We start from the raw sequence: 115,343 nt of genomic DNA, 5'->3' as shown, positions 1-115,343 counted from the left end.
TTGAGTTCATTAGGCAGTAAAGGCTTGTTTTTTAATGGAAGGAGAAAGTAATTCAGCCGAATGTTGGTCTAAATACATGGAACAATCGGGATGTTTTTGAAGGATACTGGCAGGATACCAAGGACTTACTTCATTCTCCAAGCAATTTTTTACGGCCTCTGCTTTTCTGAAATCAGGAACAGAGCAAATGATCTTCTTGGAAGCCATGATGTGTTGAATCGACATGCTGATGGCTTGCTGGGGAACATCTTCTAAACTAGGAAACCACCCTTCACCCATTTGTTGTTTGCGGCATGCTTCATCCAATTGAACCACGATATAGGGATCTTTAGTTTCAAAATTTGCGGGAGGATCATTAAATGCCAAGTGTCCATTTTCACCGATGCCCACCAAAGCCACATCAATAGGATGATGGGAAATAATGCTATTTAATCGTTGGCATTCTGCTTCTGCATCATGTTCTCCATTGATTAGATTAACAGCTTGTAAAGTTGGTACTAATTGAATAAAGCGTTCTGTTAAGTATTTTCTAAAGCTAGCTGGATGCTCGATGGATAAGCCAATGTATTCATCTAAATGAAATAAGACAACCTTGCTCCAGTCGATGTCTTTTTCTTGAATTAATTGATTCAGGGTTTCGAACTGACTTGTACCTGTGGCTAAAATGATATTAGCTTGACCTTTACTTTGTATGGCCAGTTTGATATGTTCTGCAGCTAAGCTGCCAGAAGCTTGTCCTAAATTTTTAGGAGAAGAAAAAATGTGTAGTTTCAATGTAATAGGCTTTAGACGCGTAAAAAGACCTTTTTTTCGTAAAGGAATCTTAAAAATACCCATTTAATTAAGATCACACAAACTACGGAGAGACAAACTGAAAAGCTTTCTCCGAAGAGTTGAAATAACCAGGTAAATAGGGCATTATTGGTATAATCCCAATCGATAAAATGTCCAGATAAATAAATGAGGATGGAATTCATTCCAATAACTTGGAAGAAAAAGGCCCATTTTTGATAGCCTTTTACGTCCATGATATAATAAAATAGAGCTAATAATAATAGACTTAGCCCAGTGGTTTGCATCACAAATGAACTTGACCACAGGTTTTTATTGATAGGGAAATCTAGATTCCATATTTGGGCAATGAGGAGTGAAGTGATCCCTGCATACAACATCCATTTAACCTTTTGTATAGCTTGATATTCCTGTTTTTTGAGGAATATTCCTGTGATAATACCAGCCAATGCGGTGCTGATGGCTGGTATATTGTTGAAAAAACCTACGGTATCATGTATTCCTCGAGATAGTCTGCCTGGCAAAATACTTCGATCTACGTAGGAGGCGAAATTCCCTGGCTCACTTAAATCACCCATTGGGAAACCTGGGGCAGAGGTAAATTTAAGTATGAGCCAATAAGCCAATAGCAATCCTGAAAACCAGATGATTTGAGCTTTTTCTTGGGTGTATAAATAAATGATATTAGCCATCATATAGGCTATACCGATTCTTCCTAAAACGCTGGAAAACCGAATTTCAGCGATGGGCTTTATTTCTAAACCTTCATTATAAATGATACCTAAAATAACTAAGCTTAAGCCCCTTATTATTACTTTTTTTAATACATCAGCCTTGCTTTTACCTTGGTCCAAAGATCTACCAATGGAAAATGGGGTAGATACTCCTGCCAAAAATATAAACAAGGGAAAGATTAAATCGTATACTCGGAAACCATCCCACTTTACGTGTTTAAATTGATGGGCTAAACCTTGCCAAAAAGGTGATTGGCTTTGTTCTGCTATTTTATGGATGAGTTCATCTGCCCCCATAATCCAAAACATATCAAAGCCCCGCAGAGCATCCAAGGAATGTAAGCGCTGACTGATAAATGAATCTTTTTCTGGACTAGCCATCGGCTTAAATTTTAGGTTCCCAACCTTTTTCATAAGTTCTACTCCAGAACTTCATGGCCTCTTTATCATTTAAAATATGGCCATTTTGAGGGTCTATTTGAAGACTTCGACCGATGCGCTGAGAAATATTACCTAATTGGACAAGGAGAGTACTTTGGTGACCACTTAAAATATCTGAATTAACAGCCACTCCTTTTTTGATTCCATCAAATAGATTTTGAATGTGCAAAGCATCCAGATTGGAAGCAGGATCTGCCAAATTACGAGCATCCACGGCAAAGTCATTTTTGACTTCTTTCACTAGGTTATTCTTTAGGTCGAATATTTTATAAGAATTTCCACTTTCAATCAACATGGAACCTTGTTCGGCATAAAAAATGACTCCAACACTTTGGCTTTCTACGGATTTCCCATTACAGCTTCTTCCTTCCCAAGTGATCAATGATTTATTCTCGAATTCCAAATTAATCATTTGGGTATCAGGTGTTTCCCAATCGTCTTGGTAGCGATATCTACCTCCATTGGAGCTAACCTTGGTAGGATAATGTACATTTAAACCCCACCGAGCCAAGTCAACCATGTGGGTGCCATTGTTTAGAGCTTCTCCAGTTCCCCAATGCCAAAACCAATGCCAGTTATAGTGTATTAAATTATCTTTGAAGGCCTTTCTTGGCGCAGGACCTTGCCATAAATCATAATTTAGCCAAGAAGGTACTGTAGTCTCTTTTCCTATTCCAATGGATGCTCGGTTATTGGTATACCAAGTTTTAGCGTAATATGGTTTGCCAATTACCCCCGCATGTAATTCAGCGATGGCTGCCGCTACATTGGGCCATGATCTACGCTGGTTTCCCATTTGCAAGATTCTTTTGTGTTTAGCGGCCGCTTTTACTAAAAGTTCCCCCTCATTGGGATTATGCGAACAAGGTTTTTCTAAGTACACATGTTTCCCGGCTGAACAAGCTAATATGGCAGCTGGGGCATGCCAGTGGTCGGGAGCGGTGACGATCAGGACATCAACATCTTTATCTTCCAAGGCATTTCGGAAGTCAGGGGTAGCTTTAGGACGTTTGTGCTGTATTTTTTCTATGGCATTGATACAAATATCAGCTGCGCGGGAATCCACATCACTGACATGCAATACTTCACAATTTTTTTGTGCAGCGAAATTCTTCCCAACGGCTAAACCTCGACTATTCACCCCCATACAAGCCACGGTGATCTTTTCGTTGGCACCAAGAATATGGCTGTAACTTTTAGCAGAAAAGCTTGGGAGAATTCCTCCTATGGATAATACGGCTGCTCCCGTAGATGCCTTTTTAATGAAGTTCCTGCGTGAATTTTTCATTATCTTGAGTTAAAATAGGTTTATTTTTTTGAGCCATTGAGGCATTTCATTTCCAAAGTTATCAATTGCAAGCATTTTTGCAAGCCTGATTTGAAATGTAGAAATAAGAATTTGGAGCTACAAATATTTGGATAAGCGAACAATCTTGTAGAAACTTGTATGCCATCAAATAAATTAATTAAAAGCTAAAATTTACCTTTCACTCTTTATCTTTTTCAATTGCGTTTTCTTTTCATAGTCATCCTCTTTTCTTCCCTACCAATCCACGCACAAAGCTTGGTCAGCAAATCTGATTTAGATTTTCTAAAAGAATTGACTCAAGCGGTAATTGATAGTTCTAGGATTTTACCCAATCAGCGTATATCCCCAGATTTTGGACCTAATCAAACCGGTGGAACCTTAATTCGTCCAGGAGGGAGGTCTTCTTATCCTGCTTTTTGGATTCGTGATTATGCTATGTCGGTAGGAACAGGGATGATGTCATGGGAAGAACAAAAACACATGTTGATGGTAACGGCAAGGACACAAAATGACGTATTGAGGAAGACTAAATTTGGTTCGATAATTCCCCGGGGAGCGATAGCTGACCATATCCGAATCGACGATGGGCAAGCTATTTATTTCCCTGGAACCTATTCGGTTGAAAATCAAGGAGAAACTCGTTGGGGCTATCAACCTCCTTTAGATGATGTGTTTTATTTTATTCAAATGGCTTACGAATATGTAAAACAAAGCAAAGACCTAACAATACTAGATCAGCCCATTAGAGGAATTAGCTTGTTTCAACGCTTGCTCCTAGCTTTGGAGGCTGTGCCTATTAATCCTGTCAATCAATTGGTTAGCGTGCATGAAAAGAATAGGGGAGTAGATTTTGGTTTTCGGGATGCCATCCACATCACAGGAGATTTATGTTTTAGTTCCTTACTACGTTATCAGGCATTATTACAAATCGCTGAATTATATCAATGGAAAGGAAATCGGGTTGAATTTCGACAAATGCAGTCGCGCGCAGGTTATGTAAAACAACAAATCATTCGTGTTTTTCTGAATTCCACCGGAATGTTAAAAGCCTCCACTGGGAAAAGTGCCCAGTCAGATGTTTGGAGCACAGCTTGGGCAGTTTATTTGGGAGTATTACATGGAAAAGATGCAATGAAGGCTTCTCAAAGATTGAATAGTGCCTATTTAGACAAAGAATTGGCCTATCGCGGAGCTGTGAGGCATGTTTTAAAATCGGACGATTTTAGTGAAAAAACAGCTTGGGAAGGAAGTTTAGTGAAAAAAGATACCTATCAAAATGGGGCCTATTGGTCTACTGCCACTGCTTGGGTAGCCTATACCATGTCTTTATGCCCGAATTCAAAAGCAAAGCACTTGATTGATGAGTTTATCCAAGATTTAAAACAAGGAGATTTTAGAAAAGGAAAGGAATTTGGCGCCCCCTGGGAGTGTTTTACGGATACGAGCCAACAAAATCCTGTTTACATGACATCAGTTTCTGTTCCTTATCAAGTCCTAATCGATTTAGCATCCAAAGCCCAAAAGCCTACAAGTCATCGTAGGATTAAAAATAGTTTAAATTGAATTGTTCAAATGCAAAATTGTTATAGCTTTGAAGATTGAATTGCCATGTAGGATTTGACAATTCCAATTACCTTATAAAATTAGACCTATGAAACTAAAAAAATCCGATGCTTCCAGAAGGGAGTTTATTAAGTCTGCCAGTTTAGCCTCTGCTGGTTTTATGATTGTTCCTCGCCACGTATTGGGCGGAAAAGGCTTTACAGCTCCCAGTGATAAAATCGTTGTTGCCGGTATCGGAGTAGGAGGTAAAGGAAAATCAGATTTACGTTATTTTGCTCAAAGTGGCAAGGCTGACATTGGTTTTCTATGTGATGTAGATGATCGTCAGGCTAAGGATTCCGTAGAAGCTTATCCAAAAGCTAAGTATTATAAGGATTGGCGTGTGATGTTAGAAAAGGAGTCAAAAAGTTTTGATGCTGTTTCTGTTTCTACACCTGATCATAACCACGCTATTCAGGCTATGGCTGCCATGCAATTAGGTAAGCACGTGTATGTGCAAAAGCCTATGACGCATGATATTTACGAAGCAAGAGCCTTAACTCAGGCTGCAAAAAAATATAAAGTAGTAACCCAAATGGGTAACCAAGGTTCTTCAGGAGACGGTGTTCGTCAATTGGTAGAATGGTTTGATGCGGGTATCATTGGAGATGTACATACGGTACAAATCTGGACGAATCGTCCTATTTGGCCACAAGGTATCCCATGGCCAAGCAATAAGCCTGCTGTTCCACAAGGATTGGATTGGGATTTATGGTTAGGAACTGCTCCTTATAAGGATTATGTAGACAACTTAATTCCAGGTAGCTGGAGAGGTTGGTGGGATTATGGTACAGGAGCATTGGGTGATTTAGGTTGCCATTTAATGGAAGCTCCTTTCCGTGTATTGAATCTAAAATATGCATCAGACGTACAAGCTTCTGTAAGTAGTGTATTTACTGCTTTTGGAAAGCGTGGATTTTTCCCAGATAGTTGCCCTCCTTCAAGTCATGCTACCTTAACTTTCCCTAAAACGGATCGTACTCAAGGTCCTATTACCATGCACTGGATGGATGGTGGTATTAAGCCAGAAAGACCAGAAGAATTAGGTCCAGATGAAATGTTTGGCGATGGTAATTCAGGAATCTTGTTCATAGGTACCAAAGGAAAAATGATGGCTAGCGAATATGCAGCTAACCCTCGTTTATTACCTTTATCTAGAAACGAAGAAGTAAAAGTTCCTCGTAAATTAGAGCGAGTACCAGGTAGTGCAGACGGTCACTATGCTCAGTGGGTAGAAGGCTGTATTGCAGGATATGGCAAAAAGCAATTAAGTTCACCATTTGAAATGGCCGGTCCTTTGACAGAAGCTATTTTGATGGCTAACTTGGCTATCCGTGTTGCGGATATCCCTGTACCTAGAAAAACAGGAAATGGAATGCATTATCCAGGATCAAACACGAAGTTGTTATGGGATAATCAAAACATGCGCGTTACCAATTACGACGCTGCCAATGCCTTTGTCAAGAGAACCTATCGCGAAGGCTGGACACTTGGAAATTAAAACCTCAGAGATGGATCCTGCCACAGGGTCCATCTTTTTTTTGTTTTTAAGATTACCCTCGAAATTACCCCTACTACATTAAACAATAAATATTAGATTATGTCCTATAAAATCAGATTAGGGATATTAGGTATTGTAATAGCTATCATAGCATTTAGCTCTTTTCAACCTTCCAATTCACCATACTTACAAATCAAAAAAAACACGACCATTTCCTTGGTAGGTAATAACCTAGGTTCACGAATGATCAATTTTGACCATTTTGAAACCGAATTACAATTACGCTACCCTGATAGTTTATTGACTGTAAGAAACCTGTGCGATGGTGGAGACACACCTGGATTTAGGCCTCATTCCTCTAGAAATGATCCTTGGGCATTCCCTGGAGCGGAGAAATTTCAGTTGGAATTTGCCAAAAATTCCGCAAGTGAGGGGCATTTGGAAAAGCATGATGTGTGGTTAAGCCGACTAAAAACGGACATTGTCATCGCCTTTTTTGGATATTCTGAATCAACGGAAGGACCAGCGAGGGTTGAAAATTATAAGGCTGAGTTAAACGCTTTCATCAAACATACAAAAAATCAAAAATACAATGGTCTTGCTTCGCCTCAATTAGCTTTGGTTTCTCCGATCGCTTTTGAAGACCTTAGTTCTCTTAGGGATTTACCTAATGGTAAGAAAGAAAATGAGAATTTGGCCCTTTATACCAAAGCCATGAAGGAAGTGGCGGAACAAAATAATGTATTGTTTTTAGATGTATTTGAGATCTCACAAAAATGGTATGAGGAAAGTAAAGAACCTTTGACCATAGATGGACTACAATTAAATAATGCTGGATACCAGCGCCTTTCTTTGTTTTTAGCCGATAAACTTTTTGGTAAGAAATCCACAGAGGTAGAATCTCGCAGAGCGATGGTTCAAGCGGCGGTAGATGAGAAGAACTGGATGTGGCATAATGATTTTAAGATTCCTAATGGAGTTCACGTATATGGTAGACGATATAATCCATTCGGTCCAGATAATTACCCCGCTGAAATTGAGAAGATTCGCCAGATGACTCAGATTCGCCAGCAGGCTATCTGGTTGGCGGCTAGAGAAGGTAAAGTTTTGGATGTAGAAGCAGAAGATAAAAAAACGAGGACCTTGCCTGCGGTGACTACGAATTATAATCCAGAGAAAAACGGAAGTTTACGGTATTTGTATGGCGAAGAGGCTTTAAAATCCATTCAAGTTCCAACAGGTTATAAATTGGAGTTATTTGCCTCAGAAGAGCAATTTCCAAATTTGGCTAAGCCATCTCAAATGACTTTTGATAACAAAGGCCGACTTTGGGTGGCAGCTATGCCAACCTATCCTCATTATAAGCCAGGAGACCCCAAGCCGAATGATAAGCTCTTGATTTATGAAGATTCCAATGGAGATGGAAAAGCGGATCGTGAAATTGTATTTGCCGACCACTTACAATTACCCGTAGGATTTGAAATTACGCAAGAAGGTGTATTTGTTAGTCAAGGCACCAATTTGGTCTTGTTGAAAGATACCAATGGAGACGATAAAGCAGATAGCAAAGAAATCATTTACAGTGGATTTGATGATCATGATTCACATCATGAGATTCATGCCTTTGTTTCAGATGAATCAGGAGCTATTTATATGGGAGAAGGGGTATTTTTACATACCAATGTAGAGACTCCTTATGGAACAGTTCGTGCTACAAATGGTGGTTTCTATCGTTTTAATCCTACTCGTCGTCATTTAGAAAGGGTGGCTCAGTTATCGATTCCTAATCCTTGGGGTATCGCTTTTGATCGTTGGGGACAAAATTTCTTTGCTGAAACTTCGGGACCAGATGTTCGTTGGATGATGCCTGGTAGTGTTTTAAACCGTTATGGTGAGGCCAATCATAAATCATATAATTTGATAGAGGAGGCACATCGGGTTAGACCTACTTCTGGTTTAGAGTTTATTTCAAGCCGACATTTTCCAGATGAAGTTCAAGGTGATATGTTAATTAACAATACCATTGGTTTCTTAGGAATGAAGCAGCATCAAATTTGGGATGATGGTACAGGATATAAGTCCAAGCACCGTGTGGATTTGGTCAAGAGTGAAGATCGTAATTTTAGACCGGTAGATATGGAATTTGCGCCAGATGGGTCTTTATATTTCATTGATTGGCATAATATTCTGATTGGTCACATGCAACATAATGCTCGTGATCCATTGAGAGACCATACACATGGTCGTATCTATAGAATTACTTATCCATCTCGTCCATTACTTAAGCCTGCTAAGATTTATGGAGCTTCAATAGATGAATTATTAGAAAATTTAAAGTTGCCTGAATACAGAACTAGGTACCGTACTCGTCGGGAATTAAGAGGCCGTCAGGTGGCTGAGGTAATTAGTAAAACCAAGGCATGGGTAGCTAAATTAGACAATAATGACCCTAATTATGAGCATCATGCACTAGAAGCCCTTTGGGTTACTTGGGGGATGAATAAAATTGACCAAGCTTTATTAAGCCAATTATTAAAAGCAAAAGATTACCATGTTCGGGCAGCGGCGGTACGTGCTGTTCGTTATAATGGTCATCAATTGCCGAATCAAGCTGCGCTGTTAACTCAAGCTGCTCAAGATAAACATGGTCGAGTAAGGTTGGAAGCCATCGTAGCGGCCTCTTGGATTGGTCCAGCAAAGGGTTTGCCAATTTTAGCTCTGGCCAAAACGAAGCCATTAGATGATTGGATGATCCATACCTATGAAACAGCATTCGCACACCTTAGCGGAAAAGGCGTGGAGCGTAAGAAAGAAGTTTATGGGGCCACTAATTTAAAAGGAGCAGATCTGGAATCTTATACTGCTGGTGGAGCTTTGTTCGGAAAAGAGGGTTATTGCGGTACCTGTCACCAATTAGATGGTAAAGGATTAACGGCCTCAGGCTTTCCTCCATTATCGGGCTCTAAATGGGTAACAGGAAATCAAGATCGTTTGATAAAATTGGTATTAAATGGATTAATGGGACCAATGACGGTGAACGGTGTTAAATATTCAGGACAAGTTCCTATGACTCCATTTGGTGGATTGATGAATGATAAGGAAATAGCTGATGTCTTGACCTATATCCGAAATGCATTCGGAAATAAAGGTTCCGTAGTTACTCCTCAAAAAGTGAAGGAAGTTAGAGCCAGTGTCCTTGGTAAAAAAGATTTTTATCAAGTAGATAAGCTCCTTTCGGAACATCCTATGGAAGATTAGTTTGCTTTTAATAAAAACGGCCTCTTTACGGGGCCGTTTTTTATTTTATATCAAGTAAAATTCCCCATATTTATTCTTTGTCTTGTACACACTACTCTTAAAACGATCAATCAATGAGGTCATTCTCATGATTTTTCTTTGCTTATGGAAAAAATAACCATAAACTATTACCTGTATTTTTTGGGATTTTTGTTTTTTGCATTTGGGGCTAGCTTGTTGATCAAGAAAGGATTGTTAGCTACTCGACTTTTGGGGCTACAGTTTTTGCAATTAGGTATACAACTCTATTGTAGTTATTATATACAGTTACCCGTTATTTATGATCATCCGAATTATTTTAGGATAATATCGCCTCTATTCTATCTGATTGGGCCATTATCTTATTTATTCCAACATTTTTTATTGTATCCAGAAAGGAAATTTACCAAGGTTTATTTTCTTCACTTTTTTCCTTTTCTCTTTCATTTTTTGGAGTTTTTACCTTTGTATCTAAGTTCTGAGGCAAGCAAATTGGCCGAGATTAATGCGGTTATTAAGGAAAGTACCTTTAATAACTACCATTCTAATTTCGGATTGATTTCCATGAGAACTCATTTTTACCTAAAGGGCATCTCCTACATCTCTTACATGATTTGGACGGCTTATGAGTTGTTTAAATATTATCAGTCCGTCTCTAAATCCTTTTTACTAAAGAATCAATTGATTGTATTCTGGCTGACTGGAGATTTGTTCTTAAAAATTGTCGTTTTGTGCTTTCACATTGCTTTTAATTTCATGTATCCCGAGCAGGTACAAACCACAGCAAGGGATTTTCTCTATGCAGGGGAATTCGCTTTCATGGCCTTGTTTCTATTTTTGAATCCTCGATTATTGGATGGCCCCTACTTAAAAGGTCTAGTTTTTCAGCATTCTTATCGAGAAATTCCTGAAAATACCCTATCAAATTCTGCCCTTAATTTAGAAAAATCAAAAATCAATGTAAAGAATAAATCAATTTTGGAAAAATTGGATCGATATTTTGAATCTGAATTTATTTTTTTAAAATCAAACATTTCTTTAAATCTGGTGGCGCAAAGTTTGAAAATTAAACCAAGATTGATACGTATATCCTTACAAGAAGAGCGTGATTTTTCCTTTACAGACTATGTAAATTCATGGAGAATTCAATATGCAGAAGAGCAATGTCGAGATAATCCACGCTGGAAATCGTACAAAATCGAGGTTATAGCCACAGAATCGGGCTTTGGTACCCGGCAGAGTTTTAATGCTGCGGTTAAGAAGCTTAAAGGTGTCTCACCTGGTCAGTACTTCGCTAAGTACTTAAACTAATGTTCTCTTGTTTAAATTTTAATTAAAATTTTAACGAATACATTGTTCTCTTTTTTAAATTCGTAAAGAATGTTTTTTAGGTTAATTTTTCTTTACATATACTCAAAATTATCTTTTTGTGTTTGTAAAATATTGCTGTACCTTTGAAGTGTTATAAAAGTAAAAAAAATCTAAAGACGGTAAGTGTGGTTCCTTTAGGTTTTTTCTTATAACCCCGGATGTTGATATAATTTAGAACACGGAGTAATGTAAATCCAAGATTCAATGAATCTTGGATTTTTTTTGTGCCCTGTACTCATGGAGATTATTCTAAGCTTAGCTTATGCGATTGGGAGTCCACTAGAATGGTTTGATCTAATTTGTATAATTCTTGCTTGCCTACTTGATGATTAGATTCTCTAAGTAATAAATACATGTCAAATTCACCCGCTTGAATTGATTCATGGTTAATCTTTATTGAACCATAGGAGGCTCGGTAATTTTCCATCATCAGGAAATTCTTTTTACCATTCAGGGCAAACTGTATGGGTAAAATATAACTGAGTTTAGGATGAGTTTGTGATTGTAAGCAAATAAACCACTGGGCATTTAATTCAGTTGAAAATGGAAAATTTTGAAATTCCAGCCAATAGTAATGATTTAACCAAGTTGCGTGTTTTTGTTGCATCACCACTTGATATTCCTTCGCTTGTAGGCTAAATGTTTGTCTAGAAAGGCTTTTGGCTTTGTTTAGTTGGCTAGGACTAGTCCAAGTATTGTTAATAGAATACACTTTATTCTTTTCAGCTAATTCAAAGATTGGTTTGGCATTCCATAGAAATCCAGAGCTAACGGATAATTGACTTTGGTTGTTCTGCCAATTAATTCGATCAGCAATGAAGCTCATTTTTTGGTATTGTTGACTGTTAATATGGTTGAAATAAGCTAAGGTATTAAATGAAATACTATACAATAGTGAAATGATTAAAATTATGCGTTTGTATGGTTTATTTACTTGAGGTAGCAACAATAAATAAACAATTATCATGGATAGTGCCGCATATAATTGAAACCGACTATAAATGGTATAATTTTCTGCGGATCGTACCAAGGCAATTAATCCCGCTGAAAATAGGATAAAGGCTAATATGCCTAAATAGGTGGCTTGGTCTTGATATTTAAATTGAAATTTCCAGAAGTCTAGACTATAAAATATAAAAAAAGCCACAACGCCTATGCCAATACCCCATGAAAGGCTAAGTCCTAATTTGGGAAATTCCATAGCCGTGGCCCCTATAAAGCCTACAAAGGATAAGAAGATGTGCTGAATGTTCCAATGGAATTTAGCGGCTTGTCCCATCTGATAAATTTGTAGATAACAGGCAAAGAAAAGGACTAAGCATAAACAAATGATCAATGCGTTTTTCCAATTCTTTTGAAGTGCATACACATAGGCTATGGAAATAAATACAATAAATCCATTTCCAAAGGTAAATGAAGCCAAGAATGCCAATAAAATTGCCCAGGCTAGTGCAAATGACTTTTTTTCCGTAATTAAAGTTAGACTGACCAGTAGAAAAAGGCTAACATGGGCATGTTGTAAGCCTGTAATGGCCCAATTGGAGACTTCGTGATATTGGGGTTGTAACCACAAAAATGCTACTGGAGTGAAATATATTAGGTGGATTTTTTGTCTGTTAAAAAGCCGAAATAACAAGTACAGAATGACAATTAACTCGAATAAAGTAAGCCAAATTAGGTGCTGGAAATTTACCTGACCAAAAATTAGGTAATCAAACCAGGCTATTAACCTAGGTATAACAATGGAATGATCGTTATCTACTCGAAACAAAGCTTGAAAAAAACGTGACCAATCCCAAGGAGAAATTTGGGTACTATTAATGAATTCCAATAAGGTTACATCATCTTGAAAAGGGAAGTCCAAACTGAAATTAAACACGTAAAACACAAATATCCCAATCAATGACAATATGACAAGGCTTGAAATAGTTGAGAGGGTTTTGTGCATGTTTTATCTTAATGTACAAATTTAGGGAAAAATTAAATATTTGAATCCTTGAAAATTTTTCCATATTTCCCCTCGTATACTTCCGTTCTCATATTTTAGTTTTAATTTTGAGCACCTATCAAGAATGGGATGATAAATTCCGTTCTCATTAAACCTATTTAAATACTATAAATCATGTTTCATCGAGTGACCTATGCGATAGGTTCATTGGCGTATTTTATCAGCCTGAGTTTTCGAATTCTATTAAACCGTATTTACCAGCCTAATACTATTCATATTGGTATTCTTATGGATGGGGATTTAGGAGATATGGTTGCTTCAGAACCAATTCTACCAGCCTTGAAGGAGAAATTTGGACATGTGGCGATCTATTGGATTACAGAGAAACGATATTTTCCTATTTTTCAACATCATCCATTAGTTACGGAAATGGTGGATGAAAATAGTATATTGGTTGCCCGATTCTTATTAACATGGAATCCCTTTACACATTTTTATTTCTTGCAATTAAGTGATTTTAGAAAGGACCCGGTTTTTCATTTTTCCTTGAAAAACAAGAAAGCCGACGATTTAGGAATTCGATTAAACAATTATTACCACCATTTTAATTTGCTGGAAATTTCCTCTCAACTGGCTGACCTTGGCTTGATAAAAGGACAACCCCATCTCTATGTGGATCAGGAAGCTTTTAAATTGGATATCAAAAAACCTTATTGGCTGGTTCATTGTAAATCCAATGCTGGTTGGAGGGATTGGACAGACGAAAAATGGAGTGAATTATTGTTGAGGGCTATCGAAAAATGGGGAGTACAAGTGGTAGAAATCGGGATGAAGCATCCATTACCTTTTCAGCACCCTCATTTTACATCTTTGGTTGGCCAATGTGATTTGATAGAAACCATGAAAATCATTCAGGGAGCGTCTTTTTTTATTGGATTAGATTCTGGCCCTACGCACATGGCAAATGCATTTCAAATTCCAGGATTGGTGATTTGTGGAGAATTTACTTACTTTAAAAAATATATGTCCTATTCTGGCTTCTATCAGGAAAGTAATCGAACGAAAGTGATGTTTAATCCAGATGGTAAAGCAGAAGGCTTAGCTTTTGATGACGTGTGGCAACAATTAATTGCCTTGCAAGAAAATAGATAGCCTATGCTATTTCTAATTACCTTAGGGGCCATTGTATCGTTAGTTTTAGCCATGACCTGGTTAAAATTTACTCCCTTTGTAGCATTTGTTGGCGTAAGTATACTTGCAGGACTAGCTTTTCAGCTAAGTCCTGAATTTATTTTTAAGGCCATTCAAGATGGGATGGGAAGTACTTTAGGTTCCATTGCAGGGATTTTAGCTTTTGGTTCCATATTAGGAAAATGGGTGGGCATCAGCGGGGCAGCACAAAGGATGACGGAAGTACTATTGCAAATTTCGGGTACTCGATATGCCAGAATTGCGTTTATGATGGCTGGTTTTCTAGTTGGTTTACCTCTTTTTTATTCGGTTGCTTTCATGTTGTTGGCGCCATTAGTCATTACGGCTTCAGCCAAATTGAAACAACCCGCTACTTTTTTAGCCTTACCCATGTTGGCTTCCCTCACCGTTACCCAGGGTTATCTACCTCCTCATCCAGCACCCTTAGCCATCATGCAGGAATTTGGTGCTGATTTGTCGAAAACCATGGCTTATGGTATAATAATAGCAATCCCTGCCATACTTGTTTCAGGATTATGGTTTGGCTTGACAACTAAAAATATAACAACTCCTGCTAACCCCGCTTTTGTATTTGTGCAAGGTGAAAATCAGGCTGAGGAGAGAACTTTATCCACTTTTCCTAGCTTTTTGATTGTCCTTTTTCCCATCATTTTATTAGCAGCGGGTTCATTCGGAGCAGGATATTTTCCTGTCTTAGCGAGTTATATATCCAATCCCGTTTTTTCCTTATTTCTATCTGTTTTATTAGCCGGAATACTTTTAAGACGAATCGGTTTTAGTGCTGACGAATTGTTGAGTTCTTCCATGGTATCCATCAAAGATATTGCAGGTATTTTATTGATTTTTGGTGGGGCAGGTGCCTTAAAACAAGTATTAGTCGTAGCGGGCGTAAGTCAGGCCGTAGCAGATAGTTTAGGTTCATCTACCTGGAATGTCTATGTTTTGGGTTGGGCCATGGCTGCTATCATTCGCGTATGTGTTGGTTCATCTACAGTTGCCGGAATAACAGCTGCAGGTTTTATGAAGGTAATATTGATCAATTCCACCGCGGATCCTAATTTAATGGTTTTAGCATTGGGGGCAGGGAGTATGATGTTTTCTCATGTGAATGATACGGGTTTTTGGTTATTTAGGGAGTACTTTTCATTAAATTTTAAAGACACACTTAGGTCTTGGACGCTCATGGACACCTTGGTCTCTATTACGGGATTGATTGGGGTATTGGTTTTGGATCAAATACTTTTTTAAGAGCAGGTAGCTTTTTACTTCGACTGATGCAAGTCATTGTTTCATCAAATAGATTTTTCTAATTTAGATTGACCGTATCTAATTTTATATGAAAAATTTCTTGTATTCTTTCGTTCTACTAGCCGTACTTTCTTGCCAATCTTCTACTTCTGAAAATCAAGAAACACTTGTCCCGAATTTATTGTTGAATGATGTCTTAGCTTGTCAAGATTTAGCGGGACTTCAGACGAAATACGGTAAAGAATCCATTGTAGCTGATACCAGCTGGATTTTAAATGAAGATACCCTGAGGGGCTCTATTTTATATCCTAATACGAACAAACAAGTATATGTTATGTACCATCAAGGACAGATACTGGATGTTTCTGTGGTTGGAAAACAATCTTTATGGAAAACAAATTCTGGCTTATACCTGGGTTTGAAAATGCTAGATGTTGAAAAGTTGAATCAAAAGAATTTTACCATATCCGGTTTTAATTGGATCAATGGTGGTATGGTAGTGAGCTGGGAGGGCGGAAAATTAGGTGGTGATCAATTAACTCATGTGGTTCAATTTAGTAATGAAGGAAATAAACATGAGGGCCTTTCTGATATGGAATATAGCCAGATTTCCGGTGAGGCAGAATTTGACATTCGTCATCCATTGATTCAAAAACTAAATCCAAGTTTAGATCAATTGGCCTTAGTAAAACCTTATGTGCCTAGCCAATCAGAGGGTAAGTCCATGGGTACACATATTACTAAAACTCAAATTCCTAAAGTAAAGAAAAAGCCTTAATTGACTTGATTAATGGCTTTTCCTGCCATGTATCCTTCTAATGTTTTGCTTAGACTTTGAATGATTCGGATTCTTGCCTCTTGGCTTAGCCAAGCATTGTGAGGTGTTATATAGATGTTCGGTATTCCTATCAAAGGGTGATTGCTTGATGGTGGTTCTTGGTCAAGAACATCCAATAGCGCTGCGGCAATCTGTTTTTTTTGCATGGCATTGGCCAAGGCTGTGGAGTCAATGAGTCCTCCTCTGGAGCTATTAATTAGGATCGCATGAGCTGGCATCCAGCTTAAGAATTCCTTATTGACCAATAGATTTGTTTGTGGGGTCAAAGGGCAATGTAGGCTTATGACATCACAAGTTTGGGCTAATTCTTTTTTAGATAAAAAAGTATATTCAGGTATTTGTAAATCTCGCGTATGGTGGTAGTATATTTTCATACCTAAACTTTCAGCCATGTGAGCAAAACACTTACCGATATTCCCCATTCCAATGATCCCCAATTTTTTACCAGCCCATTCTGTCAAAGGACTTAAGGAATATGACCAATCATTCTGGCTCCAATCTCCCGCTTGAACCGAGCGATTATGTTGTTCCACCCGATTACTCCAAGCTAACAGCAAAGCAAGTGTGTGCTGCGCGACGGAATAAGTACCATAGGCGGGTACATTAGAAACTTGTATACCTCTGGCCCTACAAGCAGCAACGTCCACGGAATTATAGCCTGTGGCAGCCACTAAAACTAGTTTTAAGGAGGTAAAATGGGCTAATGCTTTTTCATTGACTAGGCATTTGTTGGTTACTAAAACTTGGGCCTTAGCATCACGTAAAGTGATTTCATCTTCGCTTGTTTTTTCATAGAAATCCACTTCCCCAAAGGCACATAAAGCATTTCTTGAAATATCATGTTGAAACAAGGCTAAGCCATCTAGAATAACGATTTTCATGCTTTTAATTTTGGATTATTATGGTGGCGATCTTGGTCTCGGATGCTTTTTTTAGCTAAGTTTTGTTCCAATGCTTTTTCTAAATTAATCCCTGTTTGATTGGCCAAACAAATTAAAACAAATAATACATCAGCCATTTCATCTCCCAGGTCTTTTTGTTTATCAGACTCTTTTTCTGATTGCTCTCCATACCTCCTAGCTATAATTCGGGCAACTTCCCCAACTTCTTCGGTCAGCATGGCCATATTGGTTAATTCATTGAAATAACGTACTCCTACGGTCTTGATCCATTGGTCTACTTGTTCTTGTGCTTCTTGTATCGTCATGAGTTGGCTTGTTGAGAATCTAAGATGATTGTTACGGGTCCGTCATTGACAAGACTTACTTGCATATCTGCTCCAAATTGACCTGTTTGAATAGGAAAGCCCAAATTTTTTTCCAATAGTTCAATCAGATGATGGTACAAAGGAATGGCTTGTTCGGGTCTAGCTGCTTCTATGAAACTTGGTCGGTTTCCTTTTTTTGTTTGAGCATGTAAGGTAAATTGACTTACCAAAATGATACGGCCATTCACCGCTTTTATATCCAAGTTCATTTTGCCCTCGGAATCAGAGAAAATGCGTAATGAACTTATTTTATTGGCCAAATAGATACAATCTGCCTCGGTGTCAGCTTGATGAATACCTAATAAAATCAAAAATCCTTGATCAATTTGGGCATTGATTTTACCCTCAATTTCAACTTTAGCTTCGGAAACACGTTGAATAAGCGCTAGCATTTTACAGCAATAAATAGACGATGAGGAAATAAACCCCATAGCCTAATATGTCATTGGTAGTGGTAATAAAGGGTCCACTGGCTACCGCAGGGTTAATATTTAATTGATTCAATACCAAGGGGGTAAGTGTACCCATCAACGAAGCTAACATAACCACCGCAAATAAGGAAAGAGAAACGGTAACAGATAGCATGATGGCACCGTGGTCAACTAACATAGAACAGCCAAATGCGAAGGCTGCGGCAATCAAGGCATTGATTAAGGCTACGATTAACACTTTCTGAAGACGTTTCCAAAGTGTCGTATCTAAACCGCTTTTATCGGCTAAACTTTGTACAATGAGGGAAGAGGATTGAATTCCTACGTTACCGCCAGTAGACCCAATCAATGGAATAAATGCAGAAATTGCTGGCATCAATGAAATCGAACTGTCGAAACGGTCAATGATTTTGGCGGCTAAAAAGCTACCCACCATACCACCAATCAACCAAGGTAAACGCGAACGTACCAAGAGCCAAATGGAGTCATCTTCCTCTACATCTTCCGAAATACCGGCCATGACTTGAATGTCTTCCTGTGCCGATTCAGTAATAAAATCGACCATGTCGTCGATGGTGATTCTACCCAATAAACGACCTTGTATATTGACTACAGGAATGGCCTCTAGGTCATATTTTTGCATTAAATCGGCTACTTCCTCACCAGAAACATAGGTTTGAACTGATACGATACCATCTGCATCGAAAACATCCTGAATTTTGGAGCCTCTTTTAGCTAAGATGATTTTTTTCAAGGAAACGGTACCCATTAATAAACCATCATCATCAACCACATAAACGGCATATACTTTCTCAACGTCTTCTGCTTGTCTTCGAATTTCCTCTACACATTCGGTAACAGTTTGTTTGACATTGATTTTTATTAACTCTTTTTGCATTAAACCTCCCGCACAATCTTCATCATAATGCATTAAATCAATGATAAAGCGAGCTTGTTCTCGGTCTTTCAACAAGGCAATTACCTCCTCGCGAACACGCACGGGTTGTTCATTCAATATATCTACGGCATCATCGGAATCAATGACGTTGATGTAGCCTGCAATTTCTTTGGAATTGAAATTCTTCAAAAACTTGATTCGGTCATCCGAATCTAGGGTGGAAATAATTTCAGCAGCTAATTTGGTGTCCAGTAATTGAACGATGTATTTGGCTTCCTCCCCAGTTAATTCATCCAAAATACTCGTAATATCTGCGGCAAATAAATCTTCAATTTTGGCTAAAATAGCTTCATTGGATTGCTCAACGATGAGTAATTTGATTTCCTCTAAAAACTCTTTGGTGAGTTCAAACGGAAGGTGTTGTGGGTTGACTACTTCCATGGATTTCGCTGAGGTTTGAAAATTTCGTATCTAAATTAAGAAATATTTGCTGGATTTCGCCTATGCACCTACATATCCATTGGCTTTCCACAATTCGGTTAGTTCTGTAAATTCAGCTACACCTAATTGTTCTGCGCGCTTCGTTAAAAGTGGATGGTCGGGTAATTGCATGGCTCTCAGTGCATTTCTCAAGGTCTTACGACGCTGATTAAAGGCCATTTTGACTACTTGTTTGAACTTCTGTGGATCACAGTCTAATTTTTTATCCCAATTTCTCACCACACGAATTACACCTGAGTTGACTTTTGGAGGAGGAGTGAACACCTCTGGCCCTAAGGTAAATAGGTATTCCACGTCATAGAAGGCTTGAAGTAAAACACTCAAAATCCCGTAATCTTTATTGCCAGGCTTGGCGGCTAGGCGCTCAGCTACTTCTTTTTGAAGCATTCCTACTACTTCCATACATTGATCTTTGTATTCTAGAATTCTAAAAAATATTTGGGTAGAAATGAAATAAGGAAAGTTTCCGACAATGGCGAATTTTTCTTCTCCGAAAATATTTTCTAATGGATATCTCAAAAAGTCACCATCAATTAATCGGGGTCCAGTAAACTCCAGATAATTTTTTCTTAGGTAAGCTACTGACTCTTGGTCAATCTCAATTAAATAGGTCTCGTAATCCTTCTTTTTTACCAAATATTGAGTTAAAACACCCATTCCAGGTCCAATCTCCAATACTTTATGGTAAGCACCCTGTGGATCCAGGGCATTGACGATTCGCTGGGCTGCGTCTAAATCATTTAAAAAATGTTGTCCTAAACTCTTTTTTGCTCTTACTTGCACGTGCTCTTGGGGCTTTAAGGAAGTAAAATTACGCCCTTTTTTGTACATTGTAAGCAAAATTGTGAATAAAGCCATGGCAAGTTGGGCACAGAAATCCAAGGATGAATTAATTCAGGAAATTAGGCAACTGAAAAATCAGTTGGATGTACTCGAAATGACGGAATCGACTTTCAGTGGAACCTCCGCCAAAGAGAATCTAATCCGTACCCTAGAGAGTTTAAAGCTATTTGGAATCATCATGGCTTTGGATGGGACCATTACCCATGCCAATGCCTATACCCATAAATTGTTAGGCTATGAGCCAAACGAATTGAATGGAAAAGATTTTTTTACCACCTTATTGCCCTTGGAGGAGAGGCAGGGTAGAAGAACTTCTTTTAACCAAGCTGTAGCCAATGGAGGATTATTTGAAGAGAGGGAAAGAACCTATGTAACCAAGTCAGGAGAAATTAAATGGGTGGAAGTAAATTCCACGATTGTTAGTGAATTAGACGAGCAAACCTATTTAAGTATCATCGGTGAAGATATTAGCGAACGAAAAAAGGTTAGTGAAGCTTTAAGTAGGTCCAATGCTCAATTGCAGGATTTGATAAATAATACGACTGACTTAATCCAAATCACAGGTATTACAGGACGTTTTTTATTTGTTAACCGAGCTTGGTTGGAAACCATGGGCTATACCGAAGACGAGGCCCGAGATTTGAAATTGACGGATGTTTTGCACCCTGAGTTTGCTTCCAATACCCTGAATCAACTTGATTTGCTCAGTAAGGGTGACGAAATACCTGAATTTACTGCAGTATTCCGACGAAAGGATGGCCGTCGATTATATGTCAGTGGATCAGCAACTTGTCGATTTGAAAAGGGGGTACCTACTGCATTTCGTTGTATTTTACATAACTCCACAGCTAAAGTTCGTGCCGAGCGAGCCAGTAAGTTATACTCGTCAATTGCTCAGGTAACCATCAATTCCTCCAATTTAGATGATTTATATTCCAATATCCATAAGCAATTAGGGGAGGTTATTGATGTAAAAAACTTCTTTATTGCTCAATATGACCCCGCAAAAAGTTTTCTGTATTTCCCCTATTATGTGGATGAATACTTTAATTCCAGGGTACATTTTACCAAAAGAAAATTAGGTAATGGATTGACAGAATATGCTATCATGGCCAATAAGCCTTTGATTTTGCATGATGATGACATCCATCAATTGGCCAATGAAAAGAAAATTTACTTGTATGGCGTAGTTCCTAAGGTGATGTTATGCGTACCTCTACGTATTGGTGATCGAGTGACGGGGATTATTGGGGTGAAATCCTATGAGCGTTCCAATAAATACGAAAACCGAGATTTAGAGTTATTGGACTTTATTTCAGGACAGGTAGCTTTAGCCATAGCTAGAAAGCAAGCAGAAGAAGCCTTAGCACGAGAAACAGCACGTTTAAACGCCATTTTTGAGGGTAGTTCTCACTTAATGTGGTCGGTAAATAAACGTTTATTCTTGACCAGTTTTAACCATGAATATTCAGATTTATTGGTAGAGCAAATCAGTATAAGTCCTCAAATTAACATCAGTGCCGAAAAAATGGGATTCCAATTGTTGGCCCCACCCGAGCGTCGCCGCATGGAGGAAGGATACAAGATGGCCTTTAGAGGGCAGAAGCAACATTTTGAATTGGAATTGCTGACAAAAACAGGGGAGGAGAAATGGCTAGAAATATATTTAAATCCTATCTTTTTGGAACATGGTACAATTGAAGAGGTTTCAGGAATAGCACGTGATATTACGGATTTAAAGAAGTACCAACATGCCTTGGTGGAGGCACGTGAACAAGCAGAGCGTTCATTAAAAGTGAAGGAACAATTCTTGGCCAACATGAGTCATGAGATTCGTACGCCCATGAATGGGGTGATAGGAATGGTGGATTTATTGAGTGATACTCCATTAAATGAAGATCAGGTAGATTATGTTCAAACGATTAAGAAATCCTCAGAAACGCTACTTCATATTTTAAATGACATTTTGGATTTAGCCAAAATTGAAGCAGGTAAGATGGTTCTTCATCCAAGTGACATTGTTTTAGATGATGTGCTTGACCGTTTGATGGCTTTATTTTCTCAGGTAGCTTGTCAGAAAGGAAATACTTTGGAATATCATTTGTCCAAGGATTTACCCGAAGTAGTTATTGCCGATGAGACCCGTTTATTGCAAATTCTGTCCAATTTGACTTCCAATGCCTTAAAATTTACGGAGCATGGCAAGGTAAGTATCGATGTGTCGGGAGAGAATATTACAGCAGAGTCTTTGGATTTAGTCGTAAAGGTTCAAGATACGGGCATTGGAATCAGTCCAGAAAATTTAAAAATATTATTCAACGCATTTCAGCAGCTGGATAATTCTACCTCCAAAGTGTATGGGGGTACTGGATTAGGCTTGGCCATTTCTCGTGAGTTCTGTAAAATGATGCAGGGCGATATTGGGGTAGAATCTACTTTGGGCAAAGGAAGTACTTTTTGGTTTAAAGTCCATTTGAAGGTAGGTAAACAGGAGTTGGTCCAAAGAAATAAGGAGGCGGATAAGTTTGTGATACAAGGCAAATTAGAAGATATTCAGCCTCATGTTTTGCTGGTGGATGATAATTCTACCAATCGAAAGGTAGCTTCTCAAATTTTAGCAAAGGCGGGATGTACTGTTCAAACAGCTTCTAGCGGACGGGATGCTATAAATTTATTAAGTAAGACGCATGAGTTTGATTTGATTTTGATGGATATTCAAATGCCTGAAATGGACGGAATGCAGACGACCCAGCATTTGAAACAATTGGGTTTAGCAAGTTTACCTCCGATAGTAGCCATGACAGCCTATGCCATGAAAGAAGATAGAGAGAGGTTTTTGGCGGTAGGAATGGATGATTATTTAGCTAAACCAATCCGCGCTCAGCAATTGATTCAAATGGTGAATCATTGGGTTAGGCAAGGAGTGAAACCTCATGCAAAGCAGGTGACTGTTTCTGAAACTCAATCCTTAAATCCCATGGATCAGGAAGCCTTAGATTCTTTATTGGAAGCTACGGGTGGTGATGAAGGTTTTGTGAAAAGTATGTTATGTGATTTTATTCATGAGGCTAAGCAGCAGATTGTCGATGCTGAAAATTTTTACCATCAGAATGACTGTAAGGGAGTTCAATCAGAATTACACACCTTAAAAGGTAATTCAGGGACTTTAGGAGCTGCTGAGGTTTACGCCTTATGTAGGAAAATCGAGGGTAAAGCCAAGGTCTGTGATTTCCAGGAATTTGAATTGGAAATAGCGCTATTAAAGCAAGCGCTTAATCGATTTGAATCGGCAGTTCAAGTTCAATATGCTTGATTTTCGGACAAAATGGCGCGTTTTTGAAATAATTCAAGGGATAAATAAGTCATTATTTCCGATTTAGTACTGTGGATTAACATTTGATTGGTAGAGGTCAAATTGTAAATAAACAGATGAATCCTAAAAATTACACTTCCCAAGCGAGTATAGTGATTCAAAATTCGGTGGAATTGGCTACCAATGCTGGCCAGCAAGCCATTGAAACGGGTCACTTGTTGGCGGCCATCTTGCAAGATGATACCCAAACGGTTTCATTTTTGCTGAAAAAGTTGGGTGTAGCTGCTCATCAAATTCAAGAAAAGCTAAGTAAAATTATTAGTTCTTATCCCAAGGTTTCCGGAGAGCCCTTTTTGAGTAATGGATTGCAACAATCCCTTCAAAAGGCGGAGAAATGGAAAGAGACTATGGGGGATTCCTATGTCAGCGTAGAGGTTTTGTTTATTTCTTTGCTGGATGGTAATGACGCCGTAGCGGATGCTTTGAAATCTTTAGGCCTCAATACCACTTCGTTAAAAAATGCCATTGTAGAACTTAGAGGAAATAGAAAAGTGAACGATCCACATGCAGAGGGTACTTACCAATCCTTAGAAAAATACGGTAAGAATTTGAATGATTTAGCCAAAGCTGGGAAAATAGATCCGGTGATTGGTCGGGATGAGGAGATTCGTCGTGTCTTGCAGATTTTATCCCGCAGAACGAAGAATAACCCTATTTTATTGGGAGAGCCGGGTGTAGGTAAGACGGCGATTGTAGAAGGTTTAGCCCAAAGAATTGTGTCAGGTGATGTGCCAGAAAACCTAAAATCTAAGATTATCATGTCCTTGGATATGGGTTTATTGGTGGCAGGAGCCAAATACAAGGGAGAATTTGAAGAGCGTCTAAAAGCGGTCATTAAGGAAGTGACGGACTCCAATGGGGAGATTGTTTTGTTCATCGATGAAATTCATACCTTGATTGGTGCGGGTGGAGGAGGAGAAGGAGCCATGGATGCTGCCAATTTATTGAAACCAGCCTTGGCTCGCGGTGAATTGCATGCAATAGGCGCAACTACTTTGAAAGAATACCAAAAGTACATTGAGAAGGATAAAGCTTTAGAGCGTCGTTTTCAATCAGTGATGGTGGAGGAACCTGATGTGGCTGATGCGATTTCCATTTTACGTGGTATCAAAGATAAGTATGAATTACACCATGGGGTGCGTATTCAAGATGATGCCGTGATTGCTGCGGTGGAATTATCAAATCGCTATATCTCCGATCGTTTTTTGCCCGATAAGGCCATCGACTTAATTGATGAGGCTGCTGCAAAAATGCGCTTGGAAATCGATTCTGTTCCAGAGGAAATTGATGATATACAACGTAAAATCATGCAATTGGAGATTGAAAGAGAAGCCATTCGCCGTGAGAATAATAAAGAAAAGGAAACGATTTTAAGTCGGGATTTGGCAGATTTATCTGAAAAGCGTGATGCTTTAAAGGCTCGTTGGCAATCGGAAAAATCGGTTTTAGATACCATTCGTTCTGAAAAAGAGAAGATAGATAAGTTGAAGTTGGAAGCAGAACAAGCGGAGCGTCAAGGTGATTATGGTAAAGTTGCGGAGATTCGTTATGGCCGTTTGGTTGAGTCCGAACAAAAATTAAAAGACTTACAATCGGCTTCTTCAGGAGAGAATACCATGTTGCAAGAAGAAGTGACTGCCGAGAATGTAGCAGAGGTGGTGGCAAAATGGACGGGAATTCCAGTAAATAAAATGTTGCAGACGGAGATCGATAAGCTTTTACACCTAGAAGATGAATTGCACAAGCGAGTAGCTGGTCAAGATCAAGCGATTGAGTTGGTTTCAGATGCGGTTCGTCGATCCAGAGCTGGCTTACAAGACCCTCGTAAACCGATTGGCTCTTTTATATTTCTAGGTACAACGGGAGTAGGTAAAACAGAATTAGCGAAGTCTTTAGCTTCTTATTTATTTAATGATGAGAATGCTATCGTACGCATAGATATGTCAGAGTACCAAGAGCGTCATGCGGTGAGTCGCTTGATAGGAGCGCCTCCGGGATATGTGGGATATGATGAGGGGGGACAATTGACAGAAGCAGTACGTAGGAAACCTTATTCGGTGGTCTTGTTGGATGAGATAGAAAAGGCCCATCCGGATGTTTGGAATATCTTATTGCAGGTCTTAGATGAGGGTCGATTGACCGATAATAAGGGAAGAACAGCCAATTTCAAGAATACCATCATCATTATGACCTCCAATATTGGTAGTCATTTGATTCAGGAGAAGATGGGACAAATGGAAGGATGGAATAACCAGATAATAATGGATGAGACGAAGGAAGAAGTGATGACTTTGTTGAAACAAGTAGTTCGTCCAGAGTTTTTGAACCGAGTGGATGAGGTGGTATTGTTTGAACCATTGTCTGAGGAACATGCTCGTAAGATTTTGGGTATTCAGTTTAAAGAAATCCAACGTCGATTGGCGGATCAACAAATCACCTTGGAGGCTACAGATGAAGTATTATCTAAATTGGCCAAAGATGGATATGATCCTAATTATGGAGGAAGACCAATGAAGCGAGTACTTCAACGTGCGGTTTTAAATGAATTATCGAAAGAGATACTTTCTGGCAAAGTGAAAAAGGATTCAGCCGTATTGATGGATTTAGATGCAGCTGGAAATATTGTCTTCGAAAATGTACCCAATCCTGAAGTAGTCTAACATATTGGGGTAAAAATAGGTAGCCTGAGAATAAATTCTCAGGCTATTTTTTTTTGTAACGTTGTCAAGGTTCCAAACCTTGCCAACGTTGGGAAAATCGAGTTTATTGTATCAATTAATTGATTAAATCAGCTGGAAAATTTTGGTAGCAAATTGGACGTGTAAAGCGGTAAATAGCTTGTGTTCCTACCGAGGTTCCTCTTGAATCACTGGTGGCAGGAAATGGTCCTCCATGCACCATGGCTGGAGAAACTTCCACACCCGTAGGGAAGCCATTTAACAAAATTCGGCCCACTCGAAGGCTTAATGCCTCAATCAATTCGGGAAATGCCTTAATCTCTTCCAAGGTTCCATGAATAGTTCCTGTTAATTGACCTGGCAATGATTCAATAAAGGCAATAAGCTCTGCTTCGTCTTCTACCAACACAGCTAAGGTACTTGGACCAAAAACCTCTTCTAAAATTTCTTGGTCTTTCATGGCCGCTTTGGCGGTAGTCACAAATAAGCTGGGCGAAGGGATATCCTGAGTCGTGTAACGTTGTACGTCAGCATGCTGGTCTAACTTTTGACAGCCATTTTTATATGCTTGGGCTATTCCTTGAGTTAAAAAAGCATTCAAAGGCATGGTGTCTAATTGTGCTGCCAAATCCTTTAAAAATGCCTGGTCTGCTTTCTTGATGACGATTAGGCCTGGATTGGTACAGAATTGACCTTGACCTAAACAAACAGATTGACTGAAATTGGCCGCAAGGCTAGCACCGTTTGCAGCTAATCCTTCAGAAAGTAAAACCACCGGATTAATGCTGCCCATTTCAGCATAAACTGGGATTGGGTTCGGTCTTCTCACCGCTAAATCATATAAGGCTTTTCCTCCACGATAAGATCCTGTGAATGCCACGGCTTGAATGTCGGGATGTTGTACTAAATAGCCTCCTAATTCATGGGACGTGGTATGCACTAAAGAAAATATGCCTTCGGGCATTCCCGTTTTTTGGGCAGCAGCCTGTATAGCTCTTCCAACCATCTCACAAGTGTTAGGGTGAGCAGGATGTGCTTTGAATACCACTGGACAGCCAGCGGCCAAGGCCGACATGGTATCTCCACCTGCCACAGAAAAGGCCAATGGGAAATTACTTGCCCCAAATACAGCTACGGGACCTAAGGGGATTTGTTTTTGAAATAAGCTAGGTTTAGGTAATGGCTGACGCTCAGGAAGGGCAGGGTCATCTATGGGATTTACCCAAGCTTTATTTTTAATGAAATTAGCAAAAGCCAAGACCTGTCCTGTGGTACGACTACGCTCGCCTTGGATTCGTGCCGTAGGTAATCCTGCTTCAAGGCAGGCCATTTCAATTAAGGGATCTCCAAGGGCATTGATTTCCTCTGCGATAGCCTCTAAAAATGCGACTCTTTTTTCATCCGATATTTTTCTTAAGCTAGCAAATGCCGATTTAGCTTTGGCTACTGCCAAGTCAATTTCAGCTTTGGTAGCTTCATAAAATGGAGTCGAAATGGCTATGCCAGAATCAGCTTGCATGCCTTGAAATGTACTTGTACCTAGTTTGGAAAATGATTTTCCTATGATTTGTTCACCTGTAAGGTTCATTATGCTACAATTTGAATTAAAGTTCCGATGGGTTCAATTTGAATTTCAATGCGATCGCCAGACTGCAAGGTGAAAGGATAATCAGGTACCACGCAGGTTCCGGTCATGAGGTAAGTACCCTTTGCAAAGCTCATCTCTCTGGTCAGAAATTCCACTAATTCCGCATGAGTTCTTTTCATTTGAGATATTTGAGTATCACCTTGGAAAACCTCAATACCATCCCGGAAAATACGCATGTCAATCACTGTCTCAGGTGCCAAGGCTTGGTCGGTCACCAATAAACAGGGTCCAATTCCCGCTGCACCATCATAAACTTTAGCCTGGGGTAAATACAAAGGGTTTTCGCCTTCAATATCACGCGAACTCATGTCATTACCTATGGTATAGCCGGCTAATTTACCTTGGGAATTGATGAAAAGCGTTAATTCTGGCTCTGGTACATTCCAGGCTGAATCTTTACGAATTCTTACTTTGCCTCCATGACCTACGGCCCTATGGCTATTTCCTTTGTAAAAAATCTCTGGTCTTGGAGCAGAATATACCTTATCATAAAATGTATCTCCTCCTGAATCTTTGGATTCTTCCATTCTAGCCACTTTGCTTCGCAAATAGGTAACTCCCGCCGCCCAAATTTCTTGCTGGTCTACTGGATGCAATAAATGAATATCACCAAAATTCACTTCGGTACCATGGGCAAAAGCGGAGGCACAAGCATCAAATAAGTTTTCTTGATTGATGAAATCATCCCAAGAGCTGGCTTGATGAAAAATTGATTTATCCGAATTACTGGATTGAATGACATGTCCGTGAGGAGTACGGTACAGTTTAAAATAGTTCATTTGAAATAGGTTTATGTATTATATTCGGCTTATTTTTTCAAGGGCTTTAATGACTTCGGAAGCATTTCTTTGAGTGAATGAAAGATTGAAAGTACAAAGATTGTCAATTTTTTGATTTAGTATTCGAATTGGCAATTTTTTACAGATTTTCATCACCTCATTTAATTCAGAATACGGAAATCGAATTTCTTCTTCCACTAAGGGTTCATACTCGATGATTTCCGCTTGAGACAAAGCATCCAAACTAGCTTCTTTGTAAGCATGTATTAAGCCAGGAACTCCCAGTAAGGTACCTCCAAAATAACGAATCACGGCAATGAAAACATAGTGTAATTTTTGAGACAAAATGGTATTCAAAATAGGTTTTCCAGCACTTCCCGCTGGTTCTCCATCGTCATTGGATCGGGCTTCTTCTGGACTAAATCCTAAGCGATAAGCATAACAAATATGCCGAGCTTTAGGGTGCAGTACCACTAATTCTTGCAGACGCATTTTAATTTCTTCCAGATCTTTCACGGGATAAGCCATGCCGATGAATTTACTTCCTTTATCTTTGTATAGACCTTCAGAAGGAGAGGCAATGGTTAAATAGGAATCTTGCTGAGACATGAAGACGATTAAATTCCCCGCAATTTATGCACAATAATTATTATTTCTTGCGCGTGTTGGCTTCGAACCTACGTCAAAAATTGATGTATGCACGATTGAAGCAATGTTTCTCCCAAGAAAAAGATGAATTGGTGTTGGGGTTTGAACGTCAGAATGGCGAAGATTTTTGGATCAAATGTTGCTTGGGCCCAACTTTTTCTTGCTTGCAGTTTCCAGAAACCTTTCACAGAGCAGGAAGGAATTCCGTTGATTTGTTTTCGGATGTTTTATTGGCTGAGGTACAGGAAGTTGAAATGTATGAGAATGAAAGAGCTTTTAGCATTCATTTTTTAGGAGATTTTGTGCTTTTGTTTAAAATGTATGGCAATCGGGCAAATATCATCCTGTACCGAGATGGTGAGTACCAAAGTCTTTTTCAATCTCGCCTAAAAAAGGATTCAGAATTATCTTTGGCTTCCATTCATCGGCCTTTAGATCAAAGTTGGGAGGCCTTTCAAAACCAAGACGGGGAGTGGCAAACCCTTTTTCCTACTTTTGGAAAGGAGATAAAATCTCATTTATTAGGTTTGGGTTTTGAGGAGGCTAATTTGAAATCTCGTTGGGAACTCATACAATCTTTGCTTGCCGAATTAGAAGAATCTACGATATACGTGTATCATCGTGAGGATGGAATCTATTTAAGTCTATTAAAATCCAAAGGCGAAGCTTTGTATGTTGGCCATGATCCTTTGGAGGCTTTAAATGCACTATATAAATTTCATTATTCCATTGGGGAGTTTCTTAAAGAGAAAAATCAGCTTCTGGCATTTTTTCAAAGAGCGCAGGATAAAACGCGGCTCTACCTTCAAGATTTGGAAAATCAAGGTAATAAACGAGGCGCTAGTGTTCCTTATGATGAAATGGCTAACATCATTATGGCCCATCTGCATTTGATTCCTGCCAATGTTAGCTCGGTGGAATTACCTGATTTTTACCGCGATACCACCATTAAAATTAAACTAAATGCTAGTTTATCGGCCTCTCAAAATGCTGAGAATTATTACAGGAAGTCGAAAAACTTTGCTAAAGAGTTAGCTCATTGGCAGGAACAAGTCGACCGTAAAAAAACCGAAATTCAAGTTTGGGAGGAGCGCTGGCAACAAGTTCAACAAGCCACTTCTCGTAAACAATTGAAGGCTTTCATTCCATTGTTGACTAAGGATACATCACAAAAAGCTGCAGAAGAAATTCCTTTTCGAGTTTTTGATGTACAAGGTTGGACCGTTTGGGTGGGAAGAAATGCTAAAAACAATGATTTGTTAACCATGAAGCATACCAAACGTCAGGATGTTTGGTTGCATGCTCGGGATGTTGCGGGTTCTCATGTGGTGATTCGCAATCCCCAACAAAAGGTTGTTCCCAAATCAGTTATCGAGGAGGCCGCTGGCTTGGCTGCGCATTTTTCTAAAAGGCAACATGAGAGTTTATGCCCGGTGATTATCAGCTCAAAAAAGTACATTAGAAAGACTAAAGATTTATTACCCGGTCAAGTGATTGTAGACCGAGAAGAAGTAATTTTAGTACCACCCACTAGAATAGATTAAATTACATTTTGTCTAACTATTCTGCAATATTTTTTTATTTTCCTTCGGATTCCTCTAAATTAGTAAACTTTTGACCCATTCACTTTAAGAAAAACTATGCAATCTCAAGGTTTACAATTACTCGATTACCTCGTGTTCCTCTTTTATTTTATCGTTGTTTCCGGATATGGTTACTGGATTTATAAACAAAGACAATCAAAAATTTCTAATTCCAACGACTTCTTTTTAGCAGAAGGTTCATTGACTTGGTGGGCTATTGGAGCCTCATTAATCGCCTCTAATATCTCCGCTGAGCAGTTTATTGGTACCTCAGGAGATGGTTTTAGATTAGGATTAGCCATTGCCACCTATGAGTGGATGGCTGCTGCCACCTTGTTAATTGTGGCGATTTTCTTCATGCCTATTTATTTGAAGAACAAGATTTTTACCATGCCTCAATTCTTGACTCAACGCTATAGCCCTACGGTTAGTTTGATCATGGCCGTGTTCTGGTTGATGTTATACATTACCGTTAACTTAACATCTATTTTGTATTTAGGGGCTTTGGCTGTAACTACCATCTCGGGTGTTGACTTTACCGTATGTATGATCGGTATGTCGGTATTTGCTATTTTCATCACCTTGGGTGGTATGAAAGTAATTGGTTATACCGATGTGATTCAAGTGGTGTTCTTGGTCTTAGGAGGTTTAGCAACTTCTTATTTAGCCTTGAATATGGTGACTGACCGTTTCGGTGGTTCAGGTGTGGTTGACGGCGTTAATCACTTATTGACCAAGGCTCCTGAGCATTTTCACATGATTTTACAAAAGGGAAATCCCAATTACCCAAGCTTACCAGGTTTAGCGGTTTTGATTGGTGGTATGTGGATTATCAATTTGAACTATTGGGGATGTAATCAATACATTACCCAAAGAGCCTTGGGTGCCGACTTAAAAACGGCTAGAAACGGTATTTTATTTGCTGCTTTCTTGAAGTTGATGATGCCAATCATTGTAGTATTACCTGGAATTGCCGCTTATTTATTATACAAAGACGGGATGTTCCAAACAGAGATGTTAAAAGACGGTGTCTTAAATAAGGATAATGCCTATCCTGTATTATTGAATTTGTTGCCAACAGGATTAAAAGGTCTTTCCTTTGCAGCTTTAACGGCAGCGGTGGTAGCTTCTATGGCAGGTAAAGCCAATTCCATTTCTACCATTTTCACCTTAGATATTTACAAGAAATACATCAATCCGAACGCTTCGGAAAAGAAATTAGTGAACGTTGGTCGCTTTGCGGTAGTAGGTGCTATGGTTACATCGGTGATTGTGGCTCCTATGATGGGAATCGATAAAAAAGGTGGTTTTGAGTTTATTCAAGAATATACGGGCTATGTTTCTCCGGGTATTTTTGCCTTGTTTACTCTAGGTTTTTTCTGGAAGCGTGCCACATCTAAAGCAGCATTGGTTGCATTATTGGGTGGAGTTACTTTCTCAATTTTGACAAAATACATACCTTCTTGGACAGGTGTAACGGAGTGTATGTTCTATTCTTCTTTCCCAGATGAAACAGGCCGCATGATGATCCCATTCATGGATCGTATGGCTTGGGTATTTATCTTTTGTGTGACTTGTATGGTGATTATTTCATTGGCAGATCCAGAAAGCAAAAACAATCCAAAGGGATTAGAAATCGACGCGAGTATGTTCAAATTATCTCCTTCCTTCATTGTAGGATCGGTGGTTATTTGTACCATTTTGACTTTCTTATATACCTATTTCTGGTAAACTCAAAACATGAAAGAAGTATTTCAAATTCTTTTATGTTTACATATTGCAGGAGGAGGCCTAGGCTTGTTGGTGGGAACTTTGATTCTTTTTCTAAGAAAAGGGGATCGGAACCATCGGAAGCTGGGCCTTCTTTTTTATGGTGGTATGTGCCTTGCTGGTGCTACATCTTTGCTTATGGCCATCATCCATCCCAATTACTTTTTATTCATAGTCGGGATTTTTACCTTATACATGAATTTGAGTGCCAAACGCTACCTTCGGTTTAAAAAGAAAGAGCAACAGGCTCAGTTTTTTGATTATGTGATAAGCGTATTTATGCTCATTTTTGGACTGATTTTCATCGGATTTGGAGCTTATTTACTTTTTAAATCCCAAATTTTCGGTTTGGTTTTTCTTACATTCGGTTTTATTGGCTTGCGTTTTGTGTATCAAGATTACCGATTTAAACAATCAGCTTATAGCATCAAGCTAGCATGGCTTTCCAACCACATTCAGCGGATGATGGGGACGTACATTGCCTCATTGACTGCATTTTTAGTGGTGAATAGTTCCATTTTCCCTCAATTTATTCCTTCCTTTGTTTTTTGGTTATTACCTGGCATCATCGTGGGTCCATTGATTGGACGCTTTGTCAGGAAATATACCCAAAAAGTGAAGATTCAATGAAGGTAAAACAACCCATTTTATTGGTGATTGCAGGCCCTACGGCGGTGGGTAAAACGGCTCTTTGTGTGGAGTTAGCCAAACAGTTAAAAACAGAGATCATCTCCGCGGATTCCCGCCAGTTTTATCGGGAATTGTCCATCGGTACTGCTAAACCCAGTCTAGAGGAACAAGGTGGAATCAAACATCATTTCATCGATTCTCATTCGATACAAGAATATTTCTCACCCGGAGATTTTGAACGAGAGGCTTTAATTCTGTTGGAGGAATTATTCCAACAGCATGAGGTCGTGATTTTAACGGGTGGTTCAGGTTTGTACATCAAAGCCTTATTGGAGGGTTTGGATGAAATGCCCGAGGTGGACTTAGCCCTGAGAGAACAATTGAATCAACAATTATTGACCGAGGGAATAGCGCCTTTGAGGAAACAGTTACAGGATTTAGACCCAGAATACGCTGCTCAAGTAGATGCCCAAAATCCTCAACGTATTGTTCGGGCTTTGGAAGTATGCCTCTCGACAGGAAAACCATATTCTGATTTTCGTAAAAAACAATCCGTAGAACGCCCTTTCCACGCCATAAAAATTTGTTTGGATAGGCCAAGAGAAGAATTGTATGCCCGTATCGATCAACGAATGGATATGATGTTGGCTCAAGGTTTGGTGGAAGAAGCCAAGCACTATCAGGATTACCAGCATTTGTATGCGCTCAAAACCTTGGGCTATAAGGAAGTTTATGCGCATTTGAGAGGCGAATACGATGAAAAAGAAATGATTCGCTTACTGAAGCGAAATAGCCGTCATTATGCCAAAAAACAGTTGACTTGGTTCAGACACCAAGGAGAGTTTCAATTTTTACATCCGGATGATGTGAAGGGGGAGGTTTTGAGGAGGATGAAGAATGAAGAATGAAGAATGAAGAATGAAGAATGAAGAATGAAGAATGAAGAATGAAGAATGAAGAATGAAGAATGAAGAATGAAGAATGGAGGCGGTGCAGATTTGTCAAATTTTCAAAATTTGACAAATCTCAAGTTCACATTACCTTATATCCCTAAATACGCCTCTAATCCACCCTCCAGATTCTGGCATGTAATACCTTTCGCTGAAAGAAGTCGACAAGCGATGCTGCTCTGGGTGCCGTTATAGCAAAGAATGGTGATGGGTTGAGGAATCAGTCGGAGCTCTTCAATGCGCTCCAATAAATGATCTAATGGAATATGAACACCTCCCAGATTAAATTCATCCCACTCGCGGGGCGTACGAATATCTAGGAGGTGTAAATGGCTGAATTGTTCTTTGAATTGAACCGCCGAAATGGATTGCATCTTAATATCCAGCTGCCTGCCAAGCGAGCATGCCGCCAATTAAATTACGGACGTTGCTGTACCCTTCACTGCTTAAATATTCTTTGGCACGACCAGAACGTGCTCCTGAGCGACAATGCACAATGATTTCCGCATCTTTATCAGCTTCAATCTCATCCAAACGCTCCGGTAATTCTCCCAAAGGAATCAATTGAGCCCCAATATTGAACTCATCAAATTCATGTTCTTCACGGACGTCAATGATGTACAAAGACTCATTTTTATCCATTCTTTCCTTTAATTCTTCTATTGTAATATCCATGTGATTATTGGTTTTCTCCTCCGCCAACTACCCAAAGGTCGATGGTATCTCCCGGGTGAATACTTGTTCCGGTGCAGGTAGCACATACCTGTTTAAATACAACACCCGGTTGAAATTCTTCGTTGGCCTCGTAATAAATTTTACCGACGGTCAGGTTCATACCTGCCAAAATAATATTGACTTCATCCAAAGGTTTACCCACTAAATCGGGTAATTCCATTTCTACATTGGCCGTTCCGTTTCCGATAAACAAATCAACCATAGTACCCTTTGGAATGGTAGCTCCAGCTTCAATCTTACGTCCATTCACCTGCATTTCAATCACTTCCTTCACTCGTGGGTCATTGATTTCATGCACTATGCCTTTTCTCAGACCAGAAATTAACAGCTGCTGCTCCGCACTTCTTACTGATAGTCCAATTAAGCCTGGCATTTTGATGGTAGGAGGGGTCTCTGAATTGATGGTAATGTAAATTTTTCGACCCGATTTCACCAAGGCATTAGGCAAAGGATATTGGGATAAAATCGTCAAGGGAGGTTTATCTGCCGTAAAAGTACAGTCGGAAATTTCGTAGGTTAAATCATTAGCATCCACCAATTCTTCCATTTTTTCCATGGTCATTCCCTTCAAATTTGGCACTTTGATGGTTTCCCCATGGTGGGTGCTCCAAGGTAAATACACAAAAAAGAACCCGAAAAATAAAACCAGAAATAAGGAGATCAGAATCGCGATGTGCGTGTACAGATCTTTTTTGGTTTGGGTAGGGATTTTCATCATGAGGGATGCGTTCAAATAATGCATGCAAGTTAGGGAATTGTCGGGAAAACAAAAACCCATTTTGTTAGGCCAATCTACGAATTTGACATAAAAAAACCGGGTAGTGTTTCACCACCCGGTTCATTAAAATTAGCTATTCTTAGTATTTGAATACTTTTGAACCTGCCATTACTTCTTGTGTCTTCTCGTTGAAAGTAACACGCTCTCCTGTACGGTAAGCCGCATTGGCCATGATCGTAGCAATTGAGTGCTGGTAACCTGCTTCGATAGGAGCATTTGGCGTTTTACGTGAACGTACGCATTGCATCCAGTTTTTGATGTGCTCAAAAGTCAAGCTATCACCACCCGTGTTTGAACCTGTTTCTACTTTAGGTCCTTCAATTTTTAAGGTTGGTAACAAATTCGCTTGCATACCCATACCTCTAGCTTCACCTTCTGTCAATCCTCCATTAGGAGAAATCATGTTGGTATCTAAGTTTAATTCACCACCATTTGAGTAGTAAATTTCTTTCGTTCCACCTGCTGAATTGGAGAAACGAGACGTAAAGCTTACTTGGAAGCCTTTGTTTGGTTGATCTGCTGGGCCGTAATCAAATACAGTAGTCATCGTATCTGCATTCTTACGTCCGTCGTTCCATTGGTAAATACCTCCATTAGAAACCGCCGAACGTGGATGAGCTAAGCCAGAGAACCAGTGTACGGTATCAATTTGGTGAGACATCCACTGACCTGGAATTCCTGAGGAATATGGCCAGAATAAACGGTACTCTAAGTATTTACGCGGATCGAATGAGTCTTTAGGACGGTTCATCAAGAAACGGTTCCAATCGATATCGGATTCTTTTAAGTCTTTGCAAAGGTTCACTCTTCTCCAACGACCTGGCTGATTCACGTTCCACATCAATTCCACCATTTTGATATCGCCAAATTTGCCTGACTTGATGAATTCATCCGCAGCCCAGTAGTTGGCACCACTACGGCGTTGAGAACCAATCTGTACAATTTTACCCGATTCTTTTACAGCTTTTAATACCGCACGAGCATCTTCCATAGTTTCTGCCAAAGGCTTCTCTGCATACACATCACAACCTGCTTTTACGGCTTCGATGGTGTGTAATGCATGTTGGAAATCGGCAGTGGAGATAAATACGGCATCTACTCCTTTAGCCGCATATAACTCGTCGTTATTTCGGTAAGTAGTGATTTTGCTTCCTAATTGGGATTCCAAATAAGCCTTACCTTCTTCACGTCTGCGGTTCCAAAGGTCAGATACTGCTACCATTTCAAAATTCATTTCTTTTTGTAAAATTTTGAATGGAGGAACGTGGGAAGAACGGTGACGGTCAGAAAAACCTACACAGGCTACACGAACACGGTCATTTGCTCCCAGAATCTTGCTGTAAGATTTTGGACTGAAGGCAAATGTTCCAAGGGAGGCAACAGCGCTCTTTTGGATGAAATCTCTTCTTTTCATGTTAAAAATTATTTTTGAGGTATCGTTTGTTATTTAATTTCTCTGATTTTGATGTTCTTGTAAAATACCGAATCACCATGCTCTTGCAACAAGATAGGACCTTTTGCCTTCATACCAAAACCTGGCCATTTGTTGTATTTACTATGTGCCACTAATACTTTATAAATATTACTACCGCGAACATATTCAAGCACTTTATATCCGTTTAACCAATGCTGTACTACGTTATTCGGATAAACTACTACTCGTCCACGGTTCCAATCACCAATCTTTTTGATAGACCGTTTGTCTTTGTCTGAAGGAATCAAGTCGTATAAACTAGATAAAGTTCTGTTTCCTTCGGTACCTAATTTAGCATCTGGATGCTTTTCATCATCCAATACTTGATATTCTAAACCGATGGCTGACATACCTGAGTTATACGATTCATCTACGAAATACTTCACCCCAGAATTGGCCCCTTCGGTTAATTTGAAATCAAAAACCAATTCAAAAGCTCCGAATTGTTCATTGGTTAAGATATCACCACCATTTCCTGATTCTTTTCCACCTTTACTATTCACGTGCAAAGTACCATCAGATTCAACAGTCCAAACCGATGGAGGTGCTGTTGTTTTAAAAGCTGAACGCCAGCCGCTCAAATCTTTACCGTTGAACAATAATTTATAACCTTGAGCCTCTTCTTGTGGAGAAAGCGTGTTTAGGGTATAATTTTCAACAGGAGTAGTCTTATCCAATGGACGAGGACGCATCTGACTTCCAGTTTGAATCTTGATGTTTTTCCACATCACTTGCGTTCCTTCTTTTTGATCTTTACCTATGGCATGTACTTGGAAAGCAATAAATCCTTTGGCAGTCATATCATCTACTAAGTAGGTAACTGGGATATTATTTACCCAAGTACGAATAGTATTTCCGATAGCCTCTATACGATAGTGATTCCATTCTCCTTTTTTGAAGGCTTTTTTAGCCTCTACATTTTTCTCAACTGGGTATAACCAACCTCTACGGGCTTCATCATACAATCCACCTGACCAAGCACGATCTGAAGGATCTATTTCCACTTGGTAACCATGTACGCGGCCATTCATTACATCTGGAGAGGAAAGGCTACGTATTTGAATACCTGAATTCATGGAGTTGTCAACCTTTAGGTCTACTTCTAAAATAAAGTCACCATATTCTTTTTCTGTGGCCATGAAAGAATTAGGGGTATTAGCTACGGTTGTGCCCACCATGACGCCATTTTTGACTTCGTATTTGGCTTGACCGTTTAATTGTTTGAATCCTTTGAACGTTTTACCATCAAAAAGATTGGTCCATTGTTCATTTTGAGCCAAAACTGGCATCATTACCCCTAAAGCAAGGAGTAGTGTAAATAATTTCTTCATAGTTTCCATTAAATGTATTAATTACCCGTAAAAGTCCAAAAAAGAATTGATTTACTCAAATTCCGGGAATTAATCCTCTTAATTTTCTGTAGGGTCTTGACCTTATTCCATTTTGAGCTTCTTTTTATACCAGCCCGCTTCAGAAATATTAAATTTGATATTCGGTCTATTCCATTAAATTTGTAGATTAAATTTTGCCTATATGAAGAAACAAACTCAAGCCATCCGTATTCAAGCTAAGCGTTCACATAACCGTGAGCACTCAGTGCCATTGTACCTGACCTCTAGTTTTACCTTTGAGGATTCAGAGCAAGGTAGGGCTATTTTTGCGGAGGAGATTCCAGGGAATATTTATTCTCGTTACCAAAATCCCAACGTGGATGAGTTTGTAGAGAAGATGTGTATGTTGGAAAATGCCGAAGCTGGATTGGCTTTTTCTACCGGAATGGCGGCTATTTTTTCATCCATGGCGGGTTTGTTGAAGCAAGGAGATCATGTGATTGCATCCAATGCGCTTTTTGGTTCGGCGATTCAAATCTTAACAAAAATTACTGCCAAATGGGGCATAGAATGCACATTTGTAGATGGTCATGATATCAAAGCATGGGAAGCTGCTATCAAGGATAATACCAAATTCTTTTTCTGTGAAAGCCCTTCCAATCCCGGTTTGGATTTAATCGATATTGCGGAATTAGCTGCGTTAAAGCAAGGAAAGGATATTATTCTTGCCGTAGACAACTGTTTCGCTACCCCAATTTTACAAACTCCTTTGGATTTAGGTGCTGATTTAGTCATACATTCAGCCACTAAATACATCGATGGTCAAGGTCGTGTTTTGGGGGGAGTCATTTGCGGAAAAGCTGAATACATTGCTGAGATTCGTTTCTTTGCTCGCCATACAGGGCCATCACTATCTCCATTTAACGCTTGGATATTGTCCAAGAGTTTGGAATTATTGGATCTACGCATGCAAAAACACGCTGAAAATGCCTTAGCCTTGGCAGAAGCCTTAGATGGCCATCCTGCCGTCCATGCGATAAAATATCCTTTCTTGAAAAGCCATCCACAATATGAATTGGCTAAAAAGCAAATGAAATATGGGGGAGGTATTCTTACTTTGGATATCAAAGGAGGTTTTGAGAAAGTACAAAAATTAAGTCAATTGCTTCAAGTGGTGTCTATTTCACCCAATTTGGGAGATACGCGTACTATATTAACTCATCCTGCTTCAACAACTCACTCCAAGCTAACTGCAGAAGATCGGGCTGCTGTAGGCATCACCGATGGATTAGTACGAGTGGCGGTAGGTTTGGAGGCGATTGAAGATTTAAAAGAAGATTTTTTAAACGCGTTAAATCAGCTTTAATCCATGTGGATAGCCCTAGTGGTATGTTTGGTATTACTGACTATCAATGTGGTCGTAGGTGTTTACGTAGAACGTAAACTCTCTGCGTTTATGCAGGACCGTTTGGGCCCAATGGAAGTTGGGAAGTGGGGCTTATTGCAAGTTTTTGCTGATTTATTGAAGTTATTTCAAAAGGAGGATATTGTTCCCGCGTCCGCCCAAAAGCAATTGTTCTTATTTGCCCCCTGGATTATATTTCTAGCGGTATTTGGTTCATTTTCAGTGATTCCCCTCAGTTCCGGTAGTTTTTTGCAAGGAAGTCAAACCGAAATGGGCATCATGTTGCTCATGGGCATTGTTTCTTTAGATTCCTTGGGGATTTTATTGGCGGGCTGGACATCCAATAACAAATATTCTTTACTTGGAGCAATTCGTTCAGCCGCTCAATTAATCTCTTATGAGATCCCCATGGGATTAAGTATTCTTTGTGTGGTATTAATATCCTCTAGTCTGAATTTGCAAGATATTGCCATGCAACAAGGGGTTTTTAGTCCTAAGACCAATTACCTTTTTGGATTATCTTTCTTAAACTGGGATGTTACCCAGGTAGGCGGGATATTAACCTGGAATGTGGTTCGTGTACCTTTCTTTTTTTTCCTATTCATTTTGTTTTTTATTGCTAGTTTAGCCGAGGCTAATCGGGCTCCTTTTGATATTCCTGAGGCAGAATCTGAGCTGGTAGGCGGCTTTCATACAGAATACGCTGGTATGCGTTGGGCATTGTTGTTTTTGTCAGAATACGGAATGATGCTGCTGGTTAGTGTCCTGGGTGTAATCCTTTTTTGGGGTGCCTGGTATTCCCCTTTTCCTAATGTAGGAAGTCTGCGATTAGCTGATTGGACCAATGGAACCCCTGGGACTTTAAGTGCCACTCTCATCGGTTTTGTTTGGCTTATGCTAAAAACTTACTTGTTGATTGCTTTACAAATGTGGGTTCGTTGGACCTTGCCACGTTTACGTGTGGATCAATTGATGTATTTGTGTTGGAAAGTATTAACTCCAGCCGCTTTGGTTTTCGTCGCAATATCCTCCATTTGGTCGATGTTCATGTAATTCTATTTTCCCATCTCAAGGATTATACGTAACATTGATTTTATTACCTCAAACCAAAGTATGATAAAACTCTTTACCAGAGTCTTTTGCGTTTTATGTTGTCTTTTCATCTTTCACAAAAGCTATTCCCAGTCCCCCACAACTACCTTACCCTATTTGGAAGGGAAAGTAGTTGATTCACAAACAGGAGAACCCCTCCGTGGTGCGGATATATCAGTTGATTTCAAGAAATCAGGAACTTCCACAGACTCTTTAGGTCAGTACCGTATTTATTTGCCCTATGGTGAATTTGTGGTTAAAATTAGTCATGTAGGATATAACCCCTATCGGACTAAAGTATACATCAAATCGAATACGACCCTGAATGCTCAATTGAATGACGTGACCAAGCAATTGGAAGAGGTTATTGTTTCTAGTGCTGCTACCAAGCGAGACATTCAAACACCTTCCTTGGGAGTGACCGTTCTAAGTTTAAAGGGTATCAAAAAACTACCTACCATGATGGGGGAGGTTGATGTTATCCGAAGTTTACAAACGCTTCCCGGAGTATCTTCCGTAGGTGAGGGCGCCAATGGTTTAAATATCCGAGGATCTAATGTGGATCAGAATTTGATTTTCATTGACAATACACCCATTTTCAATCCAACACACATGTTTGGTTTGTTTTCGGTATTTGCTTCAGACGCTATTCGTGATTTGGAATTATACAAAGGTGGAGTACCCTCGCGGTTTGGAGGTAGAACGGCCGCAGTTTTGGATATCAAAATGATTGAACCCAATACCGATAAATTTAAAATGCAAGGAGGGATAGGTTTGGTTTCCAACCGTGTCATGGCAGAGATTCCTTTGATCAAAGAAAAATTATCCATCCTAGTGGCGGGTCGATTGTCCGTGAATGATTTTATGTTCAAATGGTTTGCTCCGACCGAGTTGAAAAACATTCGTGCCAATTTCATGGATGTGGCTACCAAGGTTTTTTATCGCCCCAATAATAAGAATACCATTTCTATTTCCAATTATTTGAGTCAGGACTACTACCGAGTAGACTCCCTGTTTAGTATCGAAAACGTCGTGGCTAAGCGGACATCCTTTGATTATGGACATAATAATTTGGCTGTACATTGGAATCATTATTTTTCAGATAAGCTGAATATGATGTTAAGCGCCACGAGTACCCTGTACAAAACAAAAACGTATTCTCCTGATTCGGTCAATGCGATAGATTTACAAAGCTCCATTGATTATAAAAATGTGCACTTGAGTTTTGATTACCAACCGATAGAAAATCACAAAATGAATTTTGGGGCTATGGCCACCCGCTATTATGTCAAACCAGGGTCCTTAAATGATGGGGTTGTTTCTCGGGTAGCAAAAGTGGTATTACCAGATGAACAATCCATTGAAGCCGCCATTTATGCGGATGATGAATGGACTGTGAGTCCTAAATTTACCATTCAGGCAGGTTTGCGATATGCACAATATTGGCGAATAGGAGCAGGAGTCGTTAATCAATATGATCCAAGTCGAATGCCAGCAGCCAATACTATTATTGCCAAAAAGGTGTACGGAGACGGCGAGGTGATGGCCAGCTATGGCGGTCTAGAACCTCGTTTGACCATGAAATACTCTCTGGCAGAAAATACCACCATGAAATTTGGGTATAATCGCATGCAGCAGTTTTTTCAATTGCTTTCCAATAATACTACGCCACTACCTACTTCCCGTTGGAAAACGGCAGACTCTTTCATTAAACCACAGCAGTCCGACTTTTATTCTTTAGGTTTCTTCAAAACCTACAATGAAAACGTATTTGAAGCCTCACTGGAAGCCTATTACCGTGATGTAAGAAACACCTTGGATTTTGTTTCAGGAGCCAATTTACAATTGAACCCGAACATAGAGACTCAATTGATTACGGGTAAGAGTAAGGCTTATGGAATGGAGTTAATGGTTCAAAAGAAAAAGGGCGAAGTCTCGGGATGGGTGAGTTATACTTATGCTCGAGCATTTAATCAAATGATTGGCGATTTCCCAGAGGTACAAGCCATCAATGGTGGAGAATGGTTTGCCACCAATTATGATAAGCCTCACACCTTTAACATGATGTTAAATATTCAGCCAACCACGCACCATAGTTTCTCCTTTACCTTTGCCTACAATACAGGAAGACCTTTCTCTTCTCCTTCAGGAAGCTATGAAATTGCAGGTAAACGTTATCCTGTTTTTGCGGCTAGGAACAACGACCGTATTCGTGATTACCACCGTTTGGATTTCTCCTGGACCATCAGTAACCCATCTATGGTTAAAAAGAGATGGGAAGGCAGTTGGGTTTTTACCGTCTATAATTTGTACGGAAGACAAAACCCTTATTCGGTGTTTTTTAAATCGAATAAACAATCCTTACAGCCCTATGAGCTAAGCGTGTTTGCTGCTCCATTTGTATCCTTGACCTATAATTTTAAATTTTTATAGAAATGCCTAATAAGTTAATTAGCTATATTTTCTTGAGTTTTTCCCTGTTTTTTATGACATGGGCTTGTATAAATCCGATCAAGGATTTTAAGCAAATAGACTCTACTTCTTACTTGACTATTGAAGCTGACATTGTAAACGATCCTTCCATGTGTAAGATTCGTATCACCAATTCAGCCAATAAAATCATGTCGGTGCTTTCTTTGCCGGTGACTAAGGCGGATGTTTACATTGTTGACCAAAACGGCCTTAGAACCACTTTCAAGGAAGTTACTGGAGGAGCCACGGGTACTTACCTACCACCTACGGGTTTTGCGGGAAAGGTAGGCTCAACCTACCAGCTTTTCATCAAAACCTTGGACGGTAGACAATATCAAAGTAATCCAGAGGTCATGAATGCCGTGCCTGAGATTGAAAATATTGTCACTCAATTTGAGGTATTAGACCAATATTCCAAAGGTGATATTCGTCGGGTAGGATATACGGTTTATTTAGATTTTCAAGATAGTCCCAAAGAAGGAGATTATTACATGTGGAATTGGAGACATTATGAACCTATATCTATTTGTGCTACTTGTGACGGTGGTGGAACTTGGAATTTTAGGACAAACATGTGTATTACACCTGCTGTGGCTACAGATCAAATCCTAAATTATGGTTGTAACGGAAAATGTTGGGATATTACCAGTAATAATGATTTGAACGTGTTTTCGGATGTATTGACCAATGGCCAGCGGGTTGTGGGAAGGCAAGTGGCTCGTGCGCCATTTGATAATTATACTCCCTACTACTTTCGTTTGGAGCAAAGAGGTATTTCAAAAAGTGCCTTTACCTTCTACCAAAGTTTAATCGCTCAAGTTCAATCTAGCGGGTCTTTGTTTGATGTTCCTGCCGAAACTAGGTTCTCGGTCAATATGAAATCGATTACCAACCCAACAGAAAAAATCTTAGGAATTTTCAACGTTTTCTCCATCAGTAAGAAAATCTTTTACATAGATCGCACCAAAGGAATTCCTCCGGGCGAAAAGGCGTATATCCCTCAAGTTCCGGGAGAAATGTTTTATTGTCCAGGTGTTTCTCCAGGATGCCAAGACAAAGTTCCTTGCGTGGAAGGACCCTCAAGAACAAAGATTACACCAGAAGGGTGGACTTTATAAGAATTTTGCATCATCTTTGCGGCAAATTAGGAACAAATGGTAGGAGTTTTATTGGTTAATTTAGGTACGCCGGATGCCCCGGATACTGCTTCAGTACGTCGATATTTAAGGGAATTTTTAATGGATGGTCGGGTCATAGATATCCCCTATCCTTTTAGATTCTTATTGGTCAATGGCATCATTGCTCCCTTTAGAGCGCCTAAATCGGCCAAAATTTATCAACAACTTTGGGAAGAGCGTGGTTCTCCTTTGAAATTTTACGGAGAGGATGTACGTGATGAGCTTCAAAAAAGTTTGGGCGATGAGTATGTGGTAAAATTAGCCATGCGCTACCAAAATCCCGATTTGCCGTCTGTTTTGAAGGAAATGGAAAAGATGCAATTGAAAAAAATGATCATCATTCCTTTCTTTCCACAATATGCATCTGCTACAACAGGCTCTGTATATGAACGCGTAATGGAACTAATGAGTTCTTGGCAAATTATGCCCGATGTTTCCTTGGTTAGTTATTTCTATGATCGACCTGGATTTGCGGCATATTTTGCGGATAAAGCAAAGAAGTACCAAGCGGAACATCAGTTTGATTATTATTTATTCTCCTATCATGGTGTTCCAGAGCGACATATCAGAAATGGAGATATCACGAAAAATACCTGTGTTTTTGGGACATGTTGTGAGCAAATCACCGAGAAAAATCATGGATGTTATCGGGCACAATGCTTTGAAACTACACGTCTTATAGCCAAGGAAATGGGTCTGAAGGAAGGAACTTATGGAACAGCCTTTCAAAGTAGGTTGGGAAGAGATCCGTGGCTTCAACCCTATACCGATGAGACGATCAAAAAATTGGTGAAAGAAGGCAAGAAAAATATCTTGGCATTTTCTCCGGCTTTTGTGTCAGATTGCTTGGAAACTACCATCGAGGTAGGAGAGGAATACAAGGAATTGTTTGAAGAAGCAGGCGGAGAGCATTGGCAATTGGTGGAAAGTTTGAATAATTCACCAGAATGGGTTACGTTCTTGAAAGATTTGGTGCATCAATACTAAGTATATGCTATACTTTATCTTAAGTGTTTTCTTTTCGGTATTGCTCCTGGTTAATTTTCGGATGCATGCCAAATTCAAGGTTGACACCAGCTTGACCATTTTATTAAATTATCCCATTTGTTTTTTGACAGGTTGGGCAGTTCAACCCAATGCCCTACCATTTCATTGGCCAGCTATGCCTTATTCCATGGGTATGTTGGCACTAGGCTTGGGTTTTGTGGCTACTTTTTTGCTGACGGGTTTTTCGACTCAGAAAAATGGTATGGCGACCACCTCTTTGGCCAATAATATATCATTGGTGATTCCTGTGCTGTTTAATTTGTTGATTTGGAATCGGGGAGGGGCAAGCTGGACATGGCAAATTATAGTGGGTTTGATTTTGGCTTTTGGAGCTATTTATTTCTGTAGTCCGCCAATGGATGGAAAAGAGCAGAATAAATCATTGACAGCATTATTGTTAGTTTTTGTTGGATATGGTATTACCAATACCGCCTTCAATTTTTTAAATGCCGAAGTGGCTAATGAAGCTAGAGGAACCATTCCCTTTATGCTGATGATTGTTGCTGGAGCCATTGGTGCCTCCATCTTAGAATTGATTCGCGGAACAATCCTTGGAAAGTTTACTTGGAACAAATCCTCCATATTAGCCACTATCCCCTTGGGTTTGCCTAATTTTTTCTCCTTTTATTTTTTATTGAAGACTTTAGACTATTTTGGAAATAATGGAGCCATAGTTTTACCTATCTTTAACATAGGTGTCATTGTAGGTTCTACGGCAGTAGCTTATTTATTTTTTAAGGAGAAAATTAGTGGCCGCCAGAGCATAGGCATAAGCTTAGGATGTATTGCCATTGTGTTATTATTGCTTTAATGAAACAACTATGGAAGTAGAAATATTTACGTTGGCGGATTATGCTGCTGATTACGGTCAAGGGAAATTAGTGATAAATGGCACATTTGATAATATCTCTGCCAAGGACTTTCCCGCTATTCATCCCTCTTGTGCGGTAGTTGCTCGAATTCGTATTGCCAATTCAGAAGCAGGATTGCATTATTTTCAAATTGATGCGCTTAACCCCCAAGGTGATAATTTTCATGAACCCTTTAAAGGGGAGTTTACTACAGTCAAGAATCCGAATGCTGAACATACTACCTTAAATATTATTTGGAATTTAGTACATTCCAAATTTGATGTACCAGGTAAATATGCCTTTGAATTTTACTATGATGGCGAATTCAGAACAGGATTAGGGCTTACAGTTGGGAAGCAGGGCTAGGGGAAGAATGTAGAATGTAGAATTAAGAATTAAGATTTTTTTGCTACCAGAAATTGAAAAGAACAATCCTAATAACAAATAATTCTTCATTCTACATTCTACATTCTTCATTCTACATTCTACATTCTACATTCTTCATTCTACATTCATAATTACAGCACATTCGCTGTTTGCTCCTTGATTTTCTCCAATTCATCTTTCATGTTCACAACCAATCGCTGGATTTGAGAATCATTCGCTTTAGAACCAATGGTATTGATTTCACGGCCGATTTCCTGCGCCATAAAGTTTAATTTTTTACCATTTCCTTCTTTCAATACTTCTAAGAAATATTCCAAGTGAGTCGCAAGGCGTACTTTTTCTTCCGAAATGTCAAATTTTTCAATGTAGTAAACTACTTCTTGCTCAAAACGATTTTGGTCGAAATCTTCATTTAAACCTAAATCAAGCAATGATTTTTTCATACGCTCCCGAATATTAGGCATGCGGATTAAATCTTGCTCCTTGACAGCATCTAGTCCCGATTTAATCGAGGCTATGTATTCTTTGAATTTCTCTTCCACCACATTGCCTTCTCTCAATCGAAAGGCTTTACATTCTTGTGTGGCCTCTTGAATGATTTCAAAAATGGATTGCCATAAGGCCTCTATTTCTTCTTCCGTTTCTTGAGTTTGTTCTGGCTGAATGGTATTAGGCATAGAAAGCGCATGCAAATACAAGGCAGTTTCGTTGATAGGCTCCACGCCTATTTGCTTTGCCACACGCTTTAATTCGCTAAAAAGATCTTCTATTTGCTTTTCAGGCAGTAAACTAGTGGAAGTAGTTTCGTTGGCCTTTTGCATGGTCAGCGATAACTCAATTTTACCCCTTTCTAATTGTTGAGTTAGGTAATTCCTTACTTCAATTTCTCTAGCAGATAAGGATTTAGGTAATCGACAAAATAAATCGGTGAACTTGGAATTCAAACTTTTGACCTCTACTTTGATTTGAAGATCTTGTATTTCTTTTTGGGCCTTACCAAAGCCGGTCATGGAATAAATCATATACTTATACTTTCTTTTTTCTATACTCTAATCCCAAGGACAATCCAAGGAATATAATCAAACCGATAGAGGCTAATACATCTATATTAGCTCCAGTCTCTACTGATTTAGGAGCAAATTTAAACTCTATTTGATGCTTTCCTGCAGGAACAACCATGGCACGTAAGATATAATTAGCTCTTACATGTGGGCTTTCTTTGCCATCTATAAAGGCTTTCCAATCTTGATTTCCTCGGTAATAAATTTCAGAGAAAACCACCAAGGCAGGAGCGCTTAATTGACTTTGATAGCTTAATTTATTGGGGGCATAGTTAGTTAAAACTACTGTTCCACTGCTCGGGACAGGCTGGAAATTGCCTAGCCATTTTTTATCTTGGTTTTCTAAAATAGCTTCTTGCGCGGGATTGATTTTTTCAACGGCATTCAAAGCCTCATCGGCATTATTCGTCCATTTGATTTGGGAAACCACCCATGCATTACCAAGGGCACTTGGATTGGTTTGAGCAATCGGTCGATTGGTAGAATCCATACCAATCACATATTTGGTATTCAACATGTTCAATACCGTCATTTGAGCAGGATTACCTGCAAAATACTTTTCAATCAATTCTTGGTAACGACGAAGTTTTGCACCATGGTAACCTCCAATGGAATGGTGGTAATAACTGGTGGTGGCATCATTCATAAAGGATACCGTAGAATTCAATACTCTGAATTGGCTTTTGTCAGCGAATATTTGTTGGTCCGCCGGACTAGGCTCAACCTGCTCCTCTAAGGTACTTTTAGAAACAAAAAAATCTTTGCCAAAATAGCGTTTGGCTACGGGTGCAACGTCCAAAACCAACAAAAGTACCATACCAAAAACCCAAATGCTTTTCTTGACTTTTTCTATTGTGCTTAAAAATACTAATCCAGCTCCCAACAAAATAAAGAAGAAGCTTCTCCAAGCATCTGAAGTAAATAAGGCAATACGGTCTAGGCGAATGCTATTCCAAATGGCATTATTCAAATTGGTGTCTTGGATTAATTGGATACCGTCTTGTGGTCCTTTAAAAGATAGAAATACATCAGGTAAAAGGGCCAAAATAAGACATAAACCCGCAGTTAATCCCGTGGAAATCCATAATGGCTGTTTAATTTCAGCAAAGCTTGGTTTCTCTTTGGATAATTGAATTAAGCCTAACATGGCTAAAGCCACTAAACCAAACTGAACGAAAGACAAGACCATGGTGATGGCTCTAAATTTATTAAAGAGCGGAAAATGATCGAAAAGAAAACCGTTGAATCCAAAGTTCTTACCCCAGGAAAAGGTGGTAAATAATACGGTAATGAAGATAATCCACCATTTTTCTTTGCTTTTGACATAAAGTGCAGCAAATAAAAATAAGAAAATAACTAGGGCACCGGCATAAGCTGGCCCAGCCGTATAACTTTGTTCTCCCCAATAAGTAAATCCTTTTTCCACGAAAGCTAAGGTTTGTTCCTCAGGAATCCCCGCATCTGTCATGGTTTTGTAGGTGTTCGATTTTGTTCCTCCAAGGTCACCTTGAGAAGCCCCTCCCATGAAATTAGGGATTAATAAGGTGCCTGTCTCCGCTATTCCGTAAGACCAGTCAAAAGCATACCCTTTTTCTAATCCGTTTCCGCGGCTGGCATTGGCTTTTAATTCTGAAGGTCCACGGGTTGTTTCCTTGCTATATTCATAATTATTCCACAAGCGCATGCTGTGCGTTCCTAGGGCTAAAACGAGTCCCAAGGCCATCCATAATCCATTGATTAGCCAGCGTTTAAATTGGCCGGTTTTAATGGCTTCACTTAGTAAATACAGCTTTATTGCTCCAATGATGAAGAATAAATAATAGGTTATTTGAATGTGGTTGGCATAAAGTTCTAAGGCTATTCCCAAGGTAAAAATGGCTAATCCTAGCCATTTACGTTGACCCCAGCAAAGTCGTAATCCTGCCAATACCACGGGTGCATAGGCTAAAGCAAGCACTTTGGAAGTATGTCCAGCAGGAATAATGACCATGTTGTAGGTAGCAAAAGCATAGGCTACCGAACCGGCAAATCCCAAAATGGGCGATATGCCCATAGCCCATAAAAACAGGTACATACCTAATAATTGTAAAAATATTAGGTTGACAGGGTTAGGTAGTATGTTAGTAATCCAGCTACCTAAGTAGCTGGAAATACTGTATGGATAAGATCCTGAAATTTGGTAGGTGGGCATTCCACTAAACATGGAGTTGGTCCACCAAGCATCTTGACCCGTTTCATTTTTGAATTGAACACTTTCCCTTGCCGCAGCTTGCGCTTGCTGTATGTCGTGCTGAATTAATACTTTTCCCTGTAAAACAGGACCACAGTAAATAAAAGCAATGACAATAAAGCCTAGAATTACTAATCCATGGGGCAAAAAGGAACGAAAATCAATTTTCATGAGTGTGAATTATTTAATCGCTACTAACTCTAATTCAAAGGTTAAATCTTTTCCTGCCATCGGGTGATTGGCATCTAAAGTCACATGTGTATCTGTCAAATCTGTTACAGTTACCTCAATGACATGTCCACCATCTTGGTGCATGTTTAAAGTAACACCCAATTCAACTGGGATATGGGAAGGAATTTGACTTCTTTCGATAGTTACCGTATTTTCTGGAGAATGTTCGCCATAAGCTTCTGCTGCAGGGATGGTAATGGTTTTTTTCTCTCCAATGCTCATTCCTGTCACACCGTCATCAAAGCCTTTGATAACCATGCCTGAACCTAATTGAAATTCTAAAGGATTGCTTCCTACGGATGAATCGAAGATACTGCCATCAGTATGTTTCCCTGTGTAATGAACGGCAACGTTGTCGCCAGTTTTTGCAATAGACATAATGTATTGTTAAGTGTAAAAAATCAGAGACAAAGGTCAGTATTTTTTTTATTAATCGAGGTATGAAAGTCTGGAAGTTTTTCGGCTATTTCATGGTAACTACACTGATACCAGCACCTCCTCGGTCCGCATGCTCATCTTGTACTTGCTTAATTTGAGCATATCGTTTTAACTGCTCTCTCACTAAATTCCGTAAAATCCCATCTCCTTTTCCATGCAGTATTCGTACTTCAGGCGCCCCCAAAAGCAGCACATCATTGATGTATTGATCTAAGCTAACCCAAACCTCTTCACCTCTTTTGCCACGTAAATCTAACGTTAGGCTAAATTGAGCCATACGGTCGTTGATATCAATTCCTTTTAAGGGAGATGTCTTCGTTTTTTCTGATTTAGGCGCTTGAACTTTTTGTAATCGTTTCAATTTGATGGTTGTACTGATGGAGCCTAAGGCCAACAAGGCATCTTTTCCTTTGATTTCAAGGACTTGCCCAATAGTAGGTTCACTACCTCCATCTTGAATTGCGACCCAATCCCCCACGGTGATAGGACCATGAATGGCTTTTAGCACAGGGTTGGTGTTGACTTTCGGTTTCACAGGTGCCTCAACCAAAGCTTTTTGAGCAAAATCATCCAGTTTTTCCCGTAATTGTTTCGTCTCTTCCTTTCCTGCGGCTTTCTCTTTAATTTCTCGAATGGTCTGCTCAATACGTTGGTTAGCTTCTTTGACTAAAAGTTTTGCCTCTGCCTTCGCCTTGTTAATGATGTTTTTTTGTTCTTCTTGTAAATGGCTTTTTAGCTGCTCATACTGTTGCTTGATGGCATCTACTTGCTCATTTTGTAAACTAAGACTGTGATTTTTACTTTGCCAAATTTGTTTCTCTGTTTCCGTTTCAAGCAATAATTTGTCGAAGTCGACCTGTTTTTTACCTAGTTTTTTTCTAGCATTTTCAATGATTCCAGTTGGTAAACCAATTTTTTGGGCAATTTCAAAGGCAAATGAACTACCTGGTTTTCCCATATCTAGGATAAAAAGTGGTTCCAAATGGGCCGTATCATAGCGCATGGCGGCATTGAATAATCCCTCTTTTCGGTCAGCTAAACTTTTTAGATTTCCAAAGTGGGTATTGATTGCACCGTAGCAACCTTTGTCCGACAATTTTTCCAATATGGCCTCTGCAATGGCTCCGCCAAGCGATGGTTCAGTGCCTGTTCCAAATTCATCCACCAATATCAAGGTTTTGGCATTAGCATGTTGGAGAAAGTAACGCATGTTACTCAAATGAGAACTGTAGGTACTTAATTCATTTTCAATATTTTGCTCATCTCCCATGTCCAGGAAGATTTGCTGAAAGAAGCCCATGCTGGATCCTTCTTCGATAGGTACTAAACAACCCGATTGATATAAGTATTGTAGAAGTCCTACCGTACTCAGTGTAACTGATTTACCTCCGGCATTCGGCCCTGAGACTACCATTAGACGCTTTTTCTCATCTAGAAGAATCGACAAGGGCTTAATTTTCTTGCCAATTTTTTCTAAAGATTTTTCCAATAAAGGATGACGTGCATTCCGCCAATCCAAACTCGGTTTCTCTGCTAAATGCGGTAAAATTGCCTGGTGCTCTTGTGCCCAAATGGCTTTGGCACGAATAAAATCTATTAATCCTAACCACTGAAGCCATTGGCCAAGCATAGGCACCAAGGGTCTCACGCGGTCTGATAACCGGGAAAGTATTTGAATAATTTCTCTTTTTTCAGCAGACTCTAAGGATTTGATTTCATTGTTGGCCGTTAGTGCATCTGCCGGTTCTAAGAATACTGTTTTTCCCGTATCTGATTCATCTTGTACAAATCCTTTGATCTTCCGCTTATGCTCAGCGGCTAAAGGAATTACCATACGGCCATTTCTAAGGGTCAATGAAAAATCTTTGGAAATCCATCCTTGTTGTTGTGCTTGATTCAATAAGCTATCCAACTTCTTTCTTAATCCTTGTTCCTCAGCATTTTTTTTCCTTCTAATCTCGCCTAATTCTGAAGAGGCATTTTCTTTAATTTGCCCATTGGCATCAAATACACGGGATAATTCCTGGAGAACAGGCAATAGTTGCATGTAATCCTGATCTGATTTTTCAGCTATTTTTTGAGAAAATTGCCTAGTTAATTGATGTAATTCTGGGTAGGCCTCTGAATCCAATAAATGAAAGAATCGAATGCATTGGTATAATACTTCTAATCCTCTTTGCCAATCTCTCCATTGGTCTGCCGATAGGTAATTTCCTTCTAAAGTTAAAGGTGCCAACCAAGGACGTAAATCATAATAATCCACTTGGGGCCACTCGCCACCTCGTTCTGCCATCAATTGTTTCATTTCATGTACCTGATTGACCCATTGTTTTACCAAGGGAAATCGGTTAGAAAATCGCATTTTTTCGGCAAATTCAACTCCCATAGGGCTGAGGCATGCCGCTTTGATGTCGGCCTGAACATGGCTAAAGCCAATTTTGTCAGCTAATCCTTCTGGGTAATTCATGCGGTGTAAAAGGCTTTAATTTTGGCTAGAAGTACCTCGTTGATTTTTCGGTAACTTTCATGGGTCCATCCAGCCACATGAGGGCTGAAGTGGGTAGCAGGGAATGAACTGATTTTTTGGAAGAGTGATTTTTCTTCCTCCGTCCAAGTAGCTAATTTTTCATTGGGCAGGACATCCAGAATTAATCCTCTAATTTGGCCTTTTTCCAATCCTGATTTTAATGCCGCTAATGGACTGATGGGTCCGCGTGAACTATTGATTAAAACGATGGGCTTTTTAAACTGAGCAAGCCATGATTCATTGACCATGCCACGTGTTTCATCTGTTAATGGAATATGTAAAGAAACAATGTCAGCTTGATCAAAAATATTCTCCATTGTGGCGCTATATTGATCTACCGCTTGGTATTTATCATAAGCCAAAATCCTTAATCCAAAACTGCTTAAGCGACTAGCGACAGATTGTCCCATGTGACCATATCCAATGATTCCGATTGTTTTTCCTGAAATTTCCCAACCTCGATTTCCCTCTCTGTCCCAAATTCCTTGCCTAACTTCACGGTCTGATTTATTCAAATGATGTGCCAAGCTTAATAATTGCCCAATCACATGTTCTGCTACAGCTTCTTTATTTCCTTCATTGGCGGCAAATACCTCAATCTTTTTTTGACGAGCCGCCTCCAAATCGATTAAATCCAAACCAGCCCCAGCACGAGCGATAAAGCGAAGAGAGCTAGCTTGCTCTAGGAATTGGGCATCTATTTTGAGCTTACTTCTGACCACTAAGCCTTCTATATTTACTAGCTGTGCCAGTATCTCCTCTTTGGTCCAACTAACTCCATTAACTACTTGAAACCCCATAGCCTCTAGACCTAGGGGCATGGATTCATGTACTTCATCAATGATTAGGACCTGAGCGCGCATATTATGCCTGCATTCTATTTTTTACTAAATCCATTGCCAAAAAGATGGCGTGCATGAAAGAACTTGGATCCGCTTCATTTTTTCCAGCGATATCATAGGCAGTTCCATGATCAGGAGAAGTACGAATGATGGGTAGACCAGCGGTAAAGTTCACTCCAGTATCAAAAGCAATGTATTTAAATGGGATTAACCCTTGATCATGATACATGCCTAAAACGCCATCAAACTCTTTGAATTGTGCTTTACCAAAAAATCCATCTGCAGGATAGGGCCCCAAAACTAGATTTCCTTGGCTTCTAAAGTCATCAATAACCGGCTGAATAATTTCTAATTCTTCTTGTCCTAATAATCCCGATTCGCCTGCATGTGGATTCAAACCTAAAACAGCAAGTTTAGGTTTATCGATGCAGAAATCTTCTTTCAAACTTTTTAAAAACAGAGCAATCTTATCCTTAAGCATTTGAGTATTTAAAGCTTTGCTTACTTCTTGTAAAGGCAAGTGGCCAGTTACAACCCCCATTCTCAAATTGTCACTTACCATCATCATTAATGATGATTTGGCATCAAATCTTTCGGTTAAATATTCTGTATGACCTGGAAAGGCGAAATCGGCTGATTGAATGTTATGCTTATTGATAGGAGCAGTCACTAATGCAGCTAATAAACCTCGATCTAAGTCTTTAATTGCCATTTCTAAACAATCAAAAGCAGCTTTTCCAGCTTCTGCTGTTACTTTTCCGGGCTCAACTAGCGTGTCTTTGTCGTCCCATGCCTTGACCAAATAGCTTTGGCCTTCATTAACTTGGTTTAGGTTATCCACAATCTTGATGGACCAATCCTTTAGTTCTAATTTTTCACGATAGAAATCTAAGACCTTTTTGGAACCATAAATAACGGGCGTACACCATTTTAAAATTCTTGGGCTTCCCAATGCTTTTAAAATGATTTCTGGACCAATGCCATTATAATCACCTAGGCTAATACCAATCAATGGTTTATTTGTGTTCATGCTTCAAAAATTCAGCCTGCAAGTTAAGAAATTTCGAGGGAAGAGGGCCTGATTTTTTTTATTAGCCACATTTGAGAAAATATTCTATCGCAAAATTGGTAACGAACCCTATAATTATTGTAAATTTTTAATATTCAGCAAAGAAAATGGGGCAATTAATGCAAAAATGCCAATTATTTTAGCATTTTTGTTAGAATGCAATAATTGAAGATAATGCCAAAGTCATACGTAAGAAAAATTTCTAGTCTCCTTATCGCCAATCGTGGTGAAATCGCTATTCGTATCATGCGTGCAGCTTCCGAGTTGGGGATTCGGACCGTCGCTGTTTATACCTTTGAAGATAGGTATTCCTTGCACCGCTACAAGGCGGATGAGGCCTATCAAATTGGTAAAGACGATGAACCATTAAAACCATATTTGGATTACGAGGGCTTGATTGCTTTGTGTAAAAGCAAAAACATTGATGCTATTCACCCAGGATATGGGTTTTTATCTGAAAACGTCAATTTAGCGCGTAGGTGTAGAGAAGAAGGAATCGTTTTTGTTGGACCTTCTCCAGAAGCGATGGACGCACTTGGAGATAAAGTAGCAGCAAAAGTGGCGGCCATGAAGGCCAATGTTCCCATGATTCAGGATTCCAAAGGTGATTTGTCTGTTTATTCTTTGGCTTTGTCAGAAGCAAAACGTATCGGTTTTCCTGTCATGGTGAAGGCTGCAGCTGGTGGGGGAGGACGTGGTATGCGGGTGGTTCGTTTAGAAGAGGATTTAGAAAAGGCTTATAATGAGGCGCGGAATGAAGCTAAGAATGCTTTTGGAGATGAAACAATTTTCATTGAAAAATTCATTGATCAGCCGAAGCACATCGAAGTTCAATTATTGGGGGATCAGCATGGAAATTTAGTGCATTTATATGAGCGTGATTGTTCCGTTCAGCGACGTTTCCAAAAAGTAGTGGAGATAGCTCCCTCTTTTGGTCTAAAAGATGAAACTAAAAAGAAATTATACCAATATGCCTTGGCGATTGGTAAAGCGGTAAACTACTACAATGCAGGTACGGTTGAGTTTTTAGTAGACCGCGATGAAAATATCTATTTCATTGAAGTTAACCCTCGTGTACAGGTTGAGCATACCATTACGGAAGAGGTAACAGGAATTGATATCGTTCGTACACAAATATTAATTGCCCAAAATTATAAACTATCTGATCCAGGTATTTATATTCTATCACAAGAAGATATTCCTTTGCGAGGATTCGCCATTCAATGTCGAATTACTACCGAGGATCCTACCAATGGTTTCAAACCCGATTTTGGAACGATCATTGCCTACCGCAATGCAGCTGGCTTTGGTATTCGTTTGGATGAAGGATCTTCTTATCCTGGAGTAAAAATTTCACCCTATTTTGATTCCATGTTGGTCAAGGTATCTGCTAAAGGTAGAACTTTATTAGGTGCAGCCGAGCGTTTAAATCGTGCTTTGACAGAATTCCGTATTCGTGGGGTGAAAACCAATATTCCATTCTTGAGAAATGTTATTTCACATCCCATTTTTCAGAATGGACAGTGTACCGTTCAATTCATCGATACCCATCCTGAATTATTTAAATTTATTCCAACCAGAGACCGTTCCACTAAAGCCTTACGTTATTTAGGTGAAGTGATTGTCAATGGTAATCCAGATGTTAAGGTTAAGCCCACCAATAGTTTCAGACCACCCATTATTCCTTATTCAGATCCTTTGTCTGATTTTCCAAAGGGAAATAAGCAATTATTGATGGAATTGGGACCAGAGAAATTTGCCAAACACATACGGGAAACTAAACAAGTGTTGTTTACCGATACTACTTTCCGCGATGGCCATCAGTCTCTGTTGGCTACTCGGGTGAGAACACAAGATATGCTGGCCGTGGCTTCTGGCTTTGCTAAATCCTTTCCTCAATTATTTTCCATGGAAGTTTGGGGAGGGGCAACTTTCGACGTGGCTATGCGGTTTTTACAAGAATCACCATGGAAGCGTTTGCAAGAGTTCCGTCTTGCCATGCCCAATATGTTGCTTCAAATGCTTTTCCGTGGTTCTAATGCCGTGGGATATTCGGCTTATCCAGATAATTTGATTGAGAAATTTGTAGAGAAATCCTCTGAGGCGGGTATCGATGTCTTCCGTATTTTTGACTCACTAAACTGGGTAGAGGCGATGAAAGTGTCTATCCGAGCGGTGAGAGAAAGAACTCCGGGAATTGCGGAAGCGGCTATTTGTTATACAGGGGATGTATTTACCAATGAAAAATATAACCTACAGTATTATTTAGATTTGGCGCGTCAACTGGAAGATGAAGGAGCCCATATGTTAGCTATCAAAGATATGGCTGGCTTATTGAGACCTTTCCAAGCTGAGCTTTTAGTGAAAGAATTGAAAAAAGCAGTGGATATTCCTATCCATTTGCATACACATGATACGGCTTCCATTCAATCCGCTACTTATTTAAAGGCCATTGAAGCGGGTGTTGATGTGGTGGATGGTGCTTTAGCTGCTATGTCAGGATTAACCTCTCAGCCTAATTTAAATTCCTTGGTAGCTATGATGCAAGGTCAAGCGAACCAGGATACCTTAGATTTGGAGGAAATGAACCAATATTCCAATTATTGGGAAGCGGTAAGAACTTGGTATACGCCATTTGAATCGGAACTAAAAGCAGGTACTGCTGAGGTATATGACAATGAAATTCCGGGTGGACAATACACCAACCTTCGTGGACAAGCTGTAGCCCTGGGCGTAGGTGATAAGTTTGAGTTATTAAAAGACAATTATTCAGAAGCAAATAAGTTGTTTGGTGATATCGTCAAAGTAACACCCTCATCTAAAGTAGTTGGGGATATGGCTATTTTCATGACGGCTAATTCCTTAACAGCAGAAGATGTTTATGCTAAGGGAGCGACATTATCTTTCCCAGAATCTGTAAAAGATTTCTTCAAAGGAGGCTTAGGTCAGCCATATCAAGGATTCCCTAAGCAATTGCAAGAAATTATCTTGAAAGGAGAGGTGCCCATGGATGGAAGACCAAACGACCACTTAGCGCCAATCGATTTCGATAAAGATTTTGCTGCCTTCCAAGCCAAATTCCCTGAAAATGAAGGAGGATTCTATGATTATTTGTCGTACAAAATGTATCCAAAAGTATACGAGGATTACTACAAAAATCATCAAATATATGGGGACTTAACGGCTATGCCTACTCCAGCCTTCTTCTATGGCTTAAAGCAAGATGAAGAAATCATGATTACCATTGAGCCTGGTAAAACCATCATTGTGAAGTTCCTACACATGTCGGAGCCTGATGAATCAGGTTTACGTAATGTTACCTTTGAATTGAATGGTCAAGCACGTAGGATTAAAGTCTTAGATAAAAATATCAAAGTTGAGCGTCCACAACATGTGAAGGCTTCTCAAAAAGGAGATATTGGTGCTCCATTACAAGGTCGCCTGAGTCGTATTTTGGTGAAACCGGGTGAGGAAGTTAAGAAAAATGCTCCTTTGTATGTGATTGAAGCCATGAAAATGGAATCCATAGTTTCTGCTCCATTTGAAGGTATCATCGGAAATGTTGTTTTGCATGAAGGAACGGTGGTAGAACAAGATGATTTAGTATTAACCTTAGAGGAGGCTAAATTACCAGAACCTAATGTAGAAGAGTATTTATTTGTTTATGGTACGCTTCGTCGTGATTGCGGTAACGACTTACACCGTTTATTAGCTCGAAATTCGGATTATGTGGGTATGGCGACCTACCAAGGACGTATGTACCAAGTAGCAGAATATCCGGGTATAATTGCCTCGGAAGATTCGAAAGATCAGGTAGTAGGTGAATTGTATTTATTGTCAAATACGATTAAATTGTTGGGCGTGCTAGATGAATATGAGGAGTTTGATGCTGATAAACCAGATAAAAGTTTGTTTGTTAGAACCAAAGTTCCAGTGAAGTTGAATGGTCAGGTGGTAGAAAGTTATGCTTATTTATACAACAGACCAACGCAAGCAGACACACAAATTGTATCAGGAGATTATTTAAAGAAATAAGATGAAAGTATTTTTCGGGTTTTTGCTTTGCCTATTTGCCAATCATTTGGTAGCTCAAAAAGCCTTATTGAAAGCACATGCGCACAATGATTATGAGCATACGAAGCCCTTTTACGAAGCATATAATTTAGGATTTGGTTCGATTGAGGCAGATGTTTATTCCATCAAAGGAGAGTTATTAGTAGCCCATGATGTAAAAGATGTAAAGGCAGACAGAACGCTTAAAACCTTGTATATTGACCCCATTGTTAAAGTCTTATCAGAAAACAAACAAGGGAATTTTCATCAATTTTTAATTGATTTCAAAACAAGTGCAGATTCTACCTTGCCTGTCTTGATTAAGGCATTGGAACCTCATAAAGACTTGTTTATCAAACGAGGTTTGCGGATTGTTATTTCAGGAAATAGACCAGCCATAAAAAATTATGTTTTGTATCCTACATGGATTACTTTCGATGGGCGGTCGACAGAAACTTATCCTGCAGGCTTGGGTAATCGAGTTATCTTAGAAAGTGAGTCATTGTATAAATTTGGTGCATGGAGTGGACAGGGGCCCATTAGTCCGGAGTTGAAAGAAAAGTTAAAAGCCTATGTCGACCGAGTACATGCTCAAGGAAGAAAATTGAGATTATGGGCCACGCCAGACAGTTTAATCGGATATCAAACTTTATATGATTTAGGTGTGGATTATATTGGCACGGATCATTTAAGCGAATTAGCTGATTTCTTACGATTAGCCGTTAAGTAGATTTGACAAAACCCTAGCTTTACCTAATAAACCTACAACCATGATTAAGCGTCGAGAGTTTCTACAACAAAGTTCTTTATTAGCCTTAATGGCTTCATTTCCTGCTATGAAGGCGGATTCTTCCTTTAAAATGGGTTATTCAGCCATTACTTGGGGAGGTAAAGATGAACAAGCCATAGTAGATATTGCCTCATTAGGATTCAAAGGAATTCAATTAAGAGCCAATTCTTACACCAAATACAAAGATAATCCACAGGAATTAAAGGCCTTATTGGACGCCTCTAAACTTCAATTGGTGATGTTTTCAAGTGGAAACGTGGAGATTGATCCTGCCAAAGTTCCTGCCTCCATCGAGCAACATGTAAATCATGCTAAGTTTGTAAAAGCTTTGGGTGGTGATTCCATACAATTGACTAACAGCCTTAGAAAAAAGGGTGAAACACCTAGTCAAGAGGATTTGGTGAAATTAGCTGAGGTGATGAATGAAATTGGTAGAAGAACAAAAGAGGTGGGCGTACAAGCGACTTACCATAATCACATGAACCAATTTGGAGAAACTCCAGAAGAAGTCGATATTTTGGTAAAAAGTATGAATCCAGCTTACTTACGATTATTGTTGGATGTAGCGCACTACCATCAAGGAGGAGGAAAGCCTGCAGATGCAGTTTTGAAATACAAGAATATCATTCATTCATTCCATATCAAAGATGTGGAGAGTCCTATCAAAGGACAAGAAGCTAATCCTTCTTCCTATAAGTTTGTGGAGCTTGGACAAGGGAAAGTAGATATGAAAGGCATTTTCAATAATATGCGTAAAATCAAGTTCAAAGGATGGGCCATTGTAGAATTGGATGGTGTGCCTGATAAGGCTAAATCTCCCTTACAATGTGGAACAATTAGTCGAGACTTTTTACGCGATACCATAAAATACCATTTTGACTAACATGCCTCAAATAGTATAATATGGCTCGAAAAAAAGGTTCAGCAAGTATTTTATTCATTTTTATAACATTAGTTATCGATGTGTTAGGGATAGGTTTAATTGTACCTATCATGCCAACCTTGATTTCGAGTTTTACAGGAGGTGATTTAAGTTCCGCTTCGCAATATTCCGGTTGGATGATGGCTTCCTATGCCATCATGCAATTCTTATTTTCACCTGTTTTAGGGGGGGTATCGGATCAATTTGGGCGCAGACCAATCATTTTAATCTCTTTACTTGGCTTTAGTTTAAACTATTTAATTTCTGCTTTGGCTCCCAATTTATTGTGGTTGTTTTTGGCCCGAATATTTTCGGGCATAACTGGTGCTAGTTTTACAACGGCACAGGCATACATTGCAGATATTTCCAAGCCTGAAGATCGGGCCAAGAATTTTGGGATGGTGGGTGCGGCCTTTGGTATAGGTTTTATTATTGGACCTGCCGTAGGAGGATTTTTGGGTAGCTATGGCGTGACGGTTCCATTTTATGCTTCGGCTATATTGACTTTGCTAAATGCCTTGTATGGATATTTTGTATTACCAGAATCTTTAGCGCTAGAAAATCGAAGAAAGTTTGATATCACCCGGGCCAATCCTTTGGGGTCATTGAAGATTTTCACTCGCTATCCATTGATAACGGGCTTAGTAGGAGGCTATTTTTGTTTGCAATTAGCTGGTCAAGCTCATCCAAGCACGTGGTCATATTTTACCATGAAAGTTTTTTCATGGTCTCCTACTGAAGTAGGCTATTCTTTGGCATTTGTTGGGGCCATAGTCGCCATTGTTCAAGGAGGATTATCTCGTTTTATCATGCCCAAATTGGGTGATAAGCGGGCCATTCTATATGGTTTAATGATGTATGGCTTAGGTTTTTTCTTGTTTGCTTATGCCACTAAATCTTGGATGATGTATGTATTTATGGTACCATTTGGCTTGGGTGGTATTGCGGGACCAGCTTTACAAAGTATGATTACCCAGCAAGTAGGCCCTGATGCTCAAGGAGAGTTACAAGGAGGTTTAACTAGTTTACAATCCATTACTACCATTTTAGGTCCTTTGGTTGCCTCTAATCTTTTCGCTTATTTTACTTCTACCTCAGCACCCATACAATTTCCTGGAGCAGCTTTTTTTATTGCAGGTATTCTTGTTTTTATAGGACTTGCTGTTGTATTGTCCTCCATATCTTCTAGAAAAAGAATTTAATTGACAATTGGCAGATTCAGGGGATGAATGATTTCTCCAATAGTCTGCAATCAGCTAATTTTGAGAACAAATAAAACCCTTATCATGAGAAAATTCGTTTATTTATGGGCAATCATTGCCATGTGTGTCAGTTCGTTTGCTGTTTCGGCACAAACTGTCGATGAGATTTTAGCCAAGCACCAAGAAGCCATGGGTGGATTGGATAAGTGGAATAAAGTAAAAACCCTGGTGCAAAATACCAAGTTTACCATTCAAGGTATGGAGATTCAGTCCAAATCGTCAATATTGGTCGGAAAGGCCTTTCGTTCAGAAATAGAGGTAATGGGCAATAAAATGGTGCAAGTAGTGGAAGGGGAAAGTGGCTGGTGGATTCGTCCGCAGATGATGGGAGGTTCTGGTGAGCCTGAGGATATGCCTAAGGAGATGATTAAAGTAAGTAAGAACCAAGAAACTATTGGATCTTTATTACTAACCGCTAAAGCTGAAGGTAGCAAAATTGATTTGGTGAATAAAGAAAAGATGGATGGGGCTGATGTCTATGTTATTCAGATTACTAAAAAAGATGGTGATGTAGGAACTGTTTATCTTTCTGCGAGCACTTATTTAGTCTTGAAGTTTGCCGCAAAAGTTAACTTGGGCGGCCAAGCAGTTGATACTGAATTGAAGTTCTCTAATTATAAAGCGGTAGATGGCTTGTATTTTCCTTTTTCTGTTGAAACAGCAAACCCTATGGGCGGAGGAACCATGCAGGTAGATACGACTTCCATAGAAATAAACCCTAAATTAGAAGCTTCAATTTTTGTTAAGCCAGCAAAAAAATAATTGGAGGGAATCGGAGATTCAATAAAGAAGCCGAGGATTTAAATCCTCGGCTTCTTTATTGAATTTTGGTCAATATTTTGGACGGTTTTTATGGTGGCCGAGGATTTAAATCCTCGGCTTATTTGTTGAATTTTGGTCAATTTTGGGCCGTTTTTATGATGGCCGAGGATTTAAATCCTCGGCTACTTCATTGTATTTTGATCAATTTTGGGCCGTTTTTTTATGGTGGCCGAGGATTTAAATCCTCGGCTTCTTATTGAATTTTGGTCAATTTTGGGCCGTTTTTTATGATGGCCGAGGATTTAAATCCTCGGCTTATTTGTTGTATTTTGGTCAATTTTGGGCCGTTTTTATGATGGCCGAGGATTTAAATCCTCGGCTTTTTCATTGAATTTGGGTCAATTTTGGGCCATTTTTTATGATTCCCGAGGATTTAAATCCTCGGGACCCTATTCAAATCTAAGGTAAAAATTGCTGGATATGATTTCTAGCACTTAATATGGCCTTTTCAATGTCTTCATCGGAACCTTCATAAGCTTTATCTTCCACCTCAATGACAATCGGTCCACGATATCTTACATCATTTAACGCTGAAATAAATTTACCCCAATGAATATCTCCTAAACCAGGAATTTTAGGGGAATGGTATTCCAATGGATTAGCTAAAATTCCCACTCGATTCAATTTTTCTGGGTAAACCTTTACGTCCTTCAAGTGAATATGATGTAATTTTTCCGCATAATGATAGATAGGATAGGTATAATCCATCATTTGGAATACCATGTGCGAAGGATCATAATTTAAACCAAAGTTGGTGGATGGAATGATGCTAAATAATTGATCCCAAATTTTTGGTGTTGTCATCAAATTCTTTCCACCAGGCCATTCATCATCTGTGAAGAACATAGGGCAGTTTTCAATGCCAATTTTTACATTTAATGAATCAGCTAATGCAATAATTTCAGGCCAAACCTCTGTGAATTTCCCAATATTATAAGCCACATTTTTAGTATAGTCTCTTCCAATGAAGGTATTCACGTTCCCAATGCCTAAAACTGCAGCTGCTTTTATTACCTTTTTGATGTGTTCCCGATAAAACAAGGCTTGCTCTTCATTAGGATCCATTGGGTTAGGATAATACCCTAATGCTGAGATTTTAACTGGATGCAAAGCTAATTGAGCTTTTAAGGCTAATAATTCCTCCTGAGAGAGGCTATCAACCGAAATATGGCTAACTCCTGCATATCGACGTGTATCGGCATTGCTGGAGGGCCAGCACATGATTTCTACACAAGCAAATTGTTGGGCATGAGCAAAATCTAATACTTCCCACAATGTTTTGTTCGGAAGAATGGCTGAAACAAATCCTAAATCAAGCATGTATTAATTGTATTTTTTATCCAATAAATAAAAGGTAGCAAAAGATAAAGTAGTTATCCATAGCCCCACAGCCTCACGGGCTAATTCCTGATTGATGGTTTTCATACTTAACCCATCTGTCATAAATCCTTCCCAGGCTGTCATTTCAACCCAGGTTTGTAAGCCCGCCACACCCGAAAGTAAGAACAAAATGACCATTAATTCCGAGTTTACTTTTCCGCTTATCGCTTTAAAAGAAGTATAAGTAGGTATTAGGTAAATCGCTACCCATAAGATTGGATCTGGGTCATTTAGTTGCCAATAGGCAAACAATATGAATATGAGTGTAAAAAGACTGCCAGAAATCAAAAATGCTTTATTCATAAGGATAAGGTTTAGGTATTATTCACATAATTTATGGACAGCCTCTTTGGCTCCCGGATAATTCAGTTTTCCAGCTTGCTGGAAGGCTAAACATGCTTTTTCGTTCAATTTTTGTTGGTATAAACTCAGTCCTAAAGCATAATAACCTTTTCCAAATGTAGGATTAATTTCTACAGATTTCTCAAAGTCCTTGGCTGCCTCTGTCAGGTTATTTCCTTGATAATATATATTTCCTCGGTTATACAAAGCATTTATTTCGCTCGGGTTTTTAGACAAACAAGTGCTAAAATCCGCAATGGCTTGTTGAGGTTTGGCCAATGCAGCCCATACAATTCCCCTTTGAAGATAGGCAGAGGCAGAATCTGGCGAGTTTTTGATGGCAATCTCCAAAGGAGCTAATGCTTTTTCCCAATTGGATTTTTCCATTCGAACAGCCGCTAAATTCAGTTGGGCTTGATATAAGGAAGGTTTTAACTCCGTTGCCTTGATATAATTGCTTTCAGCTTCTTCATATTTTTTTTCTTGAAAATCAATTACCCCAAGCATATTGTATGCTTCAGCTAATCCCGGGTTTTTCTCAATGGATTTTTTCAATGCCTCTCGGGCAGAAACTAGTTCGCCTTTTTTTAAGCGTGATTTAGCCTCTTCTAACCACTCATTTGCAGAAGATGAACAGGAAGAAACAAGGGCCAAAAATAGACAGCTAACTAGGGTCCAGGATTTTAGGTAAGATGTGTTGAATGAAAGCATATTCAAAGTTAATGCCTAGCCTGAAAATATCGGTATGTATTTTGAAAAAAGGGGCATTTTTTATTATCTTTGCAGTGGCAAATTACCAGCTCCCGCTGAATCCCCCAGGTCTTGATCGAAGCAAGGGTAAGTTGGTTGTAGCGGTGAATTTGCCATTTTTTTGTTCAAACCAATCCATCCCATGAAATTTTTTATAGATACAGCTAATTTAGAGCACATTAAAGAAGCACAAGACTTAGGTATTTTAGATGGTGTTACCACGAATCCATCCTTGATGGCCAAGGAAGGCATCAGTGGAAAAGATCAGGTGTTAAAGCATTATAAAGCGATTTGCGATATTGTGGACGGTGATGTTTCTGCTGAGGTAATTGCAACAGATTTTGCCGGAATGATTCGGGAAGGAGAGGAGTTAGCTGAATTGGACGAAAAAATTGTAGTTAAAATTCCTATCATCAAAGATGGCGTAAAGGCCTTAAAATATTTTTCTGACCACGGTATCAAAACCAATTGTACCTTAGTTTTTTCAGCAGGCCAAGCGCTATTAGCTGCAAAAGCGGGTGCAACCTACGTTTCCCCCTTTATTGGTCGCTTAGATGATATTTCTTATGATGGTATTCAATTAATCGAGCAAATTCGATTGATTTATGATAATTACGAATTCGAAACAGAAATTTTAGCTGCTTCGGTTCGCCACCCTATGCACATCATTAATTGTGCTGAAGTGGGTGCCGATGTAATGACAGGACCTTTATCTGCCATTCTAGCTTTATTAAAACATCCATTAACTGATAGCGGCTTGGCTACCTTCTTGGCTGATCACGAAAAAGCAAAGAATAAATAAAGAAAGCTATGGCCGTTCTATCCTTTGAAAATGTCACTATTTTGCAAGATGGTATTCCAACCTTGCAAAATATCAATTTGGAGATGAATGAAGGGGAATTCGCCTATTTAATAGGTAAAACAGGTAGCGGAAAAAGTACCTTGTTTCGCTCCATTTATGCAGAACTTCCTATTGAATTAGGCCTAGCAAAAGTAGCCGGCTATTCATTAAATGACATTAAGCCTAAGGATGTTCCTTTTCTACGTCGTAAACTTGGATTTGTGTTTCAAGACTTTCAGCTACTAACAGATCGTAATGTAGAAAAGAATCTTTCTTTTGTTTTGGAAGCTACAGGACATACCAATCCGGAAGAGATAAGGTTTAGAATAGAACAAGTTTTAGCGCAAGTTGGGATGAGTAATGCCATTCAAAAAAGGGTACACCGACTTTCTGGCGGAGAACAACAGCGCATTTGTATTGCTAGGGCCATTTTAAATAAACCCGTTCTACTATTGGCCGATGAGCCAACGGGACACCTAGATCCAGAAGTTTCATTGGAAATCATGCAATTGTTTAAGCAGTTGAACCAACAAGGCACTGCGATTTTGATGGCAAGTCATGATTATAACACCATGCGCCAAGTACCAGGGCGATTCCTTAAATGTGAAAGCGGAAATATTTTTCCGGTAGAAAGCCTTTAAAATTTTAGAAAATAATAAATAAAGGGCCCAATGGATGTATGTTCCATTGGGCCCTTTGTATTTTCAAATAAGTATGACTAATTATTTACCGGTTAAATACACGACCGGTATGATACATTCCTCCAAGGAGATACCTCCATGCTGAAATGTATTTCGGTAGTGGTTTACATAATGATTGTAATTGTTGGGATAAGCGAACATATAATCCTCTTTGCTAAACACATAGGTAGTTGATACATTAGGTTTTGGTAAGAATAATTGTTCTGGCTTTCGTGAAACCATCATTTTATTGGAATTATCCCAATTTAGATTTTTCCCCTGCTTGTACCTTAAATTAGTGTTGGTTGTTCTGTCGCCAACAATTTTGATGGGATTCTGCACGCGAATCATGCCATGATCCGTAGTAATAATCACCCTTCCTTTTTTATCAGCTATTCGTTTTAATAAATCAAAAAGGGGCGAGTGTAAAAACCAACTCACCGTTAAGCTTCTATATGCTGACTCATCCGGGGCTAATTCCTTAATCATAGCCATATCCGTTCTGGCATGTGAAAGCATATCCACAAAATTGTACACGATGACATTTAAGTCATTGGTTAATAACTTACTAAAATTATCTACCAAGTTTTTACCTTGATATTGATGTATGATTTTATGATACGATGCCTTGGCATTGATTCTTAAGCGTTTTAATTGTTCTTGTAAATAGAACTCCTCATATTGATTAAATCCTTCCTCATCTTCCGAATCCCCTAAGTCAAAAACCCATTTATCTGGATAATTTTTCTGAATTTCTAAAGGCATCATACCCGCAAAAATCGCATTTCTGGCATAGGCGGTAGTGGTAGGTAAAATGGAATAATAGGTCTCCTCTTGTTCCAGTTGGAAATATTCTTGAATAAATCCTTCCAATATTTTCCATTGATCAAAACGTAAATTGTCTACCAGAATAAAGAATAAGGGGCTTTTTTCTTTCAGTTTAGGAAAAACATATTTTCGCATCATTAAATGCGACAAAATAGGGGTCTCAGAATCTGGTTTTTGAAGCCAATTTTCATAAGAATTCTCTATGAACTTACTGAAATGTACATTAGCTTCTGATTTTTGACTACTTAAAACTTCAGCCATGGACTTATTTTCAGTCTTGTCAATTTCAAGCTCCCAATACAAAAGTTTTTTATAAATATCCGCCCATTCTTTGGCACTCAATTGATCCTGATATTGTAAGGATAAAGCCCTGAATTCTTGCTGATAACTGATGTTCGTTTTTTCTTCTTCCAATCTTTTTTTGTCAAAAATGCGTTTGACGGAAAGTAGTAATTGGTTGGGATTTAAGGGTTTAATTAGGTAATCCGCAATTTTTGAACCAATGGCATCTTCCATCAATTCTTCCTCTTCGGATTTCGTAATCATAATCACAGGAAGATTGGGTCTGATTTGTTTGATGGAAATAAGGACTTCCAAACCTGACATTCCTGGCATGTTTTCATCCAAAAATAGCACATCAAATTTTTGTTTTTCTACTAATTCTAAGGCATCAGCTCCCGAATTAACGGTCGTCACTTGGTAACCTTTATTTTCAAGAAAAAGTATGTAAGGGGTTAATAAATCAATTTCGTCGTCAGCCCAAAGTATCGAATACGTCATATGGTATAATTTTATTCTTTTCCCTTAACCCTTCTCATCATGAATTATTGTCTTATCAAAAATTTAATTTTTGTTAAATGGACAATCTAGGTTTTGGTCACCTAAAATTAGCTAATTTTGTCTTGGTAATCATTTTTTTCCATGCCTAATACAGATGCTCCCGTTCGATTTACTGAAAGTGCCAAAGCGAATTTACGGCCATTGGTTCAGGAAGGTAAAATGCCCGAGCCCTTCATTCGAGTTGGTATGAAAGGAGGGACCTGCGGGGGAACCTATGTTTTGGGCTTTGATTCAAAAACAGAATTTGACGAAGAATATCTGATTGATGACATACCTTTATTGATAGACCGCCGACAATTACTTTTTGTTCTTGGTACAGAAATATATTTTGAAGCGCGTGCCAATGGATTTTATTTACATAAACCTACTGTCTCATGAAATTTGCTGCTATTGATATTGGTTCCAATGCTGCCCGCCTACAAATTTCTAGTGTCTTGGAAAATGACGGTGTCATTAGTTTCAAACGTATTGAATATGTTCGCTTTGCCTTGCGTCTAGGGCATGATGTTTTTATAGATGGGGTCATTTCTCCTGATTCAGAAGTTAGAATTTTTAAGTTATTACATGCCTATAAATTATTGATGGACTTGCATGAAGTGAAAGATTATGCCATTTGTGCTACTTCTGCCATGCGTGAAGCCTCCAATGCCCCAGATATCATTACTCGCATTCATAAAATTTTGGATATGAAGATCAATGTGATTGATGGAAGTAGAGAAGCAGAGTTGATCAATGATGTGGTGGTACAATCTTTACATCCCAAGAAAAATTACTTGCACATTGACGTAGGCGGTGGTTCCACCGAATTAAATATTTATCGAAATCGTCAAAAATTAGCTTCTAAATCATTTAAAATAGGCTCTGTTCGTCTATTAGAAGGAAAGGAAAAGGAAGGCGACTGGGAGAAAATGCAGAAATGGATTACCCAGCAAAAAATGGATATTCCAGGACAAATGATTGCCGTGGGTACAGGTGGTAATATAAGTAAGTTGTACAATATTTCAGAAAAGGTAAATGAATCTAAAATGATGCAATTCACTGAATTGCAGCGTATTTCTGATTATGTAGCGTCATTTACTTATGAAGAAAGGGTACATAAATTACGTCTTAATACGGACCGTGCAGACGTTATTGTTCCCGCAGCTTCCATTTATTTGGCAGCCATGAAAACGGCAGGTTGTGAGGAGATTTTTGTGCCAGATTTAGGCCTTAAAGACGGAATCATCCAGCTTTTGTATGATCGCTATTTACAACGTAAAAAATAGGGGAGATTTAGGGGTTAGTTTTTAGTTCTTAGGTCTTAGTGTTTAGGTCTTAGTGTTTAGTTCTTAGATCTTAGTGGTTAGATTTTTGTATTTAATTTTATTTACGTTCTACATTCTACATTCTTCATTCTACATTCTACATTCTCCATTCTACATTCTACATTCTTCATTCTACATTCTCCATTCTACATTCTTCAATCTCCATTCTCCATTCTCCATTCTTCATTCTACATTCTACATTCTACATTCTACATTCTACATTCTACATTCTTCATTCTCAATTCTACATTCTTCATTCTTCATTCTTCATTCTTCATTCTTCATTCTTCATTCTTCATTCTTCATTCTTCATTCTACATTCTACATTCTTCATTCTCCATTCTACATTCTTCATTCTTCATTCTTCATTCTTCATTCTACATTCTACATTCTTCATTCTACATTCTTCATTCTCCATTCTACATTCTTCATTCTACATTCTACATTCTCCATTCTTCATTCTACATTCTACATTCTCCATTCTTCATTCTACATTCTACATTCTACATTCTAAATTCTCCATTCTCCATTCTCCATTCTCCATCCTCCATTCTCCATTTCTATCATAACTAATCCCTAACAACTAATAACTATTTAGTTATTTTATACAACAAGCCCATAGAAAGAATTTGTGAAAACTGCCAATTAGGGTCTTGGTCATAGTCTCGAAATAGAACGGCTTGCACATTGGTACTCAAGTATTTATTTACCTTCATGGTCAAATTGGCATCAAACCGATGTACAATACCGTTGGACACACCAAATCTAAAATAGTCCATAAGGGCTGAATAGCGGGCCTTAAGGTTGACATTTTCAAAAATATTTTTGTCGACGTTGGCCAAAAATTGGAATACAAATTGATTTCGAATATTATCTCCAGGTTTTTGCAAACCATATAAACCTGCCCTAGAGATTCGTTCATCCAAAACAAAAGTTTGACGTAAACTACCAATACCAAATCGGGTATAAAATGCTTTTTGAGGATGGTATTCAAAACCCATGGAGGTAGTCAAATAAGCAGGAGCAAAAATAGATGAAGTGATAGAATCCACAGGAATCCCTAAGCTGTTCTTTTTATTGTATTCAAATCCTTGAAAAAATTGAGTTTGAAAGTTGGTTGAACCATAATAATCCCATTTTGGACTAATTCGATAACCCGCTTTAAATTCATAAAATATGCGATCTACGTTTTTACGTAAACTTTGGGTTCTATTTTGTAGGAAACCTACTTGCATTTGTAAATCACTCGCTAAACGCCAAGAATTATTTTGCACACTGGCGGAATGATTTAAATACCAACCCGTTGCAAAGGTATTGGTTCCTCCTCCTTTCCAATTATCACTAAAACTCGATTGATTTAAATTGATACCGGTGGTAAATTCCTGCTTCCATTTTCTAACGACACTGTCAGGCTTCATCGAGGCCATCGACTGAAAAGCAATAAAAATGCTAGTGAATATTAGGAGTAAATGGACCTTCATGTGACAAATGTACAAAATTGATTGTTCTACCTTGTGAGCTCTAACGGATTTCCTACCCAAATTTGTACATTTCCTTGAAAAAAATCTCCTGATTTTAATTGAATCAATCCATCCAAGGTATTAAAAGCATCTGTATTAGCTGTCATGGGCTCAATAGCGACACAATTTTCATTGGCAGGGGCAAAGACTACTAAAAAAGGAAAAAGTTTACTAGACTGCTGAACAAATAAGGCTCTTTTTTGCTTCGTGTCCACCAATTCAGTCAAGTGGATATCCATTGGGTTCAATCGAAAAACGTGGTCTATTTCTTGGGTTCTAAAGGATAGGCCTTTTGTCATTTCCATCATTTCTTCTTTCATGGGAATCATTTGTGAATCAGATAAAAAGCGGCTTTTACCCTTAAAGTATATATGATAATCGGCTAAATCAGTTCCTGGAATTTGAAAATAGGGATGCCAACCGCATGCAAAAGGCATATCACCCTCACCTGAATTAGTACATTTCATAGAAACATCTAAAATCCCTTCCTGACCTAAGCTAAATTCCCATTCAAACACAAAAGGGAAGGGGTAGGCTTCATAATCACCCTCATAGTTGTAAATTAAAGAAATCTTGGCAAATCCATCAGTACATACTTGTTGCCCCAATTCAAAAGGCCTTCTAGCGAGAAATCCATGTATGGCATTACCTAAGGCCTTTTCATTGATGGGTAATTGGTAGTTCTTTCCCAAGAATGAGTAATTACCGTTTCTGACACGGTTTACCCAAGGGCATAGTAAAGCACTTGGGTATAAATCATTGTCCCTCATTGAAAATTGCTTCGATTGAGGGATAGCAATGATGTTTTCTAATTTACCAGCAAAACTGACATATAAGCTTTTTAAGGCTCCCCCTAGGTCTGCTAGTATTTCAGCTGATTCACCAGTCGCGGGATTGCGCAATTGAACTACTCGGCCATCAGGTGAATCGAAAAAATTTATTTCCATAGCGTTTTTTCCTCTATTCCCATACCATACAAGGCAAAGTCATATTGTACAGGATCGGTTGAATTATATTGTTTTAATACTTGTGTTAGTTCTACCGCTTTCTTCCAATGGGTAGGTCCAGGAGAAACCAAGTGTAACCTTTCTGCTGTTCGCTGCGAATGTACATCCAAGGGACAAATTAATTGATGAGGTGCTATTTTTGACCAAATTCCAAAATCCACTCCAGCCTGGTCTTTTCGTACCATCCATCGTAAAAACATACATAAGCGCTTACAGGCGGAGTTTTTCACGGGAGCAGATACATGTTTTTTCGTGCGTTCGGGAGCCCAAGATGGCTCAAAAAAATAGCGATAAAAGCCATTTAATGCTTCTTCTATATCGGAGTTTTCTGTATTAAAATTTCCTAGCACAAAGGCCTCTTCCAAACTGGAATACTGCTGATAATGATTCCGAAAGAAGGAAAGAAAATATAAGGTGTCTGTATAATTAAAAGTCCGATGTTTAAATTGCTCGAAGCGTTGAAGATCCTTTTCCTGATGTTGTAAAACAAAATCATAAGGAGCTCCATCCATCAAATCAATCAACTCCCGTCCCTTTTGTAAAATGGTTTTTCTTTGTCCCCATGCCAGCATGGAAATCCAAAATCCCATGATTTCTATATCCTGCTTTTTACTAAAAAGGTGTGGAATCGAAATGGGGTCATGTTCAATGAACCTAGGATGATTGAAAAAGGCTACTTTTTTATTTAATAGCTCGACTAAATCATCCTGCATCTTTCTATTTTTTGGAACCAAAGAAAGCTATGATTTTGGAAGGTAAAGAAAATATCCAGACCAAAATGGTAACTACTACTGAAAATGCAGCTATGAAAGGGTAGGATAAGATAAAAAATACCTCAAAAACTACATTTCCTGCTGTAATTGGTCTTTTCCGTTTTGCCATATTATTGAACTAAATAACTTATTTCAGCTCTAATACGTTTATCCACTGCATTTAATCGCTCAAATGCTTTTGGGGATAATTTAATAATTACCTTGTTATCGGTGTTAGGTAAACGACCAATCACTTTAACCCAAATGCTTTGGTTATTTGCCAAGTTTTTAACCAATACCAAGGTTCCAATTGGGGCCGATTTGTGTAAGGCTAAATATTTACCAGAATTGTCTGGAACATCAATTAATTCAGCAATACCCGTTTCAATGGTCTTGCGAATACCTTCTTGTGTCGTACTTCCTTCCGGGGAGCCGCTTGCAGCAGCTGTTGAATTTTCTTTAGCTGCCGGTAAGGTCATATCAATTTTTGCTTCCTTGGTTTCGGCTACCTTTTCTGTTTTGTTAGGTAATAAGGAAGTCTTGTCTATGCTGCTTGCACTTGGTTCCGCAATAATTAAACGCTGTCCCTCTTGAAGACGATCAGAGGTTAAATTATTCCATTTTCTAATTTGCGCCATCGTCACCTGATGCATGTTGGCAATAGTCAATAAACCTTGTCTGCGAGCTACAATGTGAATCCCTTTATCCGATTTATTTCCGTCCTCAACGGTTTTTTCAGGGCTGGTTGGAGCCACACTGACTTCATTAGGCTTGTCAATGGTTTTTAAAATACTAGGGCTTTCCTCTAAATAATGTAATGGAATAAACACCAGTTCTCCTGTTTTTACTGGAATCCCAATTTCTGGATTCACTTGTTTGAATTCGCTTAGGGATAAATTATATCGACGAAGTATCGAGAATAAGGACTGCTTAGGACCCACTTTAAATACTACATAAGTTTTATTGTTTTCTTTTTTTAAGCCTAAAGAATCTACTGTCATGGCTTTTAATTGAGCAGAAAATCCCAAACAAATAAATAAGAAGAGTATCAATGATTTAAAATTCATAAATTTCTAGTTGTAGCTTGTGTTGAATAAATAATAAGTGATTTTGGAAAATTTGAAAGGTATGATATCCCATCAATTCCCCTTCTTCCAAAAGTTCATGTAAAATGATTTGGAAATGATTGTCACAGACCAAAAGGTAATTTTTCCATGCACCATCGTAAAGATAATAAGAAAAAATTAGCTTATCCTCGCCTTCCCAATAATCCAAACCCTTTGCAATCTGTAAACTGAATTTGAGCTTAAAAAATTGTTTAAAGGCAGAAAATTGTTCTTGACTTTCTTCTATATGATGTGGGCTTTCAAATGCAAATGGCTCACTATCAGTTGATTCCCTTTGTTTAGTAAGAATTTTACCAGAATCCACATCTAAAATCAAAGCCGATTTCCCTTGTTGGATTACCAGTTGATCTTCTGATAATTCCTTTGCTTGTTGACTTTCTATGGCATATTGTAATTGCCCATCTAACAAATTGTAAGCCTCTACAGCCTCTATTCCCGGGTTTTTTCCTGACTGTAAGCGTACAAATACCCCTAACTTTTCACGGCCTTTGAGCCATTGTAAATGACTACTATGAGCTGGTAAATTGGAAATATGTCTTAATTCGTTGGACTTGAAATCATAGGAATACCAATGTCCTCCAGTGGCATCTTTAGCTTCTATCCAAAGTTTGGGAGTCTCTTTGTTACCCCAATAGCCTAGGCTCCAAACGGGTTGCGAAAATTGATATTGGAATTTTTTTTTCAAGTCAGACAAAAGGTTTCTAGGCAAATAATGTGCAAATTTGGCAATATTCTATCAATTAACGTACATCTGAATATGATGCAAGGCAAAAAAGTCGTAGCTGTCATTCCTGCTAGGTATGCTTCTACGCGCTTTCCCGGAAAACCTTTGGTTGATTTGGGAGGCAAACCCATGATTCAACGCACTTATGATCAAGTAGCTTCCGTTCCAGGATGGGAGAAAATTATTATTGCCACAGATGATGAACGAATATTTGATGTAGCTCAAAAGTTTGGTGCAGAAGTGATGATGACTGATGCCTCACATCAATCAGGGACAGATCGCTGCGCCGAAATTTTAAGTAAATTGGATAGCCCTGTAGATTATTTAGTCAATATTCAAGGTGATGAGCCATTTATTAATCCTGATCAATTACTAGAACTGAGCACAGGTTTTGAAAGTAATGCCCCCATTCTAACTTTGGTTAAGGAGATTCACGATGAATTGACCTTATTTAATACCAATGTTCCCAAGGTGGTGATGGATGTACAACATAATGCCTTGTATTTTTCCCGACAAACGATTCCATACTTGCGAGGAGTGGCTACGGAAGATTGGTTTGATCACCATCACTTTTTTAAACACATAGGACTTTATGCTTATCGGGCAGATGTCCTGCCTGTTCTTAGTCAATTGCCTGTTTCTAGTTTAGAAAAGGCAGAAATGTTGGAACAATTGCGTTGGCTTCAACATGGTTTTCAAATTAAACTCATCGAAACCCAACACGAAACCGTGGGAATCGATAGTCCTTCTGATTTAGAAAAAATTAAGAAATTAGGCTTTCTTTAAATAAATATCTCTTTATCTAGACCTTCAAAAGGCGTATCTTTATAAGATTTTTAAGAGGTTATTCGAATTATTGTACGATTCGGAGAAGGTTTATATCAATATGCAGAAACAAAATATTTTAGATCGATTGAAAGATCGAATCTTAGTGCTTGATGGCGCTATGGGTTCTTTAATTCAGCAGTATCAATTAACAGATGGAGATTATCGTGGAGATAGGTTTAAAGACTTTCCTCATGAAGTAAAAGGAAACAATGATTTGTTGTCCCTTACGCGTCCAGACGTTATCAAGGAAATTCATGCCAAATATTTTGAGGCAGGCGCTGATATAGCAGAAACAAATACTTTTTCGGGTACCTCCATTGCCATGGCGGATTATCACATGGAAGATTTAGTTTATGAATTAAATTTTGAATCAGCCAAGATTGCCAAAGAAGTTGCCGATGAGTATAGCTTAAAAACTCCAGAACAGCCTCGCTATGTGGCAGGTTCAATTGGGCCAACCAACCGTACTCTTTCCTTATCGCCCGATGTCAATGATCCTGGTTTCAGAGCCGTATCTTTTGATGAATTGGTTGAGGCCTACCAAGAACAAGTACGTGGATTAGTGGATGGAGGTGTAGACTTACTTTTGGTAGAAACAGTATTCGATACACTCAACGCTAAGGCAGCTCTTTTTGCCATAGATCAATATTTTCAGCAAAATCCAAATCAACCTTATTTACCTGTCATGGTCTCAGGGACCATTACAGACGCTTCCGGTAGAACCCTTTCCGGTCAAACTACAGAGGCATTTTTGGCATCTATTGCCCATATGCCTTTATTGTCGGTAGGTTTAAACTGTGCCTTGGGTGCAGATTTAATGCGACCATATATTAAGACTCTTTCTGATAAATCACCATTTTTAGTATCTGCTCATCCGAATGCAGGTTTGCCAAATGAAATGGGTGAATATGACCAAAGTCCAGAACAAATGGCTGCGGTGATTGAGGATTATTTGCAAAATGGCTTCATTAACATCATTGGAGGCTGTTGCGGTACTACGCCAGACCATATCCGCTTGATCGCTCAAACGGCAGCAAAATATCCACCTCATCAATTACCAGCTAAAAACCTAAATCAGAAACTTTCTGGATTAGAACCTTTGGAAATTACCGAATTGACCAATTTTGTCAATATTGGTGAGCGTTGTAATGTGACCGGCTCAAAAAAATTCGCTCGATTGATTCGTGAGGAAAATTTTGAAGAAGCTATTGCTATTGCCAGGGAGCAAGTAGATGGTGGTGCTCAAATCTTGGATGTCAACCTAGATGAAGGTATGATTGACGGTGTTAAAATGATGCCTCAATTCCTTAATTTATTGATGTCTGAACCCGATATCTCCCGCTTACCCATCATGATTGACTCTTCCAAATGGGAAGTTATTGAGGCGGGATTAAAGTGCGTTCAAGGTAAATCTGTTGTGAATTCCATTTCCCTTAAGGAAGGAGAAGAGCGTTTTATTGAATTAGCTAAAAAAGTAAAGCGATACGGTGCTTCTGTGGTCGTAATGGCTTTTGATGAGCAAGGTCAAGCAGATTCTTATGAGCGTCGAATTGAAATTTGCCAAAGAGCTTATGATATCTTAGTCAATGTGGTAAATTTCCCTCCACAGGATATCATCTTTGACCCAAATATTTTGACGGTTGCTACTGGAATGGAAGAGCATAATAATTATGCCAATGATTTCATCAAAGCAACTTCCTGGATTAAGAAAAACCTACCTCATGCCAAGGTATCAGGTGGTGTATCCAATATTTCCTTTTCATTCCGTGGAAATGAAGTCGTTCGAGAGGCGATGCATACGGTATTTTTATATTATGCTATTCAAGCAGGTATGGATATGGGTATTGTAAATGCCAGTCAATTAGGCGTTTATGATGAGATTTCTCAGCCTTTAAGGGATCTGTGTGAAGATGTTCTGCTTAACAGAAATCCCGATGCTACTGAAAAATTAGTCGCTTTTGCCGATACCGTTAAATCCTCTGGCAAAGAGCAAGTGGTAGATGATGCTTGGAGAAAATTACCTGTTAATAAACGTTTAGAGCATGCCCTTATCAAAGGTTTAACTGAGTTTATTGATGAAGATACCGAAGAGGCTAGAAAGTTAGTTGAGCGTCCTATTCAAGTTATTGAAGGACCTTTGATGGATGGAATGAATGTGGTGGGTGACTTATTTGGAGCAGGAAAAATGTTCTTGCCTCAGGTAGTAAAATCTGCCCGTGTGATGAAAAAGGCGGTAGCCTATTTATTGCCATTTATTGAAGCAGAAAAACAAGTAGGAGAGAGCTCTTCAGCAGGAAAAATTTTATTAGCTACGGTAAAGGGCGACGTCCACGATATCGGTAAAAATATCGTAGGGGTGGTGTTGGCTTGCAATAATTATGAAGTAATTGATTTAGGTGTCATGGTTTCCTGTGATAAGATTTTGGCTGCTGCCAAAGAACATCAAGTGGATATCATAGGCTTATCGGGCTTAATTACTCCAAGTTTGGATGAAATGGTCTATGTGGCAAAAGAAATGAAGCGCATGGGCTTTACCATTCCTTTGCTGATTGGCGGAGCTACAACTTCTCGATTACATACCGCAGTAAAAATAGATCCTCATTATGATGGACCTGTAATTCACGTATTGGATGCATCACGTTCGGTACCCGTGGCAGGTAGATTATTACAAAGCGAATTATCCCAAAAGGAAATATTCAACGAAATCAAGGAGGAATATGCTCAGATACGTGTTCAACATGCAGCGCGTCAGCAAGAGAAAAATTATTTGACCATTGACCAAGCTAGACAAAAATCGAGAGGAATCGATTGGTCTGATTTTCAAGCTTATCAACCCACTTTCTTAGGGGTAAAATACTTTGAAGATTACTCTTTGGCTGAGATTGCTAAATACATCGACTGGACTCCATTTTTTGCCACTTGGCAATTGAGTGGAAAATATCCTCGTATTTTTGATGATGCCGTGGTGGGTCATGAAGCAAAAAAGCTATTCCAAGATGCCCAAGATTTATTAGCCGAAATTATACGTGATAAATCCTTACAAGCTAAAGCTGCCTTAGGATTTTTCCCAGCAAATGCCTTTGGTGATGATATAATTTTGCATGATTTTAAGGCCAATGAAAATAAGGTAGCTTGTGAAAAACATGGCGAACATGTCCATGTGAATTATGAGATTGTAAAGAAGGATGAAAATTCTGATTCGAGTCAATGGCTTCATCATTTGCGTCAGCAAAATGTCAAAGCTGCAAACCTGGCTAATCATTGTTTAAGTGATTTTGTGGCACCTTTAGAAACCGGAGTTACCGATTACGTGGGAGCTTTTGCAGTAACCGCTGGTATTGGTATTGAAGCGCTATTGGAAAAATACGATAAAGCGCATGATGATTATAATTCCATCATGGTCAAGGCTTTAGCAGACCGTTTGGCAGAAGCCTTTGCCGAATTGTTGCATGAGCGAGTTCGTAAAGAATTCTGGGCTTATGAGCGTGATGAAGATTTAACTAACGAGGATTTGATTGCCGAGAAATATACGGGCATTCGTCCAGCTCCAGGTTATCCTGCTTGTCCAGATCATACGGAAAAGAAGCGATTGTTTGAATTATTGGATGCTGAAAATCAAATTGGAATTAAGTTGACCGAAAGCTATGCCATGTATCCCGCATCTTCAGTTTCAGGTTTTTACTTTTCTCATCCTAAATCCACCTATTATGGTTTAGGAAAAATTACCAAAGATCAAGTGGAGGATTATGCTCAACGTAAACAAATGCCGGTTGAGGAGATAGAACGTTGGTTAAGTCCAGTTTTAAATTACGATGCATAGAATATGACTAAAATTACCGAGTATTTTAAGAATTCAGGAGGTAAAACCTTATTTTCTATTGAGATTATTCCACCGGTTAAAGGGCAGCATTTAGGCGAATTAATGAGCCATATTGAGCCTTTAATGGAGTTTAAGCCTCCCTTTATTGAGGTTACTTATCACCGTGAAGAATATGTAGAGAAGGAGGTAAATGGTGAAGTAAAAAGAATTCCTATTCGTAAGCGTCCTGGCACCTTAGGTATCTGTGCTGCTTTAATGCAGAAGTTTAAAATTGAGGCTGTTCCACACGTTATTTGTGGAGGATTTACCCAAGAGGAAACAGAAGATTTCTTGATTGACCTACATTACTTAGGGATAGAAAATGTCTTGGCCTTACGGGGTGATCAAGAAAAAGGGGAGGATCGATTTATTCCTAAAAGCGGTGGACATGCCTATGCTAATGAATTGGTGGCGCAGATTAGTCGAATGAATAAGGGGCAATTGTTGTATGAAGAGACGGAATCTTTTCCTACTAACTTTTGTGTGGGTGTCGCTGGATATCCAGAAAAACATTTTGAAGCAGTTTCCTTGGATACCGATCTTCAATACTTAAAACAAAAAGTGGACGCAGGTGCTGACTATGTAGTTACGCAAATGTTTTTTGACAATCAAAAATACTTTGATTTTGTGAAGGCATGTAGGGCCAACGATATTCATGTTCCCATCATACCGGGCATTAAGCCATTGGCTACTGTCAAGCAATTAGAGATTTTACCAGCAATATTTCATTTGGAGATCCCTCAAGCATTATCATCTGCTGTTTTGGCGGCTTCCAATTCGGCAGGTATTAAGCAAGCAGGAATCGAATGGGCGATTCAGCAAGGCAAAGAATTAATGAAGGCCGGTGTTCCAGCCTTGCATTTCTATACCATGAGTAAATCAGATAGCGTTAGATCGATTGCTTCGGCCTTGTTTTAATTGAAAGGGCGATTTTGCAATCGCTCTTTCAATGATTACATAGCACTTGCTGTCTCTTCCAATTTCACATGCTTCCAATTTTCACCCGAACGAATTCGATTGAGCTGGGTATGTGTAATGCCAAATTGTTTTGCGATCATTTTAAATCGACTCTTCTCCGATTTTAGCATCTTTTTAATCATCAAAACCTTGCTTTCCGTCAACTTGTAATTCTTGGTTCTTTTCGGAATTTGACGATTAATAACACTTGGATTGTTTTTGTTATGCGCCGTGACTAGACTACGATTTCCCCAAGCTAAATTCTCAGCTCGGTTGTTCATCTTGTCATGATCCAAGTGCAATACAAAATTGTCGGATTCATCTTTTTTCATAACAAAACACTCCGCCACCAATTTGTGGATATAGCGATTAGCGGATTTTTGCTGAAAGCGAATATTGAGGGATCGATATCCTTGAATCATGGAACCTTGTATTAATTCGCCTTCCGGATTATTCTGAAAGCTTTTTACACGGCCATAATTAGAGATCTCGTAATGAATTTGATTGTCAAATTCAGGGAAAGGAATGCGCTTCCATTGCTCATTCCAATAGTTTTTTAAGGCGGTCATAGTATTAATTGTACGTATTATAGAACGGTAGTAATCGCAATTTAAAGATATTCCTTGAATTGCAAAAGTTTAGCTGAAAACGAAAAAGAATAATTAATATTGTATCCCTATTATTTGAGGTATTCTTCAAATCATTAGTTCTGCTTTTGAAATCAATGGATTGTCATTTTCAAATAATGGATTTAAATTTCAATTTGATTTGTTGGGTAAAAAATATCAATTTCTGCATCAAAAAATTGCTTAATGTCCTTTTTCTTTTTGTACTCATTCCTAACATGAAGTTATTTCCATTAGCTAAATTTGAATGATGTTTATTTGGGTGAAAGGTAGGTTTATGATATATTGATTTATTATGAAAGTCTTAGTTTACGGTGCCTCCTTGAATCCACAACGTTATGCTTACCTAGCTGCCCAAATGCTGCATCAAAAGGCTCATGAATTGGTATTAGTCGGCACTAAAAAAGGGGATTTATTGGGCCAAGAAATACATCAACCCGGTTGGATGGAGCCCGATGTGCATACCGTAACTTTGTACGTAGGACCACAAAATCAAGGAAATCTGTTGGACTATTTAAAGCAACTACAGCCTAAGCGAGTGATTTTTAATCCTGGAACAGAAAATGAGATGCTAAGAAGAAGTTTGGAAGCAGAAGGTATTTCGACAGAAGAAGCCTGTACCTTGGTATTATTACAAACGGGTCAATTTTAAAGAGGGTATCTGCCAGGAGATCCTAACAGATACCAATCAAGTTATATAGCTTTCAAGACGAAGTCAAATTCTTCCATGATCAAGTTAGCTAATAATTTTTTACAAGCATTCGTCACAATTTCATTGGCTTCAGCCTCTGAATTAGCTTCTAATTGTAGCTGAATATGTTTGCCAATACGCACATCAGCCACCTGATGAATATCTAAGTTTTGTAAACCTATGCGTACAGCTTTACCTTGTGGGTCAAGGATTTCTTTTTGAGGCATTACATTGATTTCAGCTAAAAATTTCATTTTTTTTGGGTATTAAGTATGTAAATAACTCCCGACAGGAGGATATAGGATGCTACTAACAGTGGCAATGATGCAAATTTAAGGAAAATCAGTCCAGCAACACAAAAAACTAGGAAAATGAATTTAATTTGATTGCTTTTCCAATCCCAAGTTTTAAACTTAAAGGCCATTAAGGGCAGTTCGCAAACCAGTAAATAACTCATGATCACTGAGTAAATTAATAATCCTTTAAAGTTTAAAACGTACTCACTAAACTCCGGTTGAAATTCTAAAATAAGCGGTAGCGAGGCTATGACAATTCCATTGGCAGGAGTTGGTACGCCTATAAACTGATCACTTTGCCTGGTATCAATATTGAATTTGGCTAATCGATAGGCCGAAAAAAGGGCCAAGGAGAAGACCAAAAAAGGTTTATAAAATCCAAATAATCCCACGGAGCATTGTGTACCACAGCTCGCCTCTACTAAATGAAAAAGCATGAAGCTTGGTAATACTCCAAAGGAAACCATGTCCGCTAAAGAATCTAATTCCTTTCCTAATTCGGAATATGCATGTAATAATCTGGCTAAAAAGCCATCTAGGAAATCAAAGACTAATGAAAGTAAAATACAATAGGAAGCCCATAAGACATGCCCTTGCATGACAAAATAAATACCAAAACAGCCTGATAATAGATTTCCCAGGGTTAAGGTATTTGGAATTTCTTTTTTGATAGACATCTTATGCTCTGACAAATGGGTTTTGATTTTTTTCGATTCCTATGGTCGTACTGCCACCATGACCAGGAAATACCTCAGTCTCCTCAGGGAGAACGTACAACTGATTTTGAATGCTATTGACTAAATCAGCATGATTACAAAGTGGGAAATCAGTCCTTCCGATGCTTCTCCTAAATAACACATCTCCATCAATAAGCCACCCTTGTTCTTCTAAATAAAAGGCCACATGACCAGGAGCATGTCCAGGAACAAATAACACCTTAAGCTTCATTTCTCCAATTTCAATAATTTCGTTGTCTTCCAACAAGCGGTCAACTTCCACAGATTGGTAGGCAGGGAAACCATACACCGCAGCTCGGTTAGCGGCATCATTCAGTAAGGGTAAATCTTTGGGATGCAAGCCAAACGGAACCTTGTATTGCTCTTTAATATAATGCACCCCTAACACATGGTCAATATGGGCATGGGTATTAAGACAATACTTTAATTGAATATCCTTTGAAAGGATGAAGTCCGTCAAGACCTTTCTTTCCTCATAATTATGGCATCCTGGATCAAATATGACACCATTTCCAGCATCATCCCAAAGCAAATAGGTGTTTTCTTGGAAAGGATTAAAAGTAAATACTTTTTTATATACCACGGATGAATGATTTTGTATGCAAATTACTTATTTCCTGTAAATTGATGTTGTCCTAATAAGAATATGCATGGTTTTTTATGCAAATCGGGAATAGATTTAGCCCAAGACTCCACCGTTTTAGTTTGAATAAATCCTAGTGGCGCTTGAATATCGCATGCCAGGCAAATCAATTGATGTTTGGGACAAACTTCTAATAAATCTGTCAAAAGCGCATTATTTCGATAGGGCGTTTCAATGAATAATTGGGTTTGCCCGGATTTTTCCACTTCCTTTTGTAAGTATTCAATCTTTTTTACCCGGGCACTTTTTTCAATGGGTAAATAGCCATGAAAACAAAAACTTTGGCCAGAAAACCCTGAGGCCATTAAGGCCAATAAGATGGAAGAGGGCCCAACCAATGAAACGACTTCAATCTGTAGTTTGTGCGCAATGGAAACAGCCAGGGCACCTGGGTCAGCTATACCAGGGCATCCGGCCTCAGAAATGATACCGATGGAATGATTTCCTTGAACCTGGGTTTGAATAAATTTTTCTACCTCAGCGGCCGAACTATCCTTATCCAATACTTCAAAAACTAGATCTTCAATTATGATACCTAATTTTAATTCACTGATGAACCTTCTGGCCGTACGTACATTTTCTACCAAAAAATGTTGGCATGTCAATATGGCTTGGCTTACCTCGGGTGCTAAAACTTGAGAGGCAGTATTTTCAGCAATGGGGCAGGGTATCAAATAGATTTTCATAAAATTTGGCGTAAGGCCTCAACAAATGCCTCAGGTTGATCAGCCTGAACCCAGTGTCCAGCATTGGGGATTTCGATCAACTCAAAGTTGGGGAAAATTTCTGCAATATACCGCTCGTCCTCAGGTTGAATGTAATGAGATTCTGCTCCTTTAATAAAAAAGGCAGGAATGTTGACTGCATTTTTTACCCAAAGTTCGTGACCTACTACGTCGATATTTTTGGTAATGACACGAACATTTATTCTCCAGGCAAATTCTTGCTGTTCATTTCGATATAAATTTTTCAATAAAAATTGACGAACACCTTCCTTTTCCTCGAATCGTTTCAAATGTTCATTTGCCTCCGTTCTACTTTGGAGATTTTTTAGATCTAGGCTATTTAATCCCTCTAAAATGGCAGTATGGTGAACTGGATAGAATTTAGGCGCAATATCTACCACGATCATTTTTTGAGCTATATCCGGATGGTTTAAAGCAAATTGCATCACGACTTTACCTCCCATTGAATGACCTAGAATGATGGGCTTGGTCAATTGATGTTCTTGAATAAATTCCAAAAGATCTTCGGACATTACCTGGTAATCAAATTCGTCTGCCCAGGGCGACTGCCCATGATTTCGTTGATCAACCAAATACACTTGATATTGGTCGGATAAGACTTTAGCTATCCCTAACCAGTTATCGGAAGATCCAAATATTCCATGGAGAATGATCAAGGCGGGTCCTTGCTCTCCCACTTTTCTAAAATATAGTTTCATTTATTGAATATAAATTGCCTTTTCTTTGGCGGCCATGGTTTGCCCTATAACCTCCAATGTAAAACCTTCCGACTGTGCAAATGATTCAAATTCCATTTGGTGATTTTTATCAACCGCAATTAATAAACCTCCAGAGGTTTGAGGATCCGCCCCAATCAGCTTTTGAATTTCCGAAATGGTATCTTCTACTCGATGCCCATAACTAGCCCAATTTCGGGTTGTTCCACCTGGGAAACATTTTTGTTCTAAATAGTGCTTAATCTGGGGAAGGGTAGGGATTTTATCAAAAAATAATTGAGCACTGACTCCTGATCCATCACACATTTCTACCAAATGCCCTAATAAACCAAAACCTGTCACGTCTGTTAATGATTTGACATAGCCCAATGGCCCAAGTTTTTCACCTAATTTATTCAAAGTACTCATTTGGTTAACGGCCAATTGCAAATCTTCTGGACTTACTATTCCTCTTTTTTGAGCAGTCGTTAAAATTCCCACGCCCAAAGGTTTGGTTAAATACAATATACATTGATCGCTAGCTTGATCGTTTTGTTTTAAATGTTCTTTTTTAACTTTTCCTGTTACAGCCAAACCAAAAATAGGTTCAGGGGAATCAATGGAATGCCCACCTGCTAAAGGTATACCTGCTTCGGCACATGCTGCTCGTCCACCTTCTAATACTTTCTTGGCAATCTCCGGAGCTAATTTATCGATGGGCCAACCCAATATGGCGATTGCCATTAGGGGAGAACCTCCCATGGCATAGATATCAGAGATCGCGTTTGTAGCAGCAATTTTCCCGAAATCAAAAGGGTCATCTACAATGGGCATAAAAAAATCTGTGGTAGAAATAACCGCCTCCCCATTTTGCCAATCAAATACGGCTGCATCATCCCTACTCTCATTTCCAACCAACAGAAGAGGATGATTTTTTTTTGGGGTATCTGTATGTAAAATTTGATCTAAAATTTGTGGTGAAATCTTACATCCACAACCAGCGCCATGTGAAAACGAGGTTAATTTTATGCTAGTGTCCAATATTCGGTATTTTAAATGAAGAGTACAAAAATATTCTTTAAATAATTAAAAATTAAGTTTGTGTTAAGATTTAAGCATAAATAGTACAATAAGATGAGTCATTACATTTAAATATGATAACAAAATGTCTTTTTTGTTCTAATTATCAGTTGATTAGTACAATTTGCCTTATAATGACTTTTGTCAAATAGTTGTAGTATTTGATTTTTTACATTTATTTTGTGGAAATATCTTTCAACTCAATTATAACTAAATTCCAAATTTATGCAGAAAAGATTTATTACTCGTTCTGTGTTATTGGGGGCGTTTTTTGCGCTTTTGATGGCATTGCCGATTGGGCAGCTATTTGCTCAAGTTACTAGCTCTTCTTTTACTGGTACAGTTACCGATGCAAAAGGAGAGGTTTTGCCAGGTGCTAGCGTTTTAGCTGTGCACACTCCATCTGGAACCAAGTATGGTGTTGCCACCAATGCTGCCGGTCGTTATACCTTAATTGGTGTTCGTGTGGGTGGTCCTTTTGTGTTAAAAGTAACTTTTGTAGGTTACAAAGAGCAAGTTAAAGACAATTTATTCACAAGCTTAGGTACTTCTACCAACGTTAGCTTTAAGCTAGAGGAAGTAGGTCAGCAATTGCAGGAAGTTGTGGTTAAATCATCTCGTTCAGATTTGTTTAGTTCCAATAGAACAGGTGCAGCTACTTCATTTGCAACAGAAACAATCAATGGATTGCCAACCATCGGTCGTACGATTGATGACATTACTAAGTACAACGCGTATAGTAATGGACGTTCATTTGCTGGACAAGATTCTCGTTTCAATAACTTCACAATTGACGGATCCGTTTTCAACAATGGATTTGGTTTAGGAAGTTCATCTCAAGCGGGTGGTCGTACAGGTACTACTGCCGTTTCTTTGGATGCCATTGAGCAAATCCAAATTAACATTGCTCCATTTGATGTTCGTCAATCAGGTTTTGCTGGTGCTGGTATCAACGCAGTAACTCGTTCTGGAACTAATGATTTTACTGGTTCTGCCTACCATATTTTTAGAAATAGTGATTTAGTAGGAAAGAAAGCGGACGGTAGAGACTTACCATCCATCAATATTTCTGAAAAGACTACAGGTTTCCGTGTAGGAGGTCCTTTGATTAAGGATAAATTATTCTTCTTTGCGAACTATGAAGAATTTAAGAGCTCTACGCCTGCTTTAAACTGGTCTGCAAACCGTCCAGGTGCCACAGGTAACGTTTCTCGTGTTTTAGCTTCTGATATTGAAGATTTAGGAAATTTCATGAAATCTAATTTCAATTATGAAATTGGCGCGATTGATAACTTCAACAATGAAGTGACTTCAAAGAAAGGTTTGTTGCGTTTGGATTATAACATTAACAACAACAACAAATTAACCATCCGTTATTCTCAGCACGATTCGCAGTCAGGATCTATCATTTCTAACTCGAATAGTAGTAATACGGCGGGTAATGGTAACCGTACTAACTCGGCTTTAGCCTTGTCACCGCAAAATACTGGTTATACCATTCAAGATAACACGCGTTCCATCGTAGCTGAATTGAACTCCACCTTGAACTCAAAATTTGCTAATAACTTTATTGCAACATATAACAAGCAAATTGAAGATAGAGCTCAAACATCTTTATTCCCTACCATTGATATCTTGAAAGATGGTTCTACTTATACTTCTTTGGGTATGGATCCATTTACTCCTAACAATAAGTTGAATTATTCAACTTTGAACTTGACCAATAACTTGACTTATTTTAATGATAAGCACACGTTTACATTTGGTTTAAGTTATGAGTATTTTATGTCGAATAACGTATTCTTCCCTTCTTCGAATGGTGTGTATGTATTTAACTCCATCAATGATTTCAAAACGGCTGCTTTAGCTTACAAAGCAAATCCAAATTTGGCTGTTTCGCCAGTTGTGATGCCGCGTTTTAACTACCGTTATTCATTATTGCCAGATGGTGCTGAGCCATTGCAACAATTGAAAGTTTCTACTTATTCAGCTTATGTACAAGATGAATTCCAAGTAACTGAGAAATTCAAGTTAACGGGTGGTGTGCGTTTTGATTTGTTCTCTTATGACAATTCCACTTCATCGGATTTTTATAATCCAATCGTAGCTGGTTTGACATATAAGGATGAGAATGGTCAAGATTTGAAAGTTAACACAGGAGCTTTCCCTCCAGCTAAATTGTTAGTTTCTCCACGTATTGGATTTAATTACGATGTAAATGGTGATAAGTCATTACAGATTAGAGGTGGTACTGGTTTCTTCGTATCTAGAATTCCACAAGTATTGGTATCTAACCAATTGGGAAATAATGGGGTAAATACAGCGGTAATTTCTGCGCCAAATACTACAGCTTATCCATTTACTTTAAATCCAAAAAATTATAAGCCTGCTACTACGGATATCAATAAATTGCCTCCATATGTAGTAAATGCTTCAACGGAAGATTTGAAAAACCCAATGATTTGGAAAACGAACTTTGCTATTGACAAGAAATTGCCATGGGGTTTAGTGGGTACTTTGGAGGCCATTTACAACAAAAACTTGAACTCCTTACGTTATATTGACGCTAACTTAAAAGCTCCTGCAGCTAATTTTGTTGGACCAGATAACCGTAGTCGCTTCAATACAGCAGGTCGTTTCATTAATGCTCCAACAACCAACGTATTCGTGTTAACTAACACGGATAAAGGTGAATCATACTCATTCACAGCGAAATTAGAAAAACCAAATGTTGATGGTTTTGGTGGAATGTTAGGTTATACTTATGCCGTGGCTAAGGACATTCAATCAGTAGGTTCAACTGTTCAAGCTAATATTGCTTCTGAATATGGTCAAAACTACCTAAGAACATCATTCTCAGATAATGATTTGCGTCATCGTTTTGTAGGATTTGTTAACTATCGTTTGAATTACGGTGGTAAATTGGGAGGTTCTACTATGTTTACATTAGGAGCTGTTTCTTCTTCAGGTTATCGTCAATCATATACTTTTGGTGCTGACTTTAATGGAGATGGTCAAATTAATGACTTGATTTTTGTTCCTTACAAAGCATCTGACTTGACATTTACTCCATTAGTAGTAAGTGGACGTACTTATACGCCAGCTGAACAAGCTGCTGCTTTTGATGCATTTATTGACGGTAATGAATATTTGAAAAACCGTCGTGGAATGTATGCTGAGCGTAACGGAGCGTATTCTCCTTGGTTAACTCGTTTCGACTTTACTGTTGAGCAAGATTTCCACATCAAGACAGGTAAGAACAAGAGAAATATCATCCGTTTACGTGCTGATATCTTAAACGTGGGTAACTTACTTGATAATACTTGGGGTGTAGGTTGGGTTCCAACCAATGCTAACCCATTACGCTTTACAGCAGCATCGAATGGTACTGTAACTTATCAAATGGGTACTCAGGTTATTCAGAACCCTACAACAGGTGCCAGCGAAACCATCTTATTGCGTGATTCATTCGTGAAATCTATCAACGTAAATAACGTTTGGCAAGCACAATTGGGAATTCGTTATATTTTCGAATAATCGAATCCTTGCAATACTAATTCAAAATAGGCTGCCCATCGGGCAGCCTATTTTGTTTTCAACGCAATTTTTTCACGCTGGCAAGGTTCCAAACCTTGACAGCGTTGTGCGTTGATAACGATTTTCAAAATAATTTTATTTCAATGACATCATCTTTATCAAAATCCCGATAAATTTTAAATCACAAAAAAGGCCAGCAATTTGCTGGCCTTTTTGATGTTGATTTTTTTACTTGAACTCTTTATGATGAGCTAATCTGTGTAAGTCTTCTTGACTTAAAGATTTGAAATATTCATACGTGATTTTTAAGCCTTCCGCCCTTGATACTTTGGGTTCCCAGCCTAAAATAGCTTTGGCCTTTGTAATATCTGGCTTTCTTTGTTTGGGATCGTCCGTTGGTAAAGGAAGGGAAATTAATTTTTGACTAGTGCCGGTTAACTTGATGATTTCTTCACCGAACTCTTTAATGGTGATTTCATCTGGATTACCGATATTAACTGGTTGGGCGTAATCACTTAATAATAAGCGATAAATCCCCTCTACTAGATCATCTACATAACAAAAAGCACGCGTTTGAGATCCATCACCAAACATCGTTAAATCTTCTCCTCGTAAGGCCTGACCAATAAATGCTGGTAATACTCGTCCGTCGTTTAGACGCATTCTAGGACCATAGGTATTGAATATTCGGACAATTCGGGTTTCAACTTCATGGTAGGTATGATATGCCATCGTCATGGCTTCTTGAAAACGCTTTGCCTCATCGTAAACACCTCTAGGGCCAACTGGATTTACATTTCCCCAATATTCCTCTGTTTGTGGATGAACTAATGGGTCACCGTAAACCTCAGATGTAGAAGCAATCAATACACGGGCATTTTTTACACGAGCTAATCCTAAACAATTATGAATCCCCAAAGAACCTACTTTTAAGGTCTGAATTGGGATTTTTAAATAATCAATTGGAGAGGCAGGTGATGCAAAGTGAAGGATGTAATCTAATTCACCTGGAACGTGAATGAACTTAGAAACATCATGATGATAAAATTCAAAATTGGGAAGCTTGAAAAGGTGCTCAATGTTTTTTAAATCGCCCGTAATTAAATTATCCATGGCTATCACATGATAACCTTCCTTGATAAATCGATCACATAAATGCGACCCTAAAAAACCAGCTCCTCCAGTTATTAATACTTTTTTCATTTCTACGTTTTAAGATAATACGGTTTGACGGCCAATGGAATAATAGGTATAACCTAATTCTTTCATTTGAGATAATTCATATAAATTTCTACCGTCAAAAATGACCTTGTTTTTAAGTAATGAATCCATTTTTTCAAAGTCAGGAGTACGGAATTGAGGCCATTCGGTAACAATTAAAAGAGCGTCCGCATTTTCCAAAGCTTCGTAAGGATTTTTACAAAACTGTATGCTATCTCCTAATAAAGTTTGAACATTTGGCATAGCCTCTGGGTCATAAGCTTTGATGGTACAACCAGCGGCTAATAAGGCTTCAATATTATACAAAGCTGGAGCTTCACGAATATCATCCGTATATGGCTTGAAGGCCAAACCCCAAATGGCAATGGTTTTTCCAGCTAAATCATCATTAAAATACTGGCGAACTTGCGGTAATAATTTAGTCTTCTGGTTTTCATTTACCCGCATTACGCTGTCCAGTATATGGAACTTGTAATTATTCTCTTCTGAAGTTTTTGCCAAGGCTTGAACATCTTTTGGAAAACAACTTCCTCCATATCCTATACCAGCAAATAAAAATCGCTTACCAATGCGGGAATCGGTTCCTATACCTCGGCGAATATCGTCTACGTTTGCTCCAACCAATTCACATAAATTAGCAATCTCATTCATGAAAGTGATTTTGGTTGCTAAAAATGCATTGGCGGCATATTTTGTCATTTCTGCGGAACGCTCATCCATAAAAATGATAGGATTTCCTTGACGAACTAAGGGAGCGTATAATTTACTCATTAATTCTTTGGCTCTATCTGATTCCGTTCCTATAACCACTCGGTCTGGTTTCATGAAATCTTCTACAGCTACCCCTTCTCTTAAAAACTCAGGATTAGATACCACATCAAAAGGCACTTTGGCATTTTTTGCAATGGCGTTTTTAACCAATTCCGATGTGCCTACAGGGACAGTACTTTTATCAATAATAACTGTATAATCTTTCAACAATGGACCTAAATCATTGGCCACCTGCAAGATATACTTCAAATCTGCCGAACCATCTTCCCCGGGAGGCGTAGGTAAGGCTAAAAATATAACTTTGGCTCCTTCTATACCTTCTACTAATGAAGTGGTAAAGTTTAAACGGCCTTCTTCTACGTTGCGATGAAATAAATCTTCTAAACCAGGTTCATAAATGGGTACTACACCCGCTTTCATTTGATTTATCTTAGCTTCATTAATATCTACACAAGTAACGTGATTACCTGTTTCTGAAAAACAAGTTCCTGTGACTAGGCCTACATATCCCGTTCCTACTACCGCAATTTTCATGGGTTAATCTTTAATTAGTTCAAAAATTTGGCCTAAAATTAGCCATTTTTCTTTTAAAATTTATAATAAATTCAAATATTCAAATCTATTTAGCCAATGGTATAATTTTTCCAATACTTCCGGAAGGTTCCATGCATCCTAACCAATTGGCAAGGGTGGTAGAAATATCACTAATGCTCGTTCTGCTACTAATTTCTTGTGGCTTAACTTTCCAACCATAAAATAAAAGAGGGACATGGGTATCATAAGCATATAGAGTGCTATGCGTGGTACCTGTTTTTCCGCCCATGAACCATTGTGGCTTTAATAAAATCATGAAATCACCACTTCGGGCTGGGTTGTATCCATGGCTAACTAGTTCTTTGTATGGCTGTATTAATGAACTGTTTGCAATATCTTGCATATCGACGATGGTCGATGTTCCCTCAATTTTTGAATAAGCTGCCAATAAAACTTGATGTAACTTTTTACGATTGATAGCTAATTTTTCTGCTAATGAATGGTCAATGTAAAGCTGTGAGTTTTCACTACCAATAATTAATTTATCCGATCCAAATTCCTTTTGCAAAGCATTTTTTGCCTCCGTTAAGGCTTTATTGGCTTCAAAAACGCCACCAGGCATTTTTTTAGATTGTAAATAGCCAGGAACTTCTGCTACTGCATGATCCGCTGTTAAAAATACCAATACTCGGTCTTTGCCAAATTGCTTATCTAAGTAGGTTAACATTTCCGCAATATCACGGTCCAGACGTAAATAGGTATCTTCTATTTCTATTGACTGTGGACCAAATGCATGGCCAACATAATCTGTGGATGAAAAACTTACTGCTAAAAAATCTGTTGAGTTGTTTTGTCCCAATTTTTCTTCTTCAATGGCTTTTAATGCAAAATCCTTCGTAATAGAATTCCCATAAGGTGTGGAACGGATTATTTCTAAGGGATTTGGCCCTTCTAAAGTATGAGGGAATGTTGGTGTTTTTTCGGATGGTAATTTTCCTTCAAATGGTAAATTGTCCTCTGCACTTTGAATATATGTTTCAATGGGATACAAGGTATTCCAGCCTTTCTTTATATAATTGAGGGCTTTTTCCTCGGAGTTGAATTTTTGAACCCAAGTAGGTAATTCTTTCATATAAAAAGTAGAAGTAATCCAACGACCTTCTTTCGAATCATACCAATAGGAGGCATTAGCTGTATGACCGCCAGGTAAAATAGCTCCTCGGTCCTTTAATGCAATGGCAATGGTTTTAGAACGAAAATTCTGTGCTATGCGTAATTGATCTGTGATGGTGCTTGTCCATAGGTTTTTGGGCGACATAAATCCAGTTTTTCCAGTCGTTCCAACGGTTGTTACGGTACTGTCATCAGTACAATATACTTTTTTGCCTGTGGCTACGTCCGTCCAATCATTTCCTACAATACCATGTACTGCTGGAACAGTTCCTGTATAAACACTGGCATGTCCAGCTGCCGTCACTGTAGGGGCATAATTATAATGATTGTCTTGGCAATTTAAACCTTCACGCATCAAACGCTTAAATCCATTGTCGCTGTAGCGATCCTGGTATTTATATAAATAATCATAACGCATTTGATCCACCACAATACCAACCACTAACGCGGGTCTTTTGGCTAATGCTTTGGTTTTATTTTGAGCCCATGTTGTACTTATACTTAGTAAACTGATGATCAAAAAGGCAAATACTCTACTGTGTCTTTTCATAAATAAATAGGAAATTGTGTTAAGGTTTTTGTTTTTTGGTGTAATAAATCGATCTCTAGTAATCTGGTTTCTAGTCCATTGGTAAGTACTAAATACTTGGACTGTATCTTTTTTTGATATTGACTAATTTGCTGCCATGTAATTTCAGTGAGCTTAACATGAGGGGCCTTACATTCAATGATCATAAATACAGTTCCATCCTTGGCATAAATTTGAATATCACTTCTTCTTTGTAATTGATTGACATGAATTCCACCCTCAATTTGTATCATGCCAATAGGATAATTTAAATGCGTGGTGATGTATTGCAAACAGTGTTGACGTACCCATTCTTCTGGCGAAAGCATTCTAAATTTCTTGGCTATCGAATCAAAAATATAGAGTTTTCCATCCTTTTGTTTTAATTTGTAATCATAAGGGGGAAACTGGAGCGTCAGGTCAGCTAAAGGTTGCATCATGGGCCATTACACAAACTCTAAATTAATCTATTTGTAGATTAATTTCATCACGAACTTGCTCTTTTCATGAAAACTAAAGAAGAAATTGTACAAAATTGGTTACCTCGTTACACAGGAACACCATTGGAAAGTTTTGGTCAGTATATTTTATTGACCAATTTTAAAAATTACGTCGATATGTTTGCTGAAAAATTTGGCGTAGAAATCTTAGGGAAGGATCGACCAATGCAAACAGCCACCGCGGATAATATCACCATCATTAATTTTGGTATGGGTTCACCCATGGCTGCCACCGTGATGGATATTCTATCTGCTATTTCGCCCAAAGCGGTATTGTTTTTAGGCAAATGCGGGGGATTGAAAAAGAACTTAGCCTTAGGCGATTTAATACTTCCTATCGCTGCGGTAAGGGGAGAAGGTACCTCAGATGAATATATGCCAAAAGAGATTCCTGCTTTACCATCTTTCCGTTTGCAGCGTTCTGTATCTTCCATGATTAAGAAGCACGAAAAGGATTATTGGACAGGCTTAATTTATACCACAAATCGTCGGGTTTGGGAGCACGATGATGATTTTAAAAAGTATTTGTCTGATATCCGTGCTATGTGCATTGATATGGAAACAGCAACGATTTTCACCGTGGGTTTTGTCAATAAAATTCCTCGGGGAGCTTTGTTATTGGTTTCAGATAATCCCATGACTCCAGATGGAGTTAAAACAGATGTTAGTGATAAAAAAGTAACCGATAATTATGTGAATCTGCACCTTCAAATAGGCATCGATGCGCTAGAAGAATTAGCTTCTTCTGGAGAATCTGTTAAGCACTTACGTTTTGAATAATTTTAATTGCAGAAATCACGAATAACCTGAAAGGATGGATTGTAACCCAATTCTCCTGCTTTACTTAAATCCAAACACCCTGTAGTATCCGCTAAGGCTAGTTTGATGATTCCTCTTACAAAATAGGCTTCAGCGTATTTGGCGTTCAATTTGATGGCATTGCTGCAATCTTGAATGGCATTTCGCTGGTCTCCTAAATTGGATTTAGCCATTGCTCTCATAAAATAAGCATCTGCATAGATGGGATTTAAGGAAATTGCTCGGTTATAATCATCCATGGCCTGCTTAGGGTCTCCTGATTTTGATTTGGCTAAACCTCTATTGAAATAGATTTCTGCTCTTTCTGGACTAAATTCAGCCATTTTGATTTTATCTTGGACAGCATTCCTTAATTCGTCCAATACGGCTTTATTCATTTTGGCAGTGTATAGAATTTTAGCATTTTCTAAATTTCCCATATCTACCGCCTTCGAATAATCTTCAATGGCCCCACGTTGATCGCCTAATTTAGACTTCACAAATCCCCTTCCATATAAAGCTTCCACCTTGGTAGGTTCTATTTCCAATGCTTTGTTGAAATCTTCTAAGGCTCCTTTTTCGCCATTTTCACCCCGGAAATTTTCCAATTGCGTTTTACAAAATCCAGAAAAATACCAGTCATTAGCTTCGTCTGGACTGATTTTAAGGGCTTCATTGAAATCCTTTAATGCATTCGCAAAATCATTTAATTTCATTTTGGCAAAGCCTCTACCAGAATAATAAGTTGATCTTTTTGGGCTTATTTCGATGGCTTTACTGTAGTCCTCAATACTGCTTGAATATTCCCCTAATTTGACCTTGCAATCTCCTCTGGCGGCTAGACAAGGGGCATATTCAGGATTTAACTCCAAGGATTTATTGAAGTCAGATAAACCACCACGGTAGTTTTCCAATTTACTTTTTGACAGTCCCCTGGAATAATAGGCAGTTGCCTCTAAGGGGTTTAATCGAATCGCTTCATTATAATCTTGAATGGCAATTTTGTGATTGTCTTGCTTACTATAACTTTGGCCACGGGCAATAAATGCTTCGTAATATGTGGATTTTAATTCAATGGCTTTTTCAAAATCCAGTATGGCTCCTCTGAAATCTTTTAAATTATACTTAGCAAATCCTCGATTATAAAATGCAATTGGATTAGGATTAGCTGTATTTCTCTCAATTTCAATACTGAAGTTTCTAAGGGCCTCGGCGTAATTTCCCGTTTTATTTTGAGTTAAACCTAGCTCCATGTAATTGACAGTATCTTGTGCCAAAACAGAATTAGAAATAATAAGCATGCAGGCAAAAGCCAGAGAAGTCCACTTCATGGTCAAATATTAAATTTAGACTGTAAAAATAAGGGAAATCACTCGCTAAGAAAAATTTGAGTAAACCCAAATACTAAAATAAGCCATAAGGTAAGCAAAGCTGTTTTTTTCAAATAGGGATCTATTTGGGCCGGTGTTAAATTAGGCTGTAATTTGTTGGCTAATAAGGCAATGGGTATATAGGCTGCCAACATGGTGGCATTTTGTATGAAGGTAGGAGGTACTCCCTGATTCATCATGGGAAATATTCCAAAGCTGAGGATACTAAGTATGTATAAAAACTTTTGATAGAGGAAGCCTGTGGTCTTCCCAATTCGTACGGGAATGGATAACTTACCTTGTTTTTTATCATTTTCTAAATCGCGCAGGTTATTGAGATTAAGTACAGCTACTGACATAAATCCACAACCAGCCGCAGGTAAAAATATGGCAGGTTTAAAAGCCAAGGTTTGTAAAAAATAGACGCCCACCGTACCAACTAGTCCAAAAAACAAAAAGACAGAAAGGTCTCCCAAGCCCATATAACCATAAGGTCTTTTACCTACTGTATACGCGATGGCGGCACCTATGGCCAAAATACCTAAAACTAAAAAGCTAAGAATGATTTCGATGGACGCAGTTTGTAAGCTGACATATAATAGGCTGATGCCTGAAATAAATGCTAATAAGGCAAACAAGTACACCGCTTTTTTCATTTCAACCGGGCTTATAGCACCAGTCTGAACAGCCCTTAAAGCAACTTTTCTGTCGGTATTGTCAATTCCATTTTGCGTATCACCTAAATCATTGGCAAAATTGGATAGAATTTGTAGTAAGAGGGTAGTGAGAATGGCTAATGCACCAATTGTCCACTGAAAGCGCCCATCTACATAGGCCAATATATTGCCTAAAATAGTGCTAGCTGCTGCCAATGGTAATGTGCGGGGCCTAGCGGCTTCTACCCAACGATTCATAAAATTTGCTTTTAATTAGAAACAAACATCCCTGAATTAGGTCTTAATTCAGGGATGTAAAGAAATAGATTATTTCGCTAATGCTTGAAGAAACTCAGGACTTGTAGGTTTGATGCCCGAAGCGAAAAAGTTAACTAATTCACCTTTTTCGTTGATAACATACTTACAGAAATTCCAGCTTGGTTCTTTTTCATTCCAACCATTACTTTTTTTATCTGTCAACCATTTGTATAAATCACATTTAGCTTCACCTTTCACTACGACTTTCTCCATCATTTGGAAACTAACACCGTAGTTTTTTTGGCAAAAGCTTGCAATTTCTTCGTTAGTACCAGGCTCCTGACCACCAAATTCATTGGCGGGAAATCCTAAAATAACGATGTCTTTATTTGCTTGGTGGAATTTCTCCCAATCAGCATACTGCGGAGTATATCCACATTTAGAAGCTGTATTTAATACAACTACTTTCTTTCCTTTGAACTGGCTAAAGTCAATAACCTTGCCATCAATTCCTTTCATTTTAAAAGTATGAAAGTTCGGTGCTGCAACAACAGTTTCCACGTTTTCTGGGCGGTTTAAAATGGTGTTTTGTGTAAACGGCAAAGTAAGAGCCGTTAATAAGGATCCAATTTTTACAATATTTACTAACATAACGACAGTGATTAATATAAGTGAGATAGTTAAAATTCGTTTCATGTTACATCCGTTCAGGTGAAACTATACCCAATAACGAAGTTGCGTGTTGAATTGTTTTACCTGTTAGGTCTGCCAAGGTAAGTCGAATTGTTCTAATGTCCTCATTTTCCTCGTTTAATATCGTCAATTCATTGTAAAATTTATTGAATTGTTTTGCCAAATCAAACGAGTATTGAGCAATAATTGATGGAGAAAAGTTTTCACAAGCCTCGGCTAACTTAGTTTTATAGGTACCCAATAAATAGATTAATTCTCTTTCAGACTCAGCTAGCGTAATGTTAGGATCCGATTTTCCACTCATTGGAAAGCCTTTTTCTAGCGCTTTTCTTCTGATCGAACAAATCCTGGTATGCGTATATTGAATGAATGGTCCTGTATTTCCTTGGAAATCAATGGATTCCTCTGGGTTGAATAACATCCGTTTTTTGGGATCTACTTTAAGTAAAAAGTATTTCAAAGCTCCCATGCCTAACTGTTGGAATAATTGATTTGATTCCTCCTCCGAAAAACCTTCAATTTTCCCTAATTCTAGGGTTCTTTCTCTGGCAGTATCGACCATTTCCTGCATCAAATCATCCGCATCCACAACTGTCCCCTCTCTAGATTTCATTTTACCACTAGGTAAGTCTACCATGCCATATGAAAGATGGTAATTACCTTGAGAAAAGGCTTTATTGAGTTTCTTTAAGATATGAAACAAGACCTCAAAATGGTAGTCTTGTTCATTTCCAACGACATAAATGGATTGCTTAGCTCCAAAATCTTCATATTTTAATTGGGCCGTTCCCATGTCTTGGGTAATATATACCGAAGTTCCATCCTTTCGGAGAACTAATTTCTCATCCAAGCCTTCCTCCTCTAAATTTATCCAAATAGAGCCATCTGGTTTCTGGTAAAATACCCCTTGGGCTAATCCTTCATCGACTAATTTTTTACCCAATAAATAGGTATTTGATTCACGGTATATTTTATCAAAATCAACTCCCATTTGCTTGTAACTTGCAGCAAAACCTTCTAATACCCATGAATTCATGGTTTCCCATAATTGAATTACGGCAGGTTCACCTTGTTCCCAAGCTAAAAGCATGGCCTGAGCCTGCAACATGATTGGTGCTTCTGCCTTGGCTTTTTCTGCATCTGAGCCTGTGGCTACCAATTGTTCAATTTCTGCTTTATAGGCTTTATCAAAGGCTACATAATATTTACCCACCAAGTGATCCCCTTTCATGCCGCTGGAAGCTGGAGTTTCACCATTTCCAAATAATTGGTAGGCCAACATCGACTTGCAAATATGAATACCACGATCATTGACCAAATTGGTCTTGATGACTTCATATCCACCAGCTTTCAAGATTTGGGCGACGGAATAACCTAAGAAATTATTTCTCAAATGGCCTAGGTGAAGCGGTTTGTTGGTATTGGGAGAAGAAAATTCAATGACAATTTTTTCATTCTTAGGCGCCAATTGAAAAGCAGATGAATCATTTGATAAATCTTGCAATAAGCCATACCATACGGAGTCATGAAGTGAAATATTCAAAAAACCTTGAACTACTTGATAGGCCTTTACCAATTGAGGCTTGTTTTCAATTAAATAGTCACCTAATGTCTGTGCAATTTGGGCAGGGGCTTTACCAGCTTTTTTGGTATATGGAAATACGACAAAAGTATAAGCCCCTTCAAATTCCTTTTTTGTTTCTTGAAGGCTAAGGTCTTTTTCATCTATTTGAAATAATGAACTTAAACCTGCTTGAATACTTTCAATGAGTTGTACTTGAATACTCGACATACCAAAGACGAAGAAAATGTGATTAAAATGTTTGCAAAGGTAGCCAATTCATGCTAAACATTGATTCTTGACTTAATAAAAGAGGAATTAATCTTTACCTTTGTGGCATGATACAATCTGTTTACGACGAAGCCATTAAATCCTTAAAAACGGGTGGTGTACTCTTATGTCCCAGTGATACGATATGGGGTTTAGGATGCGATGCACGAATGGATGCGTCAATTGAAAAAATGTTGGATATCAAGCAAAGGCCAGAAAACAAGGGATTAATCTTGTTGATTTCAAAGATTGAGCAATTAAATGAATACGTGGAACAAGTTCCTGACATTGCCTGGGATTTGGTAGATTTTGCCGAAGACCCCTTAACGGTCATTTATCCCAAAGGTAAAAATGTAAGTAAACTTGTATTGGGGCCAGAAGGAAGTATTGCCATTCGTTTAGTGAAAGATGATTTTTGTAAGGGCCTAGTGTATCGATATCAAAGAGCTATTGTTTCTTCTTCTGCCAATGTTTCTGGTGAATTATCTCCTGAAAATTTTGAAAGCATATCTCCTGTAATAAAACAAGGAGTAGACTATATTTTACAAAATCCCCAGCCTACCAAAGGAAAAGCTAAGGCATCTAAAATTGTCAAATTAGGCCTTAATGGTGATTATACTATGATTCGTAAATGATACAAACGGGAAAGGAAATTATTGAGAATCCAATTTTTGTCAAAATTGGAGCTGCAGCTGACCGTTTGGGATTGGACGCCTATGTCATTGGAGGATTTGTACGTGATGCCATTTTAGGTCGAGATAGCCAGAAGGATATCGATGTAGTTTGTATTGGTTCTGGTATCGCATTAGCGGAGGAAGTTGCTCGCGAATTTAATTTACCAGAGCATCAAGTTTCTGTTTTCAAAAACTTTGGTACCGCTATGCTTAAGGTAGATGACTGGGACTTAGAGTTTGTTGGAGCTAGAAAGGAATCCTATCAACGAGATTCAAGAAAACCAGTGGTGGAGGAAGGAAGCTTGGAGGATGACCAAAATCGGCGAGATTTCACCATCAATGCCATGGCTGTCCAGCTTAATTCAGCTCATAGGGGCAAACTCCTGGATCCATTTGACGGACTAAAAGACTTAGAAGCTCGAATTTTACGAACTCCGCTAGAACCAAGAATCACCTTTTCCGACGATCCTCTTCGGATGATGCGCGCGATTCGTTTTGCGGCACAATTAGGCTTTGATATATACCCAAGTACTTTTGAGGCTCTTCAAGTTGAGAATGTTCGCCTAGAAATTATTTCTATGGAAAGAATCTCGGAAGAGTTGAATAAAATTATCCTATGTAAAAAACCATCCTATGGATTTCTACTTTTAGATGCTTGCGGTATTTTGCCCATTATATTTCCTGAATTTGTTAAACTTAAAGGGGTAGATACGGAAGAAGGAAAGGGGCATAAAGATAATTTTTACCATACACTTCAAGTCTTAGACAATATTTCCCAGCATACTGATGATTTATGGTGGCGTTGGGCAGCAATATTACACGATATCGCCAAACCAGCTACCAAACGATTTGATCCAAAAAAAGGATGGACATTTCACGGTCATGAAGAGATGGGAGCGAGGCAGGTGCCCGCAATATTTAAACGATTAAAATTGCCTTTGAATGAGAAGATGAAATTAGTTCAAAAGCTAGTTCGTTTGCATTTAAGGCCTATAGCTTTATCAAAGGAAGAAATTACCGATGCCGCTTTAAGGCGCTTATTATTTGAAGCAGGGGAAGAATTGGAAGCATTAATGACCCTTTGTCGGGCTGATATCACCTCCAAAAATGGCGATAAAGTAAAAAGGTATTTGAAGAACTTTGATAAAGTAGAGGAAAAACTGAAGGAAGTAGAGGAGAAGGATTCATTGAGAAATTTTCAACCTGTGATTTCTGGAGAAATTATCATGCAGGTATTTGATATTGGACCTGGTAAAGAAATTGGCTTGATAAAAGTCGCTATTCGAGAAGCAATTTTGGAGGGTCAAGTGAAAAATGATTTGTCTTCTGCCTGGGAATTTATGCTTGAAGAGGGGAAGAAACTCGGATTGAGTCCTCACATAAATCTAGCTGATTTGGCATAAAAAAAGGTCTCGTTAGAGACCTTTTTTAGATTATATCACGTGAATAAATAACTCTTCTTTAGGCCAGCGAACTTTTTTCGCATTTACCATAAAGTCTGAGGATTCATCTCGCTCACCAACTGCCATCATTAAAACAGCATGTAAACCTTTTTCTTTTAGATTTAAAATAGCATCAACCTGTGCTGGAATAAATCCTTCCATCGGGGTGCTATCAATTTCTAATTTGGCAGCTGCAGCTAGGGCAGTACCCATGGCCAAATACACCTGCTTATCCATCCATTTTACTTGATCTTCCACAGGGCGACTCAACAAAGATCCTGCAATAGCGTCTTTGTATGCCTTTAAATCCTCCAATGGAACATTTCTTGTTTCGGAAACTAATTGGATGAAAGCATTGATTTTTTCCTCGGTAATCTCATTCCAAGCAGCAAAGATTAAAAGGTGTGATGATTCCACTACCTGTGGCTGATTAAAAGCTGCAGGTTGAATTTTGGCTTTTAATTCTTCATTCTCAATTACCAAAACTTGATAAGGTTGTAAACCAAATCCAGAAGCAGATAATTGAATGGAAGTTAAAAGGGAATCTATTTTAGATGCATCCACCTTTTTACCATTCATTCTTTTCGCAGCATATCGCCACTCTAAAGCATCTATTAAGGACATAATTTTTAGTTTTTATTAGGGTTTAAAATATGAAATAAGCTAAATCCGTAACAGGCTTAGCTTATTAATTGTTTTATTCAGATACTAATGTCACGGCTAAGGTGAAATCATCAAAGATGGCTTTGTCTCCGATAGATTCGAAAAATTTCTTTGAACCATATTTGATGTTGTAATCCGTACGGTCAATTGTGATGTTTGCTTTGGCAATCATTTTGCCATTGTTTTGGCTAATTTGTGCCGGAAAGCTGATAGCTTTTGTGATTCCTTTGATGGTTAAATTTCCACTTACTTGGTTTCCTGCAACCTTAGTGATTACAAACTGAGCTGTTGGAAATTTTTCGATTTCAAAGAAGTCACCAGAAGTAATGTGACTTACAAATTTCTTGTTGTATTCTGGATCAGTGATATCCTTACATACAATCGATTTCATGTCGATGGTAAAATTACCACCCGTAATTTGGTTTTTGTTAACTACTAATTTACCAGCAGAAATGCCAATAGTACCTGTGTGCTCACCAGTTACTTTTTTTGCATTCCAAACAATGCTACTAGCTTTAGTTGATACTGGACTTGTGCTTGGCGCAGCAATACTTGTTTGAGTAAAAGCCATGAAGGCTAAGGCGGAAAGAATAAAGCTTACTTTTTTCATTTTTGTTTAATTTTAAAAGGGTTGTAATTGAATTAAAAAATATAATTTGTTGATGAAATGTATGGTGCTATTAATTTCTAAAATGGTCCAAAAGTTCATTCAGTTTGATTAAATCTTCTTGACTCATGTGGTTAAATCGCTTAACCCATTGATTTTGAACCTCATCTAGTTGTTGAAGTAGAGCTAAACCTTCAGGTAGAATGAGCACATCCACTGCTCTGCGGTCATTGGGACATTCTCTTCTTAATACCCATTTTTTTTCTACCAATTTATCAACTAAGCGAGAAGCATTGGAAGTACGATCCATCATTCGCTCTATGATGGCCAGAACAGTCATGGGTTTCCCGTTTTGACCTCTCAAAATCCGAAGTACATTGTACTGCTGCATGGTGAGATCATAGGGTTTCAATAATTCTTGTTGTTGGTAGGCCACCCAGTTTCCTGTAAAAATCACATTGACAATGGCTTTGGCCTCCTCTGAGGCAAAAGTACTTTGTTGTAATTCGTGTGAAATTCCCATATCAGTATAAATTGATGTTGCAAAATTAAATGTAATTACATTAAATACAAATGTTTTTAAATATTTTTTTTCAAAATAGGCCTGAATGAATCAAAATCATGTATTTTTGAAACATGTCAAGCACACTATCTCTTCAATATCCTCTTATTTTAGCGTCGAACTCACCCAGAAGAAAGGAGATTTTAACCCAGGCTGGTTTTGATTTTACCGTGTTACCTGCTGATATCGATGAATCCATTGATACCAGCTGGTCCATAGGAGAGGTGCCTGGAATTTTAGCTGAAAAGAAAGCCATGGTATTAGCAGCGTCGTGCCCGAATCAGTTAATTCTGGCAGCAGATACCATTGTGGTGGTCGATAATAAGATATTGAATAAACCTGCCAATAAACAAGAAGCTAGGGAAATGTTAATGCAACTCTCGGGTAAAGACCATGAAGTATTTACTGGAATTTCATTGGTTGGCCCACAGGGTGTTTTTACCCAAGTAGATCGAGCCATAGTTACTTTTAGAGAATTATTGGATTGGGAGATTGACTGGTATGTCAAAGGTGGATCTTCCCTCGACAAAGCTGGTGCTTATGGAGTACAAGATTTCATTGGAATGGTGGGAATTAGTCGTCTAGAAGGCTCTTTCTACACCGTGATGGGTTTGCCCATTCATAGGGTATATCAATTGATGCAGCCATATATTTTAGAAGGCCGTCAGTCGATGCTAAGCTTTTGATGGTATTTAAATAGAAAAACTTTCTCCGCAACCGCAGGTACGAGATGCGTTTGGATTTTTAAATTGAAAACCTTTTCCATTTAAACCATCCGAGAAATCCAATTCTGTTCCAGCTAAGTAAAGGATCGATTTCTTGTCGACCATGACCTTCACGCCTTTATCTTCAAAAATCATGTCGGTACTTTGTGGCTCAGCTGCAAAATCCAATTGATACATTAAACCAGAACATCCTCCGCCCTCTACGGCCACGCGAATATTGTATTCTTCTGTTAAACCTTCTTTAGATCTTAACTCTTTAATACGATCGGCTGCTAAATCTGAAATAGTTATCATGGTGATGAATTTTGAATTTGATACAAAATTATAAAAAAAATGGAGAATTATTGCTATTGTTTAGAGTGAATCTAAATAAGCTATGGTTTTTCCAAGGTATAGGTTATAATTTTGTGATTCAAAGCAAGAATCAAATACAAACATTATGCTGTCAATTAAAAATTTACATGCTTCTATTGGAGAAAAAGAAATTTTAAGAGGAATAGATTTAGAAGTAAAAGCTGGTGAGGTACATGCCATCATGGGTCCGAATGGTTCGGGGAAATCTACTTTGGCCTCCGTTTTGGCGGGTAGAGAAGATTATGAAGTCACTGCCGGATCAGTGCAGTTTCTAGGTAAAGATTTATTGGAATTGGCTCCAGAAGAAAGAGCTGCCGAAGGAATTTTCTTGGCTTTTCAATATCCTGTAGAGATTCCAGGGGTTTCAACTACCAATTTTCTTAAGTCGGCCGTAAACGAAATTCGTAAGTACCGTGGCGAGGATCCGATGGACGCTGTGCAGTTTTTAAAAATGTTCAAAGAGAAAATGGCCTATGTGAATATCGATCAATCACTTTTGAGCCGAGCGTTAAATGAAGGTTTCTCAGGAGGAGAGAAGAAACGTAATGAAATATTCCAAATGGCAGTCCTTGATCCTAAATTAGCTATTTTGGATGAAACAGATTCTGGATTGGATATTGACGCCTTACGTATTGTGGCAGAGGGTGTAAATAAACTGAAAAGCCCGGATAACGCTACAATTGTGGTTACTCACTACCAACGTTTATTGGATTATATTGTTCCAGACTATGTGCATGTTTTATATAAAGGTAGAATCGTGAAGTCAGGAACGAAAGAATTGGCTTTAGAATTAGAAGAAAGAGGTTACGATTGGATTAAATCGGAAGTAGATCAATAAGATATGTTAACAGCTGAGTTAAATAATTCATTACAAGAGATTGCTCAAAATCTAGGTCTTGAATCGGTACAAGGTAAAGCTTTACAAGAGTTCATTTCGAAAGGATTTCCTACTTCCAAATGGGAGGAGTGGAAATACACATCCTTGAAGGACTTTAATGGTATAGCTCGAAATTGGTCTCCAAAGGCTAATTTTACCTTATCTTCTTCGCTAGATTGGGCTGATTTTGTTTTACAAACATCCAATGGCTATGTATCTTGGGATAAATCAAGAATTCAGGAAGGTTTTGCCCTATTAAGTTTTGAAGAATTCCTTCAAAAATGCCCTCAATTCGAATCAACTTGGTCCAAGAAAAACCCATTATTGGAGCAAAATTCATTGTTTGATTTAAATGTGGCCCTTAATCCCCAACACATGGTGTTATGGATTAAGAAGGATACAGAAGTTACTAAGGCAATTCTTCACCAATATCAAGTTGCTGCTTCAGAAAACGCATCCGCCGTACAAGCTAGGTGGTTAATTTATTTGGAAGAAGGGGCAAAGGCTACTTTCATAGAGCAACAATCTTCTACGGGTTCAGGTGATATTTTATCCAATTTTGTACAAGAAATTTTTGTTGAAAAAGGGGCCCAATTTACCTATTTAAAAGAGCAAGATTTTCAAACTGGTGTAAGCCATGTAGATCATACTTTTATTTATCAAGCAGAGGGTAGTCAGGTCGATACATTTACTTTTTCATTAAATGCTTCTTTGATTCGTAATAATTTACACTTTTATATAGAGGGACCACAAGTGGTCTCGAATTTGAACGGTTTATATGTTCCGGGGGAGAACCAATTAATGGATTCTCATACCGTCGTAGATCACCGTATGCCGCATTCAGAATCCAATGAGTTATACAAAGGGGTTTTGATGGGAAATGCCACAGGCGTTTTTAATGGTAAGATTTTTGTTCGCCAAGATGCACAAAAAACCAATGCTTTTCAGTCTTGTCGTAATGTGCTTGCCTCTACAAGGGCAACCATGAACACTAAGCCCCAATTAGAAATTTGGGCAGATGATGTGAAATGTTCTCATGGAACTACCACTGGCCAGCTAAATGAGGAAGCGTTGTTTTACATGCGTTCCCGTGGTATTTCATTACCTGCCGCCAGAACTTTATTGTTATTGGCTTTTGTCCAAGAGGTAATCAATAAAGTAGAACATCCAGAAATGAGAGAACTACTAACTGAAAAGATAGTGTCCAAAATTCAACAGTCTGTCGATTTGTCAAATTAGAATCATGACCAACTTGGAGCAAATTCGTTTAGATTTCCCTGTTTTAGACCAACAAGTCAATGGTTCTCCATTGATCTATTTCGATAACGCGGCTACGACTCAAAAACCAAAAGCTGTGCTGGAGGCTCTGAATCACTACTATACCCAGGATAATGCTAATATTCATCGTGGTATTCATGCCTTAGCTGAAAGGGCGACTGCTGCTTATGAATTGACACGTAAGAAGATTCAATCCTTTTTGAATGCAGCTTCTTCAGATCAAATTATTTTTACTTCGGGAACTACAGCCGGGATTAATTTAGTTGCCCAAACTTTTGGGAGGGCAAATTTTCAGGAGGGGGACAAAATTTTAGTTTCCAATTTAGAGCATCATTCGAATATCGTTCCTTGGCAAATGATTGCCCAAGAAAAAGGAGCAGAAGTACTGGTAATTCCTGTCCTAGACTCGGGCGTGTTAGATTTAGAAGCTTATCGCCAGCTTTTGAAGGATTACTCAGTTAAATTAGTGGCTGTCAATCATGTTTCAAATGCCATTGGCACCATTAATCCAATTCAAGAAATGATTGATTTAGCACATGCTCATGGTGCTAAAATATTAATTGATGGAGCTCAATCTGTGGCTCACATGGAAATGGATGTCCAGCGTTATGGTATGGACTTTTTCGTTTTTTCTGCACATAAATTATTTGGACCTACTGGGGTTGGGGTACTTTATGGTAAACGTGAGCTTTTAGAGGCCATGCCTCCTTATCAAGGTGGAGGAGAAATGATCAAGGAAGTTAGTTTCTCTGGAACCACCTACAATGAATTACCTTATAAATTTGAAGCTGGAACACCTAATATTGCAGATGTTATAGCCTTCGCTGCCTCTTTTGATTATTTAAATTCACTAGAAAAAGGTTGGGTAGAAGCACAAGAAAATGAACTATTACGCTATGCCACAGAACAATTAAGTCAAATTGATGGTTTAAAAATCATTGGAACAGCGCCCAATAAAATTGCAGTAATTAGTTTCCTTATTGAAGGTACTCATCCTCAAGATATTGGGGTTTTATTAGACAAATTTGGTATTGCCATTCGAACAGGTCATCATTGTGCGCAACCCTTGATGCAGCGATTTAATATACCGGGAACTTGTAGAGCCTCATTCTCGTTCTACAATACCAAGGAGGAAATTGATCGATTTGTTACATGTTTGAAACGAGTCATAACAATGTTATTATAATATGGCATCTAGTATAAACGATACACAAGACGAATTGATTGAAGAATTTGGCCTTTTTGAAGACTGGGCTGACAAATATGAATATTTGATTGATTTAGGTAAGAAATTACCAGGTATGTCAGATGAGTATAAGACGGAGGATAATGTCATCAAAGGATGTCAAAGCAGAGTATGGCTTCATGCTTTCATGGAAGATGGAAAATTGATTTTTCAAGCAGATTCTGAGGCGGTTATTGTTAAGGGATTAATTAGTATGCTCATACGAGTTCTCTCTGGACATTCTCCCTCTGAAATTATGCAGGCCGACTTGTACTTCATTGACCGTATAGGAATGAGTCAGCATTTAGCTCAGACAAGATCCAATGGATTATTATCTATGGTGAAACAAATGAAAAATTATGCACTTGCCTATTCTTCAAAAGCTTAAGATATGGAAAACACGACACCAAGTTCAGTGCTAACTGAGGCAGATTTAAAGGAAAAGGTTGTTAAGGCCATTAAAACAGTATACGATCCAGAAATTCCCGTGGATGTATATGAATTGGGATTAATATATGAAATCAAAATATTCCCAGTAAATAATGTCTATGTACTGATGACTTTAACCTCTCCATCTTGTCCTTCAGCTGAAAGTATTCCCGTTGATATTGAAAAAGCCATTCGGGAAATTGAAGGAGTAGCCGAAGTATCCGTAGAATTAACTTTTGATCCTCCATATTCTCAAGATATGATGTCAGAAGTAGCCAAATTAGAACTTGGCTTTATGTAATTGATTAACCCATTTAAATTTAAATAGAATTAATATGTATCCAGAACATTTAGTACATCCTATGAGGATGGATATCGTAGAAGGTGGATTTCAAGAGTTGAAACAAGCCTCTGAAGTAGAAGAAGTATTGGCTAAACCAGGTACAACCTTATTGTTTATTAATTCGGTTTGCGGTTGTTCTGCTCGTACCGCTCGTCCAGGTGTAAAAGAGGCAGTAGCAGCATCTAGTAAAAAACCAGATACATTAGTAACTGTTTTTGCTGGGGTAGATCAAGAAGCTACACAGAAAGCAAGAGAATATACTTTGCCATATCCTCCATCTTCTCCTTCAATCGCCTTATTCAAAGATGGTGAATTGGTTCACTTTGTGGAGCGTCATCACATTGAAGGTCGTTCTGCTGAATTGATTTCAGCGCACTTAGAAGGTGTTTTTGAGGAGTTCTGCTAGGACTTTTTTTTAGAGCTCAAGCACTGCTTGAGCTTTTTTATAGCCCTAGCAGTGCTAGGGCTATGGGACTGGGCCTGTTAGGGCTTAGGAGCGCCGCCTACTGCACCAGTGTTGTTAGGTGCATTTTCAGCTTTGGCAGCTTTTTTCTTGGCTGCCCCTTCGTAATCTCCCGCTTTGATTAAAGACATTTTAAGCAAATCCAAAGTCTTACGAGTGGCTTGTAAAATTTGGTCAGAGGTTAAAGCATTGACTTTTTTATCCAACTCCTCCGAGAATTTCAAACTACGATTTAAATATAAATTGCTGTTCAATGTACCACTTAGAGAATTGTCTTGAGAACGAGCCACTTGTCTAGCCTGTAGCCAAGATTTTTTTGCTTCCTCAATTTCCTTTTCTGTGTATCCGTCTTTTAATACTTTTTCAATCTCCTCTTTAAATGCAGCTTCTAATTTGGCTAAATTCTCAGGAGCATAAATGGCATAAGTCAGGAAACTACCAGCTTTGTCTATCGGATGGGCACTAAACTGAGAACCCACACCATAGGATAATCCTTCCTTTTGACGAATTCTTCCCATTAAACGATTGGCTAATCCTGGACTTCCTCCCAAAATGTAATTACTGATTTCCATTGCCGCATAATCTGGGTCTGTATCTGAAATTTTTAAAGGTTGATAAGCCACGAAAAAGGCATTCGCTTTATCTGGAGTTTCAATGGATTTAATCACCGGTTTTACATCTGCTACAATTTCAGGAATTCTAGTGTAAGGTTTAGGTGATTTCCAATTAGAAAATTCTGTTTTAATGAGTTCTTTTACTTCGTTTTCATCAAAATCTCCTACTGCTGAAAATGTAGCTGAACTAGCTCCGTAAAAGTTTTTATAGAACGATACGGCATCTTCTAATTTGGCAGCGCTATAAAGAGCCGTTTGTTCAGCTAAGGTTGGGCTGTAACGAACATCATTTTTCGCGTAATGTCCTGTTCTAACTTGATTTAAAGCCTCAATAGCCTTGGCTTGTGGATCACTTTTTTGAGCATCTATTTGAGTTAAATTTTCTTGTTTTAATTTCTCAAATTCTTCTGCTGGGAAGACTGGGGTTTTTAATGCTTCAGCTACTAATTTAAGTGCAGGAACTAAATTTTCACGAGTAGTTTCAATGGATACGTTAGCTTGAGTAGCACTTCCACTAATAGAAACCCTTGCCTTTAATTTGTCCAATTCATCTTGAAATTGTTGACGAGTATGTTTCGCAGTTCCCTTGGTCAACATATCAGCCGCTAAATCAGCAGCAGTTGCAGTTCCTAAAAGTGATTTCTCATCACCAAATCTCAAAGTCATACGAGCATAAACGGAGCTACCTCTCGTTTTCTTAGCCAACAATGCTACCTTAACAGATCCAATTGTCTCTTTTTTAGTTCTTGAATCAATATTGCTTGGAGATGGATCAAATGCCTCACCTTCAGCAACGGCCGCTCTTCCTTTGAAATCTTTAAGTATTTCCTCAGCTTCTTTTGCCTCAGGGATTTCAGCGCGATCAGGCTTTTCTGTTGGATAGAAGATTCCTGAAGTACGATTAGATGCCTTAAAGTATTTTTGTGCTACTCGCTGAACATCTTCTGCAGTAACTTTTTCAATTAAGTTTCTCGTGTGAAATAATAAACGCCAATCACCTTGGGCGATGTATTCCGATAAACCTACACCTACACGCTGCGCATTATTTAATAATAACTCTACGTTTTTGATGTTTTTCATCTTGATTCGATCAACATCTGCTTGGGTAGGAGGAGTTTTGGCAAATTGCTCAATAGTCTCTAAAATGATATTACGAACTGAATCAGCTGATTTTTCCTTCGGTACTTCAGCCCCAAAATACACCAAACCAGGTTCTTTTAATTGGAAGCTATAACCATATTGAGAAGCAGCCTTTTTCGTATCGATCAATGCCTTGTACAATCGGCCTGATGGCGCATCAGTTAATAAGTCGGCAAAGACATCGCAAGCAATGTAATCAGGATGTAAGCCAGATGGAATATGGTAAGCAACACCCACAGCTTGTACATCTCCTACGCGACGAAGGGTAACATGACGCTCTCCATCTTGAGTTGGTTCTGCCGTGAATGTTTTGGTTAAAACTCTTTCTGGTTTAGGGATGACACCAAATTTTTGATTTATTAAATTCAAAGTTTTAACAGGATCAAATTTACCTGCCACTAATAATACCGCATTATCTGGTTGGTAATATTTCTTATAATAGGCTTGTAAATTCTCAATTGGCACTTTTTCAATATCTGATCGTGCTCCAATGGTTGAATTACCATAATTATGCCATAAAAAAGCCGTTGATACAATTCGATCACTTAATACTGAGCTTGGGTCATTTTCTCCCATTTCAAACTCATTACGAACCACAGTCATTTCGGTTTCTAACTCACTTTTAGCAATTCTTGAGTTAATCATACGGTCTGCCTCCATATCCAAGGCCCAGTCCAGGTTTTCATCTGTAGCCGCAAATGTCTCGAAGTAATTTGTACGATCTAACCAGGTAGTTCCATTAAACTGAGCACCATGATCAGTAATCTCTTTGGCTACATCTTTATGTTTCTCTTTAGTTCCTTTAAACACCATATGTTCCAATAGGTGAGACATTCCTGTTTCACCGTAGCCTTCATGGCGAGAACCTACTAAATACGTGATGTTTACCGTAATGGTTTGCTTGGATGGGTCAGGAAATAATAAAACTTTTAAACCATTTCCTAAACGATACTCCGTAATTCCCTCCGCAGAAGTGATTTTTTCCGGAATACTTAATGTACTTGTTTTTGCCGCAGAGCTACTTGTTTTTGGGCTAACTCCACTTGTTTTTGATTTTTGTTGAGCTTGAATGCCACTGATTCCAGTAACAAACAATAGTGCAATGAGGATTGTTTTTTTCATAAAAAATTAGGGTTGGGGAATAATTCGACTTGAAAATGCTGAAAATCAAAGGAAATTTCTAGCAATTAGTTACCAATGGTTTTTAAACTACATGTAAGGTTATTTCTTATATTGTTGAATTAACTTAAATATGGCCTTTTGTGTTTCTAAATTGGGGAAAAACTCAAAAATGACTTCATGCTTGTCATAATCCAAAAGTAATCCAGATTCTAAAAAGTGAAAGGCATCTTTAAATTGGCCTGCTTTAATAAGATAAACGGCAGATCTGTAATATAATTCTGCTTCTTCGGGTAATTCATCAATGGCAGATAACATGATATCCGCCGATTTTTCATAATCTTCTAATTCAAAATGCAATTGAGCCCATTTAATCCACGTAGGAGCAAAAAATGAATCGAGTTCTATGGATTTTTGATAGGCCTCATCCGCAGAAAGAGTATTGCCTAAATAGGCTTCTACATCGGCTAATCCAGTCCAATAAAGTGGATTCGTTTCATTTAGTTTGAGGGATTTTTTTAGAAAATGAAGGGCCTCGAACCATTTGTCTAATTCTGTTAAACATACTGCCAAGCCATAATATCCTTCATCCCACAAAGGGTCTATTTTAACAGCCTCTTTATAATATTCAATAGCCTCATTAAATTTCTTTTGCCTTTCTAGACTTGCTCCTAAACAGCAATATAATTCGGGATTGGGTTCATCGTATTTGAGACACTGACGGTAATTTTCCTCCGCCAATACATAATCTTGAAGGTTCATATGGGTATTTCCCAAGTTGAACAAAGATGATCCAAACGTAGGCTCAATGGCTAGTGAATACTCATATGAATCAATCGCTTTTTCATATTGCTTGAGCTTAGAATAAGCAATTCCTAAATTGTACCAGGCCGTATACGAAAATGGATCCTCATCAATGAATTGTTTGTAATAGGGGATACTTTCTTCGATTTTTCCAATATCGTCTAAAGAATTAGCTAGTTCAACCAAGGCATTTTCATTCTCAGGATTTACCTCCAATGCCTTTTTGAACATATCTACCGCCTCTCGAGGTTTGGACCAAGCATGATAGGTTAATCCTAAGCGGAAATAGACTTCGTCTTTTTCTTCAGCTAATTCTAAGGCCACTAAAAATACTTCTACAGCTGCCTCATATTGCTGCATTTGGCTCAACAAAGAGCCTTTTACCAACATGATTTCTAAATCAGTAGGGAAAAGTAAAATAGCATTCTCAATCAATTCCATGCCTTCTTCCGGCTTTTGCATGTCGCCTAAAATCTGCGCTTTCAAGGAAATTAATTCGAGGGTATATGGGAAATGCGTCAATCCTAAATCACAAGCTTTTAAAGCCTCTTCAAATTTAGCTTGAAGAAAATAGTGCTCGGCAATTTGTTCTAAAGTCTCTACATCAAAAAATGAATTTTCATGCTGATAAATCATTTTTTCGAAACGCTGAACAGAAGATTGCAAATCTTCTTTGTTTTCATCATAGTTTGGATCCAGCATAAATATTTGTTGAGATGGAGGAAGCGAACGTTTCCTCTAAAATAAAGAAAATAATTCAGGACTTTAACCTCATTTGGGATTAATTTTGTTCCAAAATAGAAATAATGATGAAGCCTCGTGCGATTATCGACTTAGGTACAAATACCTTCCAATTATTGATTGCACAAAAGCGAGAATCTGATGGCTCCATGCACATCTTAGCTCATGAACAAAGACCTGTTTCCTTGGGCAAAGGTGCTATGAAATCCAATGTGTTGCAAGATGAGGCAATGGATAGGGCTATTCAAACTTTAATCGAGTTTAAGCAAATAGCTAATTCATTTCAATATACTGACCATCAAATTGTTGCATTGGGTACAAGTATTTTAAGAAGGGCGGAAAATACACCTGAATTAGTTAAAAAAATTCAACAAGAATTAGGTATTCAAGTAGAAATTATTTCAGGAATACGTGAGGCGGAATTAATCTACCAGGGTATTCAGTCATCCTTACCGCAGCCTTGGAACGCCACAAGTCTCGTAATGGATATCGGTGGAGGAAGTGTCGAATTTATTTTATTTAAAGCGAATCAGGTACTCGGAAAATTGAGTTTGGAAATAGGTGGATTGCAACTACAATCCTTATTTCATTTGAATGGTGAATATGATCAAAGTTTTAATGAATCATTGGTCGATTACATTCAAAAGGCTTTGGTACCACTCGATCAACTTTGTCAAGCTCATCAGCCGGAAGTTTTGATTGGAGCAGCTGGAGCATTTGAGACCATTGGTGATTTAGAGAGGGTTACCAACTTGGAATTCCAGAAATTAACTCCCTATGCTTATCCTTTATCGATCCCATATTTTCTTAAAAATAAGGCCTTGATAGATAGAATACCTTATGGTGAAAGGG

The 115,343-nt window shown here is 38.5% G+C and carries 100 protein-coding genes (2 of these 100 only partly in view); 45 read left to right on the top strand and 55 right to left on the bottom strand.

Translation table 11 applies throughout. The features are described 5' to 3' along the window. The 4 genes in view from nagA to ACST15_RS03100 are tightly spaced (at most 11 nt apart) and all read right to left on the bottom strand, a layout consistent with a single transcriptional unit that may run on beyond the window. On the bottom strand, positions 1-10 hold the 5' portion of the coding sequence (gene nagA / locus ACST15_RS03115) for an N-acetylglucosamine-6-phosphate deacetylase (RefSeq protein WP_459453183.1). Its footprint begins 1,184 nt before the window's first position; the window shows 10 of its 1,194 coding nt (coding positions 1-10); the start codon lies at positions 8-10; its stop codon lies off the left edge, out of view. Further along, entirely contained in the window at positions 10-774 is a 765-nt protein-coding gene (locus tag ACST15_RS03110; protein ID WP_459453182.1) for a glucosamine-6-phosphate deaminase, read from the bottom strand. The genes nagA and ACST15_RS03110 overlap by 1 nt, the downstream gene beginning before the upstream one ends. Positions 775-785: 11 nt before the next feature. Then, positions 786-1,940, bottom strand: coding sequence for an acyltransferase family protein (locus ACST15_RS03105; RefSeq protein ID WP_459453181.1), 1,155 nt, complete (start codon positions 1,938-1,940; stop codon positions 786-788). Continuing rightward, entirely contained in the window at positions 1,912-3,255 is a 1,344-nt protein-coding gene (locus tag ACST15_RS03100) for a Gfo/Idh/MocA family protein (protein WP_459453180.1), read from the bottom strand. The genes ACST15_RS03105 and ACST15_RS03100 overlap by 29 nt, the downstream gene beginning before the upstream one ends. 276 nt (positions 3,256-3,531) lie before the next feature. Here ACST15_RS03100 and ACST15_RS03095 point away from each other — a divergent pair, with 276 nt between their 5' ends. The 4 genes from ACST15_RS03095 to ACST15_RS03080 all read left to right on the top strand — a co-directional run bounded on the left by ACST15_RS03095 (position 3,532) and on the right by ACST15_RS03080 (position 10,966). Beyond that, the gene (locus tag ACST15_RS03095) at positions 3,532-4,839 is read left to right on the top strand and encodes a hypothetical protein (RefSeq protein ID WP_459453179.1); all 1,308 of its coding nucleotides are present in this window, start codon (positions 3,532-3,534) and stop codon (positions 4,837-4,839) included. 88 nt (positions 4,840-4,927) lie between these two features. Next, positions 4,928-6,379 carry a Gfo/Idh/MocA family protein gene (locus tag ACST15_RS03090; protein WP_223144260.1) on the top strand — a complete coding sequence of 484 codons (1,452 nt, stop codon included), beginning with the start codon at positions 4,928-4,930 and terminating at the stop codon, positions 6,377-6,379. Positions 6,380-6,478: 99 nt separating this feature from the next. Beyond that, the gene (locus ACST15_RS03085; protein WP_459453178.1) at positions 6,479-9,637 is read left to right on the top strand and encodes a PVC-type heme-binding CxxCH protein; all 3,159 of its coding nucleotides are present in this window, start codon (positions 6,479-6,481) and stop codon (positions 9,635-9,637) included. Positions 9,638-9,781: 144 nt separating this feature from the next. Then, positions 9,782-10,966 carry a helix-turn-helix transcriptional regulator gene (locus tag ACST15_RS03080; protein WP_459453177.1) on the top strand — a complete coding sequence of 395 codons (1,185 nt, stop codon included), beginning with the start codon at positions 9,782-9,784 and terminating at the stop codon, positions 10,964-10,966. A gap of 304 nt (positions 10,967-11,270) precedes the next feature. Here the strand turns inward: ACST15_RS03080 and ACST15_RS03075 are convergent, their stop codons facing one another. Next, entirely contained in the window at positions 11,271-12,974 is a 1,704-nt protein-coding gene (locus tag ACST15_RS03075; protein WP_459453176.1) for a hypothetical protein, read from the bottom strand. Between the two features lie 174 nt (positions 12,975-13,148). Here ACST15_RS03075 and ACST15_RS03070 point away from each other — a divergent pair, with 174 nt between their 5' ends. The 3 genes from ACST15_RS03070 (at position 13,149) to ACST15_RS03060 (ending at position 16,212) form a co-directional block, all read left to right on the top strand. Then, positions 13,149-14,126 carry a glycosyltransferase family 9 protein gene (locus ACST15_RS03070; protein ID WP_459453175.1) on the top strand — a complete coding sequence of 326 codons (978 nt, stop codon included), beginning with the start codon at positions 13,149-13,151 and terminating at the stop codon, positions 14,124-14,126. Between the two features lie 3 nt (positions 14,127-14,129). Next, a complete protein-coding gene (locus ACST15_RS03065; RefSeq protein ID WP_459453174.1) occupies positions 14,130-15,434 on the top strand; it encodes a GntP family permease in 1,305 nt (434 codons plus the stop codon). 88 nt (positions 15,435-15,522) lie between these two features. Next, positions 15,523-16,212 (top strand): hypothetical protein, encoded by a 690-nt coding sequence (locus ACST15_RS03060; RefSeq protein WP_459453173.1) that lies wholly within the window; start codon positions 15,523-15,525, stop codon positions 16,210-16,212. Here the strand turns inward: ACST15_RS03060 and ACST15_RS03055 are convergent. Genes ACST15_RS03055 through rsmA form a run of 5 tightly spaced genes read right to left on the bottom strand, consistent with a single transcriptional unit; the run spans position 16,209 to position 20,200 of the window. Next, a complete protein-coding gene (locus tag ACST15_RS03055; RefSeq protein WP_459453172.1) occupies positions 16,209-17,153 on the bottom strand; it encodes an NAD(P)-dependent oxidoreductase in 945 nt (314 codons plus the stop codon). The genes ACST15_RS03060 and ACST15_RS03055 overlap by 4 nt on opposite strands. Further along, a complete protein-coding gene (locus tag ACST15_RS03050) occupies positions 17,150-17,479 on the bottom strand; it encodes a nucleotide pyrophosphohydrolase (RefSeq protein WP_459453171.1) in 330 nt (109 codons plus the stop codon). Before ACST15_RS03050 ends, ACST15_RS03055 begins: the two co-directional genes overlap by 4 nt. Beyond that, positions 17,476-17,931, bottom strand: a complete 456-nt coding sequence (gene dtd / locus ACST15_RS03045) for a D-aminoacyl-tRNA deacylase (RefSeq protein ID WP_459453170.1) — start codon at positions 17,929-17,931, stop codon at positions 17,476-17,478. The genes ACST15_RS03050 and dtd overlap by 4 nt, the downstream gene beginning before the upstream one ends. 1 nt (position 17,932) lies before the next feature. Next, positions 17,933-19,309 carry a magnesium transporter gene (gene mgtE / locus ACST15_RS03040; RefSeq protein WP_459453169.1) on the bottom strand — a complete coding sequence of 459 codons (1,377 nt, stop codon included), beginning with the start codon at positions 19,307-19,309 and terminating at the stop codon, positions 17,933-17,935. Positions 19,310-19,369: 60 nt separating this feature from the next. Further along, the gene (rsmA, locus tag ACST15_RS03035; RefSeq protein ID WP_459453168.1) at positions 19,370-20,200 is read right to left on the bottom strand and encodes a 16S rRNA (adenine(1518)-N(6)/adenine(1519)-N(6))-dimethyltransferase RsmA; all 831 of its coding nucleotides are present in this window, start codon (positions 20,198-20,200) and stop codon (positions 19,370-19,372) included. A 25-nt stretch (positions 20,201-20,225) separates the two neighbouring features. Between rsmA and ACST15_RS03030 the strand changes: the two genes are divergently transcribed. Further along, positions 20,226-23,525 (top strand): PAS domain S-box protein, encoded by a 3,300-nt coding sequence (locus tag ACST15_RS03030; RefSeq protein WP_459453167.1) that lies wholly within the window; start codon positions 20,226-20,228, stop codon positions 23,523-23,525. Positions 23,526-23,641: 116 nt separating this feature from the next. Continuing rightward, a complete protein-coding gene (gene clpB, locus ACST15_RS03025; RefSeq protein WP_459453166.1) occupies positions 23,642-26,245 on the top strand; it encodes an ATP-dependent chaperone ClpB in 2,604 nt (867 codons plus the stop codon). 115 nt (positions 26,246-26,360) lie between these two features. On the opposite strand, the gene ACST15_RS03020 is transcribed toward clpB, so the two are convergent. Genes ACST15_RS03020 through ACST15_RS03010 form a run of 3 tightly spaced genes read right to left on the bottom strand, consistent with a single transcriptional unit; the run spans position 26,361 to position 29,299 of the window. Further along, positions 26,361-27,851 carry an aldehyde dehydrogenase (NADP(+)) gene (locus ACST15_RS03020; protein ID WP_459453165.1) on the bottom strand — a complete coding sequence of 497 codons (1,491 nt, stop codon included), beginning with the start codon at positions 27,849-27,851 and terminating at the stop codon, positions 26,361-26,363. Then, positions 27,851-28,690 (bottom strand): fumarylacetoacetate hydrolase family protein, encoded by an 840-nt coding sequence (locus tag ACST15_RS03015; RefSeq protein WP_459453164.1) that lies wholly within the window; start codon positions 28,688-28,690, stop codon positions 27,851-27,853. The genes ACST15_RS03020 and ACST15_RS03015 overlap by 1 nt, the downstream gene beginning before the upstream one ends. Before the next feature lie 18 nt (positions 28,691-28,708). Next, positions 28,709-29,299 carry an IMPACT family protein gene (locus tag ACST15_RS03010; RefSeq protein ID WP_459453163.1) on the bottom strand — a complete coding sequence of 197 codons (591 nt, stop codon included), beginning with the start codon at positions 29,297-29,299 and terminating at the stop codon, positions 28,709-28,711. A 26-nt stretch (positions 29,300-29,325) separates the two neighbouring features. Here ACST15_RS03010 and ACST15_RS03005 point away from each other — a divergent pair, with 26 nt between their 5' ends. The 4 genes from ACST15_RS03005 to miaA all read left to right on the top strand — a co-directional run bounded on the left by ACST15_RS03005 (position 29,326) and on the right by miaA (position 34,229). Then, positions 29,326-30,882 (top strand): NFACT RNA binding domain-containing protein, encoded by a 1,557-nt coding sequence (locus tag ACST15_RS03005; protein WP_459453162.1) that lies wholly within the window; start codon positions 29,326-29,328, stop codon positions 30,880-30,882. Between the two features lie 96 nt (positions 30,883-30,978). Then, a complete protein-coding gene (locus ACST15_RS03000) occupies positions 30,979-32,652 on the top strand; it encodes a sodium/sugar symporter (RefSeq protein WP_459453161.1) in 1,674 nt (557 codons plus the stop codon). A gap of 9 nt (positions 32,653-32,661) precedes the next feature. Then, positions 32,662-33,321, top strand: a complete 660-nt coding sequence (locus tag ACST15_RS02995) for a hypothetical protein (protein ID WP_459453160.1) — start codon at positions 32,662-32,664, stop codon at positions 33,319-33,321. Then, positions 33,318-34,229, top strand: a complete 912-nt coding sequence (gene miaA, locus ACST15_RS02990; RefSeq protein WP_459453159.1) for a tRNA (adenosine(37)-N6)-dimethylallyltransferase MiaA — start codon at positions 33,318-33,320, stop codon at positions 34,227-34,229. The genes ACST15_RS02995 and miaA overlap by 4 nt, the downstream gene beginning before the upstream one ends. 134 nt (positions 34,230-34,363) lie before the next feature. Here the strand turns inward: miaA and ACST15_RS02985 are convergent, their stop codons facing one another. The 5 genes from ACST15_RS02985 to ACST15_RS02965 form a co-directional block, all read right to left on the bottom strand. Beyond that, positions 34,364-34,645, bottom strand: a complete 282-nt coding sequence (locus tag ACST15_RS02985; RefSeq protein ID WP_459453158.1) for a rhodanese-like domain-containing protein — start codon at positions 34,643-34,645, stop codon at positions 34,364-34,366. Position 34,646: 1 nt separating this feature from the next. Beyond that, positions 34,647-34,946: a rhodanese-like domain-containing protein gene (locus ACST15_RS02980; protein ID WP_459453157.1), complete on the bottom strand. Its 300-nt coding sequence runs from the start codon at positions 34,944-34,946 to the stop codon at positions 34,647-34,649. Positions 34,947-34,950: 4 nt separating this feature from the next. After that, on the bottom strand, positions 34,951-35,724 hold the full coding sequence (locus tag ACST15_RS02975) for a PASTA domain-containing protein (RefSeq protein WP_161566831.1): 774 nt from the start codon (positions 35,722-35,724) through the stop codon (positions 34,951-34,953). 139 nt (positions 35,725-35,863) lie between these two features. Continuing rightward, a complete protein-coding gene (locus tag ACST15_RS02970; RefSeq protein WP_459453156.1) occupies positions 35,864-37,198 on the bottom strand; it encodes a Gfo/Idh/MocA family protein in 1,335 nt (444 codons plus the stop codon). Between the two features lie 29 nt (positions 37,199-37,227). Further along, entirely contained in the window at positions 37,228-38,589 is a 1,362-nt protein-coding gene (locus tag ACST15_RS02965) for a 3-keto-disaccharide hydrolase (RefSeq protein WP_459453155.1), read from the bottom strand. 202 nt (positions 38,590-38,791) lie between these two features. Between ACST15_RS02965 and ACST15_RS02960 the strand changes: the two genes are divergently transcribed. The 7 genes from ACST15_RS02960 (at position 38,792) to ACST15_RS02930 (ending at position 47,000) form a co-directional block, all read left to right on the top strand. After that, positions 38,792-39,955, top strand: a complete 1,164-nt coding sequence (locus ACST15_RS02960; protein WP_459453154.1) for a trans-sulfuration enzyme family protein — start codon at positions 38,792-38,794, stop codon at positions 39,953-39,955. Positions 39,956-39,958: 3 nt separating this feature from the next. Then, positions 39,959-41,047, top strand: coding sequence for a complex I subunit 1/NuoH family protein (locus tag ACST15_RS02955; RefSeq protein ID WP_459453153.1), 1,089 nt, complete (start codon positions 39,959-39,961; stop codon positions 41,045-41,047). A gap of 156 nt (positions 41,048-41,203) precedes the next feature. After that, a complete protein-coding gene (locus ACST15_RS02950) occupies positions 41,204-43,519 on the top strand; it encodes a TonB-dependent receptor (protein WP_459453152.1) in 2,316 nt (771 codons plus the stop codon). 2 nt (positions 43,520-43,521) lie between these two features. Further along, positions 43,522-44,676 (top strand): DUF4249 domain-containing protein, encoded by a 1,155-nt coding sequence (locus ACST15_RS02945; protein WP_459453151.1) that lies wholly within the window; start codon positions 43,522-43,524, stop codon positions 44,674-44,676. 36 nt (positions 44,677-44,712) lie between these two features. Then, positions 44,713-45,723, top strand: a complete 1,011-nt coding sequence (hemH, locus tag ACST15_RS02940) for a ferrochelatase (protein WP_459453150.1) — start codon at positions 44,713-44,715, stop codon at positions 45,721-45,723. A gap of 4 nt (positions 45,724-45,727) precedes the next feature. Then, complete coding sequence (locus ACST15_RS02935) at positions 45,728-46,594, top strand: EamA/RhaT family transporter (RefSeq protein WP_459453149.1); 867 nt, start codon at positions 45,728-45,730, stop codon at positions 46,592-46,594. A 10-nt stretch (positions 46,595-46,604) separates the two neighbouring features. Further along, positions 46,605-47,000, top strand: a complete 396-nt coding sequence (locus ACST15_RS02930) for a DUF6941 family protein (RefSeq protein WP_459453148.1) — start codon at positions 46,605-46,607, stop codon at positions 46,998-47,000. A gap of 152 nt (positions 47,001-47,152) precedes the next feature. Here ACST15_RS02930 and ACST15_RS02925 read toward each other — a convergent pair whose 3' ends face one another. From ACST15_RS02925 to pdxA, 6 genes are all read right to left on the bottom strand, one after another. Continuing rightward, positions 47,153-48,043 carry a YicC/YloC family endoribonuclease gene (locus ACST15_RS02925; RefSeq protein WP_459453147.1) on the bottom strand — a complete coding sequence of 297 codons (891 nt, stop codon included), beginning with the start codon at positions 48,041-48,043 and terminating at the stop codon, positions 47,153-47,155. 4 nt (positions 48,044-48,047) lie between these two features. Continuing rightward, positions 48,048-50,483, bottom strand: coding sequence for a hypothetical protein (locus ACST15_RS02920; RefSeq protein ID WP_459453146.1), 2,436 nt, complete (start codon positions 50,481-50,483; stop codon positions 48,048-48,050). Between the two features lie 9 nt (positions 50,484-50,492). Next, positions 50,493-50,921, bottom strand: a complete 429-nt coding sequence (locus ACST15_RS02915) for an FKBP-type peptidyl-prolyl cis-trans isomerase (RefSeq protein WP_459453145.1) — start codon at positions 50,919-50,921, stop codon at positions 50,493-50,495. A gap of 85 nt (positions 50,922-51,006) precedes the next feature. After that, positions 51,007-53,448 carry an endonuclease MutS2 gene (locus ACST15_RS02910; protein WP_459453144.1) on the bottom strand — a complete coding sequence of 814 codons (2,442 nt, stop codon included), beginning with the start codon at positions 53,446-53,448 and terminating at the stop codon, positions 51,007-51,009. Beyond that, on the bottom strand, positions 53,445-54,371 hold the full coding sequence (locus ACST15_RS02905) for an NAD(P)-dependent oxidoreductase (RefSeq protein ID WP_459453143.1): 927 nt from the start codon (positions 54,369-54,371) through the stop codon (positions 53,445-53,447). Before ACST15_RS02905 ends, ACST15_RS02910 begins: the two co-directional genes overlap by 4 nt. 1 nt (position 54,372) lies before the next feature. Continuing rightward, positions 54,373-55,380: a 4-hydroxythreonine-4-phosphate dehydrogenase PdxA gene (gene pdxA / locus ACST15_RS02900; protein ID WP_459453142.1), complete on the bottom strand. Its 1,008-nt coding sequence runs from the start codon at positions 55,378-55,380 to the stop codon at positions 54,373-54,375. A 213-nt stretch (positions 55,381-55,593) separates the two neighbouring features. Here pdxA and ACST15_RS02895 point away from each other — a divergent pair, with 213 nt between their 5' ends. The 5 genes from ACST15_RS02895 (at position 55,594) to ACST15_RS02875 (ending at position 63,208) form a co-directional block, all read left to right on the top strand. Next, positions 55,594-59,454, top strand: coding sequence for a pyruvate carboxylase (locus tag ACST15_RS02895; RefSeq protein ID WP_459453141.1), 3,861 nt, complete (start codon positions 55,594-55,596; stop codon positions 59,452-59,454). Between the two features lies 1 nt (position 59,455). Continuing rightward, complete coding sequence (locus ACST15_RS02890) at positions 59,456-60,202, top strand: PI-PLC domain-containing protein (RefSeq protein WP_459453140.1); 747 nt, start codon at positions 59,456-59,458, stop codon at positions 60,200-60,202. 40 nt (positions 60,203-60,242) lie between these two features. Further along, positions 60,243-61,145: a sugar phosphate isomerase/epimerase family protein gene (locus tag ACST15_RS02885; protein ID WP_459453139.1), complete on the top strand. Its 903-nt coding sequence runs from the start codon at positions 60,243-60,245 to the stop codon at positions 61,143-61,145. A 20-nt stretch (positions 61,146-61,165) separates the two neighbouring features. Further along, positions 61,166-62,386, top strand: a complete 1,221-nt coding sequence (locus ACST15_RS02880; protein WP_459453138.1) for a TCR/Tet family MFS transporter — start codon at positions 61,166-61,168, stop codon at positions 62,384-62,386. 84 nt (positions 62,387-62,470) lie between these two features. Beyond that, positions 62,471-63,208, top strand: a complete 738-nt coding sequence (locus ACST15_RS02875; protein ID WP_459453137.1) for an outer membrane lipoprotein-sorting protein — start codon at positions 62,471-62,473, stop codon at positions 63,206-63,208. Positions 63,209-63,667: 459 nt separating this feature from the next. On the opposite strand, the gene ACST15_RS02870 is transcribed toward ACST15_RS02875, so the two are convergent. The 3 genes from ACST15_RS02870 to ACST15_RS02860 are packed head-to-tail and all read right to left on the bottom strand — an operon-like array spanning position 63,668 to position 65,701. After that, complete coding sequence (locus ACST15_RS02870; protein WP_459453136.1) at positions 63,668-64,588, bottom strand: sugar phosphate isomerase/epimerase family protein; 921 nt, start codon at positions 64,586-64,588, stop codon at positions 63,668-63,670. A gap of 3 nt (positions 64,589-64,591) precedes the next feature. Next, entirely contained in the window at positions 64,592-64,951 is a 360-nt protein-coding gene (locus ACST15_RS02865) for a transmembrane 220 family protein (RefSeq protein ID WP_459453135.1), read from the bottom strand. Positions 64,952-64,969: 18 nt separating this feature from the next. Further along, entirely contained in the window at positions 64,970-65,701 is a 732-nt protein-coding gene (locus tag ACST15_RS02860; protein WP_459453134.1) for a tetratricopeptide repeat protein, read from the bottom strand. 181 nt (positions 65,702-65,882) lie between these two features. Between ACST15_RS02860 and fsa the strand changes: the two genes are divergently transcribed. Beyond that, positions 65,883-66,542: a fructose-6-phosphate aldolase gene (gene fsa, locus ACST15_RS02855; RefSeq protein WP_223144211.1), complete on the top strand. Its 660-nt coding sequence runs from the start codon at positions 65,883-65,885 to the stop codon at positions 66,540-66,542. 8 nt (positions 66,543-66,550) lie between these two features. Then, the gene (locus ACST15_RS02850; RefSeq protein WP_459453133.1) at positions 66,551-67,222 is read left to right on the top strand and encodes a cell division ATP-binding protein FtsE; all 672 of its coding nucleotides are present in this window, start codon (positions 66,551-66,553) and stop codon (positions 67,220-67,222) included. A gap of 81 nt (positions 67,223-67,303) precedes the next feature. Here the strand turns inward: ACST15_RS02850 and porX are convergent, their stop codons facing one another. Then, positions 67,304-68,869 (bottom strand): T9SS response regulator signal transducer PorX, encoded by a 1,566-nt coding sequence (porX, locus tag ACST15_RS02845; RefSeq protein ID WP_459453132.1) that lies wholly within the window; start codon positions 68,867-68,869, stop codon positions 67,304-67,306. A gap of 141 nt (positions 68,870-69,010) precedes the next feature. On the opposite strand from porX, the gene ACST15_RS02840 reads away from it, so the two are divergent. Then, a complete protein-coding gene (locus ACST15_RS02840; protein ID WP_459453131.1) occupies positions 69,011-69,307 on the top strand; it encodes a HesB/IscA family protein in 297 nt (98 codons plus the stop codon). Next, positions 69,304-70,194, top strand: a complete 891-nt coding sequence (locus ACST15_RS02835) for a Ppx/GppA phosphatase family protein (RefSeq protein ID WP_459453130.1) — start codon at positions 69,304-69,306, stop codon at positions 70,192-70,194. The genes ACST15_RS02840 and ACST15_RS02835 overlap by 4 nt, the downstream gene beginning before the upstream one ends. Positions 70,195-70,823: 629 nt before the next feature. Here ACST15_RS02835 and ACST15_RS02830 read toward each other — a convergent pair. The 6 genes from ACST15_RS02830 to ACST15_RS02805 are packed head-to-tail and all read right to left on the bottom strand — an operon-like array spanning position 70,824 to position 75,324. Beyond that, on the bottom strand, positions 70,824-71,714 hold the full coding sequence (locus ACST15_RS02830) for a DUF3078 domain-containing protein (RefSeq protein ID WP_459453129.1): 891 nt from the start codon (positions 71,712-71,714) through the stop codon (positions 70,824-70,826). Positions 71,715-71,740: 26 nt separating this feature from the next. After that, positions 71,741-72,700 carry an aldose epimerase family protein gene (locus ACST15_RS02825; protein ID WP_459453128.1) on the bottom strand — a complete coding sequence of 320 codons (960 nt, stop codon included), beginning with the start codon at positions 72,698-72,700 and terminating at the stop codon, positions 71,741-71,743. Further along, positions 72,691-73,473, bottom strand: a complete 783-nt coding sequence (locus tag ACST15_RS02820) for a TIGR02757 family protein (protein WP_459453127.1) — start codon at positions 73,471-73,473, stop codon at positions 72,691-72,693. Before ACST15_RS02820 ends, ACST15_RS02825 begins: the two co-directional genes overlap by 10 nt. Before the next feature lie 4 nt (positions 73,474-73,477). Further along, positions 73,478-73,642, bottom strand: a complete 165-nt coding sequence (locus ACST15_RS02815; protein WP_459453126.1) for a hypothetical protein — start codon at positions 73,640-73,642, stop codon at positions 73,478-73,480. 1 nt (position 73,643) lies between these two features. Beyond that, positions 73,644-74,579 carry a septal ring lytic transglycosylase RlpA family protein gene (locus ACST15_RS02810; RefSeq protein ID WP_459453125.1) on the bottom strand — a complete coding sequence of 312 codons (936 nt, stop codon included), beginning with the start codon at positions 74,577-74,579 and terminating at the stop codon, positions 73,644-73,646. Next, positions 74,569-75,324, bottom strand: coding sequence for a hypothetical protein (locus tag ACST15_RS02805; RefSeq protein WP_459453124.1), 756 nt, complete (start codon positions 75,322-75,324; stop codon positions 74,569-74,571). Before ACST15_RS02805 ends, ACST15_RS02810 begins: the two co-directional genes overlap by 11 nt. A gap of 72 nt (positions 75,325-75,396) precedes the next feature. Between ACST15_RS02805 and kdsB the strand changes: the two genes are divergently transcribed. From kdsB to metF, 3 genes are all read left to right on the top strand, one after another. Further along, entirely contained in the window at positions 75,397-76,149 is a 753-nt protein-coding gene (kdsB, locus tag ACST15_RS02800) for a 3-deoxy-manno-octulosonate cytidylyltransferase (protein ID WP_459453123.1), read from the top strand. A 100-nt stretch (positions 76,150-76,249) separates the two neighbouring features. Then, positions 76,250-80,011 (top strand): methionine synthase, encoded by a 3,762-nt coding sequence (gene metH, locus ACST15_RS02795; protein WP_459453122.1) that lies wholly within the window; start codon positions 76,250-76,252, stop codon positions 80,009-80,011. Between the two features lie 3 nt (positions 80,012-80,014). Further along, positions 80,015-80,968, top strand: coding sequence for a methylenetetrahydrofolate reductase [NAD(P)H] (metF, locus tag ACST15_RS02790; RefSeq protein WP_459453121.1), 954 nt, complete (start codon positions 80,015-80,017; stop codon positions 80,966-80,968). 35 nt (positions 80,969-81,003) lie between these two features. Here metF and ACST15_RS02785 read toward each other — a convergent pair whose 3' ends face one another. Next, positions 81,004-81,576 carry an NUMOD4 domain-containing protein gene (locus ACST15_RS02785; protein ID WP_459453120.1) on the bottom strand — a complete coding sequence of 191 codons (573 nt, stop codon included), beginning with the start codon at positions 81,574-81,576 and terminating at the stop codon, positions 81,004-81,006. A gap of 352 nt (positions 81,577-81,928) precedes the next feature. On the opposite strand from ACST15_RS02785, the gene ACST15_RS02780 reads away from it, so the two are divergent. Further along, positions 81,929-82,285, top strand: coding sequence for a CoA-binding protein (locus ACST15_RS02780; RefSeq protein WP_459453119.1), 357 nt, complete (start codon positions 81,929-81,931; stop codon positions 82,283-82,285). A 41-nt stretch (positions 82,286-82,326) separates the two neighbouring features. On the opposite strand, the gene purS is transcribed toward ACST15_RS02780, so the two are convergent. The 6 genes from purS to selD are packed head-to-tail and all read right to left on the bottom strand — an operon-like array spanning position 82,327 to position 86,482. Next, positions 82,327-82,578, bottom strand: a complete 252-nt coding sequence (gene purS, locus ACST15_RS02775; protein WP_459453118.1) for a phosphoribosylformylglycinamidine synthase subunit PurS — start codon at positions 82,576-82,578, stop codon at positions 82,327-82,329. After that, on the bottom strand, positions 82,575-83,297 hold the full coding sequence (pssA, locus tag ACST15_RS02770) for a CDP-diacylglycerol--serine O-phosphatidyltransferase (protein WP_459453117.1): 723 nt from the start codon (positions 83,295-83,297) through the stop codon (positions 82,575-82,577). Before pssA ends, purS begins: the two co-directional genes overlap by 4 nt. Position 83,298: 1 nt before the next feature. Then, entirely contained in the window at positions 83,299-83,940 is a 642-nt protein-coding gene (locus ACST15_RS02765; protein ID WP_459453116.1) for an MBL fold metallo-hydrolase, read from the bottom strand. 23 nt (positions 83,941-83,963) lie between these two features. Continuing rightward, on the bottom strand, positions 83,964-84,686 hold the full coding sequence (locus ACST15_RS02760) for an SAM-dependent methyltransferase (RefSeq protein ID WP_459453115.1): 723 nt from the start codon (positions 84,684-84,686) through the stop codon (positions 83,964-83,966). Further along, positions 84,683-85,444, bottom strand: a complete 762-nt coding sequence (locus ACST15_RS02755; protein ID WP_459453114.1) for an alpha/beta fold hydrolase — start codon at positions 85,442-85,444, stop codon at positions 84,683-84,685. Before ACST15_RS02755 ends, ACST15_RS02760 begins: the two co-directional genes overlap by 4 nt. Beyond that, positions 85,445-86,482 (bottom strand): selenide, water dikinase SelD, encoded by a 1,038-nt coding sequence (gene selD / locus ACST15_RS02750; RefSeq protein ID WP_459453113.1) that lies wholly within the window; start codon positions 86,480-86,482, stop codon positions 85,445-85,447. A gap of 264 nt (positions 86,483-86,746) precedes the next feature. Between selD and ACST15_RS02745 the strand changes: the two genes are divergently transcribed. After that, on the top strand, positions 86,747-90,058 hold the full coding sequence (locus tag ACST15_RS02745) for a TonB-dependent receptor (protein WP_459453112.1): 3,312 nt from the start codon (positions 86,747-86,749) through the stop codon (positions 90,056-90,058). Positions 90,059-90,286: 228 nt separating this feature from the next. Here ACST15_RS02745 and ACST15_RS02740 read toward each other — a convergent pair whose 3' ends face one another. From ACST15_RS02740 to ACST15_RS02725, 4 genes are all read right to left on the bottom strand, one after another. After that, entirely contained in the window at positions 90,287-91,261 is a 975-nt protein-coding gene (locus ACST15_RS02740) for a UDP-glucuronic acid decarboxylase family protein (protein WP_459453111.1), read from the bottom strand. Positions 91,262-91,270: 9 nt separating this feature from the next. After that, on the bottom strand, positions 91,271-92,584 hold the full coding sequence (locus ACST15_RS02735) for a UDP-glucose dehydrogenase family protein (protein ID WP_459453110.1): 1,314 nt from the start codon (positions 92,582-92,584) through the stop codon (positions 91,271-91,273). Between the two features lie 85 nt (positions 92,585-92,669). Further along, entirely contained in the window at positions 92,670-94,307 is a 1,638-nt protein-coding gene (pafA, locus tag ACST15_RS02730) for an alkaline phosphatase PafA (RefSeq protein WP_459453109.1), read from the bottom strand. Then, entirely contained in the window at positions 94,304-94,765 is a 462-nt protein-coding gene (locus ACST15_RS02725) for a type I restriction enzyme HsdR N-terminal domain-containing protein (RefSeq protein ID WP_459453108.1), read from the bottom strand. Before ACST15_RS02725 ends, pafA begins: the two co-directional genes overlap by 4 nt. Before the next feature lie 66 nt (positions 94,766-94,831). Between ACST15_RS02725 and ACST15_RS02720 the strand changes: the two genes are divergently transcribed. Then, positions 94,832-95,605, top strand: coding sequence for an AMP nucleosidase (locus ACST15_RS02720; protein WP_459453107.1), 774 nt, complete (start codon positions 94,832-94,834; stop codon positions 95,603-95,605). Between the two features lie 2 nt (positions 95,606-95,607). Here the strand turns inward: ACST15_RS02720 and ACST15_RS02715 are convergent, their stop codons facing one another. The 4 genes from ACST15_RS02715 to argS all read right to left on the bottom strand — a co-directional run bounded on the left by ACST15_RS02715 (position 95,608) and on the right by argS (position 100,392). Further along, positions 95,608-96,954, bottom strand: coding sequence for a tetratricopeptide repeat protein (locus tag ACST15_RS02715; RefSeq protein ID WP_459453106.1), 1,347 nt, complete (start codon positions 96,952-96,954; stop codon positions 95,608-95,610). 38 nt (positions 96,955-96,992) lie between these two features. After that, positions 96,993-97,907, bottom strand: coding sequence for a 1,4-dihydroxy-2-naphthoate octaprenyltransferase (gene menA, locus ACST15_RS02710; protein ID WP_459453105.1), 915 nt, complete (start codon positions 97,905-97,907; stop codon positions 96,993-96,995). Positions 97,908-97,976: 69 nt separating this feature from the next. Further along, a complete protein-coding gene (locus ACST15_RS02705) occupies positions 97,977-98,603 on the bottom strand; it encodes a glutathione peroxidase (protein ID WP_459453104.1) in 627 nt (208 codons plus the stop codon). Position 98,604: 1 nt separating this feature from the next. Beyond that, positions 98,605-100,392: an arginine--tRNA ligase gene (gene argS, locus ACST15_RS02700; protein ID WP_459453103.1), complete on the bottom strand. Its 1,788-nt coding sequence runs from the start codon at positions 100,390-100,392 to the stop codon at positions 98,605-98,607. A gap of 107 nt (positions 100,393-100,499) precedes the next feature. Here argS and ACST15_RS02695 point away from each other — a divergent pair, with 107 nt between their 5' ends. Together ACST15_RS02695 and ACST15_RS02690 are read left to right on the top strand one after the other, a co-directional pair. After that, entirely contained in the window at positions 100,500-101,066 is a 567-nt protein-coding gene (locus ACST15_RS02695; RefSeq protein ID WP_459453102.1) for an L-threonylcarbamoyladenylate synthase, read from the top strand. Beyond that, a complete protein-coding gene (locus tag ACST15_RS02690) occupies positions 101,063-102,508 on the top strand; it encodes a CCA tRNA nucleotidyltransferase (RefSeq protein ID WP_459453101.1) in 1,446 nt (481 codons plus the stop codon). Before ACST15_RS02695 ends, ACST15_RS02690 begins: the two co-directional genes overlap by 4 nt. 30 nt (positions 102,509-102,538) lie before the next feature. Here the strand turns inward: ACST15_RS02690 and ACST15_RS02685 are convergent, their stop codons facing one another. The 3 genes from ACST15_RS02685 to ACST15_RS02675 form a co-directional block, all read right to left on the bottom strand. After that, a complete protein-coding gene (locus ACST15_RS02685) occupies positions 102,539-103,171 on the bottom strand; it encodes an NAD(P)H-dependent oxidoreductase (protein WP_459453100.1) in 633 nt (210 codons plus the stop codon). 73 nt (positions 103,172-103,244) lie between these two features. Next, positions 103,245-103,820 carry a YceI family protein gene (locus ACST15_RS02680; protein WP_459453099.1) on the bottom strand — a complete coding sequence of 192 codons (576 nt, stop codon included), beginning with the start codon at positions 103,818-103,820 and terminating at the stop codon, positions 103,245-103,247. Positions 103,821-103,890: 70 nt separating this feature from the next. Then, on the bottom strand, positions 103,891-104,340 hold the full coding sequence (locus ACST15_RS02675) for a MarR family winged helix-turn-helix transcriptional regulator (protein WP_459453098.1): 450 nt from the start codon (positions 104,338-104,340) through the stop codon (positions 103,891-103,893). A gap of 113 nt (positions 104,341-104,453) precedes the next feature. Between ACST15_RS02675 and ACST15_RS02670 the strand changes: the two genes are divergently transcribed. Then, on the top strand, positions 104,454-105,065 hold the full coding sequence (locus ACST15_RS02670; RefSeq protein WP_459453097.1) for a Maf family protein: 612 nt from the start codon (positions 104,454-104,456) through the stop codon (positions 105,063-105,065). Positions 105,066-105,071: 6 nt separating this feature from the next. Here the strand turns inward: ACST15_RS02670 and ACST15_RS02665 are convergent, their stop codons facing one another. After that, entirely contained in the window at positions 105,072-105,398 is a 327-nt protein-coding gene (locus ACST15_RS02665) for a HesB/IscA family protein (RefSeq protein ID WP_459451814.1), read from the bottom strand. Between the two features lie 145 nt (positions 105,399-105,543). On the opposite strand from ACST15_RS02665, the gene sufC reads away from it, so the two are divergent. The 6 genes from sufC to ACST15_RS02635 are packed head-to-tail and all read left to right on the top strand — an operon-like array spanning position 105,544 to position 110,016. Next, complete coding sequence (gene sufC / locus ACST15_RS02660; RefSeq protein WP_459453096.1) at positions 105,544-106,296, top strand: Fe-S cluster assembly ATPase SufC; 753 nt, start codon at positions 105,544-105,546, stop codon at positions 106,294-106,296. Positions 106,297-106,299: 3 nt separating this feature from the next. Next, a complete protein-coding gene (gene sufD, locus ACST15_RS02655) occupies positions 106,300-107,574 on the top strand; it encodes a Fe-S cluster assembly protein SufD (RefSeq protein WP_459453095.1) in 1,275 nt (424 codons plus the stop codon). Between the two features lie 4 nt (positions 107,575-107,578). Continuing rightward, entirely contained in the window at positions 107,579-108,799 is a 1,221-nt protein-coding gene (locus ACST15_RS02650; protein ID WP_459453094.1) for an aminotransferase class V-fold PLP-dependent enzyme, read from the top strand. A gap of 1 nt (position 108,800) precedes the next feature. Beyond that, positions 108,801-109,226 carry a SufE family protein gene (locus tag ACST15_RS02645; protein ID WP_459453093.1) on the top strand — a complete coding sequence of 142 codons (426 nt, stop codon included), beginning with the start codon at positions 108,801-108,803 and terminating at the stop codon, positions 109,224-109,226. A 3-nt stretch (positions 109,227-109,229) separates the two neighbouring features. Then, entirely contained in the window at positions 109,230-109,568 is a 339-nt protein-coding gene (locus ACST15_RS02640) for an iron-sulfur cluster assembly protein (protein WP_459453092.1), read from the top strand. Positions 109,569-109,602: 34 nt separating this feature from the next. Next, positions 109,603-110,016 (top strand): BrxA/BrxB family bacilliredoxin, encoded by a 414-nt coding sequence (locus ACST15_RS02635; protein WP_166228622.1) that lies wholly within the window; start codon positions 109,603-109,605, stop codon positions 110,014-110,016. 77 nt (positions 110,017-110,093) lie between these two features. On the opposite strand, the gene ACST15_RS02630 is transcribed toward ACST15_RS02635, so the two are convergent. Together ACST15_RS02630 and ACST15_RS02625 are read right to left on the bottom strand one after the other, a co-directional pair. Then, on the bottom strand, positions 110,094-112,949 hold the full coding sequence (locus ACST15_RS02630) for a M16 family metallopeptidase (protein WP_459453091.1): 2,856 nt from the start codon (positions 112,947-112,949) through the stop codon (positions 110,094-110,096). Between the two features lie 99 nt (positions 112,950-113,048). Continuing rightward, complete coding sequence (locus ACST15_RS02625; protein ID WP_459453090.1) at positions 113,049-114,452, bottom strand: tetratricopeptide repeat protein; 1,404 nt, start codon at positions 114,450-114,452, stop codon at positions 113,049-113,051. 104 nt (positions 114,453-114,556) lie between these two features. On the opposite strand from ACST15_RS02625, the gene ACST15_RS02620 reads away from it, so the two are divergent. Continuing rightward, positions 114,557-115,343, top strand: partial view of a Ppx/GppA phosphatase family protein gene (locus ACST15_RS02620; RefSeq protein WP_459453089.1) — the 5' portion only. 170 nt of this gene lie beyond the right edge of the window; only the first 787 of its 957 coding nucleotides appear in the window; its start codon is at positions 114,557-114,559; its stop codon lies beyond the right edge, outside the window.

This window comes from Aquirufa sp. Wall-65K1 (assembly GCF_054558475.1).
This window is presented reverse-complemented; position numbering and strand designations above follow the sequence as displayed.

Excerpts from the sequence above, each read along its gene's own strand:
- ACST15_RS03020 (WP_459453165.1), bottom strand. The coding sequence starts at position 27,851 with ATGAACCTTACAGGTGAACAAATCATAGGAAAATCATTTTCCAAACTA.
- ACST15_RS03065 (WP_459453174.1), top strand. The coding sequence starts at position 14,130 with ATGCTATTTCTAATTACCTTAGGGGCCATTGTATCGTTAGTTTTAGCC.
- ACST15_RS02980 (WP_459453157.1), bottom strand. The coding sequence starts at position 34,946 with ATGGATATTACAATAGAAGAATTAAAGGAAAGAATGGATAAAAATGAG.
- sufC (WP_459453096.1), top strand. The coding sequence starts at position 105,544 with ATGCTGTCAATTAAAAATTTACATGCTTCTATTGGAGAAAAAGAAATT.
- ACST15_RS02740 (WP_459453111.1), bottom strand. The coding sequence starts at position 91,261 with ATGAAAAAAGTATTAATAACTGGAGGAGCTGGTTTTTTAGGGTCGCAT.
- ACST15_RS02705 (WP_459453104.1), bottom strand. The coding sequence starts at position 98,603 with ATGAAACGAATTTTAACTATCTCACTTATATTAATCACTGTCGTTATG.
- ACST15_RS02625 (WP_459453090.1), bottom strand. The coding sequence starts at position 114,452 with ATGCTGGATCCAAACTATGATGAAAACAAAGAAGATTTGCAATCTTCT.
- ACST15_RS02970 (WP_459453156.1), bottom strand. The coding sequence starts at position 37,198 with ATGAAAAGAAGAGATTTCATCCAAAAGAGCGCTGTTGCCTCCCTTGGA.
- pssA (WP_459453117.1), bottom strand. The coding sequence starts at position 83,297 with ATGTCTATCAAAAAAGAAATTCCAAATACCTTAACCCTGGGAAATCTA.
- ACST15_RS02835 (WP_459453130.1), top strand. The coding sequence starts at position 69,304 with ATGAAATTTGCTGCTATTGATATTGGTTCCAATGCTGCCCGCCTACAA.
- ACST15_RS03100 (WP_459453180.1), bottom strand. The coding sequence starts at position 3,255 with ATGAAAAATTCACGCAGGAACTTCATTAAAAAGGCATCTACGGGAGCA.
- ACST15_RS02870 (WP_459453136.1), bottom strand. The coding sequence starts at position 64,588 with ATGCTTGATTTAGGATTTGTTTCAGCCATTCTTCCGAACAAAACATTG.
- ACST15_RS02945 (WP_459453151.1), top strand. The coding sequence starts at position 43,522 with ATGCCTAATAAGTTAATTAGCTATATTTTCTTGAGTTTTTCCCTGTTT.
- ACST15_RS02810 (WP_459453125.1), bottom strand. The coding sequence starts at position 74,579 with ATGAATTTTAAATCATTGATACTCTTCTTATTTATTTGTTTGGGATTT.
- ACST15_RS03005 (WP_459453162.1), top strand. The coding sequence starts at position 29,326 with ATGCACAATAATTATTATTTCTTGCGCGTGTTGGCTTCGAACCTACGT.
- ACST15_RS02685 (WP_459453100.1), bottom strand. The coding sequence starts at position 103,171 with ATGTCCTTAATAGATGCTTTAGAGTGGCGATATGCTGCGAAAAGAATG.
- ACST15_RS02815 (WP_459453126.1), bottom strand. The coding sequence starts at position 73,642 with ATGGCAAAACGGAAAAGACCAATTACAGCAGGAAATGTAGTTTTTGAG.
- miaA (WP_459453159.1), top strand. The coding sequence starts at position 33,318 with ATGAAGGTAAAACAACCCATTTTATTGGTGATTGCAGGCCCTACGGCG.
- metF (WP_459453121.1), top strand. The coding sequence starts at position 80,015 with ATGACTAAAATTACCGAGTATTTTAAGAATTCAGGAGGTAAAACCTTA.
- ACST15_RS02840 (WP_459453131.1), top strand. The coding sequence starts at position 69,011 with ATGCCTAATACAGATGCTCCCGTTCGATTTACTGAAAGTGCCAAAGCG.
- ACST15_RS02715 (WP_459453106.1), bottom strand. The coding sequence starts at position 96,954 with ATGAAGTGGACTTCTCTGGCTTTTGCCTGCATGCTTATTATTTCTAAT.
- ACST15_RS02745 (WP_459453112.1), top strand. The coding sequence starts at position 86,747 with ATGCAGAAAAGATTTATTACTCGTTCTGTGTTATTGGGGGCGTTTTTT.
- ACST15_RS02675 (WP_459453098.1), bottom strand. The coding sequence starts at position 104,340 with ATGGGAATTTCACACGAATTACAACAAAGTACTTTTGCCTCAGAGGAG.
- pafA (WP_459453109.1), bottom strand. The coding sequence starts at position 94,307 with ATGAAAAGACACAGTAGAGTATTTGCCTTTTTGATCATCAGTTTACTA.
- ACST15_RS03105 (WP_459453181.1), bottom strand. The coding sequence starts at position 1,940 with ATGAAAAAGGTTGGGAACCTAAAATTTAAGCCGATGGCTAGTCCAGAA.
- ACST15_RS03080 (WP_459453177.1), top strand. The coding sequence starts at position 9,782 with ATGGAAAAAATAACCATAAACTATTACCTGTATTTTTTGGGATTTTTG.
- ACST15_RS02635 (WP_166228622.1), top strand. The coding sequence starts at position 109,603 with ATGTATCCAGAACATTTAGTACATCCTATGAGGATGGATATCGTAGAA.
- ACST15_RS02755 (WP_459453114.1), bottom strand. The coding sequence starts at position 85,444 with ATGAAACTATATTTTAGAAAAGTGGGAGAGCAAGGACCCGCCTTGATC.
- ACST15_RS02985 (WP_459453158.1), bottom strand. The coding sequence starts at position 34,645 with ATGCAATCCATTTCGGCGGTTCAATTCAAAGAACAATTCAGCCATTTA.
- ACST15_RS02640 (WP_459453092.1), top strand. The coding sequence starts at position 109,230 with ATGGAAAACACGACACCAAGTTCAGTGCTAACTGAGGCAGATTTAAAG.
- ACST15_RS02665 (WP_459451814.1), bottom strand. The coding sequence starts at position 105,398 with ATGATAACTATTTCAGATTTAGCAGCCGATCGTATTAAAGAGTTAAGA.
- ACST15_RS03090 (WP_223144260.1), top strand. The coding sequence starts at position 4,928 with ATGAAACTAAAAAAATCCGATGCTTCCAGAAGGGAGTTTATTAAGTCT.
- sufD (WP_459453095.1), top strand. The coding sequence starts at position 106,300 with ATGTTAACAGCTGAGTTAAATAATTCATTACAAGAGATTGCTCAAAAT.
- ACST15_RS02880 (WP_459453138.1), top strand. The coding sequence starts at position 61,166 with ATGGCTCGAAAAAAAGGTTCAGCAAGTATTTTATTCATTTTTATAACA.
- ACST15_RS03075 (WP_459453176.1), bottom strand. The coding sequence starts at position 12,974 with ATGCACAAAACCCTCTCAACTATTTCAAGCCTTGTCATATTGTCATTG.
- porX (WP_459453132.1), bottom strand. The coding sequence starts at position 68,869 with ATGACGTATTCGATACTTTGGGCTGACGACGAAATTGATTTATTAACC.
- menA (WP_459453105.1), bottom strand. The coding sequence starts at position 97,907 with ATGAATCGTTGGGTAGAAGCCGCTAGGCCCCGCACATTACCATTGGCA.
- mgtE (WP_459453169.1), bottom strand. The coding sequence starts at position 19,309 with ATGGAAGTAGTCAACCCACAACACCTTCCGTTTGAACTCACCAAAGAG.
- metH (WP_459453122.1), top strand. The coding sequence starts at position 76,250 with ATGCAGAAACAAAATATTTTAGATCGATTGAAAGATCGAATCTTAGTG.
- ACST15_RS02780 (WP_459453119.1), top strand. The coding sequence starts at position 81,929 with ATGAAAGTCTTAGTTTACGGTGCCTCCTTGAATCCACAACGTTATGCT.
- ACST15_RS03015 (WP_459453164.1), bottom strand. The coding sequence starts at position 28,690 with ATGAACTATTTTAAACTGTACCGTACTCCTCACGGACATGTCATTCAA.
- ACST15_RS02965 (WP_459453155.1), bottom strand. The coding sequence starts at position 38,589 with ATGAAGAAATTATTTACACTACTCCTTGCTTTAGGGGTAATGATGCCA.
- ACST15_RS02650 (WP_459453094.1), top strand. The coding sequence starts at position 107,579 with ATGACCAACTTGGAGCAAATTCGTTTAGATTTCCCTGTTTTAGACCAA.
- ACST15_RS02930 (WP_459453148.1), top strand. The coding sequence starts at position 46,605 with ATGGAAGTAGAAATATTTACGTTGGCGGATTATGCTGCTGATTACGGT.
- ACST15_RS02760 (WP_459453115.1), bottom strand. The coding sequence starts at position 84,686 with ATGAAAATCTATTTGATACCCTGCCCCATTGCTGAAAATACTGCCTCT.
- ACST15_RS02720 (WP_459453107.1), top strand. The coding sequence starts at position 94,832 with ATGAAAACTAAAGAAGAAATTGTACAAAATTGGTTACCTCGTTACACA.
- ACST15_RS02830 (WP_459453129.1), bottom strand. The coding sequence starts at position 71,714 with ATGAAGGTCCATTTACTCCTAATATTCACTAGCATTTTTATTGCTTTT.
- ACST15_RS02865 (WP_459453135.1), bottom strand. The coding sequence starts at position 64,951 with ATGAATAAAGCATTTTTGATTTCTGGCAGTCTTTTTACACTCATATTC.
- ACST15_RS02915 (WP_459453145.1), bottom strand. The coding sequence starts at position 50,921 with ATGTCTATTGCAAAAACTGGCGACAACGTTGCCGTTCATTACACAGGG.
- ACST15_RS02925 (WP_459453147.1), bottom strand. The coding sequence starts at position 48,043 with ATGATTTATTCCATGACCGGCTTTGGTAAGGCCCAAAAAGAAATACAA.
- kdsB (WP_459453123.1), top strand. The coding sequence starts at position 75,397 with ATGATGCAAGGCAAAAAAGTCGTAGCTGTCATTCCTGCTAGGTATGCT.
- ACST15_RS03000 (WP_459453161.1), top strand. The coding sequence starts at position 30,979 with ATGCAATCTCAAGGTTTACAATTACTCGATTACCTCGTGTTCCTCTTT.
- ACST15_RS02910 (WP_459453144.1), bottom strand. The coding sequence starts at position 53,448 with ATGAATTACCCAGAAGGATTAGCTGACAAAATTGGCTTTAGCCATGTT.
- ACST15_RS02820 (WP_459453127.1), bottom strand. The coding sequence starts at position 73,473 with ATGCAGGATGATTTAGTCGAGCTATTAAATAAAAAAGTAGCCTTTTTC.
- ACST15_RS02645 (WP_459453093.1), top strand. The coding sequence starts at position 108,801 with ATGGCATCTAGTATAAACGATACACAAGACGAATTGATTGAAGAATTT.
- rsmA (WP_459453168.1), bottom strand. The coding sequence starts at position 20,200 with ATGTACAAAAAAGGGCGTAATTTTACTTCCTTAAAGCCCCAAGAGCAC.
- clpB (WP_459453166.1), top strand. The coding sequence starts at position 23,642 with ATGAATCCTAAAAATTACACTTCCCAAGCGAGTATAGTGATTCAAAAT.
- ACST15_RS03050 (WP_459453171.1), bottom strand. The coding sequence starts at position 17,479 with ATGACGATACAAGAAGCACAAGAACAAGTAGACCAATGGATCAAGACC.
- ACST15_RS02955 (WP_459453153.1), top strand. The coding sequence starts at position 39,959 with ATGTGGATAGCCCTAGTGGTATGTTTGGTATTACTGACTATCAATGTG.
- ACST15_RS03010 (WP_459453163.1), bottom strand. The coding sequence starts at position 29,299 with ATGTCTCAGCAAGATTCCTATTTAACCATTGCCTCTCCTTCTGAAGGT.
- ACST15_RS02670 (WP_459453097.1), top strand. The coding sequence starts at position 104,454 with ATGTCAAGCACACTATCTCTTCAATATCCTCTTATTTTAGCGTCGAAC.
- ACST15_RS02875 (WP_459453137.1), top strand. The coding sequence starts at position 62,471 with ATGAGAAAATTCGTTTATTTATGGGCAATCATTGCCATGTGTGTCAGT.
- ACST15_RS03030 (WP_459453167.1), top strand. The coding sequence starts at position 20,226 with ATGGCAAGTTGGGCACAGAAATCCAAGGATGAATTAATTCAGGAAATT.
- ACST15_RS02735 (WP_459453110.1), bottom strand. The coding sequence starts at position 92,584 with ATGAAAATTGCGGTAGTAGGAACGGGATATGTAGGCCTAGTCACAGGA.
- ACST15_RS02680 (WP_459453099.1), bottom strand. The coding sequence starts at position 103,820 with ATGAAAAAAGTAAGCTTTATTCTTTCCGCCTTAGCCTTCATGGCTTTT.
- ACST15_RS02630 (WP_459453091.1), bottom strand. The coding sequence starts at position 112,949 with ATGAAAAAAACAATCCTCATTGCACTATTGTTTGTTACTGGAATCAGT.
- ACST15_RS02885 (WP_459453139.1), top strand. The coding sequence starts at position 60,243 with ATGATTAAGCGTCGAGAGTTTCTACAACAAAGTTCTTTATTAGCCTTA.
- ACST15_RS02995 (WP_459453160.1), top strand. The coding sequence starts at position 32,662 with ATGAAAGAAGTATTTCAAATTCTTTTATGTTTACATATTGCAGGAGGA.
- ACST15_RS02920 (WP_459453146.1), bottom strand. The coding sequence starts at position 50,483 with ATGAAAATTGATTTTCGTTCCTTTTTGCCCCATGGATTAGTAATTCTA.
- ACST15_RS03055 (WP_459453172.1), bottom strand. The coding sequence starts at position 17,153 with ATGAAAATCGTTATTCTAGATGGCTTAGCCTTGTTTCAACATGATATT.
- ACST15_RS02690 (WP_459453101.1), top strand. The coding sequence starts at position 101,063 with ATGATACAAACGGGAAAGGAAATTATTGAGAATCCAATTTTTGTCAAA.
- ACST15_RS02695 (WP_459453102.1), top strand. The coding sequence starts at position 100,500 with ATGATACAATCTGTTTACGACGAAGCCATTAAATCCTTAAAAACGGGT.
- pdxA (WP_459453142.1), bottom strand. The coding sequence starts at position 55,380 with ATGAACACAAATAAACCATTGATTGGTATTAGCCTAGGTGATTATAAT.
- argS (WP_459453103.1), bottom strand. The coding sequence starts at position 100,392 with ATGTCGAGTATTCAAGTACAACTCATTGAAAGTATTCAAGCAGGTTTA.
- ACST15_RS02890 (WP_459453140.1), top strand. The coding sequence starts at position 59,456 with ATGAAAGTATTTTTCGGGTTTTTGCTTTGCCTATTTGCCAATCATTTG.
- ACST15_RS02785 (WP_459453120.1), bottom strand. The coding sequence starts at position 81,576 with ATGACCGCCTTAAAAAACTATTGGAATGAGCAATGGAAGCGCATTCCT.
- ACST15_RS03060 (WP_459453173.1), top strand. The coding sequence starts at position 15,523 with ATGAAAAATTTCTTGTATTCTTTCGTTCTACTAGCCGTACTTTCTTGC.
- ACST15_RS02850 (WP_459453133.1), top strand. The coding sequence starts at position 66,551 with ATGGCCGTTCTATCCTTTGAAAATGTCACTATTTTGCAAGATGGTATT.
- ACST15_RS03085 (WP_459453178.1), top strand. The coding sequence starts at position 6,479 with ATGTCCTATAAAATCAGATTAGGGATATTAGGTATTGTAATAGCTATC.
- ACST15_RS03070 (WP_459453175.1), top strand. The coding sequence starts at position 13,149 with ATGTTTCATCGAGTGACCTATGCGATAGGTTCATTGGCGTATTTTATC.
- purS (WP_459453118.1), bottom strand. The coding sequence starts at position 82,578 with ATGAAATTTTTAGCTGAAATCAATGTAATGCCTCAAAAAGAAATCCTT.
- ACST15_RS02860 (WP_459453134.1), bottom strand. The coding sequence starts at position 65,701 with ATGCTTTCATTCAACACATCTTACCTAAAATCCTGGACCCTAGTTAGC.
- ACST15_RS02935 (WP_459453149.1), top strand. The coding sequence starts at position 45,728 with ATGCTATACTTTATCTTAAGTGTTTTCTTTTCGGTATTGCTCCTGGTT.
- ACST15_RS02960 (WP_459453154.1), top strand. The coding sequence starts at position 38,792 with ATGAAGAAACAAACTCAAGCCATCCGTATTCAAGCTAAGCGTTCACAT.
- dtd (WP_459453170.1), bottom strand. The coding sequence starts at position 17,931 with ATGCTAGCGCTTATTCAACGTGTTTCCGAAGCTAAAGTTGAAATTGAG.
- fsa (WP_223144211.1), top strand. The coding sequence starts at position 65,883 with ATGAAATTTTTTATAGATACAGCTAATTTAGAGCACATTAAAGAAGCA.
- ACST15_RS02895 (WP_459453141.1), top strand. The coding sequence starts at position 55,594 with ATGCCAAAGTCATACGTAAGAAAAATTTCTAGTCTCCTTATCGCCAAT.
- ACST15_RS02825 (WP_459453128.1), bottom strand. The coding sequence starts at position 72,700 with ATGGAAATAAATTTTTTCGATTCACCTGATGGCCGAGTAGTTCAATTG.
- ACST15_RS02975 (WP_161566831.1), bottom strand. The coding sequence starts at position 35,724 with ATGATGAAAATCCCTACCCAAACCAAAAAAGATCTGTACACGCACATC.
- hemH (WP_459453150.1), top strand. The coding sequence starts at position 44,713 with ATGGTAGGAGTTTTATTGGTTAATTTAGGTACGCCGGATGCCCCGGAT.
- ACST15_RS02905 (WP_459453143.1), bottom strand. The coding sequence starts at position 54,371 with ATGCGCGCTCAGGTCCTAATCATTGATGAAGTACATGAATCCATGCCC.
- ACST15_RS02725 (WP_459453108.1), bottom strand. The coding sequence starts at position 94,765 with ATGATGCAACCTTTAGCTGACCTGACGCTCCAGTTTCCCCCTTATGAT.